The following is a 115,343-nucleotide window of genomic DNA, read 5'->3' as shown; positions in this document are numbered from 1 at the left end:
CGGTACGGACGCCTCCACCGCCGTGCGTACCTCGCGGACGATTCCCGCGAGGCCGGGCACCGATGCCGCGGCACGCTCCGTCAGCTCCTCGACGCGCCGCTCGCCCGCCTTCGCTCCGAGCAGGCCGGCGGCGTCGGCCAGGACGGCGACGGCCGCGTCGCGCTCCGCGATCCCCGCGGCCGGCAGCGGCCCGAGCAGGACCTCCCGCGTCTCCTCCCGCAGCACCTTCACCGCGGCGGCGCGCTCCAGCGCGTACTCCACGGACGGGAAGACACCGAGGACGCGCCTCTTCTCCGCCCGCAGATATCCCCCGGCCACGAGCTGCTCCCGTACCGCGTCGGCGGTCACCCGCGCCCGCAGCGTCACCCAGGTCCGCCAGGAGTGCGGACACGACTCGTGGACGAGTTCCAGCAGTCCGTCGAGGACCGCGTCACCGCTGCGCGAGTCCATGTCGGCCGGCGTGGCCACGCCGGCCACGTCGGTGAGCAGGCCGCGGCGGGCCAGGTCGACCAGGGCCCCGGCCCGCACCGGGCCGGCCGGGTGGGCGGTGCCGCCCGCCGGGGGCCGCGCGGTGTCCCAGGCCAGCAGCGACAGCCGGGCCGGCAGCGTGAGCGAACCGTGGGACACGGGGCCTCCTGGGGTGGCGGGAGCGGCTTCGGTTAATGCGTTGACAGGCCCGGTACCCCCTCCTACGGTGTACAGCGGTCCTGTTGCCGTCGATTGGAGAAGGACGTTGCTCGTCTGAGGTCCTGAGACACCGCGCCGCACCTGTGAGGTGTGTGCGCTGCGTGCGACCTCGGCGTTCGAGCCGTCCCCCGGTGCAGGGCTCTTCTCATGCCCGTGGACTCTCCTCCCTGGTCGCAGGTGTCTCGACACGCGTTTGCCCCTGACTGCTTCGAGCAACCGCGAGTGAGGCCCCCATGTCCACTTCCATCACCATCACCTCCCTGTCGTTCACCTGGCCCGACGGCACTCCCGTCTTCGAGGACCTGGACGTCGCGTTCGGGCCCGGACGGACCGGCCTGGTCGGGGTCAACGGGTCGGGGAAATCCACCCTGCTGAAACTGATCGCCGGTGAGCTCGTACCGGCCGACGGCGCCGTCCGTGTCGCCGGCGAGGTCGGTTACCTGCCGCAGAACGTCACGCTCGACACCGCCCTGCGGGTCGACGAGGCGCTCGGCATCGCCGCCCGGCGGGCCGCGCTGCACGCCATCGAGGCGGGCGACGTGGCCGAGGAGCACTTCGAGACCGTCGGCGACGACTGGGACGTCGAGGAGCGCGCCCTGGCCACGCTCGGCGAACTCGGCCTCGGGCACATCGGGCTGGACCGCACCATCGGCGAGGTGTCGGGCGGCGAGTCCGTCCTGCTGCGGCTGGCCGCGCTGCTGCTGCGCCGGCCCGACGTGCTGCTGCTGGACGAGCCGACCAACAACCTCGACCTGTACGCCCGCCGGCGCCTGTACGCGGCCGTGCAGTCCTGGCCGGGCGTCATGGTCGTGGTCAGCCACGACCGGGAACTGCTGGAACTCGTCGACCAGATCGCCGACCTGCGCTCCGGCGGGATCACCTGGTACGGCGGCAACTACTCCGCCTACGAGGAGGCCCTGGAGACCGAACAGGAGGCGGCCGAGCGCATGGTGCGCGTGGCCGAGGCCGACTTCCGCAAGCAGAAGCGCGAACTGGCCGACGCCCAGGTCAAACTGGCCCGCCGCAAGCGGTACGGGCAGAAGATGTGGGACCAGAAGCGCGAGCCGAAGATCGTCATGGGGGCGCGCAAGCGCGCGGCGCAGGAGTCCGCGGGCAAGCACCGGATCATGCACGAGGAGAAGCTCGCCGAGGCCAGGGAGCGGCTCGACGAGGCGGTGGAGGCCGTACGGGACGACGACGAGATCCGCGTCGACCTGCCGTTCACGGCCGTCCCGCCGGGGCGCACCGTCCTCACCCTCCAGGACCTCGGGCTCCGGTACGGGGCCAGGGTGGCGGGCGGGTTCGAGCTGCGCGGCCCCGAGCGGGTCGCGCTGATCGGGCGCAACGGCGCGGGCAAGACCACGCTGCTGCGCACGATCACCGGGGAGCTGGCTCCCGAGTCGGGCGAGGTGACGGCACACGTCCCGCTGCGGTTCCTGCCGCAGCGCCTCGACGTGCTGGACGGGGAGCGGACGGTCGTCGAGAACGTGGCCCGCTTCGCGCCGGGCGCGACCAACAACCGGATCCGGGCGCGTCTGGCCCGCTTCCTGTTCCGGGGCGGCCGGGCCGACCGGAAGGCGGCGACGCTGTCGGGCGGCGAACGCTTCCGGGCGGCGCTGGCCGCCCTGATGCTGGCCGAGCCCGCACCGCAGCTGCTCCTGCTGGACGAGCCGACCAACAACCTGGACATGGCCAGCGTGCGGCAGCTGACCACGGCCCTGGACTCCTACGAGGGCGCGCTGATCGTGGCCAGTCACGACCTGCCGTTCCTGGAGTCGATCGGCATCACGCGCTGGCTGCTGCTGGAGGAGGGAGAACTGCGGGAAATCACGCCAGAAGCTGTCGGGTATTCCGCCTAGCGTCGGGTGCATGCCCGATTTCATCACCCTGACCGGAGCCCGCGAGAACAACCTCAAGGACGTCACTCTCCGCATCCCGAAAGGCCGGCTGACCGTGTTCACCGGCGTTTCGGGATCGGGGAAGTCGTCGGTCGTCTTCGACACGATCGCGGTGGAGTCCCAGCGCCAGCTCAACGAGACCTACCCCTGGTTCGTCCGCAACCGGCTGCCCAAGTTCGAGCGGCCGCACGCGGACGCCCTGGAGAACCTCACCCCCGCGATCGTCGTCGACCAGCGGCCGGTCGGCGGCCACTCCCGGTCGACGGTCGGCACCATGACGGACGTCTACTCGGTGATCCGCGTGCTGTTCTCCCGGCACGGCACGCCGAGCGCCGGGCCGGCCACGGCCTACTCGTTCAACGACCCGTCGGGCATGTGCCCCGAGTGCGACGGGCTGGGCCGCGCCGTGGGGCCCGACTGGGACCGCATCCTGGACCCGGACCGCTCCCTCGCGGACGGGGCGGTCCGCTTCCCGCCGTTCGCGGCGGGGACCTGGCAGGGCCAGACCTACACCAACAGCCCCGACCTCGACCCGGACAAGCCCGTGGGGCGGTTCACCGCCGCCGAGCGGGAGTTCCTGCTGCGCGGGCGGCCGGGCAGCAAGGTCACCGTGAGCGGCAGCGGCGGCACCTGGGTCACCGACTACGAGGGCCTCGCCGACCGCTTCGAGCGGCTGTACCTGAAGCGGGACCTGTCGGCCATGAGCCAGAAGACCCGGGACCTGGTCCGGGAGTTCCTGGTGGAGGGGGTCTGCCCGGCCTGCCGGGGAGCACGGCTCAACGCGGCGGCACTCGCGACCCGGATCGGCGGCCGGTCGATCGCCGACTGCACGCGCCTGCAGGTCACCGACCTGATCACCGTGCTGAGGGAGATCGACGACCCGGTGGCCGGGCCGATCGCCGGGGCGGCCGTGGCGGCGCTGGAACGGATCGAGGCGATCGGCCTCGGCTACCTCAGCCTCGACCGGGAGACCGCCACGCTCAGCGGCGGGGAGGGACAGCGGCTGAAGACCGTGCGCCACCTCGGCTCCAGCCTGACCGGGATGACCTACATCTTCGACGAGCCGAGCGTCGGGCTGCACCCGCGGGACGTGGGCCGGCTCGGTGATCTGCTGCTGCGGCTGCGCGACAAGGGCAACACCGTGCTGGTCGTCGAGCACGACCCGGACGTCATCGCGCTGGCCGACCACGTGGTGGACATGGGACCGGGCGCCGGCGCCGGGGGCGGCACGGTGGTGTTCACGGGGACGCCGGGGGAGCTGGCCGCGTCGGACACGCTCACCGGGCGCTGTCTGCGCCGGCGTCCGGCGGTCAAGGAGGAGGTGCGGCAAGCCACCGGCGAACTGTGGGTCAAGGGCGCCGACCGGCACAACCTCCGGGACGTGACCGTACGGTTCCCCACGGGTGTGCTCACCGCGGTGACCGGGGTCGCCGGGTCGGGCAAGAGCAGCCTGGTGGCGGAGTTCACCGCGGCCCACGAGGAGGCCGTGGTGGTCGACCAGTCGTCGATCGGCATCTCGGGCCGGTCCACACCGGCGACGTACCTGGGCGTCATGGACACCGTCCGGAAGATCTTCGCCCGCGAGACGGGGGCCGAGGCGGGCCTGTTCAGCTTCAACTCCGGCGGCGCCTGCCCCACCTGCGAGGGCCGCGGCATCATCTCCACCGACCTCGCCTTCATGGACCCGGTCACGACGACCTGCCACGACTGCGAGGGACGGCGCTTCCGGGAGGAGGTGCTGCGACTGACCGTGCGCGGGAAATCCGTCGCCGACGTCCTGGAGATGACGGCCGAACAAGCACTCGACTTCTTCGAGGACGAGGCCGTGGGACGGCGGCTGCGCGCCCTGCGGGACGTGGGACTGACGTATCTGACGCTGGGACAGCCCCTGTCCACCCTCTCCGGCGGTGAACGCCAGCGCATCAAACTGGCGACCCGGCTGCACCGGACGGGCGCGGTCTACGTCCTGGACGAACCGACGACCGGTCTGCACATGGCGGACGTGGCGGGCCTGGTCGGCCTGCTGGAGCGGCTGGTCGACACGGGCAACACGGTCGTCGTCGTCGAGCACAACCTGGACGTGGTCGCCCGCGCCGACTGGGTGATCGACCTCGGCCCGGACGGCGGCCGGGACGGCGGCGAGGTGGTGTTCGAGGGCACGCCACGGCAGCTCCTGGAGACGGACGGCTCGTTCACCGCGGAACACCTGCGGCGCTTCGTACGACCGGGTACCGGCACGCCGGCGTGAGCTCCCGGTGAGTGGCGCCTGCGCGGGTGGCGCCCCGGGAGCTCCGTGCCCCTGGCGCCTCCCGCGGGTGGCGCCACGGGCTCCCGGGGGTGTCCTGCGCTCTCCCCGCCCTGCATGATGGTCGGCCGACGCCCGTTGGGTTCCGGGCGATCCCGGGAACCCGGTCGGTGTGGTCCCGACACGTCCCATCCCATACGGAGTCCCGCTCGTGCCCAGCAAGAAGGCCCTCGTCCGCCGCCCCAGCCCGCGCCTCGCCGAAGGGCTGGTGACGCACATCGAGCGGGAGGGGATCGACGCCGACCTCGCGGGCGAGCAGTGGGAGGCGTACGTACAAGCCCTGCGCACGCACGGCTGGGAGACCATCGAGGTGGACCCGGCGGACGACTGCCCGGACTCGGTGTTCGTCGAGGACACGGTCGTGATGTACCGGAACGTGGCGCTGATCGCCCGCCCGGGCGCCGACTCCCGGCGGGCGGAGACCGCCGGGGTCGAGGAGGCCGTGGCCGGTCTGGGCTGCTCGGTGAACTGGATCTGGGATCCGGGCACGCTGGACGGCGGGGACGTGCTGAAGATCGGCGACACCGTGTACGTGGGCCGCGGCGGACGCACCAACGCCGCCGGCGTCCAGCAGCTGCGCGCCGCGTTCGAGCCGCTCGGCGCCCGGGTCGTCGCCGTCCCCGTGAGCAAGGTGCTGCACCTGAAGTCGGCGGTCACCGCCCTGCCCGACGGGACGGTCATCGGCCACATCCCGAAGATGGACGCCCCGTCGCTGTTCGCCCGCTTTCTGCCCGTCCCGGAGGAGGCCGGCGCCCACGTCGTCCTGCTGGGCGGCGACAAACTGCTGATGGCGGCCAGCGCCCCGAAGACCGCCGACCTCTTCTCCGACCTCGGGTACGAACCGGTCGTCGTGGACATCAGCGAGTTCGAGAAGCTCGAAGGCTGTGTGACATGTCTCTCGGTCCGGCTGCGGGAGCTCTACGTCTGAGGAGCCGGTGCCTCCGCTTCCGGGCCGCCGACCTGCGGGTCCGCGCCCCGCGGCACCCGGGGACGGCCGCGCTGATCAGCGGCCTTTACGAGGCTCTTAACCTACGGACTCGTAACCTACGGAAACGTAGCCTACGATGCCGTAGGTTCCAGCTCACCGCTCGTACGCATGTCCCCTGGAGAGTCCATGACGATCACCGCTCCCCACCTCGGCAGCCCCGCCGGCACCTGGACCGACGCTCAGCTGCTGTACGCGCTGGAGGAAGTGGTCGAGAAGGAACTCGACCGGCATCTGCAGGTCGCCAAGGACTGGATGCCGCACGAGTACGTGCCGTGGAGCGACGGGCGCAACTTCCCCGGTCTCTTCGAGGACGGCGAGGCCTGGGAGAAGGAGCAGTCCAAGGTCACCGAGATCGGCCGCATCGCGCTGGTGGTCAACCTGCTGACCGAGGACAACCTGCCCAGCTACCACCACGAGATCGCCTCCCTGTTCGGCCGCGACGGCGCCTGGGGCACCTGGGTGCACCGCTGGACCGCCGAGGAGGGCCGGCACGGCATCGTGATGCGCGACTACCTGCTCACCTCGCGCGCCGTCGACCCGGACAAGCTGGAGCAGTTCCGGATGGCCCACATGAGTGAGGGCTTCGAGCACGACCACCGGCACTCGATGCTGCACTCGGTCGCCTACGTCGCCTTCCAGGAGCTCGCCACCCGCATCTCCCACCGCAACACCGGCCACCAGTCCGGCGACCCGGTCTGCGACCGCATGCTGGCCCGCATCGCGACCGACGAGAACCTGCACATGGTCTTCTACCGGAACCTGCTGAAGGCGGCGTTCGAGCTCGCCCCCGACCTGACCATGCAGGCCGTCCGGGACGTGGTCGTCGACTTCCGGATGCCCGGTCACGGCATCCCCGGCTTCGAGCGGGCCGCCGCGCAGATGGCGATCGGCGAGGTCTACAACCTGCGCATCCACCACGACGACGTGCTGCAGCCCGTGCTGCGCTTCCTGAAGATCATGGAGATCGACGGCCTGGGCCCGGAGGGCCGCAAGGCACAGGAGGAGCTCGGCCTGTACATGAACGGCCTGGACACCGAGGCCGCCAAGTTCGACGAGAAGCTGGCCGCGCGCAAGGCCCGCATGGCGGCCCGCGCCGGCGCCTGACGCCGCCCCGGCGCCCACGACCTGAGGCCCCCTGCCGCCACGGGCGGCCGGGGGCCTTCGTCGCGTGGCGGCGGGGGCCGCGTCAGCCGCTGCGGCTACCGCGCCGCCCGGCGCAGCTCCAGCCGCTCCTTCTCCGACATCCCGCCCCAGACGCCGAAGCGCTCGTCGTGGTCCAGCGCGTACTCCAGGCAGGCCGGGCGGATCGGGCACAGCCCGCAGATCCGCTTCGCCTCCCGCACCGAACTGCCGGGCTCGGGGAAGAAGAACTCCGCCCCGGTCTGCGCGCACAACGCTTCCTGCTGCCAGGCGAGTTCGGGCGAGGTGATCGTGTCGATGTGCATGACCGGAAGCGTTCCGGGCGGTGGAAAACGTTCGATCAACGCCCGATCAACGCCGCGTTCAGGGACCTCCGGCCGGGGTCGATCGTCGCCCGCCGGACGGGCCGGTGCACGGCGGCGCGCGGGACCGCCGAGCACGCGTCCGGCCGCGCGGCGGCACGGCACGCGCCGGCCGGCGGTGCGAGACTCGGCAGTGCAGGCGGACGGGCCCCTGTGCGAGGAGGGCGAGGATGCTCACCACCCGTTATGTCACCGGCGCTCCGAACTGGGTCGATCTCGGCACCCCCGACATCGACGGCGCGACGGCCTTCTACGAAGCCCTGTTCGGCTGGCGCTTCCAGCCGGGCGGGCCCGAGGTCGGCGGGTACGGCCTCTTCCAGCTCGGCGGCCGGACCGTCGCCGGCGGCATGCAGACCACGCCGGAACAGGGGCCGCCCTCCTGGACGGTGTACTTCCAGGCGCCGGACGCGGACGCCACGGCCGAGGCGGCCCGGCAGGCACGCGGCTCGGTGCTGCTGCCGCCCATGGACGTCCAGGACCTGGGCCGGACGGCGATCCTCGCCGACCGGGCCGGGGTGCCGTTCGGGCTGTGGCAGCCGGGACGCAACCAGGGCCTCGACGTCGTCGGGGAACCCGGCGCGCTGTGCTGGACCGAGCTGTACACGGCGGACGTCCCGGCCGCGGCCGCCTTCTACCACTCGGTGCTCGGTCTGGAGACCTACGGCGTCGACATGCCCGGCGGCACGTACACCACGTTCGGCCCCGCCGGGGAGGGCGAGGACGCCATGTTCGGCGGGGTCGTGGCCCTCGCCGACGACCCGGCCGAGCAGGAGCCCCACTGGCTTCCCTACTTCGAGGCCGCCGACCCGGACGCCGTCGTCGCCGCCGCCCGGGAGCGTGGCGGCACCGTCCGCATGCCCCCCACGGACGTGCCGGAGGTCGGCCGCATCGCCAGGCTCACCGACCCCTACGGCGCCCGCTTCGCGGTGATCCGCAGCGAGCCCTCACAGAGCCGGGCCGGGCAGGCCTAGGCCGATCCCCGCCGTACCAGCGTCGTCGGCAGGACCACGCTGGACGGCGTGTCGGGGGTGTCCTCCCGGCGGTGGTCGGGGTCGAGGCCGCGCAGCAGGAGGCGGGCCATGAGGCGGCCCATCTCCTCGATGTCCTGGCGGACCGTCGTCAGGGGCGGGTCGGTCTGCTCGGCGACGGGCTGCAGGTCGTCGAAGCCGATGACGGCCACGTCGTCCGGGACGCGGCGGCCGGACTCGCGCAGGACGCGCAGCGCGCCGGAGGCCATGAGGTCGTTCGCGGCGAACACCGCGTCCAGGTCCGGGCAGCGGTCGAGCAGCTCGCGCATCGCCCGCTCGCCCCCGGCCGGGGTGAAGTCGGCCTCGGCGATCAGCCGCGGGTCGGCGTCCGCCATGACGTCCCGGTAGCCGTCCAGCCGGTCCACCGCCGAGGTCTGGTCCAGGGCGCCGGTGAGATGCGCGATCCGGGTGCGGCCGAGGCCGGCCAGGTGGCGGACGGCGTCGCGGGCGCCGCCGCGGTTGTCACTGTCGACGTAGACCACGTCGCGCCGGCCGCCGCTCCAGCCCGGCCGCCCGCCGAAGACGGTGGGCACTCCGGCCCGCTGGATCAGCTCCGGCAGCGGGTCGTCGAGGTGCAGGGAGAAGACGAGCGCCCCGTCGACGTGACCGCCGGCGAGATACCGGGCGACCCGGGCGTGGTCGTCGCGGCCCTCCGTCAGGAGCAGCACGAGCTGGTTGTCGTGGGCCGTGAGCTCCTTGCTGATGCCGCGCAGCTGGAGTGCGAAGAACGGGTCGGCGAAGACGCGGCTCTCCGGTTCGGCGACGACGACGGCGACCGCGTCGTGCCGCCGGGTCACCAGGGAGCGGGCGGCCTGGTTGGGCACGTAGCCCAGCTCCTCCACGGCCTTGCGGACCCGCTCGACGAGGACGTCCCGCACCCCGTCCCCGCCGTTGACCACGCGGGAGACGGTGGCCCGCGAGACACCGGCCCGGGCGGCCACGGCCTCCAGGGTGGGACGCGGCGCTGTGTCGGTCACTTCGGGGCTCCTCACCTGCGGCTGCGGATCAGGATAGCCCCGGGCGCGCCGCCGGGTGAGAGCGCTCTCGCCTCCGTCTCGGCGGTGGCACGCGCCCGTCAGTGGTGGTGTCCTGCCTCCTGTCCCGCGTCCGCCGGCTCCTCCGCCTGCCCGTGTGCGTGCTCGTGCGGGTCGTAGCCGGGGATGGTCCCGTCCGGCTTCTTCACCAGGAACAGTCCCACCATGCCCATGTCGGAGTGGCTCTGCACATGGCAGTGGTACATCCAGGCGCCGGCGCCGACCCCCTCCCCCGCGATCACCTGGAAGCCGAAGGAGTCGGCCGGGCCGGTGATCTTGTTGTCGATGACCTGGCTCGGGTCGTCGGGGCCGGTCAGCATGCCGGTGCGGTTGTCCGCCCAGCGGTGACCGTGCATGTGGAACGTGTGGTAGAACTCGCCGTGCGTGATCACGATGAACTCGACCCGGTCGCCCACCGTGGCCTCGAAGTTCGGCCCGGAGTGCGGCGCCTTGTTGTTGATGCGCATGTCGTTGAAGACGACCGTGTGCGTGCGGTCCGGCAGGACGTCGCCCTTGCGGCGGACGATGACCGGCCCGAACAGGCCCTTCTGCAGTCCGACGGTGCCGTGGTCCGTGCCGACGACGTGGTCGTGGTAGTGCCAGTAACCCGCGCTGCCCGCCCGCCAGGTGCCGTCCTTGCGGCGGCCCGGGGCGTGGGTGCGCCAGGTGTAGGTGCGGGTGCCGCCCGGCTCGACATGACTGCGGTTCATCTTCGTGCCGTCGCTGGTGATCTCGTAGTCCAGGCCGTGCACGTGCAGGCTCACCGGCACGTCCATGGTGTTCTCGAACTCGACGTGCAGGGTGTCGCCTTCGTTGAGTTCGATCAGCGGGCCGGGGACGGTGGCCTTGCCCTTCTCCAGGCCGTAGCCCATCTGACCGTCCGCCAGCTTCTCGGCGTACATCCTGATGCGCTTCACCTCGCCTCCGGCGGGTGCCGTCTTCGCCGGTCCGTCGGCGCTGATGGCCTCGGGCGCCACGGACAACGATGTCGCGACGGCCGCGCCGCCCAGCAGCACACGCCGGTTGAAGCTGCGTCTGTCCATGCGGAACTCCCCACCCTGGTAAGGCTTTTACGGAGGCGTACCTGTGATGAACCGGTGAGACGGTACCGGTCGCGCTCCCGTTTATCCACACTCAAGACAAAGTTGGGGTCATCCCGGTCATAGGTATTGGCGGGATGGGCAAAGGGGTCTAGCTTCCTTGGCGGTGTTGCTGTGACCGAGGAGGTGCCCATGCACTTACGAGGGCTGAGCAAGAAAAGACGCGTCTGGGCGGCCTCGGTGGCCGCCGGTGTCGTGACCGCCGGGCTGCTGTCCGGACCGGCCGCGAGTGCGCGTCCCTATCCGGAACCACCCTTGACAACGATGTCGATCAAGTCGCCGCCGGGCGGCGCCAATGTACGGGTGCTGATCTTCCACGGTTCCGCGGCCGGCGAGGAGTCGCCGGTCGTGAACGCCGCGATCGAGGCCGTCGAGGACATCGGGCTGACCGGCCCGGCCGAAGGGCGCTTCAAGGTGCAGGCCACCGGCGACGCCTCGGTGTTCACCGACGACACGAGGCTCGGCCGCTTCAACGCGATCGTGTTCCTGACCGGCGGGGGCGACGTCCTCGACCCGGAGCAGGAGGCGGGCCTGGAGGCGTACATGGAGGCCGGCGGCGGGTTCGTCGGCATCCATGACGCGGCGCGCGCGGAGCCGTACTCGGACTGGTTCACCGGTCTGGTGGGTGCCCGTCCGGCCGCGTCGAGCCCGGCGGCGGTGCAGCGGGCGACCGTGGAGGTCGGCGACCGCCGGCACCCGGCCACCAAGGACCTGCCGGTGCAGTGGAAGCGCCCGGACAAGTGGCTGAACTGGGTGAAGAACCCCTCGGGCGACGTCCACACCGTGGCCCGGGTGCGGGAGTCGACGTACCAGCCGGGCACGGGTGCCAACGGCTCGGATCACCCGGTCAGCTGGTGCCGGGACTACGACGGCGGCCGCTCCTTCTACACGGGCATGGGCGGCACGGTGTCGTCGTACGACGAGACCGACTTCCGGGCCCATCTGCGCGGCGCGCTGATGTGGACGACCCGGCTGGAGCAGGCCGACTGCAAGGCGGCCATCAACGCCAACTACGCGGCGGAGCGGCTCACCAAGCCCAACCAGCCGGGGCAGAACGACCAGATCGGCGAGCCGCACGGGCTGGTCACCGCCCCCGACGGCCGGGTCTTCTACATCGGCCGGGGCGGGGCCGACTCCTCGCAGCCGGTGATCACCGACTGGAACAACCCGGACATCGGCAAGGGCAAGGGCGAGATCCACGTCTACGACCCGAAGACCAAGCAGGTCACCCTGGCCGGCGCGCTGACCGTCTTCGGCAACAAGGGCGGCGGCGACGAACTGGTCAAGGTCGAGGAGGGCCTGCTCGGCATCGAGCTGGACCCGAAGTTCGCGCAGAACGGGTGGGTGTACCTGCACTACACGCCGCACGAGCGGATCAACCGCGAGACGCGCATGGCGGAGCGGCGGGTCTCCCGGTTCACGCTCGACCAGGCCACCAGCAAACTGGACCTCGCCAGTGAGAAGGTGCTGCTGAAGTGGCCGGTGCAGATCCACAGTTGCTGCCACGCGGGCGGCGGGATGGCCTGGGACTCCAAGGGCAACCTGTACATCGCCACCGGTGACAACAACTCCAGTGGCTTCAGCGGCGGTTACTCCGGCAACAACCCGGAGCCGAACTACAAGGGCGTCTCGTTCGCGGACGCGCGCCGCACGGCCGGCAACACCAACAACCTCAACGGCAAGATCCTGCGCATCCACCCGGAGCCGGACGGCACGTACACACTGCCCGAGGGCAACCTCTTCACCGGCAAGGAGACCGACGAGGGCGGCGGCAAGACGCGCGGCGAGATCTATGTGATGGGCGTGCGCAACCCGGCGCGCATCTTCGTCGACAAGTCGACCGACGTGCTCTACGCGGGCTGGGTCGGACCGGACGCGGGCTCGCCCTCGACCACCTGGGGTCCGGCCAAGTACGACACGTTCGCCGCCATCACGAAGGCGGGCAACCGCGGCTGGCCGTACTGCATGGGCAACAAGCAGCCGTACCGGGACCGCAATCTGCCGGACCCGTCCAAGCCGCTGGGCTGGTACGACTGCGACCACCCGAAGAACGAGTCGCCGAACAACGACGGCCTGGTCAACCTGCCGCCGGTGACCGGCAACAACATCTGGTACTCGCCCTCGGGCGGCGCGCCGGACTACCCGCGGGACGCGAACGGGGTCCCCTCCTACAAGCCGGAGGAGGCCACGTACAGGCTGCCCTGGCTCAAGGGCGGCGGCCAGGCGGCCATGAACGGGCCGGTGTACCGGTCCGACGCGGTCGCGGCCGACAGCACCGTCAAGTGGCCGGCCTACTGGGACGGCAAATGGTTCGTCGGCGACTTCTACGACGCCGACCAGCCGCGCCACGCGGTGCTGCTGGACCCGAAGACCCAAGGAGACGGCGGTCTGCCGGTGCACGCGGAGTCGCTGAAGAAGATCGTGCCGGTCGGCAACGACGGCATCAAGAACCTGATGGACTGGAAGTTCGGTCCGGACGGCGCGCTGTACGTCCTCGACTACGGGCGCGGCTTCTTCACCTCCGACTCCAAGTCGGCCCTGTGGCGGGTCGTCTACAAGGGCGGCGGGCCCACCCCGGCCGCCGGTCAGCTGGCGAGGGGGACCGAGTGACACGGCACCTACCGCACCGAAGAGTCTGGGCCGCCCTGCTGGCCGCCCTGCTCGTGATGCTCGGCGTGCAGGCGATGCCCGCCGCCGGGCAGGCACAGGCGCCGGCCGCCGAACAGGTGCTCACCTGGACGGCCGGCAACGACATCGACAAGTACCTGTCGGCGCCGAAGACGGCGGTCGCCGGCCAGGCCACGATCGTCTTCGAGAACAGCGCGGCCACCGGCAACACGACGGGCATGCCGCACACGCTGACGTTCGTGACCAGCGACCCCGAGTTCAACGGCGACGTGCAGCTCAACCTCCTGGCCAATCCCAACGACGCCCAGGGCGGCAAGCACACCGCCCAGGTCACGCTCACCCCGGGCCGGTACTTCTACCACTGCACGATCCCCGGCCACGGCCAGATGCAGGGCATCCTCACGGTGACCGAGGGCACGGGTGAGGACACCACAGCGCCGGAGGCGTCGGCGCACGTGAGCGGCACGCAGAACACGCAGGGCCAGTACGTCGGCTCCGCGAGCGTGGCGCTGCACGCCACCGACACGGGCGGCTCCGGTGTCGACCGGATCGAGTACGCGCTCGGCGCCGCGGGCGCCTGGCAGCCGTACACCACGCCGGTCGTGGTCGACCAGGTCGGCGATCACACGGTCCGCTACCGGGCGTTCGACAAGGCGGGGAACGTCTCCGCCGAGAAGAGCGCCGCGTTCACGGTCGTGGCACCGCAGTCGGACGACACCACCGCGCCGGAGACCTCGGCGACGGTGACCGGCGAGCGGAACGCGGACGGGGCGTACGTCGACATGGCGACGGTCACCGTCTCCGCGTCCGACACCGGCTCCGGGGTCAACACGATCGAGTACGCGATCGGCTCCGGCGCCTGGCAGCCGTACACCGCGCCCGTGATGGTGCATCAGGTGGGCGAGCACACCGTCCGCTACCGCGCCACCGACAAGGCGGGCAACGTGGCGGCCGAGAAGAACGTGCGGTTCACGGTCGTCGCGGCGCCGCCCGAGGACACCGTCCCGCCGGTGACGGGCGTCAGCGTGGAGGGCACGAAGAACTCCGACGGGGCGTACGTCAACAGCGCCCGGGTGACCGTCACGGCGACCGACGCGCACGGTTCGGGCGTCGAGCGGATCGAGTACTCGCTCGACGGCGGGCCGTACCTGGCCTACTCGGCGCCGGTGGTGGTGGACCGGGCCGGTGCGCACACCGTGGCGTACCGGGCCACCGACAAGGCCGGCAACACCTCGGCGGCCCGTACCGTGACGTTCACGGTCGTCTCCGGCGGGGTGCCGGCACCCGACTGCCCGGAGTACGACGAGCGGCTGACGGTGTTCGTCGGCACGGTCGACTCGGGGGTGCGCAACCGGGTGACCGACAACCGGTGCCGGATCGGCGAGCTGATCGAGGACGAGAAGGAGTGGACGTCCCACGCGCTGTTCCTCAAGCACGTCACGTCCGTCCTGGACGCGCTGCTGAAGGAAGGCGTGATCGACCAGCGCGAGTACAACGCCGTCCGCAAGGCGGCCCGCCAGTCGGGCATCGGCAAGCCGGGGCAGACCGAGGGCTACCGGGCGATCTTCGACGGCAGCGCGGAGTCCCTGGCCAAGTGGCAGCACGTGGGCGGCGGTTCGTTCGGGCTGAACCCGGACGGGACCCTCACCTCCAGCACCACGACGCCGGGCATGGGCATGCTGTGGTTCCCGCAGCGCAAGTACGGCGACTTCTCGCTGAAGCTCCAGTGGCGTGACGACGCGCCCGGCACCGGCAACACCAACTCGGGCGTCTTCGTCCGCTTCCCCTGGGTCCACGACCACCCGGAGGAGTCGCGCCCGGAGTGGGTCGCCATCAAGTACGGGCACGAGGTGCAGGTGCTCGACCGGCCCGACGGCGACATGTACAAGACCGGCTCGGTCTACGGCTTCGACCGCGTGGGCCTGGCCGGTGCCGGCGTGACGCAGAAGGGCACCTGGAACGACTACGAGATCCGGGTGGAGGGCCAGCACTACTCGGTCTTCCGCAACGGCGTGCTGATCAACGAGTTCGACAACACCGGCGGCCAGGAGTTCAGCCCGCCCCGCGCGGACGACCCGGGCACGGACGGGCGGCGCTTCGCCTCCGGCTACATCGGGCTCCAGGTGCACGGCACGACGGACGTGGTCTCGTTCCGCGACGTCCGGATCAAGGAGTTGTAGGAGCCTCTTCAAGGAGTTGCAGGAGGCGCCTGTTTGCGGGCCCTGCTCGGCTGTACCCGTCTGGGCTCCCCCGGCATCTTCGGATACTCGGGCGGGTACGGCAGGTCTCCCAGCCCGTGGTCGTGCTCGTCGCGGCGGGCGAGGTCGAGCAGGGCCTCCAGGGAATAGCGGTGGTCGTCCATGTCCGCGTGCACATCGCCGAGTTCGGCGAAGCGCGCGGGCATGGTCGCGAGATCGAAGTCCTGCGGGTGCGCGACGCCGACCTCCTCCCAGCGCAGGGGCGCGGAGACGGGGGCGTGCGGGCGGGGGCGTACCGAGTAGGCGGAGGCGATCGTGCGGTCGCGGGCCGTCTGGTTGTAGTCGAGGAAGATGCGCTCGCCGCGCTCCTCCTTCCACCACTTGATGGTGACCTGCTCCGGCATCCGCCGTTCCATCTCCCGGCCGACGGCGATGGCGGCGCGCCGGACCTGGGTGAAGGTCCAGCGCGGTTCGATGGGCACGAAGACGTGCAGGCCCCGGCCGCCCGAGGTCTTGGGGAAGCCGCGCAGCCCGCCGAACTCGTCGAGCACCGCCCGCAGTTCGTGGGCGGCGCGGGCGGCGTCGTCGTAGTCGGTGCCGGGCTGCGGGTCGAGGTCGATGCGCAGTTCGTCGGGGCGGTCGACGTCGTCGCGGCGGACCGGCCAGGGGTGGAAGGTGAGCGTGCCGAACTGGGCCGCCCACACCACCGCTCCCACCTCGGTGGGGCACATCTCGTCGGCGCTGCGGCCGCTGGGGAAGGTGATGTGCGCGGTCGGGATCCAGTCGGGCATGTTCTTCGGCGCCCGCTTCTGGAAGAAGTTCTCGCCGCCCACGCCCTCGGGGTAGCGCTCCAGGGTGGTGGGCCGGTCGCGCAGGGCGCGCAGGATGCCGGGTCCGACGGCGATGTAGTAGCGGGCGAGGTCCAGCTTGGTGAAACCGCGCTCGGGGAAGAAGACCTTGTCCGGGCTGGACAGCCGTACGGTCCGGCCGTCCACCTCCAGTTCCACCGCGTCACCCATGTCCGTCACGGTAGGCGTAGCCCGCATACCTCGCACATCGGGCATATCACTGCGGGTGCGCGCAGAATCGAGCCATGGATCTGCCGGTGATGCCCCCTGTCCTGCCGATGCTCGCCAAGTCCGTGGCGGCGATCCCCGCGGGCATGCACTACGAGGCCAAGTGGGACGGGTTCCGGGCGATCGTGTTCCGCGACGGGGACGAGGTGGAGCTCGGAAGCCGCACCGGGAAGCCGCTGACCAGGTACTTTCCCGAGCTGGTGGCGGCCGTTCGGGAGCGGTTGCCCGAGCGGTGCGTGGTGGACGGGGAGATCGTGATCGCGCGGGAGGGGCACCTGGACTTCGACGCGCTGACCGAGCGGATCCACCCGGCGGACTCGCGGGTGCGGACCCTGGCCGAGCGGACGCCGGCCTCCCTCGTGGCGTTCGACCTGCTGGCCCTCGGGGACGAGTCGCTGATGAACGCCCCGCTGACCGACCGGCGGGAGCGGCTGGCCGAGGCGCTGTCCGGGGTGACGGCGCCGGTGCACCTGGCTCCGGCGACCACGCACATCGAGGTGGCGCGGCAGTGGTTCGAGCAGTACGAGGGCGCGGGTCTGGACGGTGTCATCGCCAAGCCGCCGGCCGGGCGCTACCGCCCCGACGAGCGCGCCATGTTCAAGATCAAGCACGAGCGGACGGCGGACGTCGTCGTCGCCGGGTACCGGCTGCACAAGAGCGGCCCCGTCGTGGGCTCGCTGCTGCTCGGACTGTACGACGACCGGGGGACGCTGCAGCACGTGGGCGTGTCCGCGGCCTTCACGATGAAGCGGCGGGCGGAGCTGGTCGAGGAGCTGGAGCCGCTGCGCATGGACGACGTCTCCGGGCACCCGTGGGCGGCCTGGTCCGAGGAGGCCGCCCACGAGACGGCCCGGCTGCCGGGGGCGCCGAGCCGCTGGTCGGGCCGGAAGGACCTGTCGTGGGTGCCGCTGAGGCCGGAGCGGGTGGCCGAGGTCGCGTACGACCACATGGAGAACGGGCAGCGCTTCCGGCACACCGCCCGCTTCCGCCGCTGGCGCCCGGACCGGACCCCCGAGAGCTGCACCTACGCACAACTGGAGGAGCCGGTCCGCTACGACCTGGCGGAGATCCTGGGCGCGTGAGCCGGGGCTGCTCAGGCGACCCCGGCACCCGTGACCGGGGCCCGCTCAGGGCTGCATCAGGATCTTGACCGCGCCGTCCTGTTTGCGCTGGAACATCTCGTAAGCGTGGGGTGCCTCGGACAACGGCACCCGGTGGGTGGCGAAGTCGTCCACGCCGAGCGGGTCCTCGTCGGTCAGGTACGGGATGATGTCGTCGCTCCAGCGGCGCACGTTGGCCTGGCCCATCCGGATCTGGACCTGCTTGTCGAACAGGGTCAGCATCGGCATCGGGTCGGCCATGCCGCCGTAGACGCCGGACAGGGAGATGGTGCCGCCGCGGCGCACCAGGTCGATGGCCGTGTAGAGGGCGGCGAGGCGGTCGACGCTGAACCGCTCGGACATCGGGCCGCTCAGCTTGCGCGGCAGCAGCGCGGCGGTGTTCTGCACCAGACGGGCCACCGCGCTGCCGTGGGCCTCGGTGCCGACCGCGTCGATCACCGCGTCGGGGCCGCGCCCGTCGGTCTGGTCACGGATCGCCGCGACGAGCTCCTTCTCGTCGTCGAAGGACCTGAGGTCGAAGGTCTCCACCCCGCGCGCCCTGGCCCGGGCCAGCCGCTCCGGCACCAGGTCGACGCCGAACACCCGCCCCGCGCCCTTCACCTGGGCGATCCGGCAGGCCATGTCGCCGATGGGCCCGAGGCCCAGCACGGCGATGCTGCCGCCCTGCGGGACGTCGGCGTAGGCGACGGCCTGCCAGGCGGTGGGCAGCACGTCGGAGAGGTAGACGAAACGGTCGTCGGGCGGGCCCTCGGGGACCTTGATCGGGCCGTACTGGGCCTGCGGGACGCGCAGGTACTCGGCCTGGGCGCCCGGCACCGCGCCGTACAGGCGGGTGTAGCCGAACAGGGCGGCGCCCATGCCCTCGCCGTGGACCTGGGTGGTCTCGCACTGGGTGGGCAGGCCGGTCAGGCACATCCAGCAGTTGCCGCAGGCGATCTGGAACGGGACGACGACCCGGTCCCCGGCCTGGAGGTCCGGGACGCCGGCGCCGACCTCCTCGACGATGCCCATGGGTTCGTGGCCCAGGATGTCGCCGGGGGTCATGAACGGCGTGAGCACCTCGTACAGGTGCAGGTCGGATCCGCACAGGCCGCTGGACGTGATCCGGATGATCGCGTCGGTGGGTTCCTGGATGCTCGGATCGGGCACGTTCTCCACCCGGACGTCCCGCTTGCCCTGCCAGGTCACAGCCCTCATCGCTTCGCGCTCCCTCCGTCGGCGTGCGCGTCCATCGGTCGGCGGGCTCCGGGTACCCGAGCGCCCCGCGCTGAACCTTTGCGCCGATCGACGGACGCGGCCGGGACACCGTGCCGTCAAGAATGATCAGGTCTGGCCGTAGATGGTCAGATAAGCGCACAATCAAGACACATCGATGACAGGGGCGCGGTGGCGACGGTGGGCATGGGACGACGGGTGCGCGGACGGCGTGCCACGACGACGGCGACGCTGCTGGCCGTCACGGTGACGGCCCTGGCGGCGGGGTGCACGGGCGGAAGCGGCACCCCCGACGACGGCCGCGGATCGTCGAACGCCTCGGAACGGGGGGCCTCCCCGTCGGGGACGGCTCCCTCCCCGCTCGCCGTCAAGCTCGACAACGCGCGCTCGGCCCGGCCGCACACGGGCGTCGACGCGGCGGACGTGGTGTACGTGGAGCAGGTCGAGGGCGGGCTGAGCCGGCTGATGGCGGTGTACGCGACGCGGATGCCGGAATCCGTCGGCCCGGTGCGCAGCGCCCGGGAGTCCGATCTGGAGCTGCTGCGCCAGTTCCACCGGCCCACGCTGGTGTTCTCCGGCGCGCAGAAGAAGCTCCTGCCGCTGATCGACGAGGCGCCGCTGCGCGCGGTGACGCCCTCGGACGCCCCGGACGCGTTCCACCGCGCCAGTGACCGCGCCGCCCCGCACAACCTCTATCTGCGGCCCGGGCGGATCGTGCCCGAGGCGCCGGGCCGGGCGGCCCTGACCACCGGCTTCCGTTACGGCTCCGCCCCCGGGGGCGGCACCGCGACGGACTCGCGGACCGTGCGCTACCCGGCGGCCCGCTTCACCTTCACCTGGTCCGACGCCCGCGACCGCTGGCTGGTCGGCATGGACGGAGCCCCCGCCACGGAGACCGGCGGGGCCCGGATGGCGGCGGCGACCGTGGTCGTGCAGTACGTGAAGATCCGCGAGTCCGGCTTCCGGGACTTCCTCGGCAACAACTCGCCCTACACCGAGACGGTGGGCTCCGGGAAGGCGACCGTCCTGCGCGACGGGCGGGCCTGGGACGTGGACTGGAAGCGCGCGAAGGCCACGGACGGCACCGCGTTCACCACCGCCGGCGGCTCCCCGGTGAACTTCGCGGAGGGCCAGGTGTGGGTGGTGTACGCCCAGGCCTCCTGACCCGACCGCGGGCCTCAGCGGGGCACGGCCAGGGGCTCCTCGGGGTGGCGCAGGTTCTCGGCCGCGTCCGCCACCCGCCGGAGGAGGTCGAAGAACACCGTCCGCTCGTCGGCGCTCAGCGGGGCGAGGAAGACCTGGTTCATCCGGGCGGTGCGCACGGTCAGCCTGCGGTGGGTGCGCGCCCCTTCGTCCGTCAGGCGCAGCAGGGAGCGGCGGCCGTCCTGCGGGTCGCGGACCTTGTCCAGCAGCCCGCGCCGGCTGAGCCGGCTGATCACCTCGGCGATGGTGGACCGGTCGAGCCCCACCCGCTCCCCCACCGTGCGCTGGTCCAGGCCGGGCTCGTCGACGAGCGTGTTGAGGACCGCGTACTGGGGCGAGGTGATCTCCTCGGAGACCATCGTGTTCCACAGCAGCCAGTGCGCCTGCTGGAGCCGCCGGGCCAGGTGCCCGGGGTGGGTGGTGAGGTCCGCCGCCGCCATGTGCACCCCTCGGTCGATTTCGTCGGTGCACTGACGATATCCGACCGCAGCGGGACTGTCTGCCGCCTCGAAGGCGCATATTCCGGGGTCTTGACGGGCCAGAGTCCCGATGGCAGCGTGAGATCCGGCTCGCGAAAATACTCAGTGTCCTGACTATTTCGGTCGGGTCGCGCGGCAGGGATGGGGCTTCTCGGATGGACAAGGTGGTCACCACGGCCCGGGAGGCCGTGGCCGACGTGCCGGACGGCGCGTCGCTCGCGGTGGGCGGTTTCGGGCTCAGCGGGGTGCCGGACGTGCTGATCCAGGCGCTGTACGAGCGCGGGGTGTCCGCCCTGTCGGTGGTCTCCAACAACTGCGGGGCCATGGAGTCGGGGCTCGCCGTCCTCCTGGCCGCCGGCCGGATCGCCCGGGTGACGGGCTCCTACATCGGCGCCAACAAGGAGTTCGCCCGCCAGTACCTGGCCGGGGAGCTGGAGGTCGAGCTGATCCCGCAGGGCACGCTGGCCGAGCGGCTGCGGGCGGGCGGCGCCGGGATCCCCGCCTTCTACACGCCCGCCGGGGTGGGCACCCAGGTCGCCGACGGCGGCCTGCCGTGGCGCTACGACGGGCAGGGCGGGGTCGCGCTGGCGTCACCGCCCAAGGAGGTCCGGGAGTTCGACGGCACGGAGTACGTGCTGGAGCGGGGCATCCGCACCGACTTCGCCCTGGTCCGGGCCGCCCGGGGCGACCGGCACGGCAACCTGGTCTTCAACAAGTCCGCCCGGAACTTCAACCCGCTGGCCGCGATGGCCGGGCGGGTCACGATCGCCGAGGTGGAGGAGCTGGTGGAGCCGGGCGCCATCGACCCGGACGCGGTGCACCTGCCGGGCATCTTCGTGCAGCGGATCGTCGCCCTCACCCCGGAGCAGGCGGCGGACAAGCGGATCGAGCAGCGGACGGTGAGCTCCTGATGGCCTGGACACGCCAGGAGATGGCCGCGCGGGCGGCGCGCGAACTGCGGGACGGGCAGTACGTCAACCTCGGCATCGGCCTGCCCACGCTGATCCCGAACCACCTGCCCGAGGGCGTCGAGGTCGTCCTCGAATCGGAGAACGGCATCCTCGGCACCGGCCCCTACCCCACCGAGGACGCCATCGACCCGGACCTGATCAACGCCGGCAAGGAGACCGTGACGGTCCTGCCGGGCGCCTCCTTCTTCGACTCGGCGCTGTCCTTCTCGATGATCCGGGGCGGGCACATCGACGTGGCCGTGCTCGGCGCCATGCAGGTCTCCGAGCGGGGCGACCTCGCCAACTGGGCCGTCCCCGGCAAGCTGATCACCGGCATCGGCGGGGCGATGGACCTGGTGCACGGCGCCCGCACGGTCTTGGTCGTCATGACCCACACCGCGAAGGACGGCTCGCCCAAGATCCTCACCGAGTGCACGCTGCCGCTGACGGGCAAGGGCTGCGTGAACCGGATCATCACCGACCTCGGCGTCCTCGACGTCACCGGCGACGGGCTCGTCCTCGTCGAGACCGCACCGGGCGTGACCGCCGAGGAGGTCGTCGCCGGGACCGGCGCCCGGCTCACCGTGCCGGAGGCCCTGAAGTGAAGGACGTCCACCTCGTCGACGCGGCCCGCACGCCGATCGGCCGCTACGACGGCGCGCCGGCGGGCGTCCGCCCCGACGATCCGGAACGCCAGGCGATCCGCGCGGCGGCGGGCCGTCCGTGACCGGTCGCGTCCACGCGCAGAGCCGCATGCCGGTACCGCCCGCGCCCCTTCGGGCGCCCTTCCGTAAGAACCTTCCAGGGGGCCTCATGACTCTCACGCAGCACGACATCGACCAGGAGATCGCGGCCGAACGCGCCGCGTACGAGAAGCGGCTCGCCGACGGAGGGCCCGTCGAGCACCAGCCGCGCCGCGACTACGCGCCGTACCGCTCCTCGGTGCTCCGGCACCCCAAGCGGCCGCCCGTCACCATCGACGTGAGCAAGGACCCGGAGCTGGTGGAGCTGACCTCACCGGCCTTCGGGGAACGGGACATCACCGAGACCGACAACGACCTCACCCGGCAGCACCATGGTGAGCCGATCGGTGAGCGCATCACCGTCTCCGGGCGGGTGCTCGACCGGGACGGCCGCCCGGTGCGCGGCCAGCTCGTGGAGATCTGGCAGGCCAACTCGGCCGGCCGCTACGCCCATCAGCGCGAGCAGCACGACGCCCCGCTGGACCCCAACTTCACCGGCGTGGGCCGCACCCTCACCGACGACCGGGGCCGCTACCACTTCACCACCATCCAGCCCGGGCCGTACCCGTGGCGCCAGCACCTCAACGCCTGGCGTCCCGCGCACATCCACTTCTCGGTGTTCGGCACCGCGTTCACCCAGCGGCTGGTGACGCAGATGTACTTCCCTGGCGACCCGCTGTTCCCGTACGACCCGATCATCCAGTCGGTGACGGACGACGCGGCCCGGCAGCGGCTGGTCGCCACGTACGACCACAGCCTGTCGGTGCCGGAGTTCTCGATGGGCTACCACTGGGACATCGTGCTGGACGGCCCGCGGGCCACCTGGCTCGAGGAAGGGCGCTGACCTGCCATGACGAGGATCGACACGAGCCGGCCCGAGACCGTGCTGCCCACCCCTTCGCACACCGTCGGGCCGTTCTACGGCCACGCCCTGCCGTTCCGCGGCGGTGCGGACATCGCACCCGCCGGACACCCGGACACGATCACCGTGCACGGGTACGTCACCGACGGCGCGGGGGCGCCGCTGCCCGACGCGCTGATCGAGGTGTGGGGCCCGGACCCGCGGGGCGACCTGCCCACCGCCGACGGCTCGATGCGGCGTGACCCGGCCTCGGGCGGCTTCCTGGGCCGCAACGGCGTGGAGTTCACCGGCTGGGGACGCAGCCAGACCGACGCGAACGGCCACTGGTACACACGGACCCTGCGGCCCGGAGCGCGCGGCCGGCACGCCCCCTGCCTCAGCGTGTGCGTCTTCGCGCGCGGACTCCTGGTGCACCTGTACACGCGGATCTACCTGCCGGACGACACCGCCGCCCTCGCGGCCGACCCGCTGCTGTCGCGGGTGGAGGAGGGGCGGCGCGACACGCTGATCGCCGCCGGGGAAGACGGCGGCACGTACCGTTTCGACATCCGCCTTCAGGGCGAAGGCGAGACGGTCTTCCTGGAGTTCCAGTGACATCTCCCCCCGGCGATCCCGGACTGCTCGCCCCCGGCTGGGCCGACTCGGCGGCCGCGGCCGCGACCGGCGACGACGCGTATCTGCGGGCCCTGCTCGACGCGGAGGCCGGGCTGACCCGGGCCCAGGCGGCGCTGGGGCTCGCCCCGGCCGAGGCGGCCGAGGCGGTGACCGGGGCGGCCCGCTCCGGCGCCTTCGACGTACGGTCCCTGGCCGCGCGGGCCCGGGCCGGCGGCAACCCGGTCATCCCTCTCGTCGCGGATCTGACGAAAGCCGTCGGCGAACCGTACGGTCCCTACGTCCACCGGGGTGCGACCAGCCAGGACATCCTGGACACGGCGGCCATGCTGGTCGCCGCGCGCACGCTGGAGCTGCTCCTCGCCGACCTCGGCCGTACCGCCGGGGCCCTGGCGCGGCTGGCCGCCGAGCACCGCGACACGGCGCTGCCGGGGCGGACGCTCACCCAGCACGCCGTGCCGACGACGTTCGGCCTCAAGGCCGCCGGCTGGCGCTCGCTGGTACTCGACGCGCGCGACCGGGTGACTGCCGTACGGGCCGCGCTGCCCGTGCAACTCGGCGGGGCAGCAGGGACGTTGGCGGCCTTCGGCGCGTACGGCGCGGCCGATCCGACCGCGCTGCCCGCGGCGTACGCCCGTGAACTCGGCCTGCGAACGCCCGAGTTGCCCTGGCACACCCTGCGCACGCCCGTAGCGGATCTCGCCGGCTGTCTGGCCTTCACCGCGGGCGCCCTCGGCAAGATCGCGGCGGACGTGCTCACGCTGTCGCGCACCGAGATCGCCGAGGTGGCCGAGGGCAGCGGCGGCGGGTCGTCCGCCATGCCGCACAAGGCCAATCCCGTGCGGTCCACTCTCGTCGCCGCCGCCGCGCGGCGGGCGCCGCAGCTCGCGGCCACGCTGTACGGGGCGATGGCGGCGGAGGACGAACGCCCGGCCGGCGCCTGGCACGCCGAGTGGGAGCCGCTGCGGGACCTGCTGCGGCTGGCCGGCGGGGCCGCCCGGGACACCGCCGAGCTGGCGGAGGGACTGCGGGTCAGGCCCGAGGCCATGCGCGCCCACCTGGACCTCACCGGCGGGGCGATCGTCTCCGAGCGGCTCTCCGCCGAACTGGCCCGGGAGCTGGGGCGGTCCCGGGCCAGGGAACTGCTCACCCGGCTGGCCGCGGAGGGCCGTCCGCTCGCCGAGGCGCCGGAGCTCGCGGCCGCCGACCTCGACCCCACGCACTACACCGGCTCCGCCGGAGCCCTCACCGACCGTGCCCTGGAGCGACGTTGACCCTGCTGCATCACCGTGCCGAAGGCCCCTCCTCCGCTCCCCCGCTGCTGCTCGGGCCCTCGCTCGGCACGTCGTACGCCCTGTGGGACCGGGTGGCGCCCGAGCTGTCGGTCACCCACCGCGTGATCCGCTGGGACCTGCCGGGCCACGGCGGTTCGGCGGCCGGTCTCCTGACGGCGGGTGCCACGGTCGGCGACCTGGCCGGCCTGGTGCTGGCCCTCGCCGACGCGCTCGGCGTCGGGCGCTTCGCGTACGCCGGGGTGTCGCTGGGCGGCGCCGTGGGGCTGCACCTCGCCGTGCACCACCCCGAGCGGCTGTCCTCGCTGGCCGTGATCTGCTCGTCGGCGCACTTCAACGGGGCCGGGCCGTGGGAGGAACGGGCCGCGCGGGTGCGGCGGGAGGGGCTGGCCGCACTGGCGGACAACGCCGACGCGCGCTGGTTCACGCCCGGCTTCACCGTGCCGGAGCTCGTGGCGGACCACCGCAGGGCCGACCCGGAGGCGTACGCCGCCTGCTGTGACGCGCTCGCCGCCTTCGACCTGCGGGACCGGCTGCCGGAGATCACCGTGCCGACCCTGCTGGTCGCCGGGCGCGAGGATCCGGCGACACCGCCCGCCCATCTGCGGGAGATCGCCGACGCGGTGCCGGGCGCGGCGCTGGTGGAGATCCCGGGCGCCTCGCACCTGGCGCCCGCACAGTGCCCCGAGGCCGTGCTGGCCGCGCTGCGCTCCCACTTCGGCCGGCTGCCCGGGCGGGGGATGGAGGTGCGGCGCGAGGTGCTCGGCGACGCGCACGTGGACCGGGCGCAGGAGCGGCAGACGCCCTTCACCGCGCGGTTCCAGGACTTCATCTCCCGCTACGCCTGGGGCGAGATCTGGACCGACCCGACGCTGTCGCGCCGTGAGCGCAGCATGATCACCCTCACCGCGCTGGTCGCGCACGGCCACCACGACGAGCTGGCCATGCATGTCCGGGCGGCCCGCCGCAACGGGCTCACCCCCGAGGAGATCGGCGCCGTGCTGCTGCAGACGGCAGTGTACTGCGGTGTGCCGGCGGCGAACGCGGCGTTCGCGACGGCCCGGCGGGTGCTGGCGGAGGAGGACGGCACGGGAGGGTGACCCTGCCGGTCGTACGCACGGCAGCAGCTCGCCCGGGCCCCACCGGCGTGCCTACGGTGGGGGCATGTCCACCCTCCTGATCACCGGCGCCACCTCCGGGCTCGGCCGGTACGCCGCCTTCGAACTGGTCCGCGCCGGGCACGTCGTCCTCGTCCATGGCCGGGACGCGGAGCGCACCGAGCGGCTGGCCGCTGAGCTGCGCACCGAGGGGGACGCCGAGGCGTTCGTCGCGGACCTGGCCTCCCTGGCGCAGGTGCGCGAGCTCGCCGCGCACGTCGCCGACGCGCATCCCGAACTCGACGTGCTGGTCAACAACGCGGGCGTGGGCTTCGGACCGCCCGGTGCGGGCCGGGAGCTCAGCGCCGACGGGCACGAACTGCGGCTCGCGGTGAACTACCTCGCGCCGGTCGTGCTGACCCGGGCGCTGCTGCCCGTGCTGCGGGCGAACGCCCCGGCCCGGATCGTCAACGTCGGCTCGGCCGGCCAGGAACCGCTCGTCTTCGAGGACCCCGAGTTCGGCCGCGGCTACGACGGCACCGCGGCGTACCGGCGCAGCAAGTTCGCGCTCGCCGCGTACACCTTCGCCCTCGCCGAGGAGCTGGCGGGCACCGGTGTGACGGTGAACGTGCTGCACCCGGCGACCTTCATGGACACCGCGATGGTCCGCGAGGCGGACGTCACGCCCTGGAACACCGTCGCCGACGGGGCGGCCGCCGTGCTGGCCCTGGCCACACGGGACGCGGGCACCGGCCGGTACTTCGACGGGACGCGGCCGGCCCGCGCCCATGAGGCGGCGTACGACCCGGCGGTGCGGGCCCGACTGGCCGCCGTGACGGACCAGCTGGTCCGCGCCTGAGGGGTTCCGCATCCGAGGAGGGGGCGGGCCAGTTGGTCCGCACCCGGGGACGGGTACGGGCGCTCAACGCAGGCCGGCGCCCGTCGCCAGTTCCGCGCGCGCCCGGGCCGCCAGTCCGTCCGCGCCGCACGAGACGGCCAGGTCGAGGCCCCGCCGGAGGTCGGCAGCCGAGCGGGCGGCGATGCCGTACTCGATGCGGGCCGCCGCGTGCTCGTACTGGCAGGGCGAGGCCTCCAGGTAGGTGACGGCCCGGGCGAGGAGCTTGACGGCGCGCTGGCCGGTCTCCAGGGCGGCGGCGCAGCGCAGGGCCTCCCCTATGGCGGTGTCCGTGCCGAAGCGCTCGGCCTGGCGGCGGACGTCGACGGCGAGCCGGGCGGCACGGGCCGGATCCTCGGTGCTCAGGGCGCGGGCGAGGTCCGTGGCCCACGGGACGAGCACCGGGTTGTGGTGGCCGCGGGCCGCCGCGGCCTTCTCGGCGGCCTCCAGTTCGTTGATGCCGTCCTTGGTGCGGCCGACGGCCAGCAGCAGCCGGCCGCGCACCGACCGCGGGTCGGGCAGGACGATCGTGGAGGGGTAGGGCGGGGCGAATCCGTACCGCTCGGCGACGTCCCAGGCCTCCTCGACCCGGCCGCGGGCCAGCAGCGTGTCGACCAGGTTGCAGGTCGCGGACCAGTACAGCGGCAGGCCGCGGCCGACCCGCTCGGCGAGGCGCAGCGACTCGCGCAGGGACGACTCGGCCTCCTTCAGACGGCCGCGCCTGCGGTGGCCGAGTCCGACGTAGGCGTGGGCCAGGGCGAGGTGGCCGCCGCTCCAGCCGGCCGACTCGTACGCGCGCAGCGCCTCGCTGTAGAGGGTCTCCGCCCGGTCGAGGCGGTCGGTGAACGCGTAGGCGTTGGCCAGCATCAGCAGCAGTTCGATGCCCCACTCGGTGTCGGTCCAGCCGAGCCCGGGCGCCAGCCGGCCGTTGACGAGGGCGCGGTCGCACAGCTCGGCGACCTCCTCGGCGTTCTCGCCGTGCATCAGGGCGTCGAAGCCGCGCAGGATGAGCAGCGCGCGTTCGGAGTTGTCCCGGCCGCTGCAGGTGCTCGCGAGGTCGGCGAGGCGCTCGGAGCGGCCGGGCGCGGTGGTCTCGCCGGCGTGGATGCCCTCCCACATGAAGTGGACGGCCTGGAGCCGCATCCGGGCGGGCCCGGGGCCGAGCCGGGCGGCCTCCGCCTCGACCGTGCGGACCGCCTCCTCCAGCTGGTCGTTGTGCAGGAGCGCCTGGGAGAGCCGGAAGACGGCGTCCACCCGCTGGTCGCCCTCGAGTCCGGGCATGGACAGCGCGGTGCGCAGATGGCTGATCGTGCGGGCGGGTGCGGTGAGGAACGTGGCCTCGGCCAGTTCGTAGAGCACGTGCGGGTGGGACTCGGGCCGGGGCGGTTCCTCCAGGGCGCGTTCCAGGCAGCGGCGGGCGGCGTCGGGGGCGCCGACCGCGAGGTGCTCGCGGGCCGCCTCGCGCAACTGCCCGACGAGTTCCTCGTCGTCGTCCGGGTGGACCTCCAGCAGGTGCCGGGCGGCGGCCGCGGCGCCGTGTCCCTCGTCGGTGACGATACGGGCGGCGATGCCGTGCATCGCGGTGCGCAGGGCGTCGGGGATGGAGTTGTAGACCGCGGTGGCGATGAGCGGGTGGACGAACTCCAGGTCGCCCTCGGCGCCGCGGCCGGTGGCGGGATCCGGCGCGGTGAGGATGCGGGCGGTGCGCAGCAGTTCGGCGCAGCGGCGGGCGTCCTCGAGCTTGAGGGTGGCGAGTTTGGCGACCAGGCCGACGGAGATGCCGGTGCCGAGGATGGCGGCGGCCCACGCGAACCGGGTGGCGTCTATGCCGAGTTGCTCCAGGCGGGCGACGAGGCCGCCGCCGCGTGCCGAGCGGTTCAGCTCGCGCAGCTCGCCGGCGCGGGCCTCGACCGGTTCAAGTTCGCTGTCCTGCACCCGGGCGAGGAGTTCGACGGTCTCGTAGGGGTTGCCGGCGGTGACGGCCCAGACCTCGCGGCAGAACGCGGCGTCCGCGTGCCGGCCGAGGGTGGCGCGGGTGAGTCCGGCCGTCGCCTCCGGGGTGAGGGCGCTCAGCGTCGTGACGGGGCCGTCGGCGGCGGCCGCGACAGTGTCGAGGTGACGGGCGCCGGCGCCGGAGAGGTCGCCCGGGCGGCGGGCGACCACGACCAGCACGGACATCTCGTCGAGGCGTTCGGCCAGCGCGGCCAGCCAGTGCAGGGTCTCCTGGTCGGCCCAGTGGGCGTCGTCGATCAGCAGCACCAGCGGCCAGTCCCGGCGGGAGAGCCGGCGCACGGCCGCGACCAGGCCGTCGCACACGCCCTGCGGGTCGGCCTGCCGGTCGCCGGGGTCCGCTATGCCGAGGGCGGGTCCGGCGATGTCGTACCAGTCGCCGAGGTACTCGCGGGCCTCCTCCGGCAGCATCGACACCAGGGCCGGCTGCAGCAACTGCCGTACCACGTTGAAGGGGACCGACTTGAGGGTCTCGCCGCCGCGGGCCGACCAGACCGTGCAGCCGCGCGCCTCCGCGATGCGGCGGGTTTCGGCCAGCAGCGCGGTCTTGCCGAGTCCGGCCTCGCCGCAGAAGACCAGCAGTCCGCCGGTCGAGGAGCGGTCGGCGCACAGGCTGTCCACCGCCCGTGCGACGGCGGCGACTTCCTCGTCGCGCTCCCACAGGGAAGCCGAGGCGGCGGCCGTGGGCCGTACCTCCGTCATCCCGCTACCTCCCCAAGTCGCCCGAACGACGTACAGACGTCGAGCGTAGCCGTCCTCTTGCCCGAGTGGAGGACGGTCGGGGCACCTGTTGCCGTGACGGGTGACACGGGGTGCCCCCGGGCGACGCACCCGGGCCACCACCAGCCGACTTTGCGTCAACACCGTGCAATTGCAAGTGAGCTGACGTTCAGTCATACAACGGGGGTGTACCCGCTCGATGGGGTGGGCCCAGTGATCCGGCGCGCAGCGAGCGGACTGCTGCGGCTGCTACGGCTATTTCGCAACGATCACCGCAGCGAGGTTCAGCACGCCGGAACGCGGCGGCGAGATCAAGGAACTGATGCGGGCGCACGCCTCGTTCGCGCTCGCGTTCTTCCGCCGCCCCACCGAAGCGAAACATTTCGGCCGTCTCGGCGGGGTGGTGTGTGCGGCGGGCCGGCGCGGGCACGGCCGGGCGGACGCGATGCCGGCGTTGTCCGCCCCGCCGGGCCGGTGTACCTGATCCTCGCGGCCCGCCGAGGGCGGAGTGGGCGAGTGCGGGGGGCGGTGTCCGTGGTGCTGGGCTCGCCGATGGCAGTGCGGCCGGGGGTGCCGGAATGATTGGGTCCGGGTCCTCTCATGCCTCTTTCACCGACGCCTCATACGGTGGGGGCATGACGCGCGAGACTCCTGCCGGGTGGTACCCGGACCCCGGACAGACAGCGGACGGCCCCGCCACCGAGCGCTGGTGGGACGGCAAGGCCTGGACGCCCTACATCCGCCCGAAGGAGCACCCGGGGGCCGAGGGCCCCGGCCCGGCCGGGAACGAGACCGCGGCTGCGGCCGACGGCGACCCGGGCCGTGCGGGCGAGCCCCGCGATGCGGCGGACGCGATATCGACGCCGGATACGCCTGTGGACGAGACCCGAGCGGCGGCGCCCGCCGACGGGACGCCGAGCCCGGCACCGGCACCAGGCCCGGCATCGGCAGCGGGCCCGGCATCGGCAGCGGGCCAGTCGCCGGAAGGCGAACCGGACGCGGCAGCAAACGCCGTCCCGGATGGCCACCCCACCCCCGCCCCTGCCCCGGACGCCCACCCCGCCCCGGCGGGTCAACCGGCCCCGGGAGCCCACCCGGAAGCCGGGGCTCATCCGGAGGCCGGGACTCACCCGGAGGCCGGGACTCACCCGGAGGCCGGGACTCATCCGGAAGCAGCAACGCACCCCGAGGCCACGGCTCACCCGTATCCGCCCGGCGTTCCCGCCCATCCCGGATATTCCGCTGCTCCCGGATACCCCAGCGCTGCCGGATACCCCACCCCTCCCGGCTACCCTGCCGCTCCCCCACGCTCCTCCCGGTCCCGGCGGCTGCGGGCCGGGATTGCTGTCGGGGCCGCTGTCGTCGTGCTCGCCGGCATCGGGGTGGGCGTGTACGCCCTGGCGGACGACGGCGGCGGCGGTTCCGCCACGTCCCAGGCGCCTGGGGGCCCGGGCGGGCCGTTCGGTGGAGACGGCGGGTCCGGCGGGTCCGGCGGCGGGGGGCAGAGTCCGGGGCCCGATCGGTCCGAGTCGCCGAAGATCAGGAGCGGCTCGGTGACCGACCCGGTCAGCGGGATCAGTCTGCCCATCCCCGAGGGGTGGTACGGGCAGCAGGGCCAGGCCGGTGCGCAGGTGACGTCCGAGGAGTCCTACAAGTGCCCCGGCGACACCGCCGCCACGTGCACCGAGGGCGGTGCCTACTCCGCCCCCGCCCTGGCCCTCGGCACCAAGGGCGACACCCCCGAGGAGATCGCCAAGGCGGACATCGCGGCGAACGCCGAGGAGTCCTACGGCGGCAAGTCCTACGGCGGCATCACCTCCCACGACGTGCTGGCCTCCGAGGCCGTGACCGTCGCCGGCCAGAAGGGCTACCTGGTCCGCTGGAAGGCCGTCACGAGCAAGGGCGCCGACGGCATCGTCGAGTCGCTCGCGTTCCCCTCCCCCGCGAACGCGAAGCTGATGGTCGTCGTCCGGTTCGGCGTCGACGCCGACCAGAAGGAGTCCGTGCTGGACGAGATCACCCGCGGCATCAAGGTGTCGACGGGCCGCGGCAACGGCCAGGACGTCTGACCCGGCGCCCCGCCGCCGGACACCCGTCGGCCGAGTGGGGCGCCCCCGCCGCTCACAGGGGCACCCCACCCGGCCGGGGGGTGCGCGCCGCCCCCGTCCCCACGGGTCGGCGCGGTCGGGTCGCCGTCCGGTCATCCGTGGACGGCGGCCCGGGTCTCAGGTCAGGCCCAGTGCCGGAAGCACCGCGGCCTCCACGAACCGCACGAGGTAGTCGGGGTCGGCGGGCCGGCCCTCCAGGACGGGCCGCAGCCGCAGCACGCCCAGCATCTGCGCCGGGAGGTACGGCAGCGCCGGGTGGTCGGCCGGCACCTCCCCGCGCTCGACCGCGCGCCGCACGATCTCCTTCAGCGCCGCGATCTCCGGTTCCACCACCGCCTCGCGCAGCGCGCACTGCAGCTCCGGGTCCTGCGTGGCGGCGTGGGCGAGCGCGTGCAGGAGCTTGGTGTCGCGGCCGGACAGATCGCCGAGCGCCCGGGCGGCCTCCCGCAGGTCCCCGGCGAGCGAGCCGGTGTCGACGCAGCGCGTGCGCCGGTGGGACCGCAGCGCCGCCGCGACGAACTGCGGCTTGGTCTTCCACTGGCGGTACAGCGTGGACTTGCTGCAGCGGGTGCTGGCGGCGATCCCCTCCATCGTCAGGGCGTCGTACCCGCACTCGCGGAGCTGTTCCAGCACGGCGTCGAAGAACTCCTGCTCACGCTCCGGCGTGATCTTGGAGCGGCGCGAGGTGCCGACCTGCTCGGGTCGGTCCGCAGCCTGCGACGTCATGGCGTGTGCTCCCGCTCTCCTCGGCGGCCGGAGCATGCCCGGCCGGTGCTGTGTCGAACGTCTATCGAGACACCAGTGTACCGGTACGCGAGCGTATCGGTACACTGGCGTATCGGTACGCACTCGTACCGATAACAGCACCACCGTCATCGAAGGGGCCGGGGGATGAATGCCCGCACCGAGCCTGCGCCGGCGGGGTCCGACGCGATAGCGCGACCGCCGCTCTTCCGGGAGCTCCTGCTCGTCGCAGGGCTCTTCCTCGTCTACAAGTTCGGCCGGCAGCTGGCCACGGGCCACACCGGCGAGGCGTTCGGCAACGCGCACCGCGTGTGGGACCTCGAGCGCGCGGTGCGGCTGCCCGGCGAGACGGCGGTGCAGTCCCTGCTGCTGAACGGCGACGCTCCCGCGCAGCTGGCCAACACGTACTACGCGGCGGTCCACTTCCCGGCCACCGCCGCCTTCCTGGTCTGGCTGTACCTGCGCCGCCCGGCCCACTACGTGTGGGCCCGCCGGGTGCTGGCCGCGGTGACCGCCGCCGCCCTGGTGCTGCACCTGCTGTTCCCGCTCGCCCCGCCGCGGATGCTCGCCGCGACCGGTCTCGTGGACACCGCGCGGCTGTACGGGCCGTCGGTGTACGGCGACCCGGCGACCGACTCCCTGTCGAACCAGTTCGCGGCGATGCCCTCGCTGCACTTCGGCTGGGCGCTGATGGTGGCGATCGGGCTGATCGCCGCGACCCGCTCGCGGTGGCGGTGGCTGTGGCTGCTGCACCCATTGCTGACCCTGCTGGTGATCGTCGGCACCGCGAACCACTACTGGCTCGACGCGATCGTGGCGGCGGCCCTGCTGGGCCTGGCGCTTACGGCCCTGCACCTGCCGCACCGCACGGCGACCACCGCCGGGCGCCCGCGGGGTGGTCCCGTGCCCGCGCAGCGGGACGAGCACGCACTGGTCGGAGCGGGCCGGTGAACGCCGTGCCGGTCGCCGTCGCCCTGTCCCTCGTCTCCGCCGTGGCCTACGCGGCAGCCGCCGTCGCCCAGGAGCGGCTGGCCGCCCGCTCCCCCGGCGCGGGCGCGCTGCGGCTGCTCGGCAGCGGCGCCTGGTGGTGGTCGGTCGGGCTGAACGCGGCGGCCGCGCTGCTGCACGTGGTGGCCTTGCGGTACGGCCCGCTGACGGTGGTGCAGCCGCTCGGCGCGCTCACCCTGGTCGCGGCGGTGCCGCTGGGGGCGCGGATGGCGGGACGGCGGGTGAGCGCGGTCGAGTGGAGGGGCACCGCGCTGACCCTGCTGGGCCTGGGCGCCGTCCTGGTCACGGCGTCCGGCCCGGCGCCCGACGACGTGCTGAGCGTGCCCGAGGCGCTGGCGGTGGCGGGGGCCACGGCCGCTGTCATCGGGGTGCTGTCCCGGCCGGGCGCCCGGCCCGGACTGCGGCACGCGACCGCGTCGGGGGTCGCTTCCGGGGTCGCCTCGGCCCTCACCCAGACCGTGACGGTGGCCGCGACGGACCGGACGGGTCCGGTGCTGAGCCTCCAGGTGGTCGGGGTGGCGCTGCTGGTGGCGGCGTTCGCGGCCGGCGGGCTGCTGCTGTCGCAGACGGCCTACCGGGGCGGCCTGGGCGGTCCGCTGGCCATGGTGACCCTGGCCAATCCGCTGGCCGCCGCGGTGATCGGCCTGTCGCTGCTCGGCGAGCGGCTCCAGGGCGGCCCGGGGGGCGTGCTGCTCGCGCTCGCGGGGGCCGGCCTGGCCTCCTGGGGCGTGATCCTGCTCAGCAGGTCGGCGCCGCGGGAGGAACCGGTGGACGACGGCCATCCGGTGGCCGCCGTCCTGGCGCTGGAGCCGGGTCCGGCCGCGGCCGGAGCGGCGTGGGTGCCCCGGCCGCACGAACCGGGGCACCTCACCACGGCTACGCGGTGACGATCGCCGGGTCGCTCACGCCCGGCTGCCCGTTCTCGACGTGCCCCGCGAACCGCCGCAGGAAGGCCTTGTCGCCCTCGGCGGTGACGGTCAGGTCGTACCAGCGGCGGCTCCTGGTGAGGTCGACGGTCCGCCGCACGGTCGCGCCGGGGCGGACGGTGACGGCCGAGGGCTTGCCACCGTAGCCGTCGGCGATGCGCAGCCGGGCCGTGCCGGAGCCCTTGTTGGTGAAGGTCAGCTCGATGTCGTCGCCCCGGTGACGGGCGGTGACCTCGCAGCCGGCCGCCTTGTTCGAGCCCTTGAAGACGCGCACGAAGCCGTTCGGGCCGTGCACGGTCAGGTCGTAGGAGCCTGCGGAGTAGGCCGAGTTCCAGGTGTCCCGGAGCGTCTTGCCGGCCTCGGTGGTGTACGTCCAGGGGCCGTCGGTGCGGTTGCCGGAGGTGACGTGGAAGGCGCCGCCCGCCTTGGGCCCGGAGGCGAAGGCGAGGGTGAGCTTCCCGGCCGCCGCGTCGACCGAGGCGTCGACGTGCGGGGCGTACTTCAGCGGCCGGGAGCGGCGCAGTCCGCGCTCCTGCCGGGGCATGCGCGGGTCGGCGGGCGGGGTGGGCCTGTAGTCGGGGTGGCGTTCGCGGTCCTGGGGTTCGTACGCGTCGGTGCCGGGCAGCGGGGCGGGGCGCGCGTCCTTGCGGGAGAAGTCGAACGCGGCCGTCAGGTCACCGCAGATCGCGCGGCGCCACGGCGAGATGTTCGTCTCGCGCACCCCGAAGCGGCGCTCCATGAACTGCAGGATCGAGGTGTGGTCGAGGGTCTCGGAGCAGACGTAGCCGCCCTTGCTCCAGGGCGAGACGACCAGCATCGGCACCCGCGGGCCCAGACCGTAGGGGCCGGCCGTCTTGCGGCCGTCGCCCGGGAAGAGGTCGGGGGTGACGTCGACGGTGGACAGGCCGCGTGAGGCGTCCTTGGGCGGCAGCGGCGGCACGACGTGGTCGAAGAAGCCGTCGTTCTCGTCGTAGGTGATGAACAGGGCCGTCTTCGACCAGACCTCGGGGTTGGAGGTGAGGGCGTCCAGGACCTGGGCGATGTACCAGGCGCCGTAGTTCGAGGGCCAGTTGGAGTGCTCGGAGAAGGCCTCGGGGGCGGCGATCCAGGAGATCTGGGGCAGCTTGCCCGCCTTGACGTCGGCCCTGAGCCGGTCGAAGTAGCCGTCGCCGTTCTTGACGTCGGTGCCGGTGCGGGCCTTGTCGTACCAGGGGTCGCCGGGCCGGGCGTTGCGGTATTTGTCGAAGTACAGCAGGGAGTTGTCGCCGTAGTTGCCGCGGTAGGCGTCCTGGATCCAGCCCCAGGAGCCGGCCGCGTCCAGGCCGTCGCCGATGTCCTGGTAGACCTTCCAGGAGATGCCGGCCTGCTCCAGGCGCTCGGGGTAGGTCGTCCAGCCGTAGCCGAGTTCGGCGTTGTCCAGGACGGGTCCGCCGCCGCTGCCGTCGTTGCCCGTGTATCCGGACCACATGTAGTAGCGGTTCGGGTCGGTGGAGCCGATGAACGAGCAGTGGTAGGCGTCGCAGACGGTGAACGCGTCGGCGAGGGCGAAGTGGAAGGGGATGTCCTCGCGGGTCAGGTACGCCATGGTCGTGGTGCCCTTGGCGGGTACCCACTTGTCGTACCTGCCGCCGTTGTAGGCCTGCTGGCCGTCGGGCCAGGAGTGCGGCAGTCCCTCCAGGAACTGCATGCCGAGGTCGTCGGCGTCCGGGTGGAACGGCAGGAGTTCCTTGCCGTCCTTCTCCTGGTGCCAGACCGGTTTGCCGTTGGGCAGGGTGACCGGGTGGGGGTCGCCGAAGCCGCGGACGCCTCTCAGGGTGCCGAAGTAGTGGTCGAAGGAACGGTTCTCCTGCATCAGGACGACGATGTGCTCGACGTCCTCGATCGACCCGGTGCGGTGGTTGGCCGGCAGGGCGGCGGCGCGCTGGATGCTGGCGGACAGGGCGCTGAAGGCCGTGGTGGCACCCGCGAGTTGGAGAAAGCGGCGCCGGTTGACTTCGGACATGTAGGACAGACCTCTCATCCTGAGGTACGGGACGACCGGAACGTGACGGAATCTGCGCGGAAGGAGTGTTTCAGGGACACCAAACGCCAAGGAAGGGGCGCGTGACAGGGGTGTGAAAGTCGCCGGTACGGAGGGTGCTGCGGTGCGCTCGCGGGGAGGGTCCGGGACGTGACAGAGACGCAGACGACTTCCCCGCCGACGCAACGGCCCGTTCGCCAGCTCCTCGCCGCCTCCGTGGGCAACGCGGTGGAGTGGTACGACTGGTACGCCTACACGTTTCTGGCCACGTACATCGCCGCCCAGGTCTTCCGACGACTCGCTGGTGCCGCTGCTGTCCACGTTCGCGGTGTTCGCGGTCGGGTTCTTCGTGCGGCCGGTCGGCGGGCTGCTGATGGGCGCGGTCGCGGACCGGCACGGGCGGCGGGCCGCGCTGACGGTCACCATCCTGCTCATGGGCGGCAGCAGCCTGCTGGTCGGGCTGACCCCGACCTACGCGGCGGCGGGCGTACTGGCGCCGGTGCTCCTCGTCCTCGCGCGGCTGCTCCAAGGCCTGTCCGTGGGCGGCGAGTTCGCGGCTTCGACGACCTTCCTCGTCGAGTCGGCGGGGCCCGGCCGGCGCGGGCTGTTCTCCAGCTTCCAGTACGTGTCCACCACCGTGGGCCAGCTGGTCGCCTCCGGCGTCGCGACCCTCCTGGTGGGCTCGCTGAGCGACGGGCAGATGAACGGCTGGGGCTGGCGGGTGCCGTTCATGCTCGGGGCCGTGCTGAGCCTGGTGGGTTTCTGGATCCGGCGGGGAGCGCAGGAGACCCGCAGCGCCGAACAGCGCGAGGCCCCGCGCCCGGGTCTGTTCGAGGCGTTGCGCCGGCATCCGCGCGAGTCGCTGCTGATCGGCGGTATCACGGCGGGCGGCACCATCGCGTACTACACGTGGACGTCGTACCTGCCGACGTACGCCGAACTCAACGCGGGGATCGACAAGTCGGACGCTCTCCTGGCGGGCACGCTCTCACTGGCCTTCTTCGCGCTGCTGCAACCCCTCGGCGGCCTGCTGTCGGACCGGATCGGCCGCCGCCCCCTGCTGCTCTTCTTCGGCCTGGGCTTCGCCCTGCTCACGGTGCCGCTGCTGCACACCCTGCGCGACTCGTTCGCGGTGCTGCTGCTGGTGCAGTGCGCGGGCATGGTCCTGCTGACCGGCTTCACGTCGATCAGCGCGGCCGTGAACGCGGAGATCTTCCCGCCCCGGGTCCGCGCGGCCGGCATCGGCTTCCCCTACTCCCTCACCGTCGCGCTCTTCGGCGGGACGGCCCCGTACGTCGGCACCCTGTTCAAGGACCAGGGGCACGCGGGGCTGTTCCCCTGGTACGTGGCGGTGATCTGCCTGGTGTCGTCGGTGGTGTACCTGCGGTTGCCGGAGACGGCTCACGCGCCGCTGCGGCGCTGAGGGGACGCCCCGTCGGGGACCGGTTCGCCGTCCCCGCCGCCCGCGCCGGTGCTCGCGTCCGGCTCCTCGTGCGGCCCGGCACCGTCGCGGTGCACCGGCGGCGCGGACACTGTGCCGTCCCCGATCGTGCCGCCCTCCCTCACCGCGGCCCGCTCGGGGTCCACCACGGCGTCGGTCGTCCGGCCGACCTCGGACAGCGTCATCTGGGCGCGGTCGTCGACCAGCCGGGTCACCAGGTGCTGCGCGGCGCCGAACGCCGCGGCCCACCCGAGCACCTGGGCCCTGCTGTCCAGGTCGCTCAGTCCGGGCACGAAGGCGCCCCGGATCAGCAGCAGCCCGAGGAACGCCGACAGGGCTCCGGTGGGGAACTTCAGCACCGCCGAGGCCAGCGGCAGCATGTAGGGCGAGTCGGTGCCCCGGATCCGGCGCAGCGAGGCGATGACGGTGAGGGCGGCTCCGGCCAGCCCGGCGATCTCGATGGTGAGGATGTCCGCGGGCCGGGCCCGGGAGCTGGGGTCCCTCCCGGCCGGCACCTCGTGGTACTCCGCGGTGGGGCACACCACCGTCACCTGGTCCCGCGGGCCGGTCTCCGGCGTGAAGCACAGGCTCAGCGAACCGGGCGAGAACCAGCCGTAGAGGGCGAGTCCGGTCACGCCGAGCAGGACGAGGAAGGTCGCGGTCCACAGGATGTTGCGCAGGCTGCGCACCCGGGCCAGTTCGTCGTCCAGCGCGTTGTACGAGGCGTCGAGCGCCCGGACCATCAGGTCCCGGTCGCCGGGCGTCATCTCGCCGGAGATGACGGCGCGCAGCCTGCGGGCGAGCCGCACCCGCCGGGGATCGTCGGTGTCGAGATGATCCTTGACCAGCGCCATGACCTCACTGGCGCGGCCCGCGGCCTCCTCGTCGGGGACGAGTTGCAGCAGCAGCACCTCGGCGCTGCGGATATTGGACCAGACGCCCTCGCGGGCCGCCGAACCCGACCAGGCACGGCGCCACCCGAAATCCTCGTCCGCGGCGGCGCGGGCCCTTTCCAGATGTCCCCGCATTCCCTCGACGAGAGTTCTGCGGTCCTCCGGGCAGGGCCTGACGCTCTCCCGGTCCAATTGCGCTTCCAGATAGGCGATGCGTGTTCTGGCCCGGGCGCGCCATGCCGTCCGCGGCGGCCGCGCGATCACGCGTAGACGGCGGGCACCCGCAGCTTGTCCCACGACTTCCGGCCCGGTGTGCCGTCGGCGTCATGGCCCTGGAATCCGAGTTTGCGCTGCCAGCGCGCGTACGACTTCCGGTCCGCTTCGCTCCACTGGGAGTCGGGCCCGGCCGCGTACTCCGAGCAGCCCTCCTCGATGAGGCGGTAGCCCATGGCCTCGATGATCGGACTGGTCACCGACGACTGGAAGAAGTCGGCGCCCGGGAACGGCTCGTACGTGCCGTGTGTTCTCGGTGGGGCCACACGGATCCGCTGATCGGGGAAAATGACGTCCGGATCCTCGATCTCCGGATTCCACGCGAGAATCTGCTCCAGCGTCACTCGATGCCGGGCCGCGATCTCGCCAAGAGTGTCTCCACGCTTCACCACATAGAACTCTGCTGTCTTTTCCATACCTCCACGATAAGTAAATGCCGCGCAGTGGAGAAGTGGAGACGGGAAGTGCGGGAGAAGAATATGGTTTCTCCTTCACTTTTTGACACCGCAACGACACGGAATCCGGGGCGGCGCTTCCGCCGGGCGGAAGGACCGTTGCGGGGCCGTGCGGTCCGCGCCGACGATGACGGCACCACCACAGACGGGAGTCAGCGCCCATGCCGCACATGACCGCCTTCGCCAGGAATCAGTGGTACGTCGCCGCCTACAGTCACGAGGTGGGCCGGGAGTTGCTCGGGCGGGCGGTGCTCGGTGAGACGCTCGTGCTGTACCGCAGCGAGGAGGACGGCAGGCCGGTCGTGCTGCACGACCGGTGCGTGCACCGCCGTTACCCGCTGTCGGAGGCGCCGACGCGGCTCGACGGCGACCGGATCGTCTGCGGCTACCACGGCTTCACCTACGACACGACCGGTACGTGCGTGTACGTCCCGGGCCAGAAACGCGTGCCGCGCACCGCCCGGGTCGCCTCCTACCCGGTCGTCGAGCAGGACTCGCTGGTGTGGGTGTGGATCGGCGACCCGGCGCTCGCCGACCCGGGGTCGGTTCCCCGGGCCCGGCACCTGGACGCCCCGGGCTGGGTCACCGTCCGCGGCATGGAGCCCATCGACTGCGACTACGGCCTGCTCGTGGACAACCTCCTCGACCTGTCGCACGAGACGTATCTGCACGGCGGGTACATCGGCACCCCCGAGGTGGCCGAGACGCCCATCACCACGGAGGTCGACGAGGGCGCCGGGATCGTCCGGGTGAGCCGGCACATGGACGACGCCGAGTGCCCGCCGTTCTACGCCCGGTCGACCGGGATCGAGGGCCGGATCACCCGCTGGCAGGACATCGAGTACCACGCGCCCTGCCTGTATCTGCTGCACAGCCGGATCGCCCCGGCCGGGGTGCTGCCCGAGGCCGACGGCAGCGACCCGCACGGCTTCCACACCGAGATCACGTACGCCATCACCCCGTCCGGCGACGGCACGGTGTACGACTTCTGGGCCGTCTCGCGCGACTGGGCGACCGACGACGCCGAGGTGACCGAGTTCCTGCGCGGCAACAACCACACGGTCGTCATGCAGGACGTCACCGCGCTCAACCTCCTGCAGCGCACGCTCGGCACCGAGCGCACCGGCTACCAGGAGCTGAGCATCAACATCGACACCGGCGGTCTGGCCGCCCGCCGCATCCTCGCCCGGCTGGTCGAGGAAGGCGCCAAGCCCGTGGAGCGGGTCCGGTGAGCGGCTCCACGGGCGAGATCTACCGCATCGACTGGCTGCCGGGCACCGACCTGCTGCACGGCACCTGCCACTGCGGGCGCGAGCACACCGCGCAGGACCCGGTCGAGATGTGGGCCTGGATGCTCGCCCACCCCCGGGGGCACACGACCGACGAGCCGCGAGAGGACCGATCGTGAGCGAGGCCGCGTCCCAACTCGTGGTGGCGCAGCGCGAGTTCGCCGCCGAGGGCGTGCTCGCCCTCACCCTGCGCCATCCCCTGGGCGAGCCGCTGCCGGCCTGGGAGCCGGGCGCGCACGTCGACGTCGTGCTCGGGCCCGGCCTGGAGCGGCAGTACTCACTGTGCGGCGATCCGGCGGACCGGTCGGCCTGGCGGATCGCGGTGCTGCGCGAGGCCGCCGGGCGGGGCGGCTCGGCCCATGTGCACGAGCAGGTGCGCGAGGGCGACAAGCTGCGGGTGCGCGACCCGCGGAACGCCTTCCGTCTGGAGCCGGCCCCGGGCTACCGCTTCGTCGCGGGCGGCATCGGCATCACGCCGATCCTGCCGATGCTGGCGGCGGCCGAGGCGGCGGGCACGCCGTGGACGCTGCTGTACGGCGGGCGCACCCGCCGGTCGATGGCCTTCACCGGCGAACTGGCCCGCTACGGCGACCGGGTGACCCTCGCGCCCGAGGACGAGACGGGGCTGCTGGATCTGCCGTCGGTGCTGGACGACGTACCCGAGGGCACCCTCGTCTACTGCTGCGGTCCCGGGCCGCTGCTGGACGCCGTCGAGGCCCGCTGCCCGTCCGGGGTGCTGCGCGTCGAGCGGTTCCGGCCCAAGGAGCGGCGAAGCGGCGGCGACGGCGCCTTCGAGGTGGAGCTGGCGCGCAGCGGCAGGACGCTCACCGTCGCGCCGGACGTGTCCGTCCTGGACGCCGTGCGCGCCGCCGGGGTCGAGGTGCTGTACTCCTGCACGGAGGGCACCTGCGGCACGTGCGAGACGGACGTGCTGGAGGGCGAGCCGGACCACCGGGACTCGGTGCTGACCGATGAGGAGCGCGCGGCGGGCGAGACGATGCTCATCTGCGTGTCCCGCTGTCGCGGCGGGCGGCTGGTGCTCGACCTCTGACCCGAAGGTGCCGCTTTCAACAAGCTTTCACCGCACGTGCGTTGACCATGGCTCCGGGCGGGCTCCAGGTTCCCTCTGAGCACGTCCGTACTGCCTGCGCACAGCCTGTCGGAGCACCTCAGCCGGTCCCACAGGGGGAGCCATGCGTCGTCTGCTCGTCGGCCTCACGGCCCTGTCCGTCCTGGCCGCCGTCACGTACACGGGCTGCGCAAGGTCTATGACGGTTCCGGGCGGCGGACGGAGGCGGTGCGGGACCTGACCTTCTCGGTTCAGGCGGGGGAACTGGTCTGTGTCGTCGGTCCGTCGGGCTGCGGCAAGACGACCCTGCTGAAGTGCGTGGGCGGTCTGCTCGCCCCGACCGCGGGCGAGGTGCGGCTCGCGGGCCGCCCGGTGGACGGACCGCCTCCCGGGATGGCGTTCGTGTTCCAGGAGTACGGCCGCAGCCTGTTCCCCTGGATGCGGGTCGGGCAGAACGTCGAACTGCCCCTGCGGCAGAAGAAGCTGAGCCGGGAGCGGCGCCGCGCGCTGGTCGCGGACGCGCTGGAGTCGGTGGGGCTCGCCGACGCCGCCGGGGCGTACCCGTGGCAGTTGTCGGGCGGGATGCAGCAGCGGGTGGCCATCGCCCGGGCGCTCGCCCACGAGCCCGAGGTGCTGCTGATGGACGAGCCCTTCGCGGCGGTGGACGCCCAGACCCGGGCCGATCTGGAGGACCTGGTACGGCGGCTGTGGCGGGAGCGCGGGGTCACGATCCTGTTCGTCACCCACGACATCGACGAGGCCGTGTACCTGGGTGAGCGGGTGATCGTGCTGTCCGCGTCCCCCACCGTCGTCCAGGAGCAGCTGAAGGTCGATCTGCCGGCCGAGCGGGACCAGGTGCGCACACGGGTGGCCCCGCGCTTCGCCGAGCTGCGGACCCGTGTGTACGAGCAGATCCAGGCGGCCAAGCGCGGGGCGTCCGGGGGCGGTCAGGACAGATAGGCCTCCACTTCGCTGAACTGGGCGGCCGGCCAGCCGGTGTTGGCCGTCACCTGGAGCCGCAGGTGGCGCACACTGGTGCCGTCGGGCAGCGCGATCGTGACCGTGTTGCCGCCGGCCGGGTCGAAGCGGTAGTCCTTCGACGCGACCACCGTCGACCACGCCGAGCCGTCCGCGCTGCCCTGCACGGACAGGGTCTAGGTCCGGGCCTGCCAGGCGCTCTGCGGCGGCAGCTTCAGCACCAGCCGGCGGACCGCCTCCCTGGTGCCGAGGTCGACCGTCAGCGCCTGCGGGAAGGCGTGGTTGGCGGATTCCCAGTAGGTGTTCGCGTCGCCGTCGACCGCCTTGGAGGGGGTGTAGACGTCCTGGGAGCCGGTGGCCGTGGCCGGGCGGCCCTTGGCGAGGTTGCGGCCCGGGTCCGGGTCGGGGTTTCCCTGCCCGGGCTGCGGCCAGGTCGAGCAGTCGGACCAGGTGCTGGTCCAGCCGGAGTTGCCGCCGCCGTCGGTGAGGGTGAAGGTGCCGGAGCCGTTGGGGTAGGGGCAGTTGTAGACGCCCGCGGCGCCGACGCCGGTCGCGGTGACGTTGCGGAAGGTGGCGGCGCCCTGCGTCTCGGCCTGGACGACGACCGTGCCGGTGTCGCGCACGGTCGCGCCGTCGACGGTGATGTTCCGGGCGGCGTACCCGCGTCCGCTGCCGGAGACGAACTCGAAGGCGCTGTACGGGCTGTCGGTGATCGTCGTGTTGGTGATCCGCACCTGGGCCTCGATCGCGCTGTCGTAGGAGTCGACCCGCAGCGCGCCCATCGGGTGGTTCCAGTTGGGGTTCATCGCGCCGGTGCGGACGAGGGTGTTGCCGTCGACGGTGATCGTGCCGGCGAGCGGGTGGAAGGGGTCGAGGAACTTCTGGTTGGAGATCGCGATGCCGCTGCCGAGGGCGTTGGTGTCGGAGACCAGGTTGTTCCTGACGGCGATGTCCGTGCCGCCGTAGATCGCGATGCCGTTGGCGAGGTTGGGCTGGGTGACGGTGTTGTTCTCGAAGCTGCTGTCGACGTCCGGCGCGTTCAGCGACCACATGGCGAGGGCGTCGTCGCCCTGGTTGCGCAGGAAGTTGTGGCGGACGCGGACGCCGCGGGCGTGGCCGTTGAGGTTGAGGCCGTCGGCGGTCATGTCGAGGAAGCGGTTGTTCTCCACGACCAGGTTGTCGTTGGTGCCCGTGAGCCACAGGCCGACCTTGAGGTGCTGCAGCCACATGCCGGAGACGGAGCTGTTCGGCCCGAGCGAGCCGTTGACGAAGTTGTCCGGGCTGGAGTCGACCCGCTCGGTGACCTCGCCGATCACCGCGAAGTCCCGGATGTGGACGTTCCCCGAGGAGCTCGACTGGTCGATGAAGCGGGAGGTGCGCACCACCGAGTGCCAGTGGCCCGCGCCCCGGAGGGTGACGTCCTGGACGCCGTTGAGCGAGGAGGTGAGCCGGTACTCGCCCGGGGGAATCCACACCACCCCGCCCCGCGCGGCGGCGATGGCGTCGCGGAAGGCCTGGGTGGAGTCGCCCTGGCCGCTCGGGTCGGCGCCCCTGGAGGTCACGGAGACCGACCCGGCGGGCTGGGAGGCGGGTCCGGCCGCCTGCTCGAAGTCGGCGACGTCCACGGTGACCTGGACGTTCGTGGCCTGGACGGCGACCTTGTCACCGGCCTGCACGGTCTCCCCGAGCAGCAGGCGGGCGTTGTCGTAGAAGTGGTGCGTCTTGGCGCCGGGGATCCAGGGCGTGTCGACGTAGGAGTACTTCGAGGTCACCGGGATCGTCTTCGCGAGCTTCCGGCCGTTGACGTAGACGTCGAGCGAGCCGGACTGGCCGTCCGGGACGCTGTAGGCGACGGTCACCGCGTTGGCCGCGCGGGGCACGGTGAACTCCACGCGCTGCCCGGGAGCGAGCCGCACGGCCTGGCGTCCGGAGGCCTCGGAGGCGAGGGTGCCCTGGGTGAGGTCGGGGCCGATCCGCGTGCCGGTGCCGCTCGCCGACTCGGCCTCGACCGAGGTGAAGGGGACGGTGGCACCGGCGGCGGCGTGGGCCGGGGCGGGGGCCAGGGCGACCAGGGTGCCGGCCGCCAGCGCCACCGCCGTGGCCAGTACTGGCATGCTCCTGACAGATCTGGGCGTGTGCATGTGCTGATCCCTTCGTGGTGGGGGTACGGGGATAGCGCGGGCGGTCTCAGGCGCGCAGCCAGACCGCGGTGTCCTCGGGCAGCCGCCCGTCGGCGTCCAGCGGGCCACTGGCGAGGAGGAGTCCGGAGTGGGCCGGCAGGGTGACGGGGGTGCCGGCGAGGTTCACCAGGCAGATCCCGTCCGACCGGCGGAAGGCGAGGACACCCTCGGCGGCGGGCAGCCAGGTGAGCGGGCCGTCCCCGAGGGCCGGGCGCAGCCGGATCGCCTCCCGGTACAGGCTCAGCATCGAACCGGGGTCCCGGGCCTGCAGGTCCGCGGCGTACGCCGGCCAGCCCTCGGGCTGGGGCAGCCAGGGTTCGCCGCCGAAGCCCGCGTGCGGGGCTCCCGCCGTCCACGGCAGCGGGACCCGGCAGCCGTCCCGGCCCGGGTCGGTGCCGCCGGAGCGGAAGTGCATCGGGTCCTCGATGCGGTCCAGCGGGATCTCGGCCTCGGGCAGGCCCAGTTCCTCGCCCTGGTAGACGTAGACCGCGCCGGGCAGGGCCAGGGACAGCAGGGCGGCGGCGCGGGCCCGGCGGGTGCCCAGGGCCAGGTCGGTGGGGGTGCCGAAAGCCTTGGTCGCGAAGTCGAAGCCGGTGTCCTCGCGGCCGTAGCGGGTGACCGTGCGGGTCACGTCGTGGTTGCACAGCACCCAGGTGGCGGGGGCGCCCACCGGGGCGTGCTCGGCGAGCGTCTCGTCGATGGAGCGGCGCAGCCGCCCCGCGTCCCAGGGGCAGGTCAGGAAGGAGAAGTTGAAGGCGGTGTGCAGCTCGTCCGGGCGCAGGTAGCGCGCGAAGCGCTCGGTGTCCGGCAGCCAGACCTCGCCCACGAAGACCGCGCCGTACTCGTCGGCGATCGCCCGCCAGGCGCGGTAGACGTCGTGGAGTTCGTCGCGGTCGACGTACGGGTGGGGGTCGCGGCCCTCGGTGAAGTCCGGCAGCGCCGGGTCCTTCACCAGCAGCGCGGCCGAGTCGATGCGGACACCGGCCACGCCCCGCTCCAGCCAGAACCGCAGGATGTCCTCGTGCTCCTGCCTCACCGCCGGGTGGGACCAGTCGAGATCGGGCTGCTCGGGGGCGAACAGGTGGAGGTACCAGGAGCCGTCCGCGAGCCGTGTCCAGGCGGGGCCGCCGAACTGCGAGCGCCAGTTGTTCGGGGGCAGTTCGCCGTCGGCGCCGCGGCCCGGGCGGAAGTGGAACAGCTCCCGTTCCGGGCCTCCGCGCAGCGCCGCCCGGAACCACGCGTGCTGGTCGGAGACGTGGTTGGGCACGATGTCGACGATGGTGCGGATGCCGAGCTGGAGCGCCTCGGCGATGAGTTTCTCGGCCTCGGCCAGGGTGCCGAAGGCCGGGTCGATCACCCGGTAGTCGGCGACGTCGTAGCCGCCGTCCTTCATCGGGGACAGGTACCAGGGGGTGAACCACAGGGCGTCCACGCCGAGTTCGGCGAGGTAGGGCAGCCGGGCGCGGACGCCCGCGAGGTCGCCGGTGCCGTCGCCGTCTCCGTCGGCGAAGCTGCGGACGTACACCTGGTAGATCACGGCGTCGCGCCACCAGTCGTCCTGCCTGGAAGGCGCGGAAGACGCGGAAGACCCGGAAGACCCGGAGGGCGAGGGGATCGGGGAGGCAGGGGTGGGCTGTCCCACGGTCGGTGCCTTTCGTCGGAGGGGGTCGGCGACGTCAGCCCTTCGTGCTGCCCGCGCTGATCCCGGCGATGATGTGCCGCTGGAAGACGAGGAACAGGGCGACCATGGGGATGCTGGCGATCACCATGGCGGCGATGAGCACGGTCAGCGGGATGTTCTGCGACAGCTGGACGAGGGCGACGCTGATGGGCTGCTTGCCGGTGTCGGAGAAGACCATCAGCGGCCACAGGAAGTCCTGCCAGACGGCGACCAGCGCGAAGATCGAGACGACGCCCAGCACGGGCCGGGACATCGGCAGCACGATCGACCACAGCACGCGCAGCCGCCCGGCCCCGTCCATCTCGGCGGCCTCCAGCACATCGCGCGGGATCTGGTCGAAGAACCGCTTGAGCAGATAGAGGTTGAAGGCGTTGGCGACGGCCGGGAGCCAGATGGCGAGCGGGTCGTTGAGCAGGCCGAGGTCGGCGACGGTCAGGTACTTCGGCACGACGAGGGCCTGCGCCGGGACCATCAGGGTGGCGAGGATGCCGCCCAGGATCACCGTGCCGAAGACCGGCTTCAGCTTGGACAGCGCGTAGGCGGCGGCCGTGCAGAACACCAGCTGGCACAGCCAGGCGCCGGCCGCCTGGACCACCGTGTTCCACAGATGGGTCGGCAGCTGCATGAGCTCCCAGGCGTCGGTGTAGCCGCTGACGCGCCAGTCCTCCGGGACCAGGGTGGGCGGGGTCCGGGCCACCTCGTCGGGGGACTTCAGCGCGCCGGTGACCATCCAGTAGACGGGGAAGAGGAAGGCGAGCGCGAAGAGCAGGACGACGCCGGTGAAGACGGTCCAGTAGACGGCGCGGCCGCGCGGGCGGGCCAGGACGGCCGGGGAGACGAGGGTGCGGGTGCTGCTCATGCGGTCTCCCCGTCGGTCCGGGTGAGTCGGAGGTAGCCGGCGGAGAACAGGCCGAGCAGCAGCAGGAGCATCACGCTCAGCGCGCAGGCGCCGCCGAAGTCGTTGTAGAGGAAGGCGTACTTGTAGATCAGGTACAGCACGGTGACCGTGGCGTTCTCCGGGCCCCCGCCGGTGATGACGAACGGTTCGGTGAACACCTGCATGGTGGCGATGATCTGCAGCAGCATCAGCATGAGGATCACGAACCGGGTCTGCGGGATCGTGACGTGCCGGACGCGTTGCAGCAGGCTCGCCCCGTCCAGTTCGGCCGCCTCGTACAGCTCGCCGGGGATGGACTGCAGGGCGGCGAGGTAGATCAGGACGGTGCCGCCCATGTTGGCCCAGGTGGCGACGATGACGAGGGAGACCAGGGCGGTGTCGGCGCCGTTGGACCAGTTCGAGGTCGGCAGGTGCAGCAGGCGCAGCGCCTCGTTGGCCAGGCCGGCGCCGGGGTCGTAGAACCACTTCCACAGCAGGGCGCTGACCACCGGCGGGATCATCACCGGCAGGTAGACCACGACCCGGAAGAAGGCCTTGGCGTGCCGGAGTTCGTTGAGCACGAGGGCCAGCACGAACGGGATCGCGAAGCCGATCAGCAGGGCGAGCAGCGTGAAGGTGAGGGTGTTGCGCCAGGCGGCGGCGAACTCGGGGTCCTGCACGACGCGGGTGAAGTTGGCGGTGCCGACCCACTCGGGGTCCGCGCCCGGCGTGTACTTCTGGAAGGCGATGACGACCGCGCGGATCGCCGGGTACCAGGAGAACAGGGCGAAGCAGATCAGCCCGCCGAGGAGGAAGAGGTAGGCGCGGCCCTGGTCGGCGAGGCGGCGCCGCCTCCGGTCCCCTGCCGGGGGCGGCGCCTGCACCGGACGGACCTCGATCGCCGGGCGGGTCCGGCGCTCGGCGGTCTCCAGGGGGATGGGCCCCGTGTTCTTCATCGGGCTCAGCCCCGCGCCAGGATGCCGTCGATCTTGCCGGAGGCGTCCTTCAGCAGCCGGTCGATGTCGGCGTCCTCCTTGGTGAGGACGGCGGAGACGACGCCGTCGAGGACGGAGTAGATCTGCTGGGCGTGCGGCGGCTCGATCCTCATGTCCAGGCGCTGGTTGCCGTCGAGGAAGGGCTGGTAGTTCCCCACCGGGACATTGGCGTTGGCCTGCTTGATCCGCTGGTCCTCGGCGTCGGCGGCGCCGGTGAACAGACGCGGCTCGGGCAGGCCGACCGGCGCGTCGTGCTTCTTGGCGCGGGCGTAGTCGCCGAGGAAGCCGTCGCCGGGCGTGAGGAACATGTGGTCCAGCCACTTCAGTCCGGCGCGGATCTGGGCGGGGCTCGCCTTCCTGCTGAACATGTAGCCGTCCCCGCCGACCAGGGTCGCCCGGCCGCCCGGCATCGGGGCGATGGCGATGTCCTCGTAGTCGGCGCCCTTCTCCTTGACGAGGATGGGGATGTTGTCGGGGGCGGCGAGGTACATGCCGAGCTTGCCCGAACCCATCATCTGCTGCGCGTCGTTGATGACCAGGAGCTGCTTGCTGCCCATCGAGTCGTCCGTCCAGCGCATGTCGTGCAGGGTCTGCAGGACGGCCCGGCCCTCGGGGGTGTCGACGGTGGCCTCCTCGCCGTCGGCGCTGACGACCTCGCCGCCCTGGGAGTACAGCTCGGCGGTGAAGTGCCAGCCGCCCTGGTTCTGGGCGCTGTAGTCGGCGTACCCGACGGTGCCGCCGCCCAGCCCGGCGATCTTCTTGGCGGCGGTGCGGACCTCGGCCCAGGTGGCCGGGGGCTTGTCGGGGTCGAGGCCGGCCTTCTCGAAGAGGGCCCTGTTGTAGATCAGGCCCATGGAGTAGCCGGTGCGCGGGATGCCGTAGACCTTGCCGTCGACGGTGTAGATGTCGCGCAGCTGCTTCTGGAGCGTGCCGTAGCTCTTCAACTCCTTGACGTACGGCGTGAGATCGGCGGCCTGGTTGATGTCGACGACGTGCCGGGCGTCGGTGAAGTACGTGTAGAAGACGTCCTCCATCTGCCCGCCGGCGAGTTTGGCGTCGAACGTCTTCGGGTCCTGGCAGGGGAACGCGTCGTGCGGGACGACGTCGATGTCGGGGTTCTGCTTCTCGAAGGCGGCGACGTCCTCCTCGAAGAACGCGCGGTCGGTCTTGGCGCTCTTGGGCGGCATGCAGTTGACCGTGATGCGGGTCTTGCCGCCGGCGGACTCGTCGGTGTTCCCGCCGCAGGCGGTCAGTGCGAGGGCGCTGACGCCGAGCAGGGCGAGGGTACGGCGGATCCCGGTGCTTCTCATCGGTGGACCCCTTAGGGCAGGAGCGAGTGGGCGCCTCAGGACAGGAGCGGGGGGCGCCGCACACTCAAGCACCGGCAACAGCGGATCGCAAGATGTCGCGCGGAATTTGCAATTATTCGACAGGCGGGTGCATCTCACTCACGCGGTGCCTGCGCGGTCGACCCCCGCACCACCAGCTCCGGCTCGAACAGCAGCTCCTGTGCGGCCACCGAACCGCCGCTGATCTGCGCGTTGAGCAGCTCCACGACGGCCTTGCCCATCGCCTCGATGGGCTGGCGGACCGTGGTCAGAGGGGGTTCGGTGCAGTTCATCAGCGCGGAGTCGTCGTAGCCCACGACCGAGATCCGCGAGGGCACGTCGAGTCCCTTGCGGCGGGCGGCCCGTACGACACCCAGGGCGAGCGGGTCGCTGGCGCAGATGAAGCCGGTGACGCCCCGGTCGATGAGCCGGGCCGCCGCCGCGTGGCCGCCCTCGATGGAGAACATGGCGCGCGCGACGAACTCGTCGGGGACGTGCCCGACGGCCCGCGCGGCGGCCAGCTTGCGCGCCGAGGGGACATGGTCGCCGGGGCCGAGCACCAGCCCGATCCTCTCGTGCCCGAGCGAGGCCAGGTGCCGCCAGGACTGCTCGACGGCGACCGCGTCGTCGCAGGACACCCCCGGGAAGCCCAGGTGTTCGATGGCGGCGTTGACCAGCACGACCGGGATGTTCCGCTCGGCGAGCTGCCGGTAGTGGTCGTGCGGCGCGTCGGCCTGGGCGTAGAGCCCGCCGGCGAAGACGACTCCGGAGACCTGCTGCTGGAGCAGCAGCGTCACGTAGTCCGCCTCCGAGACGCCGCCCCGGGTCTGGGTGCACAGCACCGGCGTCAGCCCGAGCTGGGCCAGGGCGCCGCCGATGACCTCGGCGAACGCGGGGAAGATGGGGTTCTGCAGCTCGGGCAGGACCAGGCCGACCAGCCGGGCGCGCTCACCGCGCAGCTGCGTGGGCCGCTCGTAGCCGAGCACGTCCAGGGCGGAGAGCACCGCCTGCCGGGTCGGCTCGGAGACACCCGGCTTGCCGTTGAGCACCCGGCTGACCGTGGCCTCGCTGACCCCGACCTTCTTCGCCACCTCGGCAAGTCGTCGCGTCATGCCCGCAAGCGTAGCGCAATTTACGCAAGCTGCTTGCGTAATCGCGCAAGAAGTTTGGTCAGGGCGCTGCCCACAGTCCCCGGACGTGCCCGATGTGCCGGGTCATCACCGCCCGGACGGCCTCCTCGTCCCGGGCGAGCAGCGCGTCCAGGATCTCCAGGTGCTCCTCGGCGGAGGCCTCGAGACGCCCCTGCTCCACCAGCGCGGTCAGCCCGTACAGCCGGGAGCGCCGTCTGAGGTCGCGGACGACGTCGACGAGGTGGTCGTTGCCGGCGAGGGCCAGCAGGCCGAGGTGGAAGCGCAGATCGGCCTCGACATAGGCGATGAGGTCGCCCGCCGTGGCCGAGGTGACGATCTCCCGCGCGACCGGGCGGAGCGCCTCCAGCGCCACCGGGTCGGCCGTGACCGCCAGCCGGGCCGTGGTGGGGATCTCGATCAGGGCCCGGACGTGGGTGTACTCGTCGAGTTGCTTCTCGGAGACGGCGGTGACCCGGAAGCCCTTGTTGGGCACGGTGTCGACCAGGCCCTCCTTGGCGAGGTCGAGCATGGCCTCGCGCACGGGGGTGGCGGAGACGCCGAAGCGGGCGGCGAGTCCGGGCGCCGAGTAGACCTCGCCGGGGCGCAGTTCGCCGGCGATCAGAGCGGCCCGCAGCGCGTCCGCGACCCGCTCCCGGTGGCTGGGCTTCCTGCTGCCGAGGACGGGCAGGGCGGGGGTGTGCTGCGGGGCCATGACGGTCGGGGTTTCCTCTCCTGGTGGACGTGCGGCTACAGGACGAACCCGGCCGGGAACGGGTCGTCGGGGTCGAGCAGGTACTGGGCCGTGCCGGTGACCCAGGCGCGCCCGGTGAAGCTGGGCAGGACGGCCGGGCGCCCGGCGACCTCGGTGGTGCCCAGCAGTCTGCCGGTGAACCGGGTGCCGATGAAGGACTCGTTCACGAACTCGGTGTGCAGCGGGAGTTCGCCGCGCGCGTGCAGTTGTGCCATGCGGGCGCTGGTGCCGGTGCCGCAGGGCGAGCGGTCGAACCAGCCGGGGTGGATGGCCATGGCGTGCCGGGAGTGCCGGGCGGTGGATCCGGGGGCGGCCAGGTAGACGTGGTGGAGACCGTGGATGGAGGGGTCCTCCGGGTGGACCGGCGGGTCCTCGGCGTTGACGGCGGCCATGAGGGACAGGCCCGCGGCGAGGATCTCGTCCTTGCGGGACCGATCGAAGGGCAGGCCGAACCGCTCCAGCGGCAGGATGGCGTAGAAGTTGCCGCCGAAGGCGAGGTCGTAGGTCACCGTCCGCCCGTCGGCGAGGGTGACCTCGCGGTCGAGACCGACGGCGAACGAGGGCACGTTGCGCAGGGTGACCGACTTCGCGGCGCCGTCCTCGACCGCCACCTCGGCGACGACCGGGCCGGCCGGGGTGTCGAGCCGGAGGGTGGTGACCGGCTCGACGGCCTCGACCATGCCGGTCTCGACGAGCACGGTGGCCACGCCGATGGTGCCGTGCCCGCACATCGGCAGATAGCCGGAGACCTCGATGTAGACGACGCCCCAGTCGCAGTCGGGCCGGGTCGGCGGCTGGAGGATCGCGCCGCTCATGGCGGAGTGGCCGCGCGGTTCGTTCATCAGCAACTGCTTGATGTCGTCGCGGTGTTCGCGGAACCACAGCCGCCGCTCGTTCATGGTGGCGCCGGGGATGGTGCCGATGCCGCCGGTGATCACCCGGGTCGGCATGCCCTCGGTGTGCGAGTCGACGGCGTGCAGGACGAGTCTGCTGCGCATGATCGGTCCTTCGCTAGGAGAGTCCGGCGGCGACGGCCTTCTCGGTGGCGGCCCGGACGGCGGCCTCCTGCTCGGGCAGCAGGGGCACCCGGGGCGGGCGGCACGGGCCGCCGTGACGGCCGACGAGGTCCATGGACAGCTTGATGGCCTGGACGAACTCCACCCGCGAGTCCCAGCGCAGCAGCGGGTGGAGCTGCCGGTACAGGGGCAGCGCGGTGTCGAGGTCGCCGCCGACGGCCGCGCGGTACAGCTCGGCCGAGGCCCGGGGCAGGGCGTTCGGATACCCCGCCACCCAGCCCTTGGCGCCGGCCACGGCCAGCTCCAGCAGGACGTCGTCCGCGCCGATCAACAGGTCCAGCTCCGGGGCGAGTTCGGCGATCCGGTAGGCCCGGCGGACGTCGCCGGAGAACTCCTTGACCGCCTGCACGAGGCCCTCGCCGTGCAGCCGGGCGAGCAGTTCCGGCACGAGGTCGACCTTGGTGTCGATCGGGTTGTTGTACGCGACGACCGGCAGGCCCGCCTTCGCCACCTCGGCGTAGTGGGCGAGGACGGCGCGCTCGTCGGCGCGGTAGGCGTTGGGCGGCAGCAGCATCACGGACCGGCAGCCGGCCTCGGCGGCCTGCTCGGCCCAGCGCCGGGCCTCCGCGGAGCCGTAGGCGGCGACGCCGGGCATGACGCGCTCCCCGCCGATCGCGGCGACCGCCGTCTCGACGACCCGGGCCCGCTCCTCGGGGGTGAGCACCTGGTACTCGCCGAGGGAGCCGTTCGGCACGACGCCGTCGCAGCCGCTCTCCACCAGCCAGGCGCAGTGTTCGGCGTACCGGTCGTAGTCCACGGACAGGTCGTCGTGCAGCGGAAGCGCGGTGGCGACGAGGACGCCGCGCCAGGGGCGGTGGTCGGTCATGACAGTCCCTCCTGGGGATCGTGCCGGGCGAGGACGCCGAGCGGTACGGGGCGGGCGAACGGCCGCCGGGCCGGGGTGGGCGGGCATCCGGCGAGGCCGGCGACCGCGGTGGAGCACATCCGGCCCTGGCACCAGCCCATCCCGGCCCGGGTGAGCAGCTTCACCGTCCGTTCGTCGCCCGCCCCGAGGTCCAGGGCGGCGCGCACGGCCCCGGCGGTGACCTCCTCGCAGCGGCAGACCACGGTGTCGTCGGTGAGCTGTTCGGCCCAGTGAGCGGGCGGCGCGCAGGCGGAGTCGAGGGCGGCGGCGGATCTGCCGAGCCGCCTACGGGCCTTCAGCGCGGCGGGGGCCGGGTCGGGGGCGGTGCCGCGCAGGCGTGCTGCGGCGGAGCGGCCGGCGATGTGTCCCTCGGCGAGGGCGAGGGCGGCGCCGCCGACGCCGGTGGCCTCCCCGGCCGCCCAGACGCCGGGCACGTCGGTGCGCTGCTCGTCGTCGACGGCCACGGCGAGTCCGTCGAGGCGGCAGCCGAGGCTCTCCGCGAGGTCGGTGTGCGGGAGCATGCCGTGGCCGACGGCGAGGGTGTCACACGGCAGGTGCCGCTCGGTGCCGGGCCGGAGGCGGCCGTCGGTGCCGAGGGCGGCGACCGTCACCCCGGTGACCCGCTCGTCGCCGTGGGCGCGGACGACGGTGTGGCGGGGCAGGACGGGCACGCGGTGGCGCAGGAGCCGGGCGGCGTACCCGGCGCCCTCGGGGAGCTTCCCGGCCAGGGCCCGGCCGTGGCGGGCGAGGCGTTCGGGTGCGCTGGACTCCACCAGTGCGGCGACCTCGACCCCGGCGGCCGCGAGGCCGGTCGCCACGGGCAGCAGCAGCGGCCCCGACCCGGCGACGACGGCCCGGCGCCCCGGCACCACGAGGCTGCCCTTGAGCATGGCCTGCGCTCCCCCGGCGGTGACCACGCCCGGGAGCGTCCAGCCGGGGAAGGGCAGCACCGTCTCGTAGCCGCCGGTGGCCAGGAGCACGGCCGGGGCGCGCACTTCGGCCGGCTCCTCCTGGCCGGGCCCGGTCAGCGCGTGCACGGTGAAACCGTCCGGCGTGCGCTCCACGCACCACACGTGGTGGTCCGTCAGCGTGCGCACGGAACCGGCGGCGAGTCCGTCCCGCAGCCGCTGCCAGGTCCGCCACCGGTGGTGCAGCGCCTCGGGCCGTCCGGCCCCGAGCCCGGCGGCGGGCTGCCGGTAGAACTGACCGCCCGGCGTGGGCGCCGCGTCGACGAGCACGACCCGCACGCCGCGTGCGGAGGCGGCGAGCGCGGCGGCGAGCCCGGCGGGCCCGGCCCCGATCACGACGAACTCGGCACGCATGAGCCACCCCTTCCGTGCCGTCGGCCGGTGGCGGGGCGACCTGGCCGCGCCTGCGCCGCCGCGAGCGGGCCGCCGGTGCCGGGGTCGTCCGGCGCCGGTGTGAACTCGGCCTCGACGTCGTCGGCTCCGGCCCGGGCGGGCCGCATCAGCCGGGCCCGGCCGCAGGTCGGCCGGGCGGGCGGGAGGCCGTCCGTACGGCCGGAGCCGGTCACGTCCGGTTCAGTGCCCACCGCTCGCCCCCTCGTGTCCCGTGCCGTCCTGCGTGGTGATCGCGTCGCCCGGCCGGGCCGGCACCACACACGCCCGCTGGTTGGGGCGGTCGTTGACGGTGACCAGGCAGTCGAAGCAGACGCCGATGCCGCAGAACACGCCGCGCGGCCGGCCCTCGCCGCGTGTGGCGCGCCAGGAGGTGACGCCCGCCGCCCACAGCACCGCGGCGACCGTCTGCCCCGGCAGCGCCTCGACCGGCCGTCCGTCGAAGGTGACCGTGAAGGCGGGCCCGGGGCGCGCCCCCGCGAGTTCCAGGGGATTCACACGGCCTCCTCGGGGAAGCGGTCGGGCCGGAACGGCCCCGGGTCCAGGGCGGGCGTCCGCCCGGTCAGCAGCGCGGCGATCAGCTGCCCGGTGCCGGTGGCCAGCCCGATGCCCGCGCCCTCGTGGCCGCAGGCGTGGAACAGCCCGGGCGCCCGGGGGTCGGGGCCGATCGCGGGCAGGTGGTCCGGCAGGTAGGGCCGGAATCCGGCGTACGTGCGCATGGCCCGCACTCCGGCGAGGAAGGGGAAGAGCCGGGTCGCGCCGGCCGCGAGCGCGCGCAGGGCCGGGAGCGAGACCGAGCGGTCGAAGCCGACCCGTTCGCGGCTGGCGCCGATGAGGACCGGCCCGGCGGGGGTTCCCTCCACCACCGGGGAGGTCTGCAGCCGCGTCGCGTCGCTCGCCACGTCGGCCACGTAGTCGGCGGCGTAGACCTTGTGCCGGACGCGGGGCGGCAGCGGTTCGGTGACCAGGACGAAGCCACGCCGGGGCAGCACCGGCAGCGACACGCCGGCCCGGGCCGCGACCTCGCCGCCCCAGGTGCCGGCCGCGTTGACGACCGCCGGGGCGTGCAGGTCGCCCCGGTCGGTGCGCACCCCGCGCACCGCGCCTCCCGGGCCGCGCAGCACCCCGGTCACCTCCCGGCCGGTGCACTGCCGGGCGCCCGAGGCGCGCAGCAGGTGCGCCGCCGCGAGGGCGGGCATCACCTGGGCGTCCTGCGGGTAGTGCACGCCGCCGGCCAGGCCGGGGGCCAGATACGGCTCCAGGTCGGTGAGCCGGTCGGCGGGCACGGTCTCCGCCTCGACCCCGGCCGCCCGCTGCCCGGCGGCGAGTTGCTCCAGCCCGGCCCGGGCCGCGTCCGTGCCGGCGACGACGACTCCGCCCTTGGCCTCGTACTCGACGGCCTCGCCCAGCCCCTCCGCGGCCAGTTCGGCCCACAGGCGGGCGGAGAGCAGGGCCAGGTCGAGCTCGGGCCCGGGTTCCTTGTCGGAGACGAGGAGGTTGCCCTCCCCCGCGCCGGTCGTCCCGCCGGCCACCGGGCCCCGGTCCACCACGACGGTGCCGAGGCCGGCCCGGGCCGCGTACAGAGCGCAGGCGGCGCCGACCACTCCGGCGCCGATCACCACGACATCGCAGGTCAGCGGCTTGCTCACGCCAGTACTATGTCACACACCACAGCATCCGGGAAGAGAGCAGCCCGGGACGTGCGGGCAGCGCGGGAGCGGTCAGCCGGCCGTCGGGACGACCCTCAGGTGGGAGGCGGTGCGGCGCGCCCTGCGGTCCCGGGACGGGGCGCGGCGGGCCTCGCGCAGGACGAACGTGAGCCGGGTGCAGCCCAGTTCCTCCAGCGTCCGGGAGGTCTCGGCGACGATCCGGCAGTCGGTGGCGCCCCAGCGCGGGTCCGGATGCAGCACCGGCCGTACGGCACCGTCGAGCTCGACGGCCTCCTCGCCGACCGCGCGGATCCAGTGCGGCAGGCCGTGCCGGTAGGCGGCCTCCATGATCGGGTCCTGGGCGATCTCGCGGCGGATGGCCTGCAGGCCGTGGTCGGGGCCGTGGCTCTCCGCCGTGCGCGCGAAGTGCGCGAGCATCGGCAGGCACCAGCTCGCCTCGTGCTCGCCGAGCACCGTGGGCGCGTCGGGGTGGAAGAGCACGAACCGCAGGAAGTTGCCGTCCGGCATGGCCGTGGGGTGCGGGCCGACCCCGCCGAAAAGTGACCGGAAGGCGCTGTTGGTGAGAACGACGTCCCAGCAGTGGTCGACGACGAGCGAGGGGAAGGAGACGGCTTCCAGAAGCCCGGCGCAGTCGTCCAGGTAGGCCTGGGCCTCTGGATTCTCGGGGACGGGCCGCGGTGCCGGCCGCTGCCCTCCTGCCTGAAATGCCATCGGGAGGTCACCCCTCTTGCCTGTGCGGCCTTGACGCGGCGCCCCGATCCTGGTGCCCAGGGTTGAGGCGTGTCAACTATCGTGGCATTTCATGCCTGTTGACGGCTGAAATTGGCCACAGTTGTGGCGAGACCTGGATGTGAGTTCGAGGCACCGGCTACGCTCCGGGAAGTTCACGCCGGGTAAGTCACGGCATCCGCTTGTGAGAAGCCTGTGAGAGACGTAGGAGAATCGTCGGTGACGGGTGGCTTCGTCGAGGGTCCGGGCGCCACGCGTACGGCCGTGCTACCGGCCGTCGTCTCCCGTGTCACCGCGCTCGCCGACCGGCTCGGCGTGCCGCACGCCGAGGTCTTCGACACCGGGCGGCTGTCCGTCGCCTCCGGGGTCCCGGAGCCGGTGGTCAAGGCCCTGCTCAGTGGCCGGCCCGCCGGTGAGCCCGATGTGCAGGCCCGTTTCCTGCAGCGTCTCGACCTGTTGCGCCGGACCCGTCTGAAGCCCAACGGCCGCAAGTACACCCAGCAGGAGATCGCCGACGGCGCGGGCATGTCCCGGCAGCAGGCCGGCGCCCTGATCAACGGGGACCGCCGGCCGACCATGGAGCACTGCGACGCCCTCCAGCGGTTCTTCCGGGTGCACGCCGGATTCCTCACGGCCGAGGATCCCGAGGCGCTGGTCAGTGCCCTCCAGCACACCGAGCAGGAGCTGCTGCAGAAGCTCGCCGACCGGGAGCGGGAGGCGGCAGCGGCGGCGGACGACCCGCTGGAGCGGCTGCTGCAGGACCACGGCGTGCGCGGCATCGCCTGGCGGGCCGCACAGCTGCCCACCGACCAGCACCGCGACAAGGTCGCGGAGTGGCTGGACATGCTCCTGGAGAGCGTCAAGCGGCCCGAGTCGTGACCGTGGGGAGAACTGTGGGCATCGGTAGGGAAATGCGCCGCCTGTGCGGCGAGCTGGTCGCGGAGCTGACCCTCCCCGCGCCGGCACGGCCCGACGAGCTGTACGCCGCGTTGTGCGACGCGATGAGCAGACGCCGGGGCCGTCCCGTCCACTTCCGTACGGCCGCCTTCCCGCCCGGGACCGCCAGCGGGCTCTGGCTCGACATGGCCGAGCAGGACCTCGTCGTGATCGAGGAACGCACGGCGCCCGACCACCAGTTGGTGATCCTGGGCCACGAGCTGTGGCACATGAAGGCCGGGCACTGCTCCCACCACGTCGAGGGGGCGGCCGTCGCGGCCCGGCTGCTCGACGAGCGCGCCGACCTCCAGGCGACGGTGCTGAAGGTGGCCGCGCGCACGCGCTTCGATCTCGACGACGAGAAGGAGGCCGAGAGCTTCGGCCTGCTGCTCGCCAGCAAGTGCCGTACGTGGCTGTCGGGTTCGGCGGCACGGGGGCCGGCGCAGCGGGACCATCTGGCGGGGCGGATCGAGGCCTCTCTCGGCTACCGGGGGCCGCAGAGCTGACCCGCGCCTGTGCGCCGAGCGGGCGAACCGGCGGGCGGCGGGGCGGGATTGTCAGTGGTGGACGGCAAGCTGGAGTTGCGCCCCCGGCTGTGCGGGGCGCGCGCGCCGCGAGGCGCGGGGAGCGACGACGCCGACACGGGGAGAGCCGACCGATGCCCACCGCCGTACTGACCGACCGCGAGCGCACCGCCGTCCAGGCCTATCTGCGGCTGCTGCACACCGTCCGCGCCGCCTTCGACCGGGAGACGGGCCCTCCGGTCGTCCCGCCCGCCGTCCTGGCCGACGCGGAACAGGCCCTGCGGCAGGCGGGCCTGACGGGCAACGAGGAGGCGTTCTTCCGTCTGCTGGAGAGCTGGTGCCCGGAGCCTGGGCCCTGAGGTGACAGGCCGGGGCCGCCGGCCGGCGCGGTGACCGGCGCAGTGGCCGACGCGGTGGCCGGCGCGGTGACCGGCCGAGTGGACCGGCGGGCAGGGGGCCTGGCCCGGGACCGGGGCCCGGCCTCCTGGCGGCCGCAGGCGGGGTCAGGGCGCCGTGCGGGGGTGGTGAGCGGGCTTGGAGAACCCGATGAGGCGGCGGGCCCGCGGCTCAGGGATGCGGCACGCCGATCGCCGTCGCGACCAGCCCCCGGCCCGCGGTCCAGCGGCCGTCGAAGCGGTCGAGGCGGTGGCCGCCGACCAGTGGTCCGGGGACGAGGAGGCGGGCGGTGAAGCCGCCGTCCGCGGTGATCTCGATGTCGGCCTCCATGAAGTCCAGCCACTTCCCCGTGAGCGGGAACCACGCCTTGTAGACGGACTCCTTCGCGCTGAACAGCAGCCGGTCCCAGTGGACGCCGGGGTGCTGCGCCGCGAGCCGCCGCAGCCGTTCCTCCTCGGCCGGCAGGGCGACGGCCGCCAGGACCCCCTCGGGCAGCGGCGCGTCGGTCTCCGCGTCGATGCCGAGCGAGGCCAGGTCGCCGGCGCGGACCAGGGAGGCGGCGCAGTAGCCGTCGCTGTGGGTCATGCTGCCGACCACGCCTTCCGGCCAGCCCGGGGCGCCGCGCTCGCCGGGCAGGATCGGCTGCGGCGGCACGCCGAGCTTCTCCAGGGCGCGCCGGGCGCAGGAGCGGACCACGGCGAACTCCCGCTGCCGCTTGGGCACCGCCCGCGCCACGAGCGCCGCCTCCTCGGGGTACAGCGGGGTGTCCGGGCCGTCATGGCCGTACGCCTCGACCGTCACCACGGTCTCGGGCAGCAGTTCCTCGATCACCGCTCCTCGCCCTCCCCCGGCAGGATGCGCCGCAGCCGCCCCGGCGGCCCGGGCCGCTTACGCCACTCGCGTGGATAGCCCACCGAGACCTCCTCGAAGCGCACGCCGTCGTGGAACGTGGTCCGGGGGATGTGCAGATGGCCGTAGACCATGGTGTGGACCGGGAATCTGCGGTGCCAGTCGGCCGTCAGGGCCGTGCCGCACCACATGGCGAACTCGGGGTGCCACAGGACGTCCATCGGATGCCGGTGCAGCGGGTAGTGGTTGACGGGGATCACCGGCAGGTCGCCGGGCAGCTCGGCGAGCCTGCGCGCGGTCTCCGTGACCCGGGCCCGGCACCAGGCCTCCCGGCTCGGGTAGGGATCGGGGTGCAGCAGGTACTCGTCGGTGCAGACGATCCCGGTGCCGTGGGCGTACTCCAGGCCCTGCTCCTTGGTGGCGCACCCGTCCGGCAGGAACGAGTAGTCGTACAGCAGGAACAGCGGGGCGATCGCCACCGGACCGCCGGGGCCCCGCCAGACCGGGTAGGGGTCCTCCGGGGTGGTCACGCCCAGTTCCCGGCACAGCTCGACCAGGTACTCGTAACGGGCGACGCCGCGCAGGGTGACGGAGTCGCTCGGATGGGTCCACAGCTCGTGGTTCCCGGGCACCCAGACGACCTTGCGGAAGCGGGCCGCGAGCGTCTTGAGCGTCCAGCGGATGTCGGCCACGGTCTCCGCGACGTCACCGGCGACGAGCAGCCAGTCGTCGTCCGACCCGGGCCGCATCTCCTCCACGAGGGCGCGGTTCTCCGGGTAGCCGATGTGCAGATCGCTGATGGCCAGCAGCTGTCCGGCTCCCCCGGCCGTCGACGTCACCTCTCGCCCCCTCCGCGCTCCCCGCACGCCACCCCCACGAGATCACATCCACGCGCCGGGGACAAGGCCGGCCCGGGGGCGGTGGCGCGGATTCCGTAACACGCGCGTTGCACGGAACGGCCCGCCGAAGCCGTATGATCTGCCCCAACACCACCGCTTCGAACTTCCCTTTCGCAGGGGCGGTTTGGTGTCCCTCCCTTCCTCCTGCCCGGGCACGGGCCGCTGCGCCCTGCCCGCGAACCGTGAAAGGCGGCCTGCATGGTCTCTCGCGTACGCGTCTGGCTCAACCGCACGTACGCGGAGAACGTGTTCTTCATGGATCAGCTGCGGAGAAATCCCAGCGACCGGGCGGTCGAGATCCACGCCACCCACGGTGACCCCGACTCTCCCGTGCTGGCCGCCGCCGACACCGCCGAGCTGGAACCCGAGGGCCTGTCCCCGGCCGGCTATGTCGAGTACGCGCTGGACCAGTGCGCGCGGCGCGGGATCGACGTGTTCGTGCCCCGGCTGCACCAGTCGGCGATCGTGGCGCACCGCGCCGAGTTCGAGGCGGCCGGCACGGCGGTGCTGGCGCCGCCGCCCGAGGCGGTGGCCGTGTTCCAGGACAAGGTGGTCGCCTATGAGGCGGTCCAGGCCATCGGCGTGCCGGTGCCGCCGTGGTGGCGGGTCCGTTCCGACGCCGAACTCCTCGCGGCTGTCGAGGAGTTGGAGGCCGCCGGGCACAAGGCGTGCTTCAAGCCGGCGTCCGGGGCCGGCGGGGTGGGCTTCCGTGTGATCACCCGCTCCCCCTTCTCGATGGCGCACCTGAACGGGTTCCCGAGCCCCTGCGTGCCGCTCGACCTGGTGCTGGAGGCGCTGCGGCGGGCCGAGGAGCCGGTCGACTGGCTGGTGATGCCGCGGCTGGAGCAGCCGGAGGTGTCGGTGGACTGCCTGACCGGACCGGACAACCGCGTCCGCATGGCCGTCGGCCGCACCAAGAACGGCCGCCGGCGCGGCTTCACCCTGCACGAGCAGTGGCTGGACCCGGCCCGCCGGATCGCCGAGGGCTTCGGGCTGCACCACCTGTCCAACATCCAGTTCCGGATGTTCGGCGACCGGCCGGTCCTGATGGACGTCAACACCCGCCCGGCCGGCGGCCTGCACCAGCTGTCCCTGTGCGGGGTCAACGCCCCGTGGGCGGCGGTGCAGCTGGCGCTCGGCGAGGACCCGGGCGAGGTGGTGCCGCCGTTCCTGGGCCAGGACTACACGGTGGTGTCGGGGCCGCGTCCGCTGCGGCCGGTGTCGCTGCCGCAGCGGCGCCCGGAGGCGTCCGAGCCGCTTCCGGCGGTGCCAGCCCCGGCGGGACCGGTCGGCGCCGCCGACGCCGCCGGGACGCCGCCCCTTCAGGACCTCGCCGCGAGCGTCCCGCGCCCCTCGGGTCTGCCCACGTAGCGGCCGGCGGCCCGCCCTGCGTCCGGGGTGGGGTCAGAAGCGGCCCGCGCCCCGGTACAGCTCCAGTTCTCCTTCCAGTTCGACGGCCAGCACGGTGGCGTGCGGGTCGAGGTCGGCCGCGGCGGGCGGCTGGATCCAGAGGACGCCGGGGGTCTCGTGGAGACCGCCGGTGACCTCGTGGGCGAGTTCCGTGCCGCTGCCCAGGACCGAGACGCGGCGCACCCCGCTGAGCAGGCCGCGGACGTTGAGCGCCGCGCGCGGGGCGTCGAACAGCGTGAGGTAGAGGGTGCGGCGGTCCCGGGAGAGGGTGCTCGGGCCGTAGTGGTGGCCGGGCGGCAGCCCCCGTTCGGTGCCGTACACGGCCTCGGCGTGCCGGGCGATCCAGTCGCCGAGGCCCTCCAGCCGCTCCCGCTGCTCGGGCGTGATCGTGCCGTCCTCGCGCGGGCCGACGCTGAGGAGCAGGTTGCCCCCGCCGCCGATGGTCTCGGTGAAGTAGCGGATCAGCTGGTCGACCGACTTGTGGTGGTGGTCGTGGTGCTGGTGGCCCCAGGAGTCGTTGATCGTCAGGCACAGCTCCCACGGCCCGTCCGGCGGGACGACCGGGGCGCCCTGTTCGGGGGTGGCGTAGTCGCCCTCGCCGAGCATGCGGGCGTTGAAGACGACGTCCGGCACCTCCGAGCGGATGAGGGCGGCCAGTTCGCGGATGCGCCACTGCTCCTCGCTGCGGTCCCACTCGCCGTCGAACCACATCAGGTCGGGCTTGTAGCGGCCGGTGAGCTCGCGTATCTGGCCGTCGCGGTAGGCGAGATACCGCTCCCAGGCAGCCGGGTCCTCGTCCTCGGCGGCGACCTCCGAGTAGCGGTTGTCCTCCAGCTCCGGCGGGCGGCCGGGCTTGCGGGTGGAGGCGTAGTCGGGGTGGCTCCAGTCGGAGTGCGAGTAGTAGAGACCGACCTTGAGGCCCTGCTCGCGCAGGGCGTCGGCGTAGCCGCCGATCAGGTCGCGGCCCACGTTCAGGTCGCCGTGGGCGGTGTCCCACAGGGCGACTCCGTCGTGGTGGCGGCTGGTCAGCACGGCGTACTTCGCCCCGGCCCGGGCGAACAGCCTCGCCCAGTCGCGCGGGTCGTAGCGCGCGGCCGTGAACCGGTCGAGCTGGGACATGTACCGGTCGTAGGGGACGATGTCGTCGTAGAACGACCAGGACTCCTGGACGCCGTCGACGGCGTAGACGCCCCAGTGGACGAAGATGCCGAGCTTGGCGTCGGTGAACCACGGTTGCATGGCCATGCCGGTCAGCCCCTTCGCAGGCGGAGCGTCAGGATCTGGAACGGCCGCAACGCGACGGCGACGGCGCCGCCGGTGAGGTCCGCGTCCTGAAGCGGGCGCTCCAGCAGGTCGGTGATCTGCGCCCCGGCCAGCGGGAACCCGGTGCGCAGGACACCGGTGGCGCGGCCGCCGCGCGACTCGTAGAGCCGGACGACGACGTCGCCGGAGGTGTCGTCGGCGAGCTTGACCGCCTCCACGGTGACGCCCTCGCCCTCGACGGACACCACCGGCTGCGGGGCGCCCGCCGCTTCGGCCACGCGCAGCGGGAGGTTGAGGGCGTAGCCCTCGGCGACGGCGTCCTCGATGCGCGCGCCGGGCAGCAGCGCGTAGGTGAAGCGGTGGCGGCCCTGGTCGGCCTCCGGGTCCGGGATGCGCGGGGCGCGGACCAGGCTGAGGCGGACCGTGGTGGTGGTGCCGCCGTCCTCGCGGACCGTGCGGGAGACGTCGTGGCCGTAGGTGGAGTCGTTGATGACGGCGACGCCGTAGCCGGGTTCGCCGATGTGCACCCAGCGGTGGCCGGAGACCTCGAAACGGGCCGCCTCCCAGCTGGTGTTGGTGTGGGTGGGGCGCTGGATGTGGCCGAACTGGATCTCGGCGGAGGAGTGCGGGGCGCGGATGTCGACCGGGAAGGCCGCCTTGAGGATCTTCTCGGTCTCGTGCCAGTCGATGTCCGTCTCGATGTCGATGCGGGGGCTGCCGGCGCGCAGGGTGATCGTCTGGGTGATCCTCGACCCCTTGCCGAAGTCCCGCTCGACGCGGACGGCGGCGAGGAGCGGGTCCTGTTCGACGACGGTGACCGAGGAGGCGTCGAGGAGGTCGGTGTAGCGGTTCCTGTAGTGCTTGTCGATGTCCCAGGCGTCCCAGTAGTTGGGCAGGTCGGTGTGCAGGCGGAGCAGGTTGCCCGGCTCGGCCAGCACCTCGCGGCCGGCGCGCAGGTCGTACACCGACGCCAGGGTGCCGTCCTCGGCGACCTCGACGCGGACCAGTCCGTTGGCGAGGGTCCGGCCGTCCACCGTCACGGGGTGCGGGGGTTCGGCGGGGGTGAGGGGCGCGGAGCCGCTCGCCGGCACCTCCACGTACAGCGGGGTGCCGTCGGCGGTGCGGATCACCTCGGCCCGGTCGCACGGGCCGGCGTTGAACACGCGCGGTCCGCCCGTGCCGAGCGCGGCCACCGCCTCGGCGGTCAGCGCGTGGAGTTCCTCGGCCACGCGCGCGTACTCGGCCTCCGCCTCGCGGTGCACCCAGGCGATGGAGGAGCCGGGCAGGATGTCGTGGAACTGGTGCAGCAGCACCGTCTTCCACAGCCGGTCCAGCTTCTCGTACGGGTAGGCGTAGTCCGGGGCGTGCAGCGCGGCCGTGGTCGCCCACAGTTCGGCCTCGCGCAGCAGGTGCTCGGAGCGGCGGTTGCCCTGTTTGGTGCGGGCCTGGGAGGTGTAGGTGGCGCGGTGCAGTTCCAGGTAGAGCTCGCCGACCCAGACGGGCGCGTCCGGGTACTCCGCGCGGGCCTTGGCGAAGAAGTCGTCGGGGTGTTCGACGACGACCTTGGCTGAGCCCTCCAGGTCCGCCAGCCGGCGGGCGCGTTCCATGATCTCGCGGGTGGGGCCGCCGCCGCCGTCGCCCCAGCCGAAGGGGGCCAGGGAGCGGGAGGCGCCGCCCTTCTCCTGGTAGTTGCGGACCGCGCGGGACATCTCCTCGCCGCTGAAGCGGGCGTTGTAGGTGTCGACCGGCGGGAAGTGCGTGAAGATGCGGGTGCCGTCGATGCCCTCCCACCAGAAGGTGTGGTGGGGGAACCTGTTGGTCTGGTTCCAGGAGATCTTCTGCGTGAGGAACCACTCGTTGCCGGCGAGCTTGGCGATCTGCGGGTAGGCCGCGTTGTAGCCGAAGGAGTCCGGCAGCCAGACGCCCTTGGTCTCGATGCCGAAGTGGTCCATGAAGAACCGCTTGCCGTGCACGAACTGGCGGGCGACGGCCTCGCCGCCGGGCAGGTTGCCGTCGGACTCGACCCACATGCCGCCGACCGGCGCCCACTGGCCCTTCTTCACCGCCTCCTGGATGCGGGCCCAGACCTTGGGGTAGTGGTCGCGCACCCACTCGTACTGCTGGGCCTGCGAGCAGGCGAAGACGAAGTCCTCGTACTCGTCGGCCAGGGACGTGACGTTGGAGAACGTGCGGGACGTCTTGCGCTTGGTCTCGCGGATCGGCCAGAGCCAGGCGGAGTCGATGTGGGCGTGGCCGACGCCGGAGACGGTGTGCGCGCTGGCGTGCGCGGGCTTGGACAGCACCGGCTTCAGCGCCTCGCGCACGGCGGTGGCCGAGCCGGAGACGTCGTCCAGGTCGAGCAGGTCCATCGCCCGGTCGAGCGCGTGCGCGATCTCGTGCCGGCGCGGGTCGTGCTCGCCGAGCTCCAGCATCAGCTCGCGCAGCACCTGGACGTCGAGGTCGAGGTGCCAGACCTCCTCGTCCAGGACGGCGAGGTCGGCGCTGCGGAAGGTGTACAGGGGCTGGTCGCCCGCGGTCAGCTTGTCGCCGAGCGGGGTGGTCTTCGAGAAGTTGTCGGCGAGGATGTCCGGGTTGGAGGCGGCCTCGACGAGGTAGTCGACCGTCTCGCCGCCCTGCGCGGGGTTGGCGATCGCCACGTACTGGTTGAGCGGGTTGACGGCCTTCAGCGGGGTGCCGTCCGTGCGGTGGACCAGGGCCTCGGCCTGGTTGCCCGGCCAGTCGCCGGTGAAGCCGAGGTCGATCACCGCCTCGACGCGCCGTCCGGCCCAGGCCTCGGGCACCTGTCCACGCATGCGGAACCAGGTGGTGCCCCAGGGCGGGCCCCACGGGGTGCCCATGGCGAACGGCTCGTAGGACGCGGCGGCCGCCTCCTCGAAGGGCACCGGTTCGCCCGGGGCCTGCCAGGCCTCCACCTGGAAGGGGACGGTGGCCGCGTAGACCGCGGTCTTGATGCGCTGGTCGTGCAGGCGCTGGACGCGCTCTTCGATCCGGCGGCTTTCGTCGTGCATGGGCGTGTCTCCAGGAGGCGGGAGGAGCGGGAGGGAAAGCGCTTACCGAGCGGTGCTCACCTAAGGTACGCGAGCCCGGGATGGACCTCGGTATAGCCCTCGACCAGCCGGCGGGCCACGCCCACGGAGTCGACGAGCGGGTGCAGGGCGAAGGCCTTCACCGCCGTCGCGCGGGAGCCGGACTCGGCGGCGGCCAGCACCTCGCGCTCCACGGCCTTGACGGCGCAGACCAGGCCGGTGGCGTGGCCGGGCAACGGGTCGACGGCGACGGGGTGGGCGCCGCCCGCGTCGACGACGCAGGGGACCTCGATGACGGCGTCGGTGTCCAGGACCGACAACGTGTGCCGGTTGCGCACGTTGAGGATCAGGGTCGTGCGTTCGTTGCGGGCGATGGCCCGCATGAGCGCGAGGGCCACCTTCTCGTAGCCGCCGGACAGGTCGTCCTCGTCGCGTTCGCCGGCGCCCGCGCTCTCGCGGTTCTCGGCCATGTAGGTGGCCTCGCGCTCGGCGCGGGTGTCGTCCCAGACCTTCCAGGCGGAGGCGCCGGGGTTGCGCATCGCGGCGTAGAAGCGGGCCTGCTGGTCGTGCAGGAAGGCGCCGCGGGTCTTCTCGGCCTGCTGGTAGGCGCGGACGGCCTCGCGGTTGAAGTAGTAGTAGTGCAGGTACTCGTTGGGGATCGCGCCGAGGGACTGGAGCCAGTCGACGCCGAAGAGCTTGCCCTCCTCGAACGAGCCGAGCAGGCCGGGGTCGGCGAGCAGGCGCGGCAGCTCGTCCCGGCCGGCGACGCGCAGACCGCGTACCCAGCCGAGGTGGTTGAGGCCGACGTAGTCGATCCACGCCTCCTGGGGGTTCGCGCCGAGCACGCGGGCGATGCGGCGGCCGAGGCCGACCGGGGAGTCGCAGATGCCGATGACGCGTTCGCCGAGGTGGCGGGACATGGCCTCGGTGACCAGGCCGGCGGGGTTGGTGAAGTTGATGACCCAGGCGTCGGGCGCGAGCCGGGCCACCCGCCGGGCGATGTCGACGGCGACCGGGACCGTGCGCAGGCCGTAGGCGATGCCGCCGGCGCCGACCGTCTCCTGGCCGAGGACGCCCTCGGCCAGGGCCACGCGCTCGTCGTTCGCGCGGCCCTCCAGGCCGCCGACGCGGATCGCGGAGAACACGAAGTCCGTGCCGCGCAGGGCCTCGTCCAGGTCCGTGGTGGCGGACACCTCGGGCGCGTCGGGGACGCCGGCCGCCTGCTCGGCCAGGACCCGGGTCACCGCCGACAGCCGTCCGGCGTCCAGGTCGTGCAGGACGACACGGGTCACCCGGCCCTCGGCGCGGTCCTTCAGGAGCGCCCCGTACACCAGCGGCACGCGGAATCCGCCGCCGCCCAGGATCGTCAGTCTCACCGGGTTCCTCCGACTTCGTCGGCCGGGCGCGGCGCACCGGCAGAACCGGGTCCGTGCCGCCTCGTTCGCTGTGCTTCGCTCCGGGTCCGCTCCGGCCCGGCGGTCATACGGCCTCGCTGTGCGCCGCGGGGCCGGGCGGCCCGGTGCGGCGGCCCTTCCGGCGCGGGCGGGACAGGGTTCACGTCGGGACCCTTCCCACCACGACGACCTCGACGCCCGCCTCCTCCAGGGAGGCCCGGGTGGCCGGGTCCGGCGGCTCGTTCGTCACCACCACGTCCAGCTCCTCCGGGCCGCAGACCTTCGCCATGCCGTGCCCGGGGAACTTGGCCGCGTCGGCGAGCAGCACGACCTTCTCACCGGCCCGGATCATGGCGCGCTTGACCGGCACCTCCACGACCGTGGTGTCCATGACCTGGCCGCCGGGCCGCACGCCGCTGGTGCCGAGGAAGAGCCAGTCGGCGTGCAGCTGGCGCAGGTTGTCCTCGGTGAGGAAGCCGACCAGGGAGCGGTACTCGCGGCGGACCATGCCGCCGAGCAGGACCAGCTCGATGCCCTCGTCGTCGGCGAGTTCCTCGTAGACCACGAGGTTGCTGGTGATCACGGTGAGGCGGCGGCCGTGCAGCTGCCGGGCCAGGCGGTAGGCGGTGGTGCCGATGTCGAGCAGCACCGACTGACCGTCGCCGATCATCGCCGCGGCGCGTTCCGCTATGGCGTCCTTCTCGGCGACGCGCACCTCGGCGACCTCGGCGAAGGGCTGGTCGCCGTCCTCAACCACGGCGCCGCCGTGGACCCGCGTCAGCAGGCCGTCCTCCTCCAGTTTCACCAGGTCACGCCGGATGGTGGCCGGGCTCACGCCCAGCTGTTCGGAGAGGTCGGTCACGGCTGCGGGGCCGCCTGAGCGCAGGGCCCGCAGGATGAGTTGGTGTCGTCGTTCTGCCAGCACGCCGTGCACATTACTCGTCATCTTCAATCATCGCCATGCTTATTTCTGCTCGGGTATTGACCAATGTCGTCGAGCAGCGCACGATTCCGCTCACAGAAATGAAGAGTTTTGACGATCTCCGTCGAAGCCCGAGCGAGAGGACACATCCGTGGACGACGACCGGCCCGATGTGCTGCTGACCGGGCTGCTCTTCTACGACCTCGTGCTCACGGGCATGGGGAAGCCGCCGACGCCGGGCGAGGAGATCTGGACGGCCGGCATGGGCTGCGGCCCGGGCGGCATCGCGAACCTCGCGGTCGCCGCCGCCCGCTTCGGCCTGCGCACCTCGCTGGCCACGGTGTTCGGCGACGACTTCTACGGCGCGTACTGCCGGGACGTCCTCGGCGGCCAGGAGCACGTCGACCTCTCGCTCTCCCGCACGGCGGACGGCTGGCCCACCCCGGTCACCGTCTCCGTCGCGTACGGCGGCGACCGGGCCCTGCTCACCCACGGCCAGGAGCCGCCGTTCTCCCAGGACGTGCTGATGGGCGACCCGCCCCCGGCGCGCACCGCCCTGGTCCATCTGGAGGCCGAGCCGCGCGGGTGGCTCGCCAAGGCCGCGGCGGACGGCACCCGCATCTACGCCGACGTCGGCTGGGACCCCACCCAGGAGTGGTCCGCCGGCCTGCTGGACCAGCTCGCCCTGTGCCACGCCTTCCTGCCCAACGAGACCGAGGCGACGGCCTACACCCGCACCGACAGCGCGGTGGCCGCGCTCGGCGTCCTGTCCGAACTGGTGCCGGTCGCGGTCGTCACCCGCGGCCGGGACGGCGCGCTCGCCGTCGACCAGACCACCGGCGAGTACGCCGAGGTCCCGGCCCTCGGCCTCGACGCCCTGGACGCCACCGGCGCGGGGGACGTCTTCGGCGCGAGCTTCGTCGCGGCCTCGCTCGGCGGCTGGCCCCTGGAGCAGCGGCTGCGGTTCGCGGTCCTCGCCGCCGGACTGTCGGTCCGCCACCACGGCGGGGCGCTCGCCGCCCCGGGCTGGTACGGCGTCGACCGCTGGTGGCGCTCGCTCACGGACCCGGAACTGAGGCGGGCGTACGGCTTCCTGGCGGACCGGCTTCCCGACGACCCGGGGCCCCCGGTCCGGCACGCGCCCGTCACCCCGCCGGCACCCCGGCACTGACCTGCCCTCCCCCACGCCCCCCCACGTGCCCCTCTCAAGCGACATCACGAACAGATCCGAAAGGCGGTGGGAGCTGTGCGGCTCTCACGAAGAGGCCTGCTGCGCGCGGGCCTGGCCGGTACGGCCGCCACGGCACTGGGCGGCCTGGCGACCGGCTGTGCCGTCCCGGCCGGCTCGACCGGCCGGAACATGGTCCTGTGGTACTGGAGCGGCGGTCTCAGCGACACCGTCGTCGAGGAGGCCAGGGCCCGGTTCGGCCGGGACGTCGACCTCAAGGCCCAGCAGATCGGCGGCTACTACCGGTCCAAGCTGATCACCACCATGGCCGGCCGCGCCCACATCCCCGACATCGCGGGGCTCAAGGGCGAGGACATGGCGTCCTACCTGCCGAACGCCGACCAGTTCGTGGATCTGCGGACGCTGGGTGCCGGGAAACTCAAGAGCCGCTACCTGGACTGGAAGTGGCAGCAGGGCGTCGCCGACGACGGCAGCCTGGTCGGTTTCCCCATCGACGTGGGGCCGGTCGTGCACTACTTCCAGCCGGCCGTGTTCGACAGGGCGGGACTGCCCCACGAGCCGGCCGACGTGTCCCGGGAGCTGGACACGTGGGAGAAGTTCTTCGCCGCCGGGGAGCGGCTGAAGAAGCGGGTCCCGGGGTCGTTCCTGCTCACCGACGTCGGCAGTGTCTTCGAGATGTCGCTCGGGCAGGGCACCACCCGGTTCGTCGACAGGGACCGGCACTTCATCGGGGCCGGCGAGCACGTCCGCACCTGCTGGGACCGTGCCGTCGAGGCCAAGCGGCGCGGGCTCGTGTCGGACATCGTCAGCGGCACCCCGGACTGGAACTCGGCCGCCGAGCGAGGGCTGCTGCCGAGCCAGCTCAACGCCTCCTGGGCCGCCGGCGACCTCAAGCTCGGCCTGCCGAAGACCAAGGGCAGATGGCGGGTGGCCGACTGCCCGGGCGGCCCGTCCAACGTCGGCGGCTCGTTCCTGGCGATCACCAAGGCGTGCCGGGAGCCCGAGCGGGCCTTCGAGATCATCACCTGGATCCTCGACGCGGACAACCAGGCGCAGGGCTTCGTCGACGCGGGCCTCTTCCCGTCGACCCCGGCCTCCTACGCGATGCGGAAACTGCGGGAGCCGGACCCGTTCTTCGGCGGCCAGATCACCATGGACGTCTACGGCCCGGCGGCCGAGCAGATCCCCGTCGCCTACAACAGCCCGTACGACATCGCGCTCGGGCAGCCCGTCCGCGACGAGATCAAGAACGTCGGGGTCCTCGGCAAGGATCCGGCGCAGGCCTGGAGGGACGCCATGAGCAAGTGCAGGCGTATCGCGGACCACCTGGGGGTGACCTACTGATGGCCACCGTTCCCGCGCTCGACGAGCCCCCGGCCGTCACGGCCCCGGCGCCGGTCGTCCACCGCCGCAAGGGCGTCCTCGGCCACTGGCGGCTGTACGCCGCGATCTCCCCGTTCTACCTCCTCTTCCTCTGCTTCGGCCTGATCCCCGTCGGGTTCTCGCTCTACCTGTCCTTCCACCGCTGGGACGGCCTGGGCTCGATGGAGTGGGCGGGCCTGGCGCAGTTCCGCTACCTGCTGGGCGACACCGACTTCTGGAGCTCCATCGGCAACACCCTGATCATCTGGGCACTGGCCACGATCCCCATGATCGTCCTGGCGATGGTGACGGCCGTGATGCTCAACTCCGCGGTGCGCTTCAAGAACGTCTACCGCTTCGCCTACTTCCTGCCCAACGTCACCTCGATCGTCGCGGTCGCGATCATCTTCGGCTCGGTGTTCTCCACGAACTTCGGCCTGATGAACGCCCTGTTGCAGGCCGTCGGCCTCGACCAGGTGGCCTGGCTGAACACGCCGTGGGGCATCAAGGTCGCCATCGCGACGCTGATGACCTGGCAGTGGACCGGCTACAACGCGATCATCTTCCTCGCGGGGCTGCAGACGATCCCGGGCGACCTGTACGAGGCGGCCCGGATCGACGGGGCGGGACCGGTGCAGACGTTCGTCCGGGTGACGCTGCCGCTGCTGCGCCCGACCCTGCTGTTCGTGCTCGTCGTCTCGACGGTCACGGGGCTGCAGAGCTTCGCCGAGCCGCAGGTGCTGCTGCAGACCACGGCGAACGAGTCCACGTTCTCCGGCGGTCCCGACCACGCCGGCCGGACGATGGTCCTCTACTTCTTCCAGCAGACGTTCGACAACAACGACTTCGGTTACGGCGCCGCCGTGGCCTGGGGCATCTTCCTCGTCGTCGTCCTCTTCTCGATCATCAACTGGCGCCTGGTGCAGCGCCGGGGCGAAGACTAGGAGGCCCGATCACCATGGCATCCATCAAGGGCTACCGCGGCCGGGGCATCGCACTGCACGCGGTGCTCGTGGCCGGTCTGCTGCTGTCGGCGTTCCCGTTCTACTGGGCCGTCGTCATGTCGACGCACACGTCGACCGAGATCTTCTCCTACCCGCCGAAGCTGCTGCCGGGCTCGCACTTCCCTGAGAACGTGCGCAACCTGTTCGACACCGTCGACTTCTTCGGCTCGATGGTCAACTCCCTGCTCGTCGCGGTGTCCGTGACGGCGCTGGTGCTCTTCTTCGACTCGCTCGCGGCGTTCGTCTTCGCCAAGTTCGCCTTCCCCGGCAAGCGCGTGCTGTTCGCGCTGCTGATGCTCATCTTCATGGTGCCGATGCAGCTGCAGGCCATCCCGCAGTTCGTGATCATGGCGAAGCTGGGCTGGATCGGCTCGATGACCTCGCTGATCGTGCCGGCGGCGGCCAACGCGTTCGGCATCTTCTGGATGCGCCAGTACATGAGGAGCGCCGTCCACGACGAACTGATCGACGCCTCCCGGCTCGACGGCGCCGGGTTCCTGCGCCAGTACTGGCACGTCGCGCTGCCGGTGGTCCGGCCGGGTCTGGCCTTCCTCGGCATCTTCACGTTCATGGGCCAGTGGAACGACTACGCCTGGCCCCTGATCGCGCTCACCGACCCGGACAACGTGACGCTGCAGGTCGCGCTGTCCCAGCTCAACGGCACCCACGGCACGACCGACTACGGCATGGTGATGACCGGCGCGCTGCTCGCGCTCGTCCCCCTGCTGATCGTCTTCGCCATCGGCGCCCGGCAGATCATCGGCGACCTCGCGAAGGGAGCCGTGCGCGGATGACGAGCGATCCCCTGCTCGCCCTGCGCCCCTGGCACGCACCCGAGGTGACCTCCTGGCGGCGGCTGCCGATGAACGCCGTGGACCGGCGTGCCGGGGCCGTCCGTCTGGACGGCGACTGGCGCTTCCAGTTGCTGCCCGCGCCGGACGCCCCGCTCGGGGAGGTGTGGTCGTCGTCGTACGTCCCCGGTGTCTGGACGCTGCAGGACACGGACGACCCGCCGCGGTACCTCAACGTGCGCATGCCGTTCGCCGAGTTCCCGCCGGACGTGCCCGCCGACAACCCGACCGGCGTGTACGAGCGTGACGTCGAGGTGCCGGCCGCGTGGGCGGGCCGGCGGATCGTGCTGCAGGTCGGGGCCGCCGAGAGCGTGCTGCTGGTGCACGTGGACGGGCGCCCGGCCGGGATCTCCAAGGACTCCCACCTGGCCGCCGAGTTCGATCTGACGGACCTGGTGCGCCCCGGCGAGCGGGCCGTGCTGCGCCTGACCGTCGTCAAGTGGTCCGACGCCTCCCACCTGGAGGACCAGGACCAGTGGTGGCACGGCGGGATCACCCGCTCGGTGCTGCTGTACGCGACCGACCCGCTGCACCTGGCGGACGTGACCGTGCGGGCCCGGCGGGACGGGGACCTGCGGGTGGACTGCCGGGTGCGGGACACGGGCGGGGCGCTGCCCGGGGGCTGGTACGTCAGCGGGGAGCTGGAGGGGCACCTGCTCACGCAGGACGCGGAGTTCGACCGGGTCAACGCCGAGGACGAGCGGGTCTCCGCCTTCCTCGGCGAGGCGCGGCTGCGCACCGCCGTGCCGGACGTGCGCACCTGGAACGCCGAGACGCCCGAGCTGTACGGCCTGACCGTCCGCCTCCACCGCGCCGACGGCACCGTCACCGACACCTCCCGGCACCGGGTGGGCTTCCGGGACGTCGAGATCACCGGCCGGGACCTGCTCGTCAACGGCGAGCGGGTGTTCATCCGGGGCGTCAACCGGCACGACTTCCATCCGCTGACCGGCCGGACGGTGTCGTACGACGACATGCGCGCCGATCTCGTCCTGCTGAAGCGGTTCGGCTTCAACGCGATCCGCACCGCGCACTACCCGAACGACCCGGCCCTGTACGACCTGGCCGACGAGCTCGGTTTCTACGTGGTCGACGAGGCCGACATCGAGTCCCACGACCACGCGCACGAGATCGCCGACGACCCGCGGTATCTGGGCGCGTTCGTCGACCGGGTCGCGCGGATGGTGCTGCGCGACAAGAACCACCCGTGCGTCATCGTCTGGTCGCTGGGCAACGAGTCCGACTACGGCGCCGGCCACGACGCGGCCGCCGGCTGGGTGCGCCGGCACGATCCGACCCGGCCGGTGCAGTACGAGGGCGCGGCCAGGCTCGGCTGGGCCGACCCGGACGTGGCCTCCGACATCGCCTGCCCCATGTACGCGCCGCTGGAGGAGTGCCTCGCGCACGCCATGTCGGGCACGCAGACCAAGCCGCTCATCCAGTGCGAGTACTCGCACGCCATGGGCAACAGCAACGGCACGCTGGCGGACCATTGGGCGGCCATCGAGGCCACCCCGGGCCTTCAGGGCGGGTTCATCTGGGAGTTCTGGGACCACGGCATCCTCCAGCGTGTGAACGACGGCAGACCGGCCGGGCGTGCGGGCGCCGGGCTCTACGACAACGGTGTCGCCGCGCCCGGCCACCGCTGGGCCTACGGCGGCGACTTCGGCGAGATCGACCACGACGGCGCGTTCATCGCCGACGGGGTCGTCTTTCCCGACCGCACCCCCAAGCCCGTGCTGTACGAGCACCGGGAGCTCGCCGCTCCGGTCCGTATCGAGTGCTTCCGGCACGAGGGCGTCGTCCTGAGCAACCACCAGCACTTCCGCGGCCTGGACTGGCTGTCCGGTACGTGGGAGCTGTCCCTCGCCGACGGCCCCACCCTGACGGCCCCCGCCGAGCTGCCCGCGCTGCGGCCGGGCGAGACGGCCGCGGTGCCGCTGCCGTTCGCGCTGCCGGAGGACGGCGGCGAGGCGTGGCTGACGCTGCGGGTCACGACGGCCGGTGACGAGCCGTGGGCGCCGCACGGCACGGTCGTGTGCCTGCCCCAGGTGCGGCTGCGGGCGGCGGCGCCCGTGGCGCGCACTCCGGTCGCGGGCCGCGCGGTCGACGTCGACGAGGACGGGCTGCTGGTCCATCCGCTGCTGACGGCGGCGCCGACGCTGTCCCTGTGGCGGGCGCCCACCGACAACGACGAACTGGGCGGCATGGCGGACCGCTGGCGGGACTGGGGCCTGGACCGGCCCACCCGCGAGGTGGTGGCCGTACGGCGTGACCGGGCCGGGTGGCGGTGGTCGCCGACCTCCGCTGCCCGGGCGGGACCGTCCGGCACGAACAGGTCTTCACGGCCGTCGAGGACGGGCTGCTGGTCGAGGAGTGCGCCGAGCTGCCGGAGACCCTGTACGACGTGGCGCGGGTCGGGTCGGTGTTCGAGACGGCCCCCGGGCTGACCCTGTGGGAGTGGTTCGGGCAGGGCCCCTGGGAGTCGTATCCGGACCGGGCGGCGGGCGCGCCCGTCGGTCACCACGCGCTGCCGGTGGACGAGCTGTTCACGCCGTATCTGCGGCCGCAGGAGAGCGGCGGGCGGCACGGTGTGCGGCGGTTCACGCTCTCCGCGCCGGACGCGACCGGCCTCGCGGTGGCGCTGGACCGGCCGCGGCAGGTCTCGGTGACGCGGCATCGCGCGGCCGAGCTCACCGCCGTGACGCACCACGACGAGCTGGTGCCGCGGGCGGGGTGCGTGGTGCACATCGACGCGGCGCACCGCGGGCTGGGCACGGCCTCGTGCGGGCCCGACACCTTCGCCTCCTACCTCGTTCCGGCCGGGGTCCACCGCTGGAGCTGGACGCTGCGCGTCCTGTGAGTTCCTCCTGTCCCTGTTCTCCGAGTCCTCCCCCGCCCTTCTCCGAGTCCTTCTCTCCCTGTCCTCACGTCGTCCTCTCTGGAGCACCCGTGTGCACTTCGCATGACCACGACCCGGGCGAGGCGTCCCGGGCCGGCGCCGGCAGACGCGGTTTTCTGCGGGCGACCGCGCTGCTCGGCGCGACGGCTGCCGCGGCGGGCGCGCTGCCCGCCGGCACCGCCGAGGCGGCGGCGCCGCGCCGGCGCCCCGATCCGGACAGCCGCCGCTTCACGCTGGCCGTGATGCCGGACACCCAGTACCTCTTCGACGGGCCGAGCATCGACAGCGCACCGGTCGAGGCCTCGCTGCGCTACCTGCTGGAGCACGGCGAGGAGGAGAACATCGTCTTCCTGTCGCACCTGGGAGACCTCACCCAGAACGGCGCCCGGGAGGAGTTCGCCGCGATCGGTGAGGCGTTCCGGCTGCTGGACCGGCGGGGCGTCGGCTACAGCGTCCTGGCCGGCAACCACGACGTGCGCGCGTCGACGACCGACCAGCGCGGTGCGACGCCGTACCTGGACGCCTTCGGGCCACGGCGGTTCGAGGGGCGGCGGACGTTCGGCGGCGCCTCCCCGGACGGCTACAACACCTTCCACCGGTTCACCGCGGGCGGCCGGGAGTGGCTCGTCCTCGCCCTCGACTGGCGGCTGTCGCCGCAGGGTCACGTGTGGGCGAAGGACGTCCTGGCACGGCACCCGAGGACGCCGGTGATCCTCACGACGCACGAACTGGTCGCCGGGGACGACACGTTGTCCGACTACGGGCAGCAGCTGTGGGACCGGCTGATCGAGGACCACGACCAGATCTTCCTCACCCTCAACGGGCACTACTGGCCGGCCGCCCGCGCCGTCCGCGAGAACGCGGCGGGGCACGACGTCCACCTCCACCTGACGAACTACCAGAACCGCTACTTCGGCGGCGCGGCGATGATCCGCCTCTACCGCTTCGACCTGGACCGGAACGTCATCGACGTCGAGACGGTCTCACCGTGGGTCCTGGGCCGCGCCGCGCGGGGGCTCAACGAGCTGGAGCGGCAGGAGACGGAGCTCAGCGGCGACGCCGACCGGTTCTCCGTCGAGATCGACTTCGAGGAGCGGTTCTCCGGCTTCGCGCCGGTGCCCGCGCGCCCGGCCCGGCCCGTGCCGACGATGCTGGTGCCGGGCACGGTGGCGTACTGGCGCTTCGAGAAGCCCGCCGGGGACACGGTCCGCGACCTGTCCGGGCGCGGCAACGACCTGTCCCTGGTCACCGTCGGCGGCGGCACGCTGGGCTGGTCCGCCGACCACCACCCGGACCAGCCGGGCCACGGCAGCCTGGAGTTCCGGGGCTTCAAGTCACCGCTGAAGGGCGCCTGTCTGCGCACGGTCGACGGGGCCCCGCTCAACCGGGCCACCTTCCGGGACGGTTACACCATCGAGGCGTTCTACCGCCTGCCCGCCGACTGGGACCCCGCGCACCACGCCTGGTCGGGCCTGATCTCCCGCACGGGCACGGGCGGCGCCGCCGGCAAGACCGCCGACGACCCCGACGAGCCGCTCGCCACGCTGTCGCTGTCCGACGACCGTGAACCGCAGTGGGCGATGCGCCCGCTGAACCAGCAGGGCATCACCACCAACTGGGGCCAGGAGACGCCGCTGGAGACCTGGTGGCATCTCGCGGTCGTCAACGACGGCCGGCACACCACGCTGTACGTCGAGGGCTGCCCGGTGGTGCGCAACCCCCGGGCGTCCGCGGCCGGCATCACCTCCGCCGGCCTGCCCTGGCTGCTCGGCGGCTACGAGTACGGCGGGCGGATCGACCAGATCCTCCACGGCCGGCTCGGCGACGTCCGGATCGTCGCCCGGGCGCTGCCCGTCACCTCCTTCATGAACCACTGACCCCAGGGATCCGTCATGTCCGAGCAGCAGCTGCCCGCCTGGGCCGACCCGTCCGTCTCCCCCGCCGACCTCGATCCGCAGGGCGTCTCCCGCCGCGGGCTCCTGCGCCGCGCGGGCCTGTTCGGCGCCGCCTTCGCCCTGGGCTCGTCTGCCGCCCCCGCCCACGCGGCCGGCGAGGTCCGGCGGCCGGGCGGCGAGGACCCGCGCCTGGCCTACCTCGTCGGCGACCACCACGTGCACAGCGTCTACAGCCACGACGCCAAGTACACGTTCCCCCAACTGGCCGCCGCGGGCGCGCGGTACGGTCTGGACTGGATGGTGTTCACCGAGCACGCGAACGTCGGGCACGCCGGCCTCGGCGCCGCTTTGGAGCACGAGGAGATCCTGAAGGCGCGTGCCGACAACCCCCGGCAGCTGATCTTCCAGGGCCTGGAGTGGTACATCCCGGCCGCCGAGCACTGCACGGTCTTCGCCGCACCCGGCCGGCACGAGGTGGACCTGCTCACCCGCTTCGAGCGCGCCTACGACGGCAAGCTCCTCGGCTACGACAAGGGCGGACCGGCCGACGCGGACACCGCCCGCAACGAGGCGCACGCCGTCAAGGCGCTCAAGTGGCTGGACGCCCAACGCCGTTCGGGCTATGTCGACGACGTGCTGGTGCTGGCCAACCACCCCATGCGCCTGGGCATCGACTCCCCGCACGAGCTGCGCGGCTGGCGGGACGCGGCACCCGGCATCATGATCGGCATGGAGGGGGCGCCCGGCGCCCAGGGCGCGGCCATTCCCGGCCGGCGCGGGGCGAACTCGGTCCGCGGCGAGTACGAGAACAAGCCCTCGGCGCAGTCCTGGCCCGGCTACCCGGCGGACGCCTTCCTCACCTACGGCGGCTTCGACTGGGCGACCGCGACCGTCGGCGGCCTGTGGGACTCGATGCTCGCCGAAGGCCGGCTGTTCTCGGTCACCACCAACTCCGACGCCCACCGGATCGTCTTCGACACGTGGAGGAACGGCGACTGGCAGCCGGGGCAGACCTTCGACACCACCGGGCGGCTGCCCGACCCGGTGAACACCACCACCCCGCAGCCGGGCAGCGACTTCTGGCCCGGCCAGTTCAGCCGCACCCACGTGGGCGTGACCGGCCACGGTTACCGGGCGGTGATGGCGGGGCTGCGCGCGGGCCGGGTCTGGCTGGACCACGGGCATCTGCTCGACGGGCTGGAGGTCCGGCTGAAGCGGGACCGCGACGCGGGCCGGGGCGTGACGCTCGGCGGGCGGCTGCGGGTGCGCGAGGGCGACAGGCTGACGCTGCACATCACCGTGACGACCGCCTCGCGGCCCAACCCGCAGGGCATCCGGCCCGAGTTGGCGCACGTCGATGTCATCCGCGGCGCGGTGCGCGGCCCGGTCGCCGACCGCGACAGCTGGAAGGCTCCCGACACCCGCGTGGTGCGGACGGTCGACGTCTCCGGCCGCGAGGGCACCTGCACGCTGCGCGTCCCGCTGACCGCGGGCGCCGAGTCGTTCTACGTCCGGCTGCGCGGCAGCGACGGCAACCGGCACGGCACCGGGTACCTCGGCGCCCCGGTCGATCCGCACGGTCCGCTCCCGCACGCCCCCGGGGACGGCGACCCGTGGGCGGACACCTGGTTCTACTCGAACCCCGTCTTCGTCGACGTGGCGGGTTCCGCCCCGGCGTACGGGCAGGTCGCGGACTGATCGGGCGGAGGTACGGTGGGCCGCGTGACCGGTGAAGAGGCGCTGCGGCCCCAGTCCCTCATGCTGACGTTCCTGGGCGACCAGGTGCTCGGCCGTGACGTGTGCGTGTACTCGGGCAGCGTCATCGACGTGTTCGCCCGGGCCGGCGTCGGTGAGCACGCCACCCGCTCCACGCTGACCCGCATGGTCGGCCGTGACCTGCTGCGCCGCCAGCGCGAGGGCCGCCGCATGTACTTCGGGCTGACCGAGCGCGCGGAGGCGGTGCTGCGCGACGGCGAGCGGCGCATCTGGCAGACCGGAGCGGTCAACCGGCAGTGGGACGGCACCTGGACCCTGCTCGGCTTCTCGCTGCCCGAGTCCTGGCAGCGCCAGCGCCACGACCTGCGCTCCCAGCTCACCTGGAGCGGCTTCGGCCCGCTGTTCAACGGCCTGTGGATCGCGCCGGGCGAGATCGACGTGTCGGCCCTGGTGGCCGAACTCGGCCTGTCCGCCCATGTGAAGATCTTCCGGGCGCACGCGGACGCCGGGATGGACATCGGCCGGATGATCGAGGAGACCTGGGAGCTGTCCGACCTGGCCGCGGGCTACGCGGGGTTCGTACGGCGCTGGAAGCCCTGGGAGGACGACCTGCCGGACACCGACGACGCGCTGGTGCTGCGCCTGCGCCTGCAGACGGAGTGGCTGCGGATCGTCCGGCGGGATCCGCGGCTGCCGGTGAAGCACCTGCCGGACGACTGGCCGGCGGAACAGGCCGAGAAGACGTTCCGGACCGTGCACGAACGGCTCTCGCCTCTCGCCCGGGCGGCCTCGGAACGCCTTCTGGACCTGGTGCCGGTGCGGTCTCAGGCGTAGAACCGCGACAGGCTCTGCAGCACCGCCGCCGGCTTGGCGCCGCCCTCGATCTCGATGGTCCCCTCGACCGTGATCTGCACACCGCCCGGCACGTCCTCGACCTCGGCGAGCCGCGCCGTCAGGCGGATGCGGGAGCCCGCCTTCACGGGGGACGGGAAACGCACCTTGTTCAGACCGTAGTTGACCTTCGTCGTCACGCCCCGGACGTCCAGCAGCTCGGTGAACAGCGGGATGAACAGGGAGAGCGTGAGGTAGCCGTGCGCGATGGGGGCGCCGAAGGGGCCCTCCTTGGCGCGCTCGGGGTCGACGTGGATCCACTGGTGGTCGCCCGTGGCGTCGGCGAAGGTGTCGATGCGCTGCTGCGTGACCTCGATCCACTCGCTGGTGCCGAGGTCGCCGCCGGCGAGCTTCTTCAGTTCGTCGAGGCCGTTGACGGTGATGCTCATGCGGTTCCTTACCGGTTGCCGTAGCGGTCACGGAGGCGGGACTTGAGGAGTTTTCCGGAGGCGGTGCGCGGGAGGGCGTCCGCGAGGACCACCGACTTCGGGATCTTGTACTTGGCGAGGCGCCCGGCGAGGGAGGCGAGCACCTCGCCGGGGTCGAGCTCGGTGCCCTCGCGGGGGACGACGACCGCGCGCGGCACCTCGCCCCACGTGTCGTCGGGCACGCCGATCACCGCGCACTCGGCGATGCCGGGGTGGGCGAGGAGCCGGTCCTCGATCTCGGCGGGGTAGACGTTCTCGCCGCCGGAGATGATCATGTCCTTGAGGCGGTCGACGATGTGGACGTAGCCGTCCTCGTCGATGCGGGCGGCGTCGCCGCTGCGAAACCAGCCGTCGGCGAAGGACGCGGCCGTCTCCTCGGGCAGCCCCCAGTAGCCGGGCATCACGTGCGGTCCGCGCACCACCACCTCCCCGACCTCGCCGGCGCCGACCGGTGTCAGGTCCGGCCGGACGACGCGGACGTCGCTGAAGAAGTGCGGCACGCCCGCCGAACCCGCCTTGGTGACGGCGTGCTCGGCGTCCAGGAACAGCGTGCCGGGGGCGGCCTCCGTCATGCCGTAGCCCTGGAGGAAGGTCAGGCCGCGTTCCTGGTACGCCGCGATCAGCGGGGTCGGGACCGGGGAGCCGCCGCAGGTCAGGATGCGCAGCGAGGACAGGTCGGCGTCCGGCCAGCGCGGGTGCCGGGCCATCTGGTCGAACATCGTCGGCACACCGAACATGAAGGTGATCCGGTGCCGTTCGATCAGGTCGAAGGTGGCGTCCGGGTCGAAGGACTCGACCAGGACGCAGGTGCCGCCCTTCAGCAGGACCGGCAGGGTCAGCATGTTCAGGCCCGCCGTGTGGAACAGCGGGGCGGAGACCAGGGCGCGTTCGTCGGCGATCAGGTCGGTGTCGACGAGGACGTTGACCGCGTTCCAGGTGAGGTTGCCGTGGGTGAGCATGGCGCCCTTGGGACGTCCGGTCGTGCCCGAGGTGTACATGATGAGGCAGGTGTCGTCAGGGCCGACGGGTTCGTCGACCGGCTCCCCGGACGCCTCGGCGAGGGCCGCCTCGTACTCCGGGCCGGTCTCCAGGTAGAGGCGGACATCCGTGCTGCCGGGCAGGCCCGCGACCAGGCCGGCGTGGGAGGGGCCGTACACGAGGGCCTTCGCTCCGGAGTCGGCGAGCTGGTAGGCGATCTCCGGTCCGGCGAGGCGGATGTTGAGCGGGACGAAGACCGCGCCGAGGACGCCGGCCGCGAACAGCGTCTCCAGGTAGGAGGGGTGGTTCGGGCCGAGGTAGGCGATGCGGTCGCCGCGGCGCAGGCCCCGGGCGCGCAGGGCGTGGGCCAGGCGCGTGGTGCGGGTGTGCAGGGTGCCGTAGTCGACGGTGTGCCCGCCGTGGACCAGGGCGGTGCGGTGCGGGGTCTTGCGGGCCCGGCGGGCGGGCCACGACCCGAGTCCCTCGTTGCGCATCTCACGCCCCTCGCGGTGTGGCCAGCCCGAGCAGGCGGGCGGCGTTCTCCTTGAGGATCTTCGGCCGGACCTCCTCCTTGATCGTCAGCTTGCCGAAGTCGGCGAGCCAGCGGTCGGGGGTGAGGACGGGGAAGTCGGAGCCGAAGAGGACCTTGTCCTTGAGCAGGGTGTTGGCGTACTGCACGAGCTGCGGCGGGAAGTACTTCGGCGACCAGCCGGACAGGTCGATGTGCACGCCCGGCTTGTGCGTGGCCACGGCCAGGGCCTCGTCCTGCCAGGGGAAGGAGGGGTGCGCCAGGATGATCTTCAGATGCGGGAAGTCGGCCGCCACGTCGTCCACATGGAGCGGGTTGGAGTACTTCAGCCGGATCCCGCCCCCGCCGGGGACACCGGCGCCGATGCCGGTCTGCCCGGTGTGGAAGAGGGCGATCGCGCCGGTCTCCTCGATCACCTCGTACAGGCCGTAGGCCACCGCGCGGTCGTTGGGGAAGAACCCCTGGATGCTGGGGTGGAACTTGAAGCCCTTCACGCCGTACTCCTCGACCAGCCGCCGGGCCTGCCGCACGCCCGCCCTGCCGCGGAAGGGGTCGACGGAGGCGAACGGGATGAGGACGTCGGCGTTGGCGGCGGCCGCCTCGGCGACCTCCTCGTTCGGGACGGGCGGGGTGCCGGTGGCGGACTCGGCGTCCACCGTGAAGATCACGGCGGCCATGTTCCGCTCGCGGTAGTAGGCGGCCGTCTCCTGAAGGGTCGGCTTCCGCTTGCCCTCGACCTTGAAGTAGGCGGAGGAGGCGTCGTGCAGGTCGTCGTCGAGGGAGGAGTGGCCCCGGGAGGAGACCTCGGCGTGGGTGTGGACGTCGATCGCGACCAGGTCCTCGACCTTCATGGAGGGGGCCATCACGCCTCCGGGAGCCGGGGCGCCGGGATGCCGACCGACTGGAGCTCGGCGCCGACCGAGGTGGGCCAGGCGTCCGCGAGGGCGTCGGGGGTCCAGCCGCCGTCGGCGTAGGCCGCCCTGATCTCCTGCGGATGCGACCAGAGGGCCACCTTGTCGCCGCCGATGCCGATGCACTGGCCGGTCACGCCGCGCGCGGCCCCGGAGGCGAGGAAGGGCACCAGGGCCGCGCAGTCCTCGGGGGTGCCGAAGCCCTCGCCCCGGCGCAGGAAGCCGGGCAGCGGCTCGCCGTTCCTCATCGCCTCGACGTACGGGGCGAAGGCGGGGATGGTCTCGGTCATCGCGGTCGCCGCGACCGGCACGATCGCGTTGACGGTGATGCCCGCCCGGCCCAGCTCCATCGACCAGGTGCGGGCCATGGCGGCGATGCCGGCCTTGGCGGCGGCGTAGTTGGTCTGGCCGAAGTTGCCGCGCTGGCCGGCCGGGGAGCCGACCAGGATCAGCGAGCCGCCCTCGCCCTGCTCGCGCATCCGGACGGCGGCGGCCCGGGCGCAGGTGAAGGTGCCCCTGAGGTGGGTGGTGAGCACCGCGTCGAAGTCCTCGTCGGACATCTTCCACAGCACCTTGTCGCGCAGGATGCCGGCGTTGGTGACCAGGACGTCCAGCCGGCCGAACTCCTCGACGGCACGGTTCACCAGCCGCTCGGCGGCCTGCGAGGTGCCGACCGGGACGACCTCGGCGACGGCCGTGCCGCCCGCCTCCTCGATGGACTTCACGGCCGCCGCGGCCACGGCCTCGTCGATGTCGTTGACGACGACGGACGCGCCGTGGGCGGCCAGGGCGTGGGCGTAGGCGAGGCCGAGGCCCCGGCCGCTGCCGGTGACGACGGCGGCCTGGCCGGAGAGATCGATGCTGGGCACGGGGGGTCCCTTCACACGGGGGTTCGGGGCGGGTGCACGGATCGGTGTGCGGGGTCGAAGCTAAGAGCAATAATTGTTGACGTCAATAGTTGTTGTGTTCCACGGCTGCGGGATGCTGGAATCTGCCGCACGCACCGAGCACAGGGAGCCCGCCATCACACGCCAGAACGCCACCCCGAAGCCCATCGACGCGGACGAGCCCTGGATGCGGGGGCTGCACGCCGACACGGGCTACCTGCTGTACCGCCTGGGCCTGCGCTCCGGGCAGTTGTTCAACGCCTGCCTGCAGGAGTCGGGCCTGCGCCTGCGCCACTACGCGGTGCTGCGCTACCTCGCCACCACCGACGGCGCCCCGCAGCGCGAGTTGAGCACGCGGCTCGGCTACGACCCGAGCGCGATCGTCGGCCTGGTCGACGACCTGGAGAAGCTGGGCTTCGCCGAGCGCCGCCCCTCCCCCGACGACCGCCGCAGCCGGATCGTCGTCCTGACCGAGAGGGGCAGCGGCTTCCTCCGCGACACCGACGAGGCCGGTCTGCGGGTGACCGGCGAACTGCTGGGCCCGCTGGACCCGGCCGAACGGGAGACCCTGCACGCGCTGCTGCTGCGCATCGCCGAGGACGGCCTCAACTGATGTTGTGCAAATGATTGACGGCTGCACGAGAGATGCATAACTTCACGGACCAACCGCGCCCCGTCCCCAGGGAGCCCACCGTGCAGTCATCCCCGTCAGCGGCCCAGCCAGCCCCCGATCAACGGCAGTTGCGCCGCGTCGCCGTCTCCGGCCTGCTCGGCACCACCGTCGAGTTCTACGACTTCCTCGTCTACGGCACGGTCGCCGCGCTCGTCTTCGGCGACCTGTTCTTCCCCCGGGCCGACCCGGCGGTCGGCACGATCGCGGCCTTCGGCACCTTCGCCGCCGGCTATCTCGCCCGCCCGCTCGGCGGCATCGTCTTCGGGCACTTCGGCGACCGGCTCGGCCGCAAGTCGATGATGCTGCTGACCATGGTGCTGATGGGCGCGGGCAGCTTCCTGATCGGCCTGCTGCCGACCTACGACGCGATCGGCGTCTGGGCGCCGGTGCTGCTGGTCGCCCTGCGCGTGGTGCAGGGCCTGGCGATCGGCGGCGAGTGGGGCGGCGCCATGCTGATGGTCGTCGAGCACGCCGAGCACGCGCGGGGCTCCCGGCGCGGGCTGTGGTCCAGCTTCACGCAGCTCGGCGCCCCGCTCGGGTCCGTGCTGTCGGCCGGTGTCGTCACCCTCGTCGCGGCCCTGCCGGACGAGGAGTTCCGTTCCTGGGGCTGGCGCGTGCCGTTCCTGCTGAGCATCGTGCTGCTGGCCGTCGGGCTGTTCGTCCGGCTCAGGGTCGCCGAGAGCCCGCTGTTCGCGCGGGTGCGCAAGCAGCCGGTGGACCGGCCGCCGATCCTGGAGGTGCTGCGCCGCCCGAAGCCCGTGCTGCTGGCCGCCTGTGTCGGCATCGGCGCCTTCACCGCCCAGTCCCTGCTGACCAGCTTCATGATCTCCTACGCCGTCGACCAGGGGTACACCCGCCCGCAGGTGCTGACCGCGGTGACCGTCGCGTCCTGCGTGGCCCTCGCCGTGCTGCCCGCCGCGTCCGCGCTGTCGGACCGGGTCGGCCGCAGGCCCGTCGTCCTCGTCGGCGCCGTCGCCTCCGCCGCGCTCGCCTTCCCCGTGCTGGCGCTGGTCGACTCCGGCTCGCCGGGACTGCTGATCCTCGCGCTCGCCCTCGGCCACGGCGTCGCCCAGTCGACGATGTACGGGCCGCTCGGCGCCCTGCTCACCGAGATGTTCGGCACCCGCGTCCGCTACACCGGCGCCTCGCTCGGCTACCAGGGCGCGACCCTGATCGGCGCCGGGTTCTCCCCGCTGATCGCCGGCAGCCTCGTCGCCTCAGCGGGCGGCGGCAGCACGCCCGTGTCCCTGCTGCTGTGCGCGGGCGCCGCGATCACCGCGGTCACCGTGTGGCGGCTGCGCGAGACGCACACGGACGCCCTGGACTCCCCCGCCACCGCCCCCGCCCTGGAAGGTACGCCCCGTTGAGGATCCGCCTCGCCCTGCTGACCGCCTGCCTGTCCCTGGCCGCGACCGCCCTGCCCGCGCGGGCCGCCGCCCCCGCCGACACCCGCCTGGAGGGCAGGCTGCCCTCCGGCGCCGCGTACGTGATGGACGTACCGGCGTCCTGGAACGGCACGGTGCTGCTCTACAGCCACGGCTACACCCCGGCCGGCGCCCCCAACCCGGCCCAGAACACACCGAGTCCGGCCGCCCGCGACACCCTGCTCGCCGAGGGCTACGCGCTGATCGGCTCCTCCTACGCGACGACCGGCTGGGCCGTCACCGAGGCCGTGCCCGACCAGCTGGCCACGCTGGAGCTGTTCACCGAGAGGTTCGGAGCGGCCCGGCGCACCCTCGCCTGGGGCACCTCCTACGGCGGCCTCGTCACCACCGTGCTCGCCGAGCGGCACGCCGGCCGGTTCGACGGATCGGTGTCGATGTGCGGTCTGGTGCAGGGCGGCGTGGCCAACTGGAACAGCACCCTGGACCCGGTGTTCGCGCTGCGCACCCTGCTCGCGCCCGGCTCCGGCATCCGGCTCGCGGGGTTCGCGGACCAGGCGGAGGCGGTCGCCGCGGCCAAGTCCCTCACCTCGAAGGTGGAGGCCGCCCAGGGCACCGCGGACGGCCGGGCCCGTATCGCCCTCGCCGCCGCCCTGCACGGCATCCCCGGCCACAACGACCCGTCCCAGCCCGAGCCCGGCCCCACCGACTGGCAGGCGCAGCAGGCCAATCAGTACACCGCCGTGCGGGGCCTGCTGCAGCTGCCCGCGTTCAGCTGGCGGCAGGAGGCCGAGGCCCGGGCGGGCGGCAACCCGTCCTGGAACACCGGAGTCGACTACTCCGCCCTGCTGGCGCGGTCCCCGCTGTACAAAGAGGTGAGCGAGCTCTACAAGGAGGCGGGACTGTCCTTGCGCAGCGACCTGTCGGCCCTGGACCGGGCCCCCCGGATCTCCGCCGATCCGCCGGCCGTGCGGTGGATGCGGCACACCAGCGTGCTGTCGGGCCGGCTCACCGACCCGCAGCTGAACATCCACACGACCGGAGACGCGCTGATCCCGGTGCAGGCCGAGAGCGCCCACCGGCGGGCGGCGGGCGCGGCGGCCTCCGCGTCCCTGCTCCGGCAGGCGTACGTCGACGGCCCGGGCCACTGCACGTTCACCGCGGGCGAGACGCTGGCCGCCCTGCGCACCCTGGAGCACCGTCTGGACACCGGCCGCTGGGACGCCTCGCCCCGCGCCCTCAACTCCCGTGCCCGGCAGGCGGATCCGGCGACGACGCCGCGCTACGTTCCCTTCCGCCCGTCCGCCTACCCCCGTCCCCACGACCTCGCCCACCCGTCCGACGCCCGGCCATGACCGCCCCGACCGCGTCCGGCCGGCTGCTGTCCGTGCTCGCGGCCTTCGACCACGAGCATCCGGCCCTGTGCCTGACGGACATCAGCCGGCGGGCCGGGCTGAGCCTGACCACCACGCACCGGCTGGTCGGGGCGCTCACCGAGTGGGGCGCCCTGGAGCGGGACGACTCCGGCGTCTACCACGTGGGGCTGCGGCTGTGGGAGCTCGCCGCGCTGGCCCCGCGCGGACTCGCCCTGCGGCAGATCGCCCTGCCGTACCTGGAGGACCTGTACGAGGCCACGCACGAGAACGTGCAACTGGCCGTGCGGGACGGCCGGGACGTCGTCTACACCGAGTGGCTCTCGGGGCGGTCCGCGGTCGGGGTGCACATCCGCGTCGGCGCCCGCTGGCCCCTGCACGCCACCGGCGTGGGACTGGCCCTGCTGGCCCACGGCGGTGCGGAACTCCAGGACGCGTACTGCGCCGGGGACCTCGCCTCCTTCACCCCGTACACGATCACCGACCCGGCGCGGCTGCGGCGGGTGCTGGCCGAGGTGCGGCGGTCGGGTGTCGCGGTGAGCGACCGTCAGGTCACCGAGGACGCCCTGTCGGTGGCCGCACCGGTGCGCGGAGCGGACGGTACGGTCACCGCCGCCGTGTCCGTGGTCGTGCCGTACGCGGACGCCCAGGTCCCGGTGCTGGTCCCGGCGGTGCGGCTGGCGGCGCGGGGGATCTCACGCGCGCTGGGGTGGCAGCCCTGACGCCTCCCGGCCGGGGGCCATCGCCCAGCGGATGGTCCGGGTCAGGGCCTGCCCGGTGGGGCGGACGGCGAGGGACTCGACGACCGGCACCCGCGGCAGCCACAGCATGCCGCGCGCCCAGGGCGGCAGCAGCGTGACGGCGTTGGCGGCCAGGCCGCCGTAGAACGGCCGCGCCGCCAGGGGCAGCGGCGGCTGGAAGAGCAGGAAGCGGGCGGCGGCCCGCGCCTCGGGCGTGGCCCGCAGTTCGGGCCGGTACGCGGCCAGCCGCTCGGCCAGCTCGCGGCGGTCGCGCGGCGGGTCCTCGGCGCCCAGGGCCGCGGCGACGCGGGCGGTGTCCGCGACGTAGGCGTCGTAGCCGGCGGCGTCCAGCGGCCGGGCACCGTAGCGTTCGTGGGCGCGCAGGAAGCTGTCCGTCTCGGCGGCGTGCACCCAGGCGAGCAGGTGCGGGTCGGCCGCGTGGTACGGCTCGCCCTCGGGGGTCGTGCCGCGGATCCGTTCGTGGATGCCGCGCACGTGGTCGACGGCCCGCCGGGCGTCCTCGGCGGTGCCGTAGGTGGTGACGGCCAGGAAGGTGCTGGTGCGCTGCAGGCGGCCCCACGGGTCGCCGCGGTAGCCGGAGTGCCCGGCGACCGCCGCCATCGCCAGGGGGTGCAGGGACTGCAGCAGCAGCGCGGTCAGCCCGCCGATGAACATCGAGGCGTCGCCGTGCACTGCGCGGATCGGCCGGTCGGGCCCGAACCAGCGCGGCCCGGGCGTGTGGTGGATGCGGGCACGTGTCTCGGGCCCGCCGGGTCCCGCGACGCGTCGGAACAGGGCCCGGCCCAATTGTTCTCGGACTCCGGTCAGCACGGGCGGCCTCCCTTCCCCTGCCGACCAGTGTCCGCCATGCGCCCGCGGTCGCGGGCCGCCGGGGTCAGATCCGGTGCCTGGCCGCCGCACTGTCGGCCCGGCCGCCCGCCCCCAGCGGCCCGGTGCGGCGGAGGGGCCCCTCGTCCTCCAGGCGGGGCAGGGCCCGGCGGGTCACGCGCAGCACCACGGGCGGCAGGGCCGAGCGGACCGGCTGGGCCAGCCGCAGCCAGGCGGGCGCGTACACCGCGGTGCGGCGGCGCTCCAGGCATCTGACCAGGCGGGCGGCGACCTCGTCCACGGGGTGCACGCGGCGGGCCGGCGGGGGCATGTGGGCGCGCAGTTCCCGCAGCACGGCGTAGCGGTCGGCGTCGCGGATCATCTCGGTGTCGGTCCAGTTGATGTAGGCGATGCCGACGCCCACGCCCCGGTGCGCCACCTCGGCGCGCAGGGCGTGCGCGAAGGCCTCGACGCCCGCCTTGGAGGCGCAGTAGGCGCTCATCAGCGGGGCGGCGCCGAGGGACGCCAGGGAGGCGACCTGGAGGAAGTAGCCCGCGGTGTCGAAAAGGTCCGGCAGGAACGTCCGGGCGGTGTGGGCGCTGCCGGTGAGGTTGACGTCGATCACCCGCCGCCAGACGTCCGGGTCGGTGTCCAGGAAGGCGCCGCCCTCGGCGATCCCGGCGTTCGCCACCACCGCCGAGGGCCGGCCCAGCCCCTCGCGCACGGTCCGGGCCGCCGCCCGTAGGGCCGGGAGGTCGGTGATGTCGGCCTCCACGGCCAGCGCCGGGCCCGGCAGGGACGCGGCGACCGCCTCCAGTGAGGCCTTCTCGTGCCCGAGGAGCGCCACACGGGCGCCGCGCCGGGCGGTCTCGCGGGCCAGCGCGGCGCCCACGCCGCGGGCGGCTCCGGTGATGACGACCGTGCGGCCGGCGAGCGGACTGCCGCGGCCGGCGAGCGGACCCCTGCGTGCGGCGAGCGGACTGCTGCCCATGGGACGCCCTTCCTTCCCGGCCGTGGAGGCCGCGGGGTTCAGCGCCTGGTGCCGGTGCGGTCGCGCCGTGCCAGGAGCCGCTGCGCTCCGGCGAGGCCGGGCGGCAGGTTGCGGCGCAGTGCGGCCCGGGCGGCGTTGGACCCGGGCGCGCCGTGCACCCCGCCGCCCGGGTGGGCGCCCGAGGAGGCGAGGAACAGGCCGGGCACCGGGGTCTCCGGGCGGCCGGTGCCGGGCAGGGGGCGGAAGACGAGCTGCTGGTGCATCGCGGTCGTCCCGCCGTTGATGGCGCCGCCCGCCAGGTTGCCGTCCATGGCCTCCAGTGTCGGGGGCGCCAGGACGCGGCGGACCCGGATCAGGTCGCGGAAGCCCGGCGCGAAGCGTTCCACCTGGCGCTCGACCCGGTCGGCGAAGAGCTCCTGGTCCTTGGCCGACCAGTCGCCGGTGATGCCCTCGTCGCCCGCGTCGGACCGGATGTCGTGCGGGATGTGGGTGTAGGCCCAGGCCGACTCGGTGCCCTGCGGGGAGCGCGTGGCGTCCGAGGTGGTCATCTGGCCGAAGATCGTGAACGGGCGGTCGGGGACCTGCCGCATGGCGATCTGGGCGGCGAAGCGGGTGAGTTCGTCCATGCCGTCGGACAGGTGCACGGTCCCGGCCCGGGAGGCCTGCTCGGCCTGCCAGGGCACCCGGCCGTCCAGCGCCCAGTCGACCTTGAAGGTGGCGAAGTCCCACTGGAAGCGCCGCAGGTCCTCCAGGAGCTGCGCGGGCAGGTGCTCGGGTTCGACGAGCTCGCCGTACAGGGCGGGCACCGAGACGTCCGCGAGCACCGCCCGGCGGGCGCGCACCGCGTCACCTGCCGCCGTGCGCACCCCCACGGCCCGGCCGCCGCGGACCACGACCCGGGTGACGCGCTGCCCGCAGCGCACCCGTCCGCCCCGGCTCTCCAGGCGGCGCACCAGGGCCGAGGTGAGGGCCCCGGAACCGCCCGCCGGGACCGGGAAGCCGTACGTCTGCCCCAGCATGGCCATGAGCCAGCCGAAGCCGCCGCTGCCCGACGACTCGGGTGCGAGGTCGGCGTGCAGGGCGTTGCCGGCCAGCAGCAGCCGGCCGCCCTGGCCGCGGAACTCCTCCTCGCCCAGGCGGCGCACCGGCAGCACCAGGGAGCGGGCCATGCGCAGGCCGCCCGCCGCGCGCAGCTTCAGCGCCAGCCGGGCCGTCGCCCGCACCGGCGGGAACGGTGTGAACAGGGCGTCCAGGAGGTCGGGGCGCAGGCCTTCCCACACCTCGTGCAGCCGCCGCCAGGCGTCGCCGTCGGCCGGGTCGAAGGCGTCGAGGGACGCGGCGGTGGCGTCGAGGTCGCGGTCCAGGACCGCGCAGCTGCCGTCGGTGAGGGGGTGGGCCAGCACACTGGGCGCGTGGCTCCAGCGCAGCCCGTGGTCCTGCAGACGCAGCCCGGCCAGGACGGGCGAGGCGGCCGCCAGGGGGTAGAAGGAGCTGAACAGGTCGTTGACGAAGGCGGGGTCGACGCCCTGGTCGTGGCGCACCGCACCGCCGGGTTCGGGCTGTTCCTCCAGCACTTCTACGCTCCACCCGGCGTCCGCCAGGAGGTTCGCGGCCACCAGGCCGTTGGGTCCCGCGCCGATCACCACGGCGTCAGGCATGGCGGGCCCCGTCCGCGTCGGATCCCACGGTGACCTGGCCCAGGGCGCGGCGGCCGCCCGCCGCGTCCCCCGCTCCGGCCTCGCCCTCGCACAGGCGGGCCAGCCGGGCCAGCATGGCGCGGTGGCGCAGCTGGATCAGCGCCTCGAAGCCGGCGTTGTGCAACCGGCCGCCGGCCCCGCGGAGGGGATGCTCGTCGACGATCACCAGGCAGTGCTCGCCCCAGGGCCGCAGCTCGATGGCGATGCGCGCGGTGCCGAGCGCACCGGCGTGGGCCTCCAGCTCCAGCCGGCTGCCCTCCTCGCAGTGGCGGACGGTCGTCTCGTTGTCCAGGCGCACCGGGCCGAGCCGGACCTGGTAGCGGATGGCGGCGTCCTTGTGCGGCCAGTGCCCGCGCACCGGGTGGGACTCGGAGGTGCCCACCACCCACTCCCCGTAGCGGTTGCCGTCGGCGAGGACGTCCCACACCGCGCTCGGCGGGACTCGGATCAGGTGATGGCGTACGGCCACGGATGCCTCCTGCTGCCTCGAGCGGGTCGTGCGTCCCGAGTGCCCCCGCCGGGCTCGTTTCAACAACGCGGAGGGCAACCGTCGCGGCCGGTCGGGAGTCGAACCCTGTCGAGGTGCTCAACGGGGGGAGACCGGGATGGCACAGTCGGACAGGGCACGGCGGTGGGCTCGGTGGCTGGCGGCGCACCGGTGGTGGCAGCGCGGGCTGCGGTGGTCGCTGATGGCTCTCGTCGGGGTGTCCCTCGGGGTCGTCGCGGCCGAGTCCGGGTTTCCCGAGTGGACGCTGGGGATCGTCGTCGTTCTGCTGCTGGCCATGGACGACGGCATGGCCTGGTACGTGAAGCGCTGGTCCGCCGAACCGGACCGGCCGGGCGGCGAGCCGTCCTCCGGCTGACGCCCGGCCCGGCTCGTTCACCCTCTGCAACCACCGTGCGCCCTGGCACTTTTCTCGGCTTCATCCCTTGACGGCCGGGGTGCGGTGGAGCACATTGGCGGCACTTTGAGAGCGCTCTCAACACCTTCCCCGAGAGGCCCCCACATGAGCGAAACCTCAAGCACCTCCCGCAGACCCCGCCCGTTCCGGCGGGCGTTCGTCGCCGTCGTCAGCACGCTCGGCCTCGCGGCGGCGGCCGCCGCGGTCGCCACCCCGTCGGCCAACGCCTCGGCCCCGCCGCCCCCCTCCGGCTGGACACAGGTCTTCCTGGACGACTTCGACGGCCCCGCCGGCAGCGGCGTCAACACCTCGAACTGGCAGTACGCCACCGGCAAGGGCTACCCGGGCGGCCCCGCCAACTGGGGCACCGGCGAGATCGAGACCATGACGAACAGCAGGGACAACGTCTCCCTCGACGGCAACGGCAACCTGCGCATCACGCCCCGCCGGGACGCCGCCGGCAACTGGACCTCCGGCCGCGTCGAGACCAACCGCACCGACTTCCAGCCCCCGGCCGGCGGCAAGCTGAGGGTCGAGTCGCGCATCCAGGTGCCGAACGTCACCGGTGCCGCCGCCAAGGGCTACTGGCCGGCGTTCTGGATGCTGGGCGCGCCCTACCGCGGCAACTACTGGAACTGGCCGGCGGTCGGCGAGCTGGACATCATGGAGAACACCCAGGGCATGAACACGGTGTTCGCGACGATGCACTGCGGCACCTCCCCGGGCGGTCCCTGCAACGAGACCAGCGGCATCGGCGGTTCGACCACCTGTCAGGGCACCTCCTGCCAGGCCGGCTTCCACACCTACCGGATGGAGTGGGACCGCTCGACCGGCGTCGAGGAGATCCGCTTCTACCTCGACGGCGTCAACTTCCACACCGTGCGCGCCAGCCAGGTCGACGCGACGACCTGGCGCAACGCCACCGACCACGGCTTCTTCATCATCCTCAACGTGGCGATGGGCGGCGGCTTCCCGGACGCGTTCGGCGGCGGCCCGGACGCGGGCACCCAGCCCGGCCACGCGATGGTCGTCGACTACGTGCAGGTGCTGTCCTCGGGAGGCGGCGGCACCACGCCCCCGCCCACCGGCAACCGTGACGCCTACGGCACCATCCAGGCCGAGTCGTTCGACGGCCAGTCCGGCGCCATGACCGAGACGACCACCGACTCGGGCGGCGGCCAGAACGTCGGCGCGCTGGCCAACGGCGACTGGCTGCAGTTCAAGGGCGTGAACTTCGGCTCCACGGCGGCCCGCCAGTTCAGCGCCCGGGTCGCGAGCGGCGCGGCGAACGGCGTCAGCGGGCTGGTCGAGGTGCGGCTGGACAGCCGGAGCAACGCGCCCGTCGGCAGCTTCGCGGTGGGCAACACCGGCGGCTGGCAGTCGTGGCGGACGATCCCCGCCAACATCAGCTCGGTGACGGGCACGCACGACGTCTATCTGACCTTCACCAGCGGGCAGCCGGCGGACTTCGTGAACGTCAACTGGTTCACTTTCGGGCACTGACCCGGACCGGGCCGAAGAGGGGCTCCACGCACGCGTGGAGCCCCTCTTCGCTGCCCGCACACTTCTCTGTCCTCAGCGCAGCTCCGCTCGGAAGGCCGCGGGGGTCTGGTCCGTGTGCTGGTGGAAGAACTTGGAGAAGTTCGCCGCGTCCGGGAAGCCGATCGCCGCGCCCACCCGGCCGATCGGCAGGTCGGTGTGGGCCAGCAGGCGTTTGGCCTCCAGGACCACGCGCTTGTCGATGAAGGACTTGGGGGTCTCGCCGGTGGCGGCCCGGACCGCGCGGACCAGGGTGCGGCGGGAGTATCCGAGCGCGTCGGCGTAGGCGCTGACGCTGTGGTTGGTGGCGAAGTCCCGCTCCACGGCGTCCCGGAAGAGGGTGAAGGTGGAGTCGCTGCGCTGCCGTCGCGCCTCGGCCGAACTGGCCGCCAGGTGCGCGAGGCGCAGCAGGAACGCCGTCAGGGTGTGGCGCAGGACGGCGGTGTGCAGGCTGAGCGGCAGCGTGGCCGTGTCCTCGTACTCGCGCCGCAACTGGCCGAGGGCGTCCCGCAGTCCGGCGAGCCGGGCGGGGTCGGGGTGCAGCAGCGGCGGCAGGTCGTAGCGGTAGAGGCCGGTGGCCTCCACGGTCGAGCGGGGCAGGAAGCCCGGTTGCATGGTGAGCACCGTTCCGCGGTACTCGCTCGTCCGCGAGAAGCGGTGGACCTGCCCCGGGCGGATCCACAGCAGGTCCCCGGCGCCGGCCTCGTACTCGGTGAAGTCGACCATGTGCCGGACCGGGCCCGCGCCGAACAGCATCACGACGTGGAAGTCGATGCGGTGCACGCGCTCCAGCGGCGCGTCGGCGTGCCAGGTGCGGCCGGTGCCCATCGGGCCGACCTGCATGCCGACTCCGCCGACGCTCAGCTCGACCGGGAAGGGGAACGTTCTGATCCCGTCGCCGCCTTGGTTGCTTCTGTCCGCCATGTCCGCCTCGCGCCCCCTGCCGGTGTCCCACTTTCACCACAGGCTGGCACACGGTGACCTTCCGGAGAAAAAGTCAGACTTTTAACTTTGAACGCGTCAGACCAGCCCCTTCGCTCCTATCGAGGACTTCTTGAAGATGAGCACGCAGACAGCGGACAGCTTCGAATGGACCGATCTCGACCGGCGTGCCGTCGACACCGCCCGCATTCTGGCGGCCGATGCCGTCCAGCGGGTCGGCAACGGGCACCCCGGCACCGCGATGAGCCTGGCGCCGGCCGCCTACACGCTCTTTCAGAAGGTGATGCGGCACGACCCCGCCGACCCGGAGTGGACGGGCCGTGACCGTTTCGTCCTCTCCCCCGGCCACACCTCCCTGACCCTGTACACGCAGCTGTACCTCGCGGGCTACGAGCTGGAGCTGGACGACCTGAAGGCGTTCCGTACGCACGGTTCGAAGACGCCCGGGCACCCCGAGTACGGTCACACCGCCGGCGTGGAGACCACCACCGGACCGCTGGGCCAGGGCGTGGCCAACGCGGTCGGCATGGCGATGGCCGCCCGCTACGAGCGCGGCCTGTTCGACCCGGAGACCCCCGAGGGCGAGTCGCCCTTCGACCACACGATCTGGGCGATCGTCTCCGACGGCGACCTCCAGGAGGGCGTCTCCGCCGAGGCCTCCTCCCTCGCCGGCCACCAGAAGCTCGGCAACCTGGTCTTCCTCTACGACGACAACCACATCTCCATCGAGGGCGACACCGCGACCGCGTTCTCGGAGGACGTGCTGAAGCGGTACGAGGCCTACGGCTGGCACGTGCAGCGGATCGCCCCGCGCGAGGACGGCGACATCGACGCGCGCGCCCTGTACGCGGCGCTGCGGGCGGCGCGGGCCGAGACCGGGCGCCCGTCGATCATCGCGATGCGCACGATCATCGCCTGGCCCGCCCCGAACGCGCGGAACACCGAGGCCTCCCACGGCTCGGCGCTCGGCGATGAGGAGGTCGCCGCCACCAAGCGCCTCCTCGGCTTCGACCCGGAGCGGAGCTTCGAGGTCGCCGACGAGGTGCTGGCCCACACCCGCAAGGCCCTGGACCGGGGCGCCGAGGCGCACGCCGCCTGGGACAAGCGGATCGCCGCCTGGCGCGGCGAGCACCCGGAGCGGGCCGCGACCTTCGACCGTGTCAGCAAGGGCGAACTGCCCGAGGGCTGGGAGGACGCCCTGCCGGTGTTCGAGCCGGGCAAGGCCGTCGCCACCCGTGCCGCCTCCGGCAAGGTGCTCCAGGCGCTCGGCGCGGTCCTGCCCGAGCTGTGGGGCGGCTCCGCCGACCTGGCCGGTTCGAACAACACCACCATCGACAAGACGTCGTCCTTCCTGCCGGAGGGCAACCCGCTGCCCGAGGCCGACCCGTACGGCCGCACGGTGCACTTCGGCATCCGCGAGTTCTCCATGGCCGCGGAGATGAACGGCATCGCCCTGCACGGCAACACGCGCGTCTACGGCGGCACCTTCCTGGTGTTCTCCGACTACATGCGCAACGCCGTGCGCATGTCGGCCCTGATGCAGCTGCCGGTGACGTACGTGTGGACGCACGACTCCATCGGCCTCGGCGAGGACGGGCCGACCCACCAGCCGGTGGAGCACCTGGCCGCGCTGCGCGCCATCCCCGGCCTGAACGTCGTACGGCCCGCGGACGCCAACGAGACCGCGGTCGTCTGGGCGGAGATCCTGCGCCGCCACACCACCGACCCGGCCCCGCACGGCCTGGCGCTGACCCGCCAGGGCGTGCCCGTCTACGAGGCGAACCCGGACGCGGCCCGCGGCGGCTACGTCCTCGCGGACTCCTCCACCGAGGTGCCGGAGGTGGTCATCCTCGCCACCGGTTCCGAGGTGCAGCTCGCCGTGGCCGCGCGCGAGGCGCTGGAGGCCGGGGGGACCGGCACGCGGGTGGTGTCCATGCCGTCCGTGGAGTGGTTCGAGCAGCAGCCGCGCGCCTACCGCGACAGCGTGCTGCCGCCGTCCGTGAAGGCCCGCGTCGCGGTCGAGGCCGGAATCGGCCTGACCTGGCACCGGTTCGTGGGGGACGCCGGACGCATCGTCTCCCTGGAGCACTTCGGCGCCTCCGCCGACGCGCAGACCCTGTTCGCCGAGTACGGCTTCACCCCCGAGAACGTCGTCGCGGCCGCCCGGGAATCCCTCACCGCCGCACGCGGTTGATCCGACCGCACGAAGGAAGATGATCACTGTGACCGAAGCAACCGCGAGCGCGGGAGCACTGCAGCGCCTGTCCGACGAGGGCGTGTCGATCTGGCTGGACGACCTGTCCCGCCGGCGGATCGAGTCCGGCGACCTGGCCGCGCTCGTCCGGACGAAGGGCGTCGTCGGCGTCACCACCAACCCGTCGATCTTCCAGGCCGCCATCGGCTCCGGCGAGGGCTACGAGGAGCAGCTCGCCGACCTGGCGGTGCGCGGCGTGACCGTCGACGAGGCCGTGCGGATGATGACGACCGCCGACGTCCGGGCCGCCGCCGACGTGCTGCGGCCGGTGTACGAGGCGACCGGCGGCCGGGACGGCCGGGTCTCCATCGAGGTCGACCCCCGCCTGGCGCACGACACGACGGCGACCGTCGCCGAGGCCAAGCAGCTGGCCTGGCTGGTGGACCGCCCCAACGTGATGATCAAGATCCCGGCGACGAAGGCCGGCCTGCCCGCGATCACAGAGGTGATCGGGGCGGGTATCAGTGTCAACGTGACCCTGATCTTCTCCCTGGAGCGCTACCGCGAGGTGCTGGACGCCTACCTCGCCGGCCTGGAGCGGGCGCGGGAGGCGGGCCGTGACCTGTCGGCCGTCCACTCGGTCGCGTCCTTCTTCGTCTCCCGGGTCGACGCCGAGATCGACAAGCGGCTGACGCTGCTGGGCACGGACGAGGCCCTCGCCTTGAAGGGCCGGGCGGCCCTGGCCAACGCGCGGCTCGCCTACGAGGCGTACGAGGAGGTCTTCGCCGGAGCGCGCTGGCAGGCCCTCAAGGAGGCCGGGGCGAACCGCCAGCGCCCCCTTTGGGCCTCCACCGGTGTGAAGGACCCCGCCTACAAGGACACCCTGTACGTGGACGGACTGGTCGCCCCCGGCACGGTCAACACCATGCCGGAGGCCACGCTGAACGCCGTCGCCGACCACGGCGACGTCCGGGGCGACACGGTCACCGGCGGGTACGACCGGGCCCGGGCGGACCTGGCGGCCGTTGAACGGCTCGGCATCGGGTACGACGAGGTGGTGCGGCGACTGGAGGACGAGGGAGTGGCCAAGTTCGAGGTGGCCTGGCAGGACCTGCTGGACGCGGTCACCAAGTCCTTGAACAGCGAGGGAGTTGACGCGGAATGAGCGAGGGCATCCCCCAGACGGCCGAGCAGGAGACGAAGGAGACCAAGGAGGACAAGGAGGCCCGGACGGCCCAGGAGGCGGCCGGGGTCGAGCAGACCGGCGTCGACGGCACGGCCGGGGCGGCGGACAGCGACCAGCCCGGCGACGCCGGCACGGCCGAAGCGACCGGAAGCGAGCAGGCCGGGAACGGCGGCTCGGACCAGGCGGCCGGAGGCGAGCAGGCCGGGGACGGCGGCTCGGCGGACGGTGGCTCGGCGGGTGCCGCCGCGGGTGCGGACCGCGGCGACGCCGACTTCGTCAACCCGCTGCGGGACCCGCGCGACCGCCGTCTGCCGAGGATCGCGGGCCCCTCCGGGCTGGTCATCTTCGGCGTGACCGGCGACCTGTCCCGCAAGAAGCTGATGCCGGCCGTGTACGACCTGGCCAACCGCGGCCTGCTGCCACCGGGCTTCTCGCTGGTGGGCTTCGCCCGCCGGGACTGGGAGGACCAGGACTTCGCGCAGGTCGTGCACGACGCGGTGCGCGAGCACGCCCGGACCCCGTTCCGCGAGGAGGTCTGGCAGCAGCTCGCCGAGGGCATGCGGTTCATCCCCGGCGACTTCGACGACGACACGGCGTTCAAGCAGCTGCGCTCCGCCGTGGAGGAGCTGGACGCCTCCCGGGGCACCAGCGGCAACTACGCCTTCTACCTCTCGGTGCCGCCGAAGTTCTTCCCGAAGGTCGTCCAGCAGCTGAAGAAGCACAAGCTGGCCGACGCCCCGGAGGGCTCCTGGCGCCGCGCGGTCATCGAAAAGCCGTTCGGGCACGACCTGGAGTCGGCCGAGGAGCTCAACCGGATCGTGCACGACGTGTTCGACCCGGAGCAGGTCTTCCGCATCGACCACTACCTCGGCAAGGAAACCGTCCAGAACCTGCTGGCGCTGCGCTTCGCCAACCAGATGTTCGAGCCGATCTGGAACCGGTCGTTCGTCGACCACGTGCAGATCACCATGGCCGAGGACATCGGCATCGGCGGCCGGGCCGGCTACTACGACGGCATCGGCGCCGCCCGTGACGTCATCCAGAACCACCTGCTCCAGCTGATGGCGCTCACCGCGATGGAGGAGCCGGCCGCCTTCGACGCCCCCTCGCTGCTGACCGAGAAGCTGAAGGTCCTCAAGGCCGTGCGGCTGCCGCAGGACCTGGGGCAGGGCACCGTGCGCGGGCAGTACGCGGCGGCCTGGCAGGGCGGCGCGAAGGTGCGCGGCTATCTGGAGGAGGACGGCATCGACCCGTCCTCCACGACCGACACCTACGCCGCGATCCGGCTCCAGGTCGACAACCGCCGCTGGGCCGGTGTCCCGTTCTACCTGCGCACCGGCAAGCGGCTGGGCCGACGGGTGACGGAGATCGCCGTCGTCTTCCAGCGGGCCCCGCACTCCCCCTTCGACTCCACGGCGACCGAGGAGCTCGGCTCCAACGCGATCGTCATCCGCGTCCAGCCGGACGAGGGCATGACGGTCCGCTTCGGCTCCAAGGTGCCGGGCACGTCCATGGAGATCCGGGACGTGACGATGGACTTCGCCTACGGCGAGTCCTTCACCGAATCGAGCCCCGAGGCGTACGAACGGCTGATCCTGGACGTCCTCCTGGGCGACGCCAACCTGTTCCCCCGTCACCAGGAAGTGGAAGAGTCCTGGAAGATCCTCGACCCGATCGAGCGGTACTGGGCCACGAACGGCCGGCCCGCGCAGTACGCCTCGGGCAGCTGGGGACCCGCGGAAGCCGACGAGATGCTCGCACGAGACGGACGGAGCTGGCGCAGGCCATGAAGATCGACCTGACCGACACCACGGCAAGCAAGATCAACAAGGCGCTGGTGCAGGGCCGCCGCGCCATCGGCACCCCGGCCGTGGGCATGGTCCTGACGATGGTGATCGTCACGGACGAGGAGAACGCCTACGACGCGATCAAGGCGGCCGAGGAGGCCTCGCACGAGCACCCCTCGCGCACCCTGGTCGTCATCAAGCGGCACGCCCGCACCCCGCGCGACCGCCAGTCCTCCCGGCTGGACGCCGAGGTCCGGGTGGGTGCCGACGCGGGCACCGGCGAGACGGTGATCCTGCGGACCTACGGCGAGGTCTCCGACCACGCCGACTCGGTCGTGCTGCCCCTGCTGCTGCCGGACGCCCCGGTGGTGGTGTGGTGGCCCGTCGACGCACCCGACGTGCCCTCGAAGGACCCGCTCGGGGCCCTGGCCCAGCGGCGGATCACCGACCTGTACGCCGTCGAGGACCCGCTGGGCACCCTGGAGCGGCGGGTCCGCTCCTACGCGCCCGGCGACACCGACCTGGCCTGGACCCGGCTGACGCCCTGGCGTTCGATGCTGGCGGCGGCACTCGACCAGGCCCGGGCCAAGGTGACCTCGGCGGCCGTGGAGGCCGAGGCCGAGAACCCGGCCGCCGAGCTGCTGGCCCGCTGGCTGGAGGCCCGGCTGCACGTGCGGGTGGACCGCGTGGTCACCGCCGGGCCGGTCGTGACGGCCGTGCGCCTGGGCACCGCGAACGGCGAGATCGTCATCGACCGCCCCGAGGGCCCGCTGGCCACGCTGAGCCTGCCGGGCCAGCCGTCCCGGACCCTCGCGCTGAAGGTCCGTGCCACCTCAGAACTCATCGCCGAGGAGCTGCGGCGCCTCGACGCGGACGAGATGTACGCCATCGCCCTGAACGGCGAGGCAACCGAGGAGACCCCCGCTCATGTCTGACTCCCCCGCCGGCTCGCCCCGGCTCACCCGGCGGCCCGAGTGGGCCGCCCTGGAAGACCACCGCGCCGACGCGCTGCCGCAGCCGGACCTGCGCAAGCTGTTCGAGACGGACCCGGGCCGCGCCGAACGCTACGTCGTGCGCGTCGGTGACCTGCGCATCGACTACTCCAAGCACCTGATCACCGACGAGACGCTGGCCCTGCTGCAGGAGCTGGCCGTCGCCACCGACGTGTTCGGGCTGCGGGACGCCATGTTCCGCGGCGAGCGGATCAACACCACCGAGAACCGGGCCGTGCTGCACACCGCGCTGCGGGCCCCGCGGGACGCGGTGGTCGAGGTCGACGGGGAGAACGTCGTCCCGGGTGTGCACGCGGTGCTCGACAAGATGGCCGCCTTCGCCGACCGGGTCCGCTCGGGCGAGTGGACGGGCCACACCGGCAAGCGCATCCGCAACGTCGTCAACATCGGCATCGGCGGCTCCGACCTGGGTCCCGCGATGGCCTACGAGGCGCTGCGGGCCTTCACGGACCGCTCGCTGACGTTCCGGTTCGTGTCGAACGTGGACGGATCCGACCTGCACGAGGCCGTGCGCGACCTGGACCCGGCGGAGACGCTGTTCATCGTCGCGTCCAAGACGTTCACCACGATCGAGACCATCACCAACGCGACCTCGGCGCGCTCCTGGCTGCTGGCGGGGCTCGGCGGCGACGAGAAGGCGGTGGCCCGGCACTTCGTGGCGCTGTCGACCAACGCCGAGAAGGTCGCCGGGTTCGGCATCGACGTCGACAACATGTTCGAGTTCTGGGACTGGGTCGGCGGCCGCTACTCGTACGACTCCGCGATCGGCCTGTCCCTGATGATCGCGATCGGCCCGGACCGCTTCCGGGAGATGCTCGACGGCTTCCGCATCGTCGACGAGCACTTCCGCAACGCCCCCGCCGAGGCCAACGCCCCGCTCATCATGGGCCTGCTGGGCATCTGGTACGGCAACTTCCACGACGCCCAGTCGCACGCCGTCCTGCCCTACAGCCACTACCTGTCCAAGTTCACCGCCTACCTCCAGCAGCTCGACATGGAGTCCAACGGCAAGTCGGTGGACCGCGACGGCAACCCGGTGGAGTGGCAGACGGGTCCGGTGGTGTGGGGCACGCCCGGCACCAACGGGCAGCACGCCTACTACCAGTTGATCCACCAGGGCACCAAGCTCATCCCGGCCGACCTGATCGGCTTCGCCCGGCCGGTCGCCGAGCTGAGCGACGAACTCAAGGCCCAGCACGACCTGTTGATGGCCAACCTGTTCGCGCAGGGCCAGGCGCTCGCCTTCGGCAAGACCGCCGAGGAGGTGCGCGCGGAGGGCGTGCCCGAGGAGCAGGTGCCGCACCGCACCTTCCGCGGCAACCACCCGACCACCACGATCCTGGCCACCGAACTGACCCCGTCGGTCCTCGGCCAGCTGGTCGCCCTCTACGAGCACAAGGTGTTCGTGCAGGGCGCCGTGTGGAACATCGACTCCTTCGACCAGTGGGGCGTCGAGCTCGGCAAGGTTCTCGCCAAGCGCGTCGAGCCCGCCCTGACCGAGGGCGCCGACGTCCCCGGCCTCGACCCGTCCACGGCCGCGCTGGTGGCCGCCTACCGCAATCTCCGGGAAGTGAACTGACATGCAGATCGGTCTTGTGGGTCTCGGCAAGATGGGCGGCAACATGCGCGAGCGCCTGCGCAACGCCGGCCACACGGTCATCGGCTACGACACCGACCCCGAGAAGTCGGACGTCGCCAGCCTCGCCGACCTGGTCAACGAGCTGGAAGCGCCCCGCACGGTCTGGGTCATGGTCCCGGCCGGCGATCCCACCCAGCACGTCATCGACCGTCTGGCGGACCTCCTCAAGCCGTACGACACGGTGGTCGACGGCGGCAACTCCCGCTGGACGGACGACGAGAAGCACGCCGAGGAGCTGAGCAAGCGCGGCATCGGCTTCGTCGACGCGGGCGTCTCCGGCGGCGTGTGGGGCCTGAAGAACGGCTACGCCCTGATGGTCGGCGGTGAGAAGGAGTACGTCGACCGGCTGCGGCCGATCTTCGACGCGCTCAAGCCGGAGGGCCCGTACGGCTTCGTCCACGCGGGCCGGGTCGGCGCCGGGCACTTCGCCAAGATGGTCCACAACGGCATCGAGTACGCCATGATGCAGGCCTACGCCGAGGGCTGGGAGCTGCTGGAGGCCGTGGACTCCGTGGACAACGTCCGCGAGGTGTTCCGCTCCTGGCAGGACGGCACCGTCATCCGCTCGTGGCTGCTCGACCTCGCGGTCAACGCGCTCGACGAGGACGAGCACCTGGAGAACCTGCGCGGCTACGCCCAGGACTCGGGCGAGGGGCGCTGGACGGTGGAGGCGGCGATCGACAACTCCGTGCCGCTGCCTGCCATCACCGCTTCCCTGTTCTCCCGGTTCGCCTCCCGGCAGGACGACTCGCCGCAGATGAAGATGATCGCGGCGCTGCGCAACCAGTTCGGCGGCCACGCCGTCGAGTCCGCGAAGAAGGCGTAGCACGTGGGCGATCTGCTGCTGGTCCGCCACGGCGAGACGGAGTGGAGCCGGAGCGGACAGCACACCAGCTTCACCGACCTGCCCCTCACCCCGCGCGGTGAGGAGCAGGCCGGGTCACTGGCCCCGCTCCTGGCGGACCGTCCCTTCGCCCTGGTCCTCACCAGCCCCCTCGCCCGCGCGGTGCGCACCGCCGCGCTCGCGGGGCTGAAGGCGACCGGGGTGGACCCCGATCTGCACGAGTGGCACTACGGCGCCTACGAGGGCGTCACCACCGAGGAGATTCACCGCACCCGTCCCGACTGGGACCTGTGGACCGACGGGGCCCCGCCCGGGCCCGACGGACCCGGGGAGTCCCCCGAGGAGGTCGGCAAGCGTGCCGACCGGGTGCTGGCCCGGGTGGCCGGGGCGCTGCCCGAGGGCGATGTGGCGCTGGTGGCGCACGGCCACTTCCTCCGCGTCCTGACGGCCCGCCGGCTGGGCCTGCCGCCATCGGAGGGGCGGTTGTTCCGGCTGGAGACGGGCACGGTCTGCCGGCTGTCGACCGAGCACGGCCGGCCCGTGATCGCGGAGTGGAACACCAGGGCGTAACCGGCCCCGGCCGGAGGTGAGTTGACAGCCTCCGGCCGGGACCACCAGAGTCCCCGTCGATGCAGATCGACGACATGACGCCCGCCGAGGAGCGGGTGTGGCGCGCCTTCCCGCGCGGGCAGGGCGTGGACTTCCGCACCGCCGCGGACGACGACCCGGCACGAGGCGCCGCCTGGGCACCCGACCGGACCGTACGGGCGTCCGTGCTGCGGGCCCTGCTGCTGAGCGCCCCGCAGGAGGACGGGGAGACGGCCGCGCTCCGGCTGGCAGGGGCGCGGATCACCGGCGAACTCCTCCTCCAGTACGCCGACATCGACCACGCCGTGCGTCTGAGCGACTGCTTCTTCGAGGACACGCCCGTGCTGTACGCGGCGCGGCTGCGCCAGCTCAGCCTGCGCGGTTCCGTCCTGCCCGCACTGCGGGCCGAGAATCTGCGCGTGGACGGCGTCCTGCGGCTGACCGACTGCCGGTTCGAGGGGCCCGTCCGGCTCGGCGGGGCGCAGATCGCCGGGGCGCTGTTCCTGGACGGGGCCGACGTGGGCGCTCCGCCCGCCGGGCAGCCCGCGCTCCAGCTCAACCACGTCACCATCGGCGACGGTCTGTCCGCGCCGGGACTGCGCACCCGCGGGGAGATCCGCCTGAGCGGCGCGTCGACCGCCGGCAGCGTCGACCTGAGCGGGGCGCGGCTGGACGCCGGGCCGGACACGGCCGCGCTCGACGCGGTCACCCTCACCGTGGAGGGCGACGTCCTGTTGCGTGAGGCGGAGGTGCACGGCTGGATCGGCCTGCGCGGCGCCCGTATCGCGGGACGGCTGGACTTCTCCCGCGCCCGTCTGGCGCAGCCCGGTGACACGGCGCTGCGGGCGAGCAGTTGCACGATCGGGGAGCTGTGGCTGCGCGGCGGCCCGCCGGTGTCGGGCGCGCTCAACCTGCGCCGCGCCCACGTGGACGTGCTGTTCCTGGAACCGGACGTGGTGCCCGGGGAGGTCCTGCTCGACAGCCTCGTCTACACCTCCCTCACCCCGCACGAACCCGCCGAGCGGCGCCTGGCGATGCTGGAGCGGGACCGCGAGGGCTATGTCCCGCACGCCTACGAGCAGTTGACCGCGGCCTACCGCCGGATCGGCGACGACGACGCCGCCCGCCTGGTCCAGCTCGCCAAGCAGCGCCGCCGGCGCGCCACCCTGCCGTGGTACGGCAGGCTGTGGGGCCGCGTGCAGGACGCCACCGTCGGCTACGGCTTCCGCCCGCTGCGCGCGGCGGGCTGGCTGGTGTCACTGCTGCTGACGGGCTCCGTCGCCTACGCCCTGCACCACCCCGAGCCGCTGAAGCCGGGCGAGGCCCCCGAGTTCAACCCGGTCTTCTACACCCTCGACCTGCTCCTGCCGGTGATCTCCTTCGGGCAGGAGGGCGCATTCGCCCCCACCGGCTGGTACCAGTGGCTCTCCTACGCCCTCGTCCTCACCGGCTGGATCCTCGCCACCACCGTCGTCACCGGCGTCACCCGGACTGTCAGCCGCCAGTGAGCCCCCGCACCGCGTGCTGTGCCGCCAGCCGCACCGGCGCGTTGGCGGCGCCGTAGCCCCGGTAGCCGCCCTCGCGCTGGACCAGTTCGAAGAAGACCCGGCCGACCGTGCGCGTGTAGCAGTGCCGGAACACGCCGTCGGCGTCGCGGTCGTAGAGGATGCCGAGGTCGCGGTAGGTCTCCAGCTCGCCTTCGGCGAACTCGAAGCGGGCGGCGAGGTCGTCGTAGTAGTTGGCGGGGACCGGCAGCAGGCCGCCACCGGCCTCGCGGAAGCGGCGGGCCGCGGTGACCACGTCGTCGGTGGCCAGGGCGATGTGCTGCGCGTGGACGGTGTCGTCGGTCGGCGCGGCACCGACGGTCAGGACGATCCGCACACCGCCGTCGGCACTGGTGACGGCCCGGCTGCGCAGCAGCCCGTAGGGGTCGGCCACGTCCACGCTCTCGCGTGCGTCCAGGCCGAGCACGCCGCGGTGGAACAGGGCCGCCTCGTCGAAGTGGTGCCAGGGCTGGGTGAGGGCGAGGTGGTCGATGCCCCGGACGCCGCCGCCGGTGGCGGGCCGGCCGGTGTCCTCGAAGTCGGCGCGCCAGCCGGGCGGTCCGGACCCGTCGCCGGCGCAGAAGAACAGCTCCGTGCCGTCCGGGGCGGCGACCGCCTCCAGCGCGGCGTCCTCGGCCGCCCGGCGGCGTGGCAGCACGGGTGCGAGCAGCGCCTCGGCCCGGCGGGCCGCCCCGGCCGGGTCCGGTGACTCCAGCCCGATCGCGGCGAGCTGGGCGCCGTCGCGACGGACAGCGGGGCCGGTGTTGACGAGGATCCGGGCGTCGCCCTGCTCCCACAGGGCGACGGGCTTGCCGCGGTGCCGTGCGGTGCGGGTGAAGCCCAGGGCCCGCAGCAGGGCGGTGAGGGGCTCCGCGTCGGGCGTGACCAGCTCGGCGAAGGCGACCCCGGTCGGCACGACGGGCTCCGGCAGGGCCGCGCGTCCCACCGTCTCCTGCAGGAGCAGCAGGGAGCGCCGGGCGTCGACGGCGGTCGGTCCGGCCTCGGCCTGCCGGAACACGTCGTTGAACACCTCCAGGGACAGCGGCCCGTCGTAACCGGCGGCCAGCACGTGCCGTACCAGGCCCGCCACGTCGAAGCCGCCCTGGCCGGGGAAGCAGCGGTAGTGGCGGCTCCACTGCAGGACGTCCATGGCGAGCAGCGGGGCGTCGGCGAGCTGGAGGAAGAAGATCTTCTCGCCGGGGATGTCCTCGATGCCCCGGGGGTCCGAGCCGCGCGAGAGGATGTGGAAGCTGTCCAGGCAGGTGCCGAGCGCCGGGTGCCCGGCCGTCTCGACGATGCGCCAGGCGTGGTCGTAGGTGCTGACGTGCCGGCCCCACGCCAGGGCCTCGTAGGCCACGCGGACGCCGAACTCGCGGGCGGTGTCGGCGAGCCGGCTGAGCTGCTCGGCGGCGAGGGCGTCGTCGTCCACCGTGTGCGGGGAGACGCTGGAGCAGACGAGGACCGTGTCGGCGCCGAGCCTGCGCATCAGCTCGAACTTGTGCCGGGCGCGGCGCAGGTTGCGGGCGAACTCGGCCTCGGGCACGGCCTCGACGTCCCGCATCGGCTGGTACAGGTCGATGCTCAGGCCCAGGTCGGCGCAGCGGGCCCGGATCTCCTCGGGGGTGAGGGGGCTGGCCAGCAGGTCGTTCTCGAAGATCTCCACGCCGTCGAAACCGGCCCGGGCGGCGGCGTCGAGCTTCTCGGTGAGGGATCCGCTGAGGGAGACAGTGGCGATGGACGTACGCAACGTCGGTGTCCCTTCGGGCTGGTGCCTGTCGTTCGGATCACGGCGCAGACGGCAGGCCCTAGCGGGGTGCGCCGACGGCGCCGGCCAGCTCGGTCAGGTCCGCCAGCATCCGGGGGGCGTCGGGTTCCCGCCCGGTGAACAGGCGGAACGCGTCGGCGGCCTGGAAGGCGGCCATCCCGCCGCCGTCGAGGGTGGCGCAGCCCAGCGCGCGGGCCGTGCGCAGCAGTTCTGTCTCCAGCGGGCGGTAGACCACCTCGGCGACCCACAGCCCCGGGTGGAGCAGGGCGGCGGGCAGGGGCAGGCCGGGGTGGGCGGCCATGCCGGTGGGGGTGGCGTGGACCAGGCCGTCCGCCCGCGCGAGCAGCCGCGCCTGCCGGTCCGGGGACGCGGCGGCGGCCCGGCCCTCGCCGAAGGCGCGGTTCAGGGCGCCGGCGAGGGCCGCGGCCCGGTCGGGCAGGGCGTCGACGACGGTGATCCGCCCGGCGCCGAGGGTGAGCAGGGCGTGCGCGACGGCCGCGCCCGCGCCGCCCGCGCCGAGCTGCACGACCCGGTCCAGCGGCGCGTCGGGCAGGCCGCGGGCGAAGGAGGCGGCGAAGCCGGTGACGTCGGTGTTGTGGCCGACGGCCCGGCCGTCCTCGAAGACGACGGTGTTGACCGCGCCCAGCGCCTCGGCCTGCGGGGAGAGGGCGTCCAGGTGGTCCAGGACGAGCTGCTTGCAGGGGTGGGTGATGTTGAGCCCGTCGAACCCCAGGTCGCGGGCGGCCCGCACCAGGTCGCCCACGGCCTCGGGCGGCACCCCGAGGGGGTCGATGTCGATGAGCCGGTACAGCATCCGCAGCCCCTGGCGGTCGGCCTCCCGCTCGTGCAGCGCCGGGCTGAGCGACGGACCGATCCCGGAACCGATCAGTCCGGCCAGATACGAGTCCTTGGGCACGCGCGCCTCCCGAGCGGCTCACTAATGTACGAACCAGTACGTTAGCTATATCAGCCGAGCTCGGGCTCGGGAAGACCCCCGGCCGGCCGGGCCCCTGCTTCTACAATCACCGGCACCGGACCCTCCGCCCGAAGGAACCTGATGACCAGCGTCGAAGAACCGGCACGTCCCGGCGAGCGCATCCGTGACGCCGCCCGCACCCGGGCCGAGATCCTCGACGTCGCCACGCAGGAGTTCGCCCGGGCCGGGTACGACGGGGCCCGGGTCGACGAGATCGCCGCCCGCACGCGCACCACGAAGCGGATGATCTACTACTACTTCGGGGGCAAGGAGCAGCTGTTCACCGCCGTGCTGGAGCGGGCGTACGGAGTCATCCGGGAGGCGGAGCAGCAGCTCGACGTCGACCACCTCGACCCCGTGGCGGCGATCCGGCGCCTGGCCGAGCTGACCTTCGACCACCACGAGCAGCACCCCGACTTCATCCGCCTGGTCAGCATCGAGAACATCCACGAGGCGCACCACATCGCCGGATCCGAGAAGCTCGGCAGGATCGGCTCCCCCGCCCTCGACGTGATCCGCCGGATCCTGGCGTCGGGCCGGGCGTCCGGCCTCTTCACGGCCGACGTCGACGCCGTCGACCTGCACGCGATGATCTCCTCGTTCTGCTTCTTCCGGGTCTCCAACCGGCACACCTTCGGCGCCCTGTTCGGCCGCGACCTGCTCGACGAGGGGCAGCGCGCCCACTACCGCGCCATGCTCGGCGACATGGTGATCGCCTACCTGACGGCGGAGCGCACGGCGGACTGAACGCCCGCGCACGACCCCACGCACACCCCCGCGCACGACCCCTTGACACCGGCGACACTCGGGCGCAGCATCACTGGCCATCCCCTACTAACTACCCAGTGGGTTAATTGGCCGCGATCCGGCACGTCCCCCTCTGCTCGTCACCTTGCTCGTCCGTGCCCGCTCCGCCCATGGTGGAGCCCCCTAAGGAGCCGCCGTGTCCGTCCCCGCCACGCCCCGAGGGGCCGCCGCCCCGCCCGGTCAGCCCAGGAAAGCCGCCACCGCCGCCTGGATCGGCAGCGCGCTGGAGTACTACGACTTCTTCATCTACGGCAGCGCCGCCGCGCTGATCTTCCCCGAGGTGTTCTTCGACGAGTCCGACCCGGCCACGGCGACCCTGCTGTCGCTGGCCACGTTCGGCGTCGCCTACGCGGCCCGTCCGGTCGGCGCGCTGGTCCTCGGTCACGTCGGCGACCGGCTCGGCCGCAAGAAGATCATGGTCTTCACGCTGATGCTGATGGGCCTGTCCACGTTCCTGATCGGCTGTCTGCCGACCCGGGACCAGGTCGGCACCCTCGCTCCGGTGCTGCTGGTGCTGTGCCGGGTGCTGCAGGGCATCTCGGCCGCGGGCGAGCAGGCCAGCGCCAACTCCATGACGCTGGAACACGCGCCACCGCACCGGCGCGGCTTCTTCACCAGCTTCACGCTCAGCGGCACCCAGGGCGGTCAGCTGCTGGCCACGCTGGTCTTCATCCCGGTCGCCGCGCTGCCCGAGGAGCAGCTGCTGTCCTGGGGCTGGCGGGTGCCGTTCTGGCTGAGCGTCGCGGTCGCCGTCGCCGGCTGGGTCATCCGGCGCAAGCTGGACGAGACACCGGCGTTCGCCCGGCAGGCGGCCCAGGAGGGCGTCGTGAAGATGCCGCTGCTGGTCCTGGTGCGCGAGCACTGGGCGGACGTGCTGCGGGTGATCGCGGGGGCGCTCGTCGCCTCCGTCAGCACGATCTTCACGGTGTGGGCGCTGGCGTACGCCACGAGCGACGCGGTCGGCATGTCCCGTACGGCCATGCTGTGGGTGGGTGCCCTGGCCAATGTCGTCGCGCTCGCCGCGATCCCGCTGTGGGCCACGCTCTCCGACCGGATCGGCCGCCGCCCGGTGTTCCTGATCGGCGCGGCCGGCAGCGCGGTGACGATGTTCCTGTACCTGTGGGCGGTCTCCACGGGTTCCTACCCGCTGGTCTTCCTGACGGGCGTCCTGTGCTTCGGCGTGGTCTACAGCGCGGCGAACGGGGTGTGGCCCGCCTTCTACGGCGAGATGTTCGCGACCCGTGTGCGGCTGTCGGGCGTGGCCATCGGCACGCAGATCGGGTTCGCGGCGGCCGGTTTCGCGGTGACCTTCGCGGCGCGGATCGCCGGGCCGGACGGGGACGACTGGTCGGCGGTGGCCCTGTTCACGGCGGCGCTGTGCGTGCCGCCGGTGATCGCGGCACTGTCGGCCCGGGAGACCCACCGGGTGCCGACCGAGGCGCTGGGCGAGCGCACGGTGCGTCCGGCGGCCCGCCCCGACCAGGTGACCGTCTGACGGCCGCTGCCGCCGGGTGCGGGGCGTGGGAGCCGTGAGCGGCTCCCACGCCCCTTTTCGACGTCGTCGCGTTCACGCACCGATTCCTGGGCGATCATGAAGGGTTCCTGCAGCAGGATGGGATCGCAGGCGGCGGGGTATGCCGGATCTCACCCCGACGAGCGCGACGGAGGAAGAACCATGGCACCACTGCGAGAAGAGGTCGAACCGGCCGAGGCGGGGCTTGACCCGCGGGTGCTGGAGCGTCTGGACCGGCACTTCGCCCGGTTCGTCGACGAGGGGCGGCTGCCCGGCTTCCTCGTCTCGATCGCCCGCGGCGGACGCGTCGCCCACCTCGCCACGCACGGCTCGCGCGACATCGCGGCCGGGCTCCCCGTCGAGCCCGACACGCTGTGGCGGGTCTACTCCATGACGAAACCGGTCACCGCGGTCGCCGCGCTGCTGCTCGTGGAGGAGGGCCGGCTGTCGCTGGACGACCCGGTCGCCGACCATCTGCCGGCCTTCGCCGAGCCGCGGGTCTACGCCGGCGGCTCGGCCGACGACGTGCGGACGCGCCCGGCCGCGGGCCCCATACTCGTGCGGCACCTGCTGACCCACACCTCGGGTCTCACCTTCGGCTTCTACCACTCCCACCCCGTCGACGCCCTGTACCGCCGGGCCGGTCTGGAATCGTCCGTGCCGCCGGGCGCGGACCTGGCCGAGACCATCGAGGTGTACGCGAGCCTGCCCCTGCAGTTCGAGCCCGGCACCGAGTGGAACTACTCGGTGGCCAGCAACGTCCTCGGCCGTGTCATCGAGGTCGTCTCCGGCCGGCCGCTGGACGCGTTCTGCGCCGAGCGGATCTTCGGGCCCCTCGGCATGACCGACGCGGGCTTCCACGTCACCGACGAACAGGCACCGCGACTGTCGGAGATGTACGGCGAGAAGGAGGGCGGCGGCATCGAGCCGATCCCCGGGCTGCCGCTGCGGGGCCGGCCGCGGTTCCTGTCGGGCAGCGGGGGCATGGTGTGCTCGGCCCACGACTACCACCGCTTCATGGAGTTGCTGCGCCGCCGGGGCGAACTGGACGGCGTGCGGCTGCTCAGCCCGCAGAGCGTGGACCTGATGAGCCGCAACCACTTGCCGGGCGGCGCCGACCTGCGCGCCTTCGGCAGCCGCCCCGTCCACGACGAGCCCGGCAACGAGGGGATGGGCTTCGGCTTCAACTGCTCGGTGGTGATCGACCCGAGCCGTACGCAGGTGCCGTCCGGGCTCGGTGCCTTCGGCTGGAGCGGGGTGGCCACGACGACGTTCTGGGTGGACCCGGGCCGCGACCTGACGGTGCAGTTCATGACGCAGGTGCGGCCCAGGACCTCGCACACGGTCTTCAAGGACCTCAAGCGGCTGGTGCACGAGGCCCTGACGGGCCCCGTCCCCGGCTAGCGGTCGACGCGGAGCGCGAACTCGACTCCGTCGCGGGCGAGTTCCCGCAGCCACTGCCGCGACCGGGCCGCCGTCTCGGCCGCGCGGTTCAGGCCCGGCGGCAGGGAGCCGTCCAGGACGTGGCGGACGCCCAGGGCGAGGGTGCGCGAGACGCAGCGGGCCATCGCGCTCTCCCGGGCGTCACCCACCAGGTCCAGCAGGTAGCCGCCGGACCAGCTCTCCCCCGTGGCGGACCGCACGTCCAGGGAGACGGCGAGGACGACCCGGTCCCGGTCGTCGTCCGTGGTCGGATACCTGGCGGCCAGTTCCCGGGCCAGTTCGGCGATCCGGGTGTCGTCGCCCCGCTTCAGCTCCTCGAACACGGCGTCCCAGGCGCGCAGCCAGCCCTCCAGACGCAGGGTGCCCCGGACGAACGTCCGCGCCGACCAGGCCTCCGGCAGCCCGTACTGCGCGACGAAGGGGACGCTGTCGCGGTTGGGATAGACCTCGAACGTCTCCCCGTCGACCACATGCCGCCGGGTCGCCTCCCAGGGGCGCTCGGCGACCGTCTCGGCGCCGTCGTCGATGTAACGCGCCGGGGAGCGCAGGGCGTTGAGGACGCCGGCGGGTGCCCAGCTGAAGCGGTAGGTGAAGTCGTTCGGCTCGGCGGGGACGCCGCCGCAGTACGACGTGAGGGAGTACGAGGCGGGCGTTTCGTCGCCGATCGCGTCCCGGGCCCGGGCGACGAGGTCGTGCGCGAAGAGGTGGTCGATGCCCGGGTCGAGTCCGGCCTCGGTGAGGACGACGACCCCGGCCTTCTCGGCGGCGGGCACCTGCTCCAGCACCGCCTCCGACACATAGCTGGAGCAGGCGAAGTGGGCCCCCAGCCGGACGCACTCGGCGAGCAGCGGCGCGTGCTCCGGCGCCGGCAGCATGGACACCACGACATCGCCGGGCGCCAGTTCGGCGGCGAGCGCGGACAGCGTGTAGGCGCGCGGCTCGGCCCGTCCGGCCAGGCCCAGCCGGCCCAGGGCGTCGGCGGCGCGGCTCTCGGTGCGGTGCCACAGCCGTACGTGCTCGGCGCTGTCGCACAGCGCGGCCAGCCCGCTGCCGGTGGACAGGCCCGCGCCGATCCAGTGGACGGTGCCGCTCGCGGGTACCGGGTCAGTGGTCAAGGTCGTCCCCCTTGTCGAAGCCGTACTCACGGCCGGCCTGACGGAACCGGTCCAGGCAGCGCCCCCAGGGCCCGGTGACGCCGAAGTCGAGCAGATGGGGCAGCAGGGCGGCCGAGAAGTCGGTGCTGGACTCCAGCGGCAGCAGGGAGGGCAGGTTGTCGATGGCGATCAGGTCCAGCGGCGGCTGATCGCGCAGGCGCCGCGCCGGCTCGTCCCAGCTGGTGGTCTCGTCGTACACCGGCAGGACGTTGAGCGGCGAGCCGACGTCGCACGTCACGTCGCACAGGGTGCGCAGACGGCGCTCGGGGGCGTCGAGGTCCTGCTCGCGCAGGAAGGGCGGGACGGGGCTGGTGGCGAGCACCGCGTTCACCATGACGTCGTGCCGCAGCAGGGCCGCGCGGTCCAGGTCGCGGGTCTCGGCGAGGTCCCAGCAGGTGGGGTCCACGCCGGCGGTGGCGAAGGCGGTCCGGGCGCCGCGTCCGCTGCGTCCCAGCGCGCCGACGACCAGGCCGGTGAAGTCGGGGCCGGCGCCGGCGGGCTCGAGGGTCTCGTCCAGCTCGGCCTTGGTCGTGGGGACGAGCGGCGCCCGCAGCCGGCCCCGGTGCCGCAGCACCGCCAGGGCGGCGCCCAGGTAGCCGGCCCAGAAGCCGAAGGCGGCGAGGCGCCGCCCGGAGTCGTCCACCAGATACTCCAGGTCGAACAGCGTCCCGCCGCCGGCGGCGAAGCGGCCCAGCAGGTCCGCCGCTCCCGGCTGGCCCTTGTAGGCGTGGCCGAAGAAGATGTGACGGTGCGTCAGCGCGGCTGGCTCGCCGGGCAGTTCCTTCAGGCCGAGCACGACGGCGTCCCGCGGGGCCGACTCCCAGGAGCCCGCGGGGGCGACGCGGCAGCCGGCCGCCTCGTACTCCTCGATCGGGAAGACCCGCTGCGGGGACTCCTCGACGGTCAGTTCCACTCCGTTGTCGACCAGGCGCCGGGCGTCGTCGGGCACGACGGGCGTGCGGCGCTCGGTCGTTCGGGCCTCGTGGCGCAGCCACAGATGGAGCTCGGTCATACCGGGTGAGCCTCCGGACGTGAGGCGCCGGCCGCTCCGGGCCGGCGCTCAAGGGGCGGACGTTCACGAAGCGTACGCGGCCCGACTACGGGTCGCGTACGGATTCGCCCAGGTCACGTCGTGGGGCACCGGCACGGGGCC

96 protein-coding genes and 4 pseudogenes (1 of these 100 only partly in view) are annotated in these 115,343 nt (G+C 72.9%); 55 read left to right on the top strand and 45 right to left on the bottom strand.

The window, feature by feature from the left end; translation table 11 throughout:
- Positions 1-627 carry the 5' portion of a GOLPH3/VPS74 family protein gene (locus tag CHR28_RS13190; RefSeq protein ID WP_094053770.1) on the bottom strand. Its footprint begins 18 nt before the window's first position, so the window shows 627 of its 645 coding nt (coding positions 1-627); it begins with the start codon at positions 625-627; its stop codon lies beyond the left edge, outside the window.
- A gap of 293 nt (positions 628-920) precedes the next feature.
- Between CHR28_RS13190 and CHR28_RS13185 the strand changes: the two genes are divergently transcribed.
- From CHR28_RS13185 to CHR28_RS13170, 4 genes are all read left to right on the top strand, one after another.
- Complete coding sequence (locus CHR28_RS13185; RefSeq protein WP_094053769.1) at positions 921-2,546, top strand: ABC-F family ATP-binding cassette domain-containing protein; 1,626 nt, start codon at positions 921-923, stop codon at positions 2,544-2,546.
- A gap of 10 nt (positions 2,547-2,556) precedes the next feature.
- On the top strand, positions 2,557-4,833 hold the full coding sequence (locus CHR28_RS13180) for an ATP-binding cassette domain-containing protein (RefSeq protein ID WP_094053768.1): 2,277 nt from the start codon (positions 2,557-2,559) through the stop codon (positions 4,831-4,833).
- A gap of 208 nt (positions 4,834-5,041) precedes the next feature.
- Entirely contained in the window at positions 5,042-5,818 is a 777-nt protein-coding gene (ddaH, locus tag CHR28_RS13175; RefSeq protein ID WP_094053767.1) for a dimethylargininase, read from the top strand.
- A gap of 186 nt (positions 5,819-6,004) precedes the next feature.
- The gene (locus CHR28_RS13170) at positions 6,005-6,982 is read left to right on the top strand and encodes an acyl-ACP desaturase (protein WP_094053766.1); all 978 of its coding nucleotides are present in this window, start codon (positions 6,005-6,007) and stop codon (positions 6,980-6,982) included.
- 95 nt (positions 6,983-7,077) lie between these two features.
- Here CHR28_RS13170 and CHR28_RS13165 read toward each other — a convergent pair whose 3' ends face one another.
- On the bottom strand, positions 7,078-7,323 hold the full coding sequence (locus CHR28_RS13165; protein WP_094053765.1) for a WhiB family transcriptional regulator: 246 nt from the start codon (positions 7,321-7,323) through the stop codon (positions 7,078-7,080).
- A 227-nt stretch (positions 7,324-7,550) separates the two neighbouring features.
- Here CHR28_RS13165 and CHR28_RS13160 point away from each other — a divergent pair, with 227 nt between their 5' ends.
- Positions 7,551-8,351: a VOC family protein gene (locus CHR28_RS13160; RefSeq protein ID WP_094053764.1), complete on the top strand. Its 801-nt coding sequence runs from the start codon at positions 7,551-7,553 to the stop codon at positions 8,349-8,351.
- On the opposite strand, the gene CHR28_RS13155 is transcribed toward CHR28_RS13160, so the two are convergent.
- Complete coding sequence (locus CHR28_RS13155) at positions 8,348-9,385, bottom strand: LacI family DNA-binding transcriptional regulator (protein ID WP_094053763.1); 1,038 nt, start codon at positions 9,383-9,385, stop codon at positions 8,348-8,350. The genes CHR28_RS13160 and CHR28_RS13155 overlap by 4 nt on opposite strands.
- A gap of 98 nt (positions 9,386-9,483) precedes the next feature.
- Positions 9,484-10,485 (bottom strand): multicopper oxidase domain-containing protein, encoded by a 1,002-nt coding sequence (locus CHR28_RS13150; protein WP_094053762.1) that lies wholly within the window; start codon positions 10,483-10,485, stop codon positions 9,484-9,486.
- A 189-nt stretch (positions 10,486-10,674) separates the two neighbouring features.
- Between CHR28_RS13150 and CHR28_RS13145 the strand changes: the two genes are divergently transcribed.
- Together CHR28_RS13145 and CHR28_RS13140 are read left to right on the top strand one after the other, a co-directional pair.
- Positions 10,675-13,152, top strand: coding sequence for a ThuA domain-containing protein (locus CHR28_RS13145; RefSeq protein WP_179272414.1), 2,478 nt, complete (start codon positions 10,675-10,677; stop codon positions 13,150-13,152).
- 56 nt (positions 13,153-13,208) lie between these two features.
- On the top strand, positions 13,209-15,350 hold the full coding sequence (locus CHR28_RS13140) for an OmpL47-type beta-barrel domain-containing protein (protein ID WP_094053760.1): 2,142 nt from the start codon (positions 13,209-13,211) through the stop codon (positions 15,348-15,350).
- An 8-nt stretch (positions 15,351-15,358) separates the two neighbouring features.
- On the opposite strand, the gene ligD is transcribed toward CHR28_RS13140, so the two are convergent.
- Complete coding sequence (ligD, locus tag CHR28_RS13135; protein WP_094053759.1) at positions 15,359-16,387, bottom strand: non-homologous end-joining DNA ligase; 1,029 nt, start codon at positions 16,385-16,387, stop codon at positions 15,359-15,361.
- A 74-nt stretch (positions 16,388-16,461) separates the two neighbouring features.
- On the opposite strand from ligD, the gene CHR28_RS13130 reads away from it, so the two are divergent.
- Positions 16,462-17,526: an ATP-dependent DNA ligase gene (locus tag CHR28_RS13130; protein WP_094053758.1), complete on the top strand. Its 1,065-nt coding sequence runs from the start codon at positions 16,462-16,464 to the stop codon at positions 17,524-17,526.
- A gap of 45 nt (positions 17,527-17,571) precedes the next feature.
- On the opposite strand, the gene CHR28_RS13125 is transcribed toward CHR28_RS13130, so the two are convergent.
- Positions 17,572-18,762, bottom strand: coding sequence for a zinc-dependent alcohol dehydrogenase (locus CHR28_RS13125; RefSeq protein ID WP_094053757.1), 1,191 nt, complete (start codon positions 18,760-18,762; stop codon positions 17,572-17,574).
- Between the two features lie 204 nt (positions 18,763-18,966).
- Here CHR28_RS13125 and CHR28_RS13120 point away from each other — a divergent pair, with 204 nt between their 5' ends.
- Positions 18,967-19,944, top strand: a complete 978-nt coding sequence (locus tag CHR28_RS13120) for a DUF3048 domain-containing protein (RefSeq protein ID WP_094053806.1) — start codon at positions 18,967-18,969, stop codon at positions 19,942-19,944.
- 14 nt (positions 19,945-19,958) lie between these two features.
- Here the strand turns inward: CHR28_RS13120 and CHR28_RS13115 are convergent, their stop codons facing one another.
- Positions 19,959-20,423 carry a MarR family winged helix-turn-helix transcriptional regulator gene (locus CHR28_RS13115; RefSeq protein ID WP_094053756.1) on the bottom strand — a complete coding sequence of 155 codons (465 nt, stop codon included), beginning with the start codon at positions 20,421-20,423 and terminating at the stop codon, positions 19,959-19,961.
- A gap of 194 nt (positions 20,424-20,617) precedes the next feature.
- On the opposite strand from CHR28_RS13115, the gene CHR28_RS13110 reads away from it, so the two are divergent.
- The 8 genes from CHR28_RS13110 to CHR28_RS13080 all read left to right on the top strand — a co-directional run bounded on the left by CHR28_RS13110 (position 20,618) and on the right by CHR28_RS13080 (position 26,877).
- Positions 20,618-21,373 (top strand): CoA transferase subunit A, encoded by a 756-nt coding sequence (locus CHR28_RS13110; RefSeq protein WP_094053755.1) that lies wholly within the window; start codon positions 20,618-20,620, stop codon positions 21,371-21,373.
- Positions 21,373-22,017 (top strand): CoA transferase subunit B, encoded by a 645-nt coding sequence (locus tag CHR28_RS13105; protein WP_094053754.1) that lies wholly within the window; start codon positions 21,373-21,375, stop codon positions 22,015-22,017. The genes CHR28_RS13110 and CHR28_RS13105 overlap by 1 nt, the downstream gene beginning before the upstream one ends.
- Positions 22,014-22,139, top strand: a complete 126-nt coding sequence (locus tag CHR28_RS37995) for a hypothetical protein (protein WP_256984236.1) — start codon at positions 22,014-22,016, stop codon at positions 22,137-22,139. The genes CHR28_RS13105 and CHR28_RS37995 overlap by 4 nt, the downstream gene beginning before the upstream one ends.
- Positions 22,140-22,225: 86 nt before the next feature.
- The gene (pcaH, locus tag CHR28_RS13100; RefSeq protein ID WP_094053753.1) at positions 22,226-22,999 is read left to right on the top strand and encodes a protocatechuate 3,4-dioxygenase subunit beta; all 774 of its coding nucleotides are present in this window, start codon (positions 22,226-22,228) and stop codon (positions 22,997-22,999) included.
- Between the two features lie 6 nt (positions 23,000-23,005).
- Positions 23,006-23,611, top strand: a complete 606-nt coding sequence (gene pcaG / locus CHR28_RS13095) for a protocatechuate 3,4-dioxygenase subunit alpha (protein WP_094053752.1) — start codon at positions 23,006-23,008, stop codon at positions 23,609-23,611.
- Entirely contained in the window at positions 23,608-24,903 is a 1,296-nt protein-coding gene (pcaB, locus tag CHR28_RS13090; RefSeq protein ID WP_094053751.1) for a 3-carboxy-cis,cis-muconate cycloisomerase, read from the top strand. Before pcaG ends, pcaB begins: the two co-directional genes overlap by 4 nt.
- Positions 24,900-26,021, top strand: coding sequence for a bifunctional 3-oxoadipate enol-lactonase/4-carboxymuconolactone decarboxylase PcaDC (gene pcaDC, locus CHR28_RS13085; RefSeq protein WP_094053750.1), 1,122 nt, complete (start codon positions 24,900-24,902; stop codon positions 26,019-26,021). Before pcaB ends, pcaDC begins: the two co-directional genes overlap by 4 nt.
- A gap of 64 nt (positions 26,022-26,085) precedes the next feature.
- Complete coding sequence (locus tag CHR28_RS13080; RefSeq protein WP_094053749.1) at positions 26,086-26,877, top strand: SDR family NAD(P)-dependent oxidoreductase; 792 nt, start codon at positions 26,086-26,088, stop codon at positions 26,875-26,877.
- A 63-nt stretch (positions 26,878-26,940) separates the two neighbouring features.
- Here the strand turns inward: CHR28_RS13080 and CHR28_RS13075 are convergent, their stop codons facing one another.
- Positions 26,941-29,625 carry an ATP-binding protein gene (locus CHR28_RS13075; protein WP_094053748.1) on the bottom strand — a complete coding sequence of 895 codons (2,685 nt, stop codon included), beginning with the start codon at positions 29,623-29,625 and terminating at the stop codon, positions 26,941-26,943.
- A gap of 596 nt (positions 29,626-30,221) precedes the next feature.
- On the opposite strand from CHR28_RS13075, the pseudogene CHR28_RS38305 reads away from it, so the two are divergent.
- Positions 30,222-30,359: pseudogene (locus CHR28_RS38305) on the top strand (DUF2510 domain-containing protein); the annotation flags it as partial.
- A gap of 159 nt (positions 30,360-30,518) precedes the next feature.
- Positions 30,519-31,712: a hypothetical protein gene (locus CHR28_RS13065; protein WP_373453348.1), complete on the top strand. Its 1,194-nt coding sequence runs from the start codon at positions 30,519-30,521 to the stop codon at positions 31,710-31,712.
- A 156-nt stretch (positions 31,713-31,868) separates the two neighbouring features.
- Here the strand turns inward: CHR28_RS13065 and CHR28_RS13060 are convergent, their stop codons facing one another.
- The gene (locus tag CHR28_RS13060) at positions 31,869-32,477 is read right to left on the bottom strand and encodes a TetR/AcrR family transcriptional regulator (protein WP_094053747.1); all 609 of its coding nucleotides are present in this window, start codon (positions 32,475-32,477) and stop codon (positions 31,869-31,871) included.
- Between the two features lie 165 nt (positions 32,478-32,642).
- Here CHR28_RS13060 and CHR28_RS13055 point away from each other — a divergent pair, with 165 nt between their 5' ends.
- Together CHR28_RS13055 and CHR28_RS13050 are read left to right on the top strand one after the other, a co-directional pair.
- Positions 32,643-33,446, top strand: a complete 804-nt coding sequence (locus tag CHR28_RS13055) for a phosphatase PAP2 family protein (RefSeq protein ID WP_094053746.1) — start codon at positions 32,643-32,645, stop codon at positions 33,444-33,446.
- Positions 33,443-34,390: a hypothetical protein gene (locus CHR28_RS13050; RefSeq protein ID WP_094053745.1), complete on the top strand. Its 948-nt coding sequence runs from the start codon at positions 33,443-33,445 to the stop codon at positions 34,388-34,390. The genes CHR28_RS13055 and CHR28_RS13050 overlap by 4 nt, the downstream gene beginning before the upstream one ends.
- On the opposite strand, the gene CHR28_RS13045 is transcribed toward CHR28_RS13050, so the two are convergent.
- Positions 34,380-36,431 (bottom strand): phosphocholine-specific phospholipase C, encoded by a 2,052-nt coding sequence (locus CHR28_RS13045; protein WP_094053744.1) that lies wholly within the window; start codon positions 36,429-36,431, stop codon positions 34,380-34,382. The genes CHR28_RS13050 and CHR28_RS13045 overlap by 11 nt on opposite strands.
- 168 nt (positions 36,432-36,599) lie before the next feature.
- On the opposite strand from CHR28_RS13045, the pseudogene CHR28_RS13040 reads away from it, so the two are divergent.
- Positions 36,600-37,872: pseudogene (locus CHR28_RS13040) on the top strand (MFS transporter).
- On the opposite strand, the gene CHR28_RS13035 reads toward CHR28_RS13040, so the two are convergent.
- Together CHR28_RS13035 and CHR28_RS38965 are read right to left on the bottom strand one after the other, a co-directional pair.
- Positions 37,851-38,918, bottom strand: coding sequence for a hypothetical protein (locus tag CHR28_RS13035; protein WP_256984235.1), 1,068 nt, complete (start codon positions 38,916-38,918; stop codon positions 37,851-37,853). The pseudogene CHR28_RS13040 and the gene CHR28_RS13035 sit on opposite strands and share 22 nt — an antisense overlap.
- Before the next feature lie 125 nt (positions 38,919-39,043).
- Positions 39,044-39,472, bottom strand: coding sequence for a peptidoglycan-binding protein (locus CHR28_RS38965; protein ID WP_094053742.1), 429 nt, complete (start codon positions 39,470-39,472; stop codon positions 39,044-39,046).
- A gap of 200 nt (positions 39,473-39,672) precedes the next feature.
- Between CHR28_RS38965 and CHR28_RS13025 the strand changes: the two genes are divergently transcribed.
- The 4 genes from CHR28_RS13025 (at position 39,673) to CHR28_RS13010 (ending at position 42,829) form a co-directional block, all read left to right on the top strand.
- The gene (locus tag CHR28_RS13025) at positions 39,673-40,743 is read left to right on the top strand and encodes an aromatic ring-hydroxylating dioxygenase subunit alpha (RefSeq protein ID WP_179272413.1); all 1,071 of its coding nucleotides are present in this window, start codon (positions 39,673-39,675) and stop codon (positions 40,741-40,743) included.
- The gene (locus tag CHR28_RS13020; RefSeq protein WP_094053741.1) at positions 40,740-40,919 is read left to right on the top strand and encodes a hypothetical protein; all 180 of its coding nucleotides are present in this window, start codon (positions 40,740-40,742) and stop codon (positions 40,917-40,919) included. Before CHR28_RS13025 ends, CHR28_RS13020 begins: the two co-directional genes overlap by 4 nt.
- Complete coding sequence (locus CHR28_RS13015; protein ID WP_094053740.1) at positions 40,916-41,851, top strand: PDR/VanB family oxidoreductase; 936 nt, start codon at positions 40,916-40,918, stop codon at positions 41,849-41,851. The genes CHR28_RS13020 and CHR28_RS13015 overlap by 4 nt, the downstream gene beginning before the upstream one ends.
- Positions 41,852-42,097: 246 nt before the next feature.
- On the top strand, positions 42,098-42,829 hold the full coding sequence (locus CHR28_RS13010; protein ID WP_256984234.1) for an ABC transporter ATP-binding protein: 732 nt from the start codon (positions 42,098-42,100) through the stop codon (positions 42,827-42,829).
- Here the strand turns inward: CHR28_RS13010 and CHR28_RS13005 are convergent.
- The 14 genes and pseudogenes from CHR28_RS13005 to CHR28_RS12945 all read right to left on the bottom strand — a co-directional run bounded on the left by CHR28_RS13005 (position 42,817) and on the right by CHR28_RS12945 (position 57,469).
- Positions 42,817-44,988: pseudogene (locus CHR28_RS13005) on the bottom strand (discoidin domain-containing protein). The gene CHR28_RS13010 and the pseudogene CHR28_RS13005 overlap by 13 nt on opposite strands.
- Positions 44,989-45,034: 46 nt before the next feature.
- Entirely contained in the window at positions 45,035-46,642 is a 1,608-nt protein-coding gene (locus CHR28_RS13000; RefSeq protein WP_094053803.1) for a glycoside hydrolase family 13 protein, read from the bottom strand.
- A gap of 61 nt (positions 46,643-46,703) precedes the next feature.
- Positions 46,704-47,567: a carbohydrate ABC transporter permease gene (locus CHR28_RS12995; RefSeq protein ID WP_094053738.1), complete on the bottom strand. Its 864-nt coding sequence runs from the start codon at positions 47,565-47,567 to the stop codon at positions 46,704-46,706.
- A complete protein-coding gene (locus tag CHR28_RS12990) occupies positions 47,564-48,541 on the bottom strand; it encodes a carbohydrate ABC transporter permease (RefSeq protein ID WP_094053737.1) in 978 nt (325 codons plus the stop codon). Before CHR28_RS12990 ends, CHR28_RS12995 begins: the two co-directional genes overlap by 4 nt.
- 5 nt (positions 48,542-48,546) lie before the next feature.
- Complete coding sequence (locus tag CHR28_RS12985; RefSeq protein WP_094053736.1) at positions 48,547-49,890, bottom strand: ABC transporter substrate-binding protein; 1,344 nt, start codon at positions 49,888-49,890, stop codon at positions 48,547-48,549.
- A gap of 134 nt (positions 49,891-50,024) precedes the next feature.
- Positions 50,025-51,020: a LacI family DNA-binding transcriptional regulator gene (locus CHR28_RS12980; protein WP_107473125.1), complete on the bottom strand. Its 996-nt coding sequence runs from the start codon at positions 51,018-51,020 to the stop codon at positions 50,025-50,027.
- 58 nt (positions 51,021-51,078) lie between these two features.
- Positions 51,079-51,750 carry a GntR family transcriptional regulator gene (locus tag CHR28_RS12975; protein WP_094053734.1) on the bottom strand — a complete coding sequence of 224 codons (672 nt, stop codon included), beginning with the start codon at positions 51,748-51,750 and terminating at the stop codon, positions 51,079-51,081.
- Positions 51,751-51,785: 35 nt separating this feature from the next.
- A complete protein-coding gene (locus CHR28_RS12970; protein WP_094053733.1) occupies positions 51,786-52,787 on the bottom strand; it encodes a proline racemase family protein in 1,002 nt (333 codons plus the stop codon).
- A gap of 13 nt (positions 52,788-52,800) precedes the next feature.
- Positions 52,801-53,691 (bottom strand): dihydrodipicolinate synthase family protein, encoded by an 891-nt coding sequence (locus CHR28_RS12965; protein ID WP_094053732.1) that lies wholly within the window; start codon positions 53,689-53,691, stop codon positions 52,801-52,803.
- The gene (locus CHR28_RS12960) at positions 53,688-55,052 is read right to left on the bottom strand and encodes an FAD/NAD(P)-dependent oxidoreductase (protein WP_094053731.1); all 1,365 of its coding nucleotides are present in this window, start codon (positions 55,050-55,052) and stop codon (positions 53,688-53,690) included. The genes CHR28_RS12965 and CHR28_RS12960 overlap by 4 nt, the downstream gene beginning before the upstream one ends.
- Positions 55,031-55,282 (bottom strand): hypothetical protein, encoded by a 252-nt coding sequence (locus CHR28_RS37480; protein ID WP_143655835.1) that lies wholly within the window; start codon positions 55,280-55,282, stop codon positions 55,031-55,033. Before CHR28_RS37480 ends, CHR28_RS12960 begins: the two co-directional genes overlap by 22 nt.
- Entirely contained in the window at positions 55,272-55,586 is a 315-nt protein-coding gene (locus tag CHR28_RS12955) for a (2Fe-2S)-binding protein (protein ID WP_094053730.1), read from the bottom strand. The genes CHR28_RS37480 and CHR28_RS12955 overlap by 11 nt, the downstream gene beginning before the upstream one ends.
- Complete coding sequence (locus tag CHR28_RS12950; RefSeq protein ID WP_094053729.1) at positions 55,583-56,737, bottom strand: NAD(P)/FAD-dependent oxidoreductase; 1,155 nt, start codon at positions 56,735-56,737, stop codon at positions 55,583-55,585. Before CHR28_RS12950 ends, CHR28_RS12955 begins: the two co-directional genes overlap by 4 nt.
- 72 nt (positions 56,738-56,809) lie before the next feature.
- Complete coding sequence (locus CHR28_RS12945; protein WP_179272412.1) at positions 56,810-57,469, bottom strand: MmyB family transcriptional regulator; 660 nt, start codon at positions 57,467-57,469, stop codon at positions 56,810-56,812.
- A 237-nt stretch (positions 57,470-57,706) separates the two neighbouring features.
- Between CHR28_RS12945 and CHR28_RS12940 the strand changes: the two genes are divergently transcribed.
- The 3 genes from CHR28_RS12940 to CHR28_RS12930 all read left to right on the top strand — a co-directional run bounded on the left by CHR28_RS12940 (position 57,707) and on the right by CHR28_RS12930 (position 59,306).
- Positions 57,707-58,366 (top strand): helix-turn-helix domain-containing protein, encoded by a 660-nt coding sequence (locus CHR28_RS12940; RefSeq protein ID WP_094053727.1) that lies wholly within the window; start codon positions 57,707-57,709, stop codon positions 58,364-58,366.
- Between the two features lie 32 nt (positions 58,367-58,398).
- Complete coding sequence (locus CHR28_RS12935) at positions 58,399-58,929, top strand: toxin-antitoxin system, toxin component (protein ID WP_094053726.1); 531 nt, start codon at positions 58,399-58,401, stop codon at positions 58,927-58,929.
- A 152-nt stretch (positions 58,930-59,081) separates the two neighbouring features.
- Positions 59,082-59,306: a hypothetical protein gene (locus CHR28_RS12930; RefSeq protein WP_094053725.1), complete on the top strand. Its 225-nt coding sequence runs from the start codon at positions 59,082-59,084 to the stop codon at positions 59,304-59,306.
- Positions 59,307-59,514: 208 nt separating this feature from the next.
- Here CHR28_RS12930 and CHR28_RS12925 read toward each other — a convergent pair whose 3' ends face one another.
- Together CHR28_RS12925 and CHR28_RS12920 are read right to left on the bottom strand one after the other, a co-directional pair.
- A complete protein-coding gene (locus CHR28_RS12925) occupies positions 59,515-60,174 on the bottom strand; it encodes a 4'-phosphopantetheinyl transferase family protein (RefSeq protein ID WP_094053724.1) in 660 nt (219 codons plus the stop codon).
- Positions 60,171-61,031: a metallophosphoesterase family protein gene (locus CHR28_RS12920; protein WP_094053723.1), complete on the bottom strand. Its 861-nt coding sequence runs from the start codon at positions 61,029-61,031 to the stop codon at positions 60,171-60,173. Before CHR28_RS12920 ends, CHR28_RS12925 begins: the two co-directional genes overlap by 4 nt.
- A 258-nt stretch (positions 61,032-61,289) precedes the next feature.
- On the opposite strand from CHR28_RS12920, the gene CHR28_RS12915 reads away from it, so the two are divergent.
- Positions 61,290-62,462: an ATP-grasp domain-containing protein gene (locus CHR28_RS12915; RefSeq protein WP_094053722.1), complete on the top strand. Its 1,173-nt coding sequence runs from the start codon at positions 61,290-61,292 to the stop codon at positions 62,460-62,462.
- A gap of 33 nt (positions 62,463-62,495) precedes the next feature.
- Here the strand turns inward: CHR28_RS12915 and CHR28_RS12910 are convergent, their stop codons facing one another.
- From CHR28_RS12910 to CHR28_RS12895, 4 genes are all read right to left on the bottom strand, one after another.
- Entirely contained in the window at positions 62,496-63,746 is a 1,251-nt protein-coding gene (locus CHR28_RS12910) for an alpha-L-fucosidase (RefSeq protein WP_094053721.1), read from the bottom strand.
- 5 nt (positions 63,747-63,751) lie between these two features.
- Positions 63,752-66,793, bottom strand: coding sequence for an alpha-mannosidase (locus CHR28_RS12905; RefSeq protein ID WP_094053720.1), 3,042 nt, complete (start codon positions 66,791-66,793; stop codon positions 63,752-63,754).
- Positions 66,794-66,849: 56 nt separating this feature from the next.
- Positions 66,850-68,187 carry a 6-phospho-beta-glucosidase gene (locus CHR28_RS12900; protein ID WP_094053719.1) on the bottom strand — a complete coding sequence of 446 codons (1,338 nt, stop codon included), beginning with the start codon at positions 68,185-68,187 and terminating at the stop codon, positions 66,850-66,852.
- Positions 68,188-68,365: 178 nt separating this feature from the next.
- Positions 68,366-69,130: a DeoR/GlpR family DNA-binding transcription regulator gene (locus CHR28_RS12895; RefSeq protein WP_094053802.1), complete on the bottom strand. Its 765-nt coding sequence runs from the start codon at positions 69,128-69,130 to the stop codon at positions 68,366-68,368.
- 148 nt (positions 69,131-69,278) lie between these two features.
- Here CHR28_RS12895 and CHR28_RS12890 point away from each other — a divergent pair, with 148 nt between their 5' ends.
- The 8 genes and pseudogenes from CHR28_RS12890 to CHR28_RS12855 all read left to right on the top strand — a co-directional run bounded on the left by CHR28_RS12890 (position 69,279) and on the right by CHR28_RS12855 (position 80,880).
- Complete coding sequence (locus CHR28_RS12890) at positions 69,279-70,298, top strand: carbohydrate kinase family protein (protein ID WP_094053718.1); 1,020 nt, start codon at positions 69,279-69,281, stop codon at positions 70,296-70,298.
- A gap of 75 nt (positions 70,299-70,373) precedes the next feature.
- Positions 70,374-71,660: an ABC transporter substrate-binding protein gene (locus CHR28_RS12885; protein ID WP_094053717.1), complete on the top strand. Its 1,287-nt coding sequence runs from the start codon at positions 70,374-70,376 to the stop codon at positions 71,658-71,660.
- Positions 71,660-72,622 carry a carbohydrate ABC transporter permease gene (locus CHR28_RS12880; protein ID WP_094053716.1) on the top strand — a complete coding sequence of 321 codons (963 nt, stop codon included), beginning with the start codon at positions 71,660-71,662 and terminating at the stop codon, positions 72,620-72,622. Before CHR28_RS12885 ends, CHR28_RS12880 begins: the two co-directional genes overlap by 1 nt.
- A 14-nt stretch (positions 72,623-72,636) precedes the next feature.
- Positions 72,637-73,476, top strand: a complete 840-nt coding sequence (locus CHR28_RS12875; RefSeq protein WP_094053715.1) for a carbohydrate ABC transporter permease — start codon at positions 72,637-72,639, stop codon at positions 73,474-73,476.
- Positions 73,473-76,396 (top strand): annotated as a pseudogene (locus CHR28_RS12870) (glycoside hydrolase family 2 TIM barrel-domain containing protein). Before CHR28_RS12875 ends, CHR28_RS12870 begins: the two are co-directional and overlap by 4 nt.
- 89 nt (positions 76,397-76,485) lie before the next feature.
- A complete protein-coding gene (locus CHR28_RS12865) occupies positions 76,486-78,312 on the top strand; it encodes a LamG-like jellyroll fold domain-containing protein (protein ID WP_094053714.1) in 1,827 nt (608 codons plus the stop codon).
- 15 nt (positions 78,313-78,327) lie between these two features.
- Positions 78,328-80,028: a PHP domain-containing protein gene (locus CHR28_RS12860; protein ID WP_094053713.1), complete on the top strand. Its 1,701-nt coding sequence runs from the start codon at positions 78,328-78,330 to the stop codon at positions 80,026-80,028.
- Positions 80,029-80,052: 24 nt separating this feature from the next.
- A complete protein-coding gene (locus tag CHR28_RS12855; protein WP_094053801.1) occupies positions 80,053-80,880 on the top strand; it encodes a PaaX family transcriptional regulator in 828 nt (275 codons plus the stop codon).
- Here CHR28_RS12855 and CHR28_RS12850 read toward each other — a convergent pair.
- Genes CHR28_RS12850 through CHR28_RS12835 form a run of 4 tightly spaced genes read right to left on the bottom strand, consistent with a single transcriptional unit; the run spans position 80,871 to position 84,652 of the window.
- Positions 80,871-81,326: a MaoC family dehydratase gene (locus CHR28_RS12850; RefSeq protein WP_094053712.1), complete on the bottom strand. Its 456-nt coding sequence runs from the start codon at positions 81,324-81,326 to the stop codon at positions 80,871-80,873. The two genes, CHR28_RS12855 and CHR28_RS12850, sit on opposite strands and share 10 nt — an antisense overlap.
- An 8-nt stretch (positions 81,327-81,334) precedes the next feature.
- Complete coding sequence (locus CHR28_RS12845; protein WP_094053711.1) at positions 81,335-82,837, bottom strand: acyl-CoA synthetase; 1,503 nt, start codon at positions 82,835-82,837, stop codon at positions 81,335-81,337.
- A 1-nt stretch (position 82,838) separates the two neighbouring features.
- Complete coding sequence (locus tag CHR28_RS12840; protein ID WP_094053800.1) at positions 82,839-83,723, bottom strand: amidohydrolase family protein; 885 nt, start codon at positions 83,721-83,723, stop codon at positions 82,839-82,841.
- An 11-nt stretch (positions 83,724-83,734) separates the two neighbouring features.
- Positions 83,735-84,652, bottom strand: coding sequence for an SDR family NAD(P)-dependent oxidoreductase (locus CHR28_RS12835; protein ID WP_094053710.1), 918 nt, complete (start codon positions 84,650-84,652; stop codon positions 83,735-83,737).
- A gap of 205 nt (positions 84,653-84,857) precedes the next feature.
- Here CHR28_RS12835 and CHR28_RS12830 point away from each other — a divergent pair, with 205 nt between their 5' ends.
- The 4 genes from CHR28_RS12830 (at position 84,858) to CHR28_RS12815 (ending at position 88,820) form a co-directional block, all read left to right on the top strand.
- Positions 84,858-85,283, top strand: a complete 426-nt coding sequence (locus tag CHR28_RS12830) for a MarR family winged helix-turn-helix transcriptional regulator (RefSeq protein WP_094053799.1) — start codon at positions 84,858-84,860, stop codon at positions 85,281-85,283.
- 80 nt (positions 85,284-85,363) lie between these two features.
- A complete protein-coding gene (locus tag CHR28_RS12825; protein ID WP_094053709.1) occupies positions 85,364-86,710 on the top strand; it encodes an MFS transporter in 1,347 nt (448 codons plus the stop codon).
- Positions 86,707-88,080: an alpha/beta hydrolase family protein gene (locus tag CHR28_RS12820; protein ID WP_094053708.1), complete on the top strand. Its 1,374-nt coding sequence runs from the start codon at positions 86,707-86,709 to the stop codon at positions 88,078-88,080. The genes CHR28_RS12825 and CHR28_RS12820 overlap by 4 nt, the downstream gene beginning before the upstream one ends.
- The gene (locus tag CHR28_RS12815; RefSeq protein WP_094053707.1) at positions 88,077-88,820 is read left to right on the top strand and encodes an IclR family transcriptional regulator; all 744 of its coding nucleotides are present in this window, start codon (positions 88,077-88,079) and stop codon (positions 88,818-88,820) included. Before CHR28_RS12820 ends, CHR28_RS12815 begins: the two co-directional genes overlap by 4 nt.
- On the opposite strand, the gene CHR28_RS12810 is transcribed toward CHR28_RS12815, so the two are convergent.
- The 4 genes from CHR28_RS12810 to CHR28_RS12795 all read right to left on the bottom strand — a co-directional run bounded on the left by CHR28_RS12810 (position 88,794) and on the right by CHR28_RS12795 (position 92,823).
- Positions 88,794-89,669: an oxygenase MpaB family protein gene (locus CHR28_RS12810; protein WP_094053706.1), complete on the bottom strand. Its 876-nt coding sequence runs from the start codon at positions 89,667-89,669 to the stop codon at positions 88,794-88,796. The genes CHR28_RS12815 and CHR28_RS12810 overlap by 27 nt on opposite strands.
- 64 nt (positions 89,670-89,733) lie before the next feature.
- Complete coding sequence (locus CHR28_RS12805) at positions 89,734-90,657, bottom strand: SDR family oxidoreductase (RefSeq protein ID WP_094053705.1); 924 nt, start codon at positions 90,655-90,657, stop codon at positions 89,734-89,736.
- Positions 90,658-90,695: 38 nt separating this feature from the next.
- Entirely contained in the window at positions 90,696-92,315 is a 1,620-nt protein-coding gene (locus CHR28_RS12800; RefSeq protein WP_094053704.1) for a phytoene desaturase family protein, read from the bottom strand.
- A complete protein-coding gene (locus CHR28_RS12795; RefSeq protein ID WP_094053703.1) occupies positions 92,308-92,823 on the bottom strand; it encodes an SRPBCC family protein in 516 nt (171 codons plus the stop codon). Before CHR28_RS12795 ends, CHR28_RS12800 begins: the two co-directional genes overlap by 8 nt.
- Before the next feature lie 136 nt (positions 92,824-92,959).
- Between CHR28_RS12795 and CHR28_RS37475 the strand changes: the two genes are divergently transcribed.
- Together CHR28_RS37475 and CHR28_RS12790 are read left to right on the top strand one after the other, a co-directional pair.
- The gene (locus tag CHR28_RS37475; RefSeq protein WP_143655833.1) at positions 92,960-93,217 is read left to right on the top strand and encodes a hypothetical protein; all 258 of its coding nucleotides are present in this window, start codon (positions 92,960-92,962) and stop codon (positions 93,215-93,217) included.
- Between the two features lie 144 nt (positions 93,218-93,361).
- Positions 93,362-94,759 (top strand): glycoside hydrolase family 16 protein, encoded by a 1,398-nt coding sequence (locus CHR28_RS12790; protein WP_094053702.1) that lies wholly within the window; start codon positions 93,362-93,364, stop codon positions 94,757-94,759.
- 72 nt (positions 94,760-94,831) lie between these two features.
- On the opposite strand, the gene CHR28_RS12785 is transcribed toward CHR28_RS12790, so the two are convergent.
- A complete protein-coding gene (locus tag CHR28_RS12785) occupies positions 94,832-95,719 on the bottom strand; it encodes a helix-turn-helix domain-containing protein (protein WP_094053701.1) in 888 nt (295 codons plus the stop codon).
- A gap of 136 nt (positions 95,720-95,855) precedes the next feature.
- On the opposite strand from CHR28_RS12785, the gene tkt reads away from it, so the two are divergent.
- The 8 genes from tkt to CHR28_RS12745 are packed head-to-tail and all read left to right on the top strand — an operon-like array spanning position 95,856 to position 106,496.
- Positions 95,856-97,931: a transketolase gene (tkt, locus tag CHR28_RS12780; protein ID WP_094053700.1), complete on the top strand. Its 2,076-nt coding sequence runs from the start codon at positions 95,856-95,858 to the stop codon at positions 97,929-97,931.
- Between the two features lie 19 nt (positions 97,932-97,950).
- Positions 97,951-99,096, top strand: a complete 1,146-nt coding sequence (gene tal / locus CHR28_RS12775; protein ID WP_094053699.1) for a transaldolase — start codon at positions 97,951-97,953, stop codon at positions 99,094-99,096.
- Complete coding sequence (zwf, locus tag CHR28_RS12770) at positions 99,093-100,907, top strand: glucose-6-phosphate dehydrogenase (RefSeq protein ID WP_094053698.1); 1,815 nt, start codon at positions 99,093-99,095, stop codon at positions 100,905-100,907. The genes tal and zwf overlap by 4 nt, the downstream gene beginning before the upstream one ends.
- Positions 100,904-101,839: a glucose-6-phosphate dehydrogenase assembly protein OpcA gene (opcA, locus tag CHR28_RS12765; RefSeq protein WP_094053697.1), complete on the top strand. Its 936-nt coding sequence runs from the start codon at positions 100,904-100,906 to the stop codon at positions 101,837-101,839. The genes zwf and opcA overlap by 4 nt, the downstream gene beginning before the upstream one ends.
- A complete protein-coding gene (gene pgi, locus CHR28_RS12760; RefSeq protein ID WP_094053696.1) occupies positions 101,832-103,496 on the top strand; it encodes a glucose-6-phosphate isomerase in 1,665 nt (554 codons plus the stop codon). Before opcA ends, pgi begins: the two co-directional genes overlap by 8 nt.
- A gap of 1 nt (position 103,497) precedes the next feature.
- Positions 103,498-104,382, top strand: coding sequence for a phosphogluconate dehydrogenase (NAD(+)-dependent, decarboxylating) (gene gnd, locus CHR28_RS12755; protein WP_094053695.1), 885 nt, complete (start codon positions 103,498-103,500; stop codon positions 104,380-104,382).
- A gap of 3 nt (positions 104,383-104,385) precedes the next feature.
- Positions 104,386-104,970, top strand: coding sequence for a histidine phosphatase family protein (locus CHR28_RS12750; RefSeq protein WP_094053694.1), 585 nt, complete (start codon positions 104,386-104,388; stop codon positions 104,968-104,970).
- A 59-nt stretch (positions 104,971-105,029) separates the two neighbouring features.
- The gene (locus CHR28_RS12745; protein WP_094053693.1) at positions 105,030-106,496 is read left to right on the top strand and encodes a membrane-associated oxidoreductase; all 1,467 of its coding nucleotides are present in this window, start codon (positions 105,030-105,032) and stop codon (positions 106,494-106,496) included.
- On the opposite strand, the gene CHR28_RS12740 is transcribed toward CHR28_RS12745, so the two are convergent.
- Both CHR28_RS12740 and CHR28_RS12735 read right to left on the bottom strand, forming a co-directional pair.
- The gene (locus tag CHR28_RS12740) at positions 106,483-108,279 is read right to left on the bottom strand and encodes a bifunctional sugar phosphate isomerase/epimerase/4-hydroxyphenylpyruvate dioxygenase family protein (RefSeq protein ID WP_094053692.1); all 1,797 of its coding nucleotides are present in this window, start codon (positions 108,277-108,279) and stop codon (positions 106,483-106,485) included. The two genes, CHR28_RS12745 and CHR28_RS12740, sit on opposite strands and share 14 nt — an antisense overlap.
- A gap of 58 nt (positions 108,280-108,337) precedes the next feature.
- Positions 108,338-109,213: a shikimate dehydrogenase gene (locus tag CHR28_RS12735; protein WP_094053691.1), complete on the bottom strand. Its 876-nt coding sequence runs from the start codon at positions 109,211-109,213 to the stop codon at positions 108,338-108,340.
- Positions 109,214-109,354: 141 nt separating this feature from the next.
- On the opposite strand from CHR28_RS12735, the gene CHR28_RS12730 reads away from it, so the two are divergent.
- The 3 genes from CHR28_RS12730 to CHR28_RS12720 all read left to right on the top strand — a co-directional run bounded on the left by CHR28_RS12730 (position 109,355) and on the right by CHR28_RS12720 (position 112,997).
- Positions 109,355-110,020, top strand: a complete 666-nt coding sequence (locus CHR28_RS12730) for a TetR/AcrR family transcriptional regulator (RefSeq protein ID WP_094053690.1) — start codon at positions 109,355-109,357, stop codon at positions 110,018-110,020.
- Between the two features lie 196 nt (positions 110,021-110,216).
- Entirely contained in the window at positions 110,217-111,575 is a 1,359-nt protein-coding gene (locus CHR28_RS12725; protein WP_094053689.1) for an MFS transporter, read from the top strand.
- A 180-nt stretch (positions 111,576-111,755) separates the two neighbouring features.
- Positions 111,756-112,997 (top strand): serine hydrolase domain-containing protein, encoded by a 1,242-nt coding sequence (locus CHR28_RS12720; protein WP_094053688.1) that lies wholly within the window; start codon positions 111,756-111,758, stop codon positions 112,995-112,997.
- Here CHR28_RS12720 and CHR28_RS12715 read toward each other — a convergent pair.
- Together CHR28_RS12715 and CHR28_RS12710 are read right to left on the bottom strand one after the other, a co-directional pair.
- A complete protein-coding gene (locus tag CHR28_RS12715; protein ID WP_094053687.1) occupies positions 112,994-114,151 on the bottom strand; it encodes a saccharopine dehydrogenase family protein in 1,158 nt (385 codons plus the stop codon). The genes CHR28_RS12720 and CHR28_RS12715 overlap by 4 nt on opposite strands.
- Positions 114,141-115,202, bottom strand: coding sequence for a saccharopine dehydrogenase (locus CHR28_RS12710; protein WP_094053686.1), 1,062 nt, complete (start codon positions 115,200-115,202; stop codon positions 114,141-114,143). Before CHR28_RS12710 ends, CHR28_RS12715 begins: the two co-directional genes overlap by 11 nt.
- Between the last annotated feature and the right edge of the window lie 141 nt (positions 115,203-115,343).

This window comes from Streptomyces sp. XY006 (assembly GCF_002237655.1).
GTDB lineage: Bacteria > Actinomycetota > Actinomycetes > Streptomycetales > Streptomycetaceae > Streptomyces > Streptomyces levis.
This window is presented reverse-complemented; position numbering and strand designations above follow the sequence as displayed.

Coding starts and splice junctions, on each gene's coding strand:
- CHR28_RS13140 (WP_094053760.1), top strand. CDS start 13,209: ATGCTCGGCGTGCAGGCGATGCCCGCCGCCGGGCAGGCACAGGCGCCG.
- ligD (WP_094053759.1), bottom strand. CDS start 16,387: ATGGGTGACGCGGTGGAACTGGAGGTGGACGGCCGGACCGTACGGCTG.
- CHR28_RS12970 (WP_094053733.1), bottom strand. CDS start 52,787: ATGCGCAGCAGACTCGTCCTGCACGCCGTCGACTCGCACACCGAGGGC.
- CHR28_RS12840 (WP_094053800.1), bottom strand. CDS start 83,723: ATGAAGGTCGAGGACCTGGTCGCGATCGACGTCCACACCCACGCCGAG.
- CHR28_RS13110 (WP_094053755.1), top strand. CDS start 20,618: ATGGACAAGGTGGTCACCACGGCCCGGGAGGCCGTGGCCGACGTGCCG.
- CHR28_RS12910 (WP_094053721.1), bottom strand. CDS start 63,746: ATGGCCATGCAACCGTGGTTCACCGACGCCAAGCTCGGCATCTTCGTC.
- CHR28_RS13055 (WP_094053746.1), top strand. CDS start 32,643: ATGAATGCCCGCACCGAGCCTGCGCCGGCGGGGTCCGACGCGATAGCG.
- CHR28_RS38965 (WP_094053742.1), bottom strand. CDS start 39,472: ATGGAAAAGACAGCAGAGTTCTATGTGGTGAAGCGTGGAGACACTCTT.
- CHR28_RS12815 (WP_094053707.1), top strand. CDS start 88,077: ATGACCGCCCCGACCGCGTCCGGCCGGCTGCTGTCCGTGCTCGCGGCC.
- CHR28_RS12720 (WP_094053688.1), top strand. CDS start 111,756: ATGGCACCACTGCGAGAAGAGGTCGAACCGGCCGAGGCGGGGCTTGAC.
- CHR28_RS13150 (WP_094053762.1), bottom strand. CDS start 10,485: ATGGACAGACGCAGCTTCAACCGGCGTGTGCTGCTGGGCGGCGCGGCC.
- CHR28_RS13105 (WP_094053754.1), top strand. CDS start 21,373: ATGGCCTGGACACGCCAGGAGATGGCCGCGCGGGCGGCGCGCGAACTG.
- pcaG (WP_094053752.1), top strand. CDS start 23,006: ATGACGAGGATCGACACGAGCCGGCCCGAGACCGTGCTGCCCACCCCT.
- gnd (WP_094053695.1), top strand. CDS start 103,498: ATGCAGATCGGTCTTGTGGGTCTCGGCAAGATGGGCGGCAACATGCGC.
- CHR28_RS12710 (WP_094053686.1), bottom strand. CDS start 115,202: ATGACCGAGCTCCATCTGTGGCTGCGCCACGAGGCCCGAACGACCGAG.
- CHR28_RS37475 (WP_143655833.1), top strand. CDS start 92,960: ATGGCACAGTCGGACAGGGCACGGCGGTGGGCTCGGTGGCTGGCGGCG.
- CHR28_RS12875 (WP_094053715.1), top strand. CDS start 72,637: ATGGCATCCATCAAGGGCTACCGCGGCCGGGGCATCGCACTGCACGCG.
- CHR28_RS12995 (WP_094053738.1), bottom strand. CDS start 47,567: ATGAGCAGCACCCGCACCCTCGTCTCCCCGGCCGTCCTGGCCCGCCCG.
- pcaH (WP_094053753.1), top strand. CDS start 22,226: ATGACTCTCACGCAGCACGACATCGACCAGGAGATCGCGGCCGAACGC.
- CHR28_RS13170 (WP_094053766.1), top strand. CDS start 6,005: ATGACGATCACCGCTCCCCACCTCGGCAGCCCCGCCGGCACCTGGACC.
- zwf (WP_094053698.1), top strand. CDS start 99,093: ATGAGCGAGGGCATCCCCCAGACGGCCGAGCAGGAGACGAAGGAGACC.
- CHR28_RS13060 (WP_094053747.1), bottom strand. CDS start 32,477: ATGACGTCGCAGGCTGCGGACCGACCCGAGCAGGTCGGCACCTCGCGC.
- CHR28_RS13025 (WP_179272413.1), top strand. CDS start 39,673: ATGCCGCACATGACCGCCTTCGCCAGGAATCAGTGGTACGTCGCCGCC.
- CHR28_RS12905 (WP_094053720.1), bottom strand. CDS start 66,793: ATGCACGACGAAAGCCGCCGGATCGAAGAGCGCGTCCAGCGCCTGCAC.
- CHR28_RS12745 (WP_094053693.1), top strand. CDS start 105,030: ATGCAGATCGACGACATGACGCCCGCCGAGGAGCGGGTGTGGCGCGCC.
- CHR28_RS13185 (WP_094053769.1), top strand. CDS start 921: ATGTCCACTTCCATCACCATCACCTCCCTGTCGTTCACCTGGCCCGAC.
- opcA (WP_094053697.1), top strand. CDS start 100,904: ATGAAGATCGACCTGACCGACACCACGGCAAGCAAGATCAACAAGGCG.
- CHR28_RS13035 (WP_256984235.1), bottom strand. CDS start 38,918: ATGCGGGGACATCTGGAAAGGGCCCGCGCCGCCGCGGACGAGGATTTC.
- CHR28_RS12965 (WP_094053732.1), bottom strand. CDS start 53,691: ATGACCGACCACCGCCCCTGGCGCGGCGTCCTCGTCGCCACCGCGCTT.
- CHR28_RS12830 (WP_094053799.1), top strand. CDS start 84,858: ATGCGGGGGCTGCACGCCGACACGGGCTACCTGCTGTACCGCCTGGGC.
- CHR28_RS12850 (WP_094053712.1), bottom strand. CDS start 81,326: ATGAGCATCACCGTCAACGGCCTCGACGAACTGAAGAAGCTCGCCGGC.
- CHR28_RS13145 (WP_179272414.1), top strand. CDS start 10,675: ATGCACTTACGAGGGCTGAGCAAGAAAAGACGCGTCTGGGCGGCCTCG.
- CHR28_RS13045 (WP_094053744.1), bottom strand. CDS start 36,431: ATGTCCGAAGTCAACCGGCGCCGCTTTCTCCAACTCGCGGGTGCCACC.
- CHR28_RS13075 (WP_094053748.1), bottom strand. CDS start 29,625: ATGACGGAGGTACGGCCCACGGCCGCCGCCTCGGCTTCCCTGTGGGAG.
- CHR28_RS13165 (WP_094053765.1), bottom strand. CDS start 7,323: ATGCACATCGACACGATCACCTCGCCCGAACTCGCCTGGCAGCAGGAA.
- CHR28_RS12960 (WP_094053731.1), bottom strand. CDS start 55,052: ATGCGTGCCGAGTTCGTCGTGATCGGGGCCGGGCCCGCCGGGCTCGCC.
- CHR28_RS13115 (WP_094053756.1), bottom strand. CDS start 20,423: ATGGCGGCGGCGGACCTCACCACCCACCCCGGGCACCTGGCCCGGCGG.
- tkt (WP_094053700.1), top strand. CDS start 95,856: ATGAGCACGCAGACAGCGGACAGCTTCGAATGGACCGATCTCGACCGG.
- CHR28_RS12935 (WP_094053726.1), top strand. CDS start 58,399: ATGCGCCGCCTGTGCGGCGAGCTGGTCGCGGAGCTGACCCTCCCCGCG.
- CHR28_RS12880 (WP_094053716.1), top strand. CDS start 71,660: ATGGCCACCGTTCCCGCGCTCGACGAGCCCCCGGCCGTCACGGCCCCG.
- CHR28_RS12915 (WP_094053722.1), top strand. CDS start 61,290: ATGGTCTCTCGCGTACGCGTCTGGCTCAACCGCACGTACGCGGAGAAC.
- CHR28_RS12945 (WP_179272412.1), bottom strand. CDS start 57,469: ATGGCATTTCAGGCAGGAGGGCAGCGGCCGGCACCGCGGCCCGTCCCC.
- CHR28_RS12930 (WP_094053725.1), top strand. CDS start 59,082: ATGCCCACCGCCGTACTGACCGACCGCGAGCGCACCGCCGTCCAGGCC.
- CHR28_RS12800 (WP_094053704.1), bottom strand. CDS start 92,315: ATGCCTGACGCCGTGGTGATCGGCGCGGGACCCAACGGCCTGGTGGCC.
- CHR28_RS12975 (WP_094053734.1), bottom strand. CDS start 51,750: ATGGCCCCGCAGCACACCCCCGCCCTGCCCGTCCTCGGCAGCAGGAAG.
- tal (WP_094053699.1), top strand. CDS start 97,951: ATGATCACTGTGACCGAAGCAACCGCGAGCGCGGGAGCACTGCAGCGC.
- CHR28_RS13130 (WP_094053758.1), top strand. CDS start 16,462: ATGGATCTGCCGGTGATGCCCCCTGTCCTGCCGATGCTCGCCAAGTCC.
- CHR28_RS12980 (WP_107473125.1), bottom strand. CDS start 51,020: ATGACGCGACGACTTGCCGAGGTGGCGAAGAAGGTCGGGGTCAGCGAG.
- CHR28_RS13080 (WP_094053749.1), top strand. CDS start 26,086: ATGTCCACCCTCCTGATCACCGGCGCCACCTCCGGGCTCGGCCGGTAC.
- CHR28_RS13120 (WP_094053806.1), top strand. CDS start 18,967: ATGGGACGACGGGTGCGCGGACGGCGTGCCACGACGACGGCGACGCTG.
- CHR28_RS12985 (WP_094053736.1), bottom strand. CDS start 49,890: ATGAGAAGCACCGGGATCCGCCGTACCCTCGCCCTGCTCGGCGTCAGC.
- CHR28_RS12845 (WP_094053711.1), bottom strand. CDS start 82,837: ATGCGCAACGAGGGACTCGGGTCGTGGCCCGCCCGCCGGGCCCGCAAG.
- CHR28_RS12860 (WP_094053713.1), top strand. CDS start 78,328: ATGTCCGAGCAGCAGCTGCCCGCCTGGGCCGACCCGTCCGTCTCCCCC.
- CHR28_RS13125 (WP_094053757.1), bottom strand. CDS start 18,762: ATGAGGGCTGTGACCTGGCAGGGCAAGCGGGACGTCCGGGTGGAGAAC.
- CHR28_RS12730 (WP_094053690.1), top strand. CDS start 109,355: ATGACCAGCGTCGAAGAACCGGCACGTCCCGGCGAGCGCATCCGTGAC.
- CHR28_RS12785 (WP_094053701.1), bottom strand. CDS start 95,719: ATGGCGGACAGAAGCAACCAAGGCGGCGACGGGATCAGAACGTTCCCC.
- CHR28_RS13180 (WP_094053768.1), top strand. CDS start 2,557: ATGCCCGATTTCATCACCCTGACCGGAGCCCGCGAGAACAACCTCAAG.
- CHR28_RS12805 (WP_094053705.1), bottom strand. CDS start 90,657: ATGGGCAGCAGTCCGCTCGCCGCACGCAGGGGTCCGCTCGCCGGCCGC.
- CHR28_RS12790 (WP_094053702.1), top strand. CDS start 93,362: ATGAGCGAAACCTCAAGCACCTCCCGCAGACCCCGCCCGTTCCGGCGG.
- CHR28_RS12990 (WP_094053737.1), bottom strand. CDS start 48,541: ATGAAGAACACGGGGCCCATCCCCCTGGAGACCGCCGAGCGCCGGACC.
- pgi (WP_094053696.1), top strand. CDS start 101,832: ATGTCTGACTCCCCCGCCGGCTCGCCCCGGCTCACCCGGCGGCCCGAG.
- CHR28_RS13160 (WP_094053764.1), top strand. CDS start 7,551: ATGCTCACCACCCGTTATGTCACCGGCGCTCCGAACTGGGTCGATCTC.